The 91,041-nt window shown below is 50.0% G+C and carries 85 protein-coding genes and 1 tRNA gene; 46 read left to right on the top strand and 40 right to left on the bottom strand.

Annotated elements, in window-relative coordinates; all coding sequences use genetic code 11:
* From IKB43_12915 to IKB43_12900, 4 genes are all read left to right on the top strand, one after another.
* Positions 1–915 (top strand): phospholipase D family protein (locus IKB43_12915; protein ID MBR2471024.1); only part of this gene is annotated, 915 nt, incomplete at its 5' end.
* A gap of 37 nt (positions 916–952) precedes the next feature.
* Positions 953–1,930 (top strand): restriction endonuclease, encoded by a 978-nt coding sequence (locus IKB43_12910; protein ID MBR2471023.1) that lies wholly within the window; start codon positions 953–955, stop codon positions 1,928–1,930.
* Positions 1,931–2,212: 282 nt separating this feature from the next.
* Entirely contained in the window at positions 2,213–3,379 is a 1,167-nt protein-coding gene (locus IKB43_12905; protein ID MBR2471022.1) for a hypothetical protein, read from the top strand.
* 159 nt (positions 3,380–3,538) lie between these two features.
* The gene (locus tag IKB43_12900; protein ID MBR2471021.1) at positions 3,539–4,525 is read left to right on the top strand and encodes a DUF1016 family protein; all 987 of its coding nucleotides are present in this window, start codon (positions 3,539–3,541) and stop codon (positions 4,523–4,525) included.
* Positions 4,526–4,733: 208 nt separating this feature from the next.
* Here IKB43_12900 and IKB43_12895 read toward each other — a convergent pair whose 3' ends face one another.
* Positions 4,734–5,675 carry an alginate lyase gene (locus IKB43_12895; protein ID MBR2471020.1) on the bottom strand — a complete coding sequence of 314 codons (942 nt, stop codon included), beginning with the start codon at positions 5,673–5,675 and terminating at the stop codon, positions 4,734–4,736.
* Between the two features lie 224 nt (positions 5,676–5,899).
* On the opposite strand from IKB43_12895, the gene IKB43_12890 reads away from it, so the two are divergent.
* On the top strand, positions 5,900–6,130 hold the full coding sequence (locus tag IKB43_12890; protein MBR2471019.1) for a hypothetical protein: 231 nt from the start codon (positions 5,900–5,902) through the stop codon (positions 6,128–6,130).
* Positions 6,131–6,138: 8 nt separating this feature from the next.
* A complete protein-coding gene (locus IKB43_12885) occupies positions 6,139–7,041 on the top strand; it encodes an MBL fold metallo-hydrolase (protein ID MBR2471018.1) in 903 nt (300 codons plus the stop codon).
* Positions 7,042–7,047: 6 nt separating this feature from the next.
* On the opposite strand, the gene IKB43_12880 is transcribed toward IKB43_12885, so the two are convergent.
* The 4 genes from IKB43_12880 to IKB43_12865 all read right to left on the bottom strand — a co-directional run bounded on the left by IKB43_12880 (position 7,048) and on the right by IKB43_12865 (position 9,762).
* Positions 7,048–7,782 (bottom strand): hypothetical protein, encoded by a 735-nt coding sequence (locus IKB43_12880; GenBank protein MBR2471017.1) that lies wholly within the window; start codon positions 7,780–7,782, stop codon positions 7,048–7,050.
* Positions 7,783–7,797: 15 nt separating this feature from the next.
* The gene (locus IKB43_12875; GenBank protein MBR2471016.1) at positions 7,798–8,481 is read right to left on the bottom strand and encodes a hypothetical protein; all 684 of its coding nucleotides are present in this window, start codon (positions 8,479–8,481) and stop codon (positions 7,798–7,800) included.
* The gene (locus IKB43_12870) at positions 8,465–9,313 is read right to left on the bottom strand and encodes a TIGR02147 family protein (GenBank protein MBR2471015.1); all 849 of its coding nucleotides are present in this window, start codon (positions 9,311–9,313) and stop codon (positions 8,465–8,467) included. Before IKB43_12870 ends, IKB43_12875 begins: the two co-directional genes overlap by 17 nt.
* Before the next feature lie 107 nt (positions 9,314–9,420).
* Entirely contained in the window at positions 9,421–9,762 is a 342-nt protein-coding gene (locus tag IKB43_12865; protein ID MBR2471014.1) for a GIY-YIG nuclease family protein, read from the bottom strand.
* A gap of 47 nt (positions 9,763–9,809) precedes the next feature.
* Here IKB43_12865 and IKB43_12860 point away from each other — a divergent pair, with 47 nt between their 5' ends.
* Positions 9,810–11,228: a sodium-dependent transporter gene (locus IKB43_12860; GenBank protein ID MBR2471013.1), complete on the top strand. Its 1,419-nt coding sequence runs from the start codon at positions 9,810–9,812 to the stop codon at positions 11,226–11,228.
* Here IKB43_12860 and IKB43_12855 read toward each other — a convergent pair.
* Entirely contained in the window at positions 11,225–11,521 is a 297-nt protein-coding gene (locus IKB43_12855) for an STAS domain-containing protein (protein ID MBR2471012.1), read from the bottom strand. The two genes, IKB43_12860 and IKB43_12855, sit on opposite strands and share 4 nt — an antisense overlap.
* Before the next feature lie 9 nt (positions 11,522–11,530).
* Positions 11,531–11,938 carry an ATP-binding protein gene (locus IKB43_12850; protein ID MBR2471011.1) on the bottom strand — a complete coding sequence of 136 codons (408 nt, stop codon included), beginning with the start codon at positions 11,936–11,938 and terminating at the stop codon, positions 11,531–11,533.
* A 115-nt stretch (positions 11,939–12,053) separates the two neighbouring features.
* Here IKB43_12850 and IKB43_12845 point away from each other — a divergent pair, with 115 nt between their 5' ends.
* The 3 genes from IKB43_12845 to IKB43_12835 all read left to right on the top strand — a co-directional run bounded on the left by IKB43_12845 (position 12,054) and on the right by IKB43_12835 (position 14,680).
* Positions 12,054–12,590, top strand: coding sequence for a hypothetical protein (locus IKB43_12845; GenBank protein MBR2471010.1), 537 nt, complete (start codon positions 12,054–12,056; stop codon positions 12,588–12,590).
* 36 nt (positions 12,591–12,626) lie between these two features.
* A complete protein-coding gene (locus tag IKB43_12840; GenBank protein MBR2471009.1) occupies positions 12,627–13,436 on the top strand; it encodes a hypothetical protein in 810 nt (269 codons plus the stop codon).
* A gap of 86 nt (positions 13,437–13,522) precedes the next feature.
* Complete coding sequence (locus IKB43_12835; protein MBR2471008.1) at positions 13,523–14,680, top strand: FprA family A-type flavoprotein; 1,158 nt, start codon at positions 13,523–13,525, stop codon at positions 14,678–14,680.
* A 3-nt stretch (positions 14,681–14,683) separates the two neighbouring features.
* Here IKB43_12835 and IKB43_12830 read toward each other — a convergent pair whose 3' ends face one another.
* Positions 14,684–16,381 (bottom strand): ABC-ATPase domain-containing protein, encoded by a 1,698-nt coding sequence (locus IKB43_12830; protein MBR2471007.1) that lies wholly within the window; start codon positions 16,379–16,381, stop codon positions 14,684–14,686.
* A 15-nt stretch (positions 16,382–16,396) separates the two neighbouring features.
* On the opposite strand from IKB43_12830, the gene IKB43_12825 reads away from it, so the two are divergent.
* The 9 genes from IKB43_12825 (at position 16,397) to IKB43_12785 (ending at position 25,190) form a co-directional block, all read left to right on the top strand.
* Positions 16,397–16,576 (top strand): hypothetical protein, encoded by a 180-nt coding sequence (locus IKB43_12825; protein ID MBR2471006.1) that lies wholly within the window; start codon positions 16,397–16,399, stop codon positions 16,574–16,576.
* Positions 16,577–16,604: 28 nt separating this feature from the next.
* Positions 16,605–17,144, top strand: a complete 540-nt coding sequence (locus IKB43_12820; protein ID MBR2471005.1) for a PEGA domain-containing protein — start codon at positions 16,605–16,607, stop codon at positions 17,142–17,144.
* 157 nt (positions 17,145–17,301) lie between these two features.
* On the top strand, positions 17,302–17,907 hold the full coding sequence (locus tag IKB43_12815) for a penicillin-binding protein activator LpoB (protein ID MBR2471004.1): 606 nt from the start codon (positions 17,302–17,304) through the stop codon (positions 17,905–17,907).
* A 162-nt stretch (positions 17,908–18,069) separates the two neighbouring features.
* Complete coding sequence (locus IKB43_12810) at positions 18,070–19,464, top strand: hypothetical protein (protein MBR2471003.1); 1,395 nt, start codon at positions 18,070–18,072, stop codon at positions 19,462–19,464.
* Positions 19,465–19,590: 126 nt separating this feature from the next.
* Complete coding sequence (locus IKB43_12805; GenBank protein ID MBR2471002.1) at positions 19,591–20,391, top strand: hypothetical protein; 801 nt, start codon at positions 19,591–19,593, stop codon at positions 20,389–20,391.
* 23 nt (positions 20,392–20,414) lie between these two features.
* On the top strand, positions 20,415–21,143 hold the full coding sequence (locus tag IKB43_12800) for a response regulator transcription factor (GenBank protein MBR2471001.1): 729 nt from the start codon (positions 20,415–20,417) through the stop codon (positions 21,141–21,143).
* A complete protein-coding gene (locus tag IKB43_12795) occupies positions 21,125–22,918 on the top strand; it encodes a HAMP domain-containing histidine kinase (protein ID MBR2471000.1) in 1,794 nt (597 codons plus the stop codon). The genes IKB43_12800 and IKB43_12795 overlap by 19 nt, the downstream gene beginning before the upstream one ends.
* A 92-nt stretch (positions 22,919–23,010) precedes the next feature.
* Positions 23,011–24,357: an ATP-dependent 6-phosphofructokinase gene (locus IKB43_12790; protein ID MBR2470999.1), complete on the top strand. Its 1,347-nt coding sequence runs from the start codon at positions 23,011–23,013 to the stop codon at positions 24,355–24,357.
* Between the two features lie 68 nt (positions 24,358–24,425).
* Positions 24,426–25,190 carry a hypothetical protein gene (locus tag IKB43_12785; GenBank protein ID MBR2470998.1) on the top strand — a complete coding sequence of 255 codons (765 nt, stop codon included), beginning with the start codon at positions 24,426–24,428 and terminating at the stop codon, positions 25,188–25,190.
* Positions 25,191–25,541: 351 nt separating this feature from the next.
* On the opposite strand, the gene pta is transcribed toward IKB43_12785, so the two are convergent.
* The 4 genes from pta to IKB43_12765 form a co-directional block, all read right to left on the bottom strand.
* Positions 25,542–26,936 (bottom strand): phosphate acetyltransferase, encoded by a 1,395-nt coding sequence (gene pta, locus IKB43_12780; GenBank protein ID MBR2470997.1) that lies wholly within the window; start codon positions 26,934–26,936, stop codon positions 25,542–25,544.
* Positions 26,937–27,096: 160 nt separating this feature from the next.
* Entirely contained in the window at positions 27,097–28,632 is a 1,536-nt protein-coding gene (locus IKB43_12775) for an Rne/Rng family ribonuclease (protein MBR2470996.1), read from the bottom strand.
* A 286-nt stretch (positions 28,633–28,918) separates the two neighbouring features.
* Complete coding sequence (locus IKB43_12770) at positions 28,919–29,233, bottom strand: hypothetical protein (protein ID MBR2470995.1); 315 nt, start codon at positions 29,231–29,233, stop codon at positions 28,919–28,921.
* A 2-nt stretch (positions 29,234–29,235) separates the two neighbouring features.
* Positions 29,236–29,571 carry a type II toxin-antitoxin system RelE/ParE family toxin gene (locus tag IKB43_12765; GenBank protein MBR2470994.1) on the bottom strand — a complete coding sequence of 112 codons (336 nt, stop codon included), beginning with the start codon at positions 29,569–29,571 and terminating at the stop codon, positions 29,236–29,238.
* Between the two features lie 178 nt (positions 29,572–29,749).
* Here IKB43_12765 and IKB43_12760 point away from each other — a divergent pair, with 178 nt between their 5' ends.
* Positions 29,750–30,715, top strand: a complete 966-nt coding sequence (locus IKB43_12760) for a LamG domain-containing protein (protein MBR2470993.1) — start codon at positions 29,750–29,752, stop codon at positions 30,713–30,715.
* A gap of 31 nt (positions 30,716–30,746) precedes the next feature.
* On the opposite strand, the gene IKB43_12755 is transcribed toward IKB43_12760, so the two are convergent.
* From IKB43_12755 to IKB43_12745, 3 genes are all read right to left on the bottom strand, one after another.
* Positions 30,747–31,709 carry a hypothetical protein gene (locus IKB43_12755; GenBank protein MBR2470992.1) on the bottom strand — a complete coding sequence of 321 codons (963 nt, stop codon included), beginning with the start codon at positions 31,707–31,709 and terminating at the stop codon, positions 30,747–30,749.
* 134 nt (positions 31,710–31,843) lie between these two features.
* Positions 31,844–32,674: a M23 family metallopeptidase gene (locus tag IKB43_12750; protein MBR2470991.1), complete on the bottom strand. Its 831-nt coding sequence runs from the start codon at positions 32,672–32,674 to the stop codon at positions 31,844–31,846.
* Entirely contained in the window at positions 32,661–32,945 is a 285-nt protein-coding gene (locus tag IKB43_12745; GenBank protein MBR2470990.1) for a hypothetical protein, read from the bottom strand. Before IKB43_12745 ends, IKB43_12750 begins: the two co-directional genes overlap by 14 nt.
* Positions 32,946–33,008: 63 nt before the next feature.
* Here IKB43_12745 and IKB43_12740 point away from each other — a divergent pair, with 63 nt between their 5' ends.
* The 4 genes from IKB43_12740 to IKB43_12725 all read left to right on the top strand — a co-directional run bounded on the left by IKB43_12740 (position 33,009) and on the right by IKB43_12725 (position 35,438).
* On the top strand, positions 33,009–33,161 hold the full coding sequence (locus IKB43_12740) for a hypothetical protein (protein ID MBR2470989.1): 153 nt from the start codon (positions 33,009–33,011) through the stop codon (positions 33,159–33,161).
* Between the two features lie 3 nt (positions 33,162–33,164).
* Positions 33,165–34,286, top strand: a complete 1,122-nt coding sequence (gene dnaN, locus IKB43_12735) for a DNA polymerase III subunit beta (protein ID MBR2470988.1) — start codon at positions 33,165–33,167, stop codon at positions 34,284–34,286.
* A 66-nt stretch (positions 34,287–34,352) separates the two neighbouring features.
* Positions 34,353–35,075: a tRNA 2-thiocytidine biosynthesis protein TtcA gene (locus IKB43_12730; GenBank protein ID MBR2470987.1), complete on the top strand. Its 723-nt coding sequence runs from the start codon at positions 34,353–34,355 to the stop codon at positions 35,073–35,075.
* Between the two features lie 153 nt (positions 35,076–35,228).
* On the top strand, positions 35,229–35,438 hold the full coding sequence (locus IKB43_12725; protein MBR2470986.1) for a hypothetical protein: 210 nt from the start codon (positions 35,229–35,231) through the stop codon (positions 35,436–35,438).
* A 76-nt stretch (positions 35,439–35,514) separates the two neighbouring features.
* On the opposite strand, the gene IKB43_12720 is transcribed toward IKB43_12725, so the two are convergent.
* The 4 genes from IKB43_12720 to IKB43_12705 all read right to left on the bottom strand — a co-directional run bounded on the left by IKB43_12720 (position 35,515) and on the right by IKB43_12705 (position 38,359).
* Positions 35,515–36,618, bottom strand: a complete 1,104-nt coding sequence (locus tag IKB43_12720) for a hypothetical protein (protein ID MBR2470985.1) — start codon at positions 36,616–36,618, stop codon at positions 35,515–35,517.
* 19 nt (positions 36,619–36,637) lie between these two features.
* A complete protein-coding gene (locus tag IKB43_12715) occupies positions 36,638–36,898 on the bottom strand; it encodes a hypothetical protein (protein ID MBR2470984.1) in 261 nt (86 codons plus the stop codon).
* 15 nt (positions 36,899–36,913) lie between these two features.
* Positions 36,914–37,429, bottom strand: coding sequence for a hypothetical protein (locus IKB43_12710; GenBank protein MBR2470983.1), 516 nt, complete (start codon positions 37,427–37,429; stop codon positions 36,914–36,916).
* Between the two features lie 216 nt (positions 37,430–37,645).
* Complete coding sequence (locus IKB43_12705) at positions 37,646–38,359, bottom strand: fibrobacter succinogenes major paralogous domain-containing protein (GenBank protein MBR2470982.1); 714 nt, start codon at positions 38,357–38,359, stop codon at positions 37,646–37,648.
* Positions 38,360–38,887: 528 nt separating this feature from the next.
* Here IKB43_12705 and IKB43_12700 point away from each other — a divergent pair.
* Complete coding sequence (locus tag IKB43_12700) at positions 38,888–39,064, top strand: hypothetical protein (protein MBR2470981.1); 177 nt, start codon at positions 38,888–38,890, stop codon at positions 39,062–39,064.
* A 101-nt stretch (positions 39,065–39,165) separates the two neighbouring features.
* On the opposite strand, the gene IKB43_12695 is transcribed toward IKB43_12700, so the two are convergent.
* Genes IKB43_12695 through IKB43_12675 form a run of 5 tightly spaced genes read right to left on the bottom strand, consistent with a single transcriptional unit; the run spans position 39,166 to position 43,155 of the window.
* Positions 39,166–40,542, bottom strand: coding sequence for a fibrobacter succinogenes major paralogous domain-containing protein (locus IKB43_12695; protein ID MBR2470980.1), 1,377 nt, complete (start codon positions 40,540–40,542; stop codon positions 39,166–39,168).
* Between the two features lie 9 nt (positions 40,543–40,551).
* Positions 40,552–41,655 carry a hypothetical protein gene (locus IKB43_12690; GenBank protein ID MBR2470979.1) on the bottom strand — a complete coding sequence of 368 codons (1,104 nt, stop codon included), beginning with the start codon at positions 41,653–41,655 and terminating at the stop codon, positions 40,552–40,554.
* Positions 41,655–41,930 (bottom strand): hypothetical protein, encoded by a 276-nt coding sequence (locus tag IKB43_12685; GenBank protein ID MBR2470978.1) that lies wholly within the window; start codon positions 41,928–41,930, stop codon positions 41,655–41,657. The genes IKB43_12690 and IKB43_12685 overlap by 1 nt, the downstream gene beginning before the upstream one ends.
* 46 nt (positions 41,931–41,976) lie before the next feature.
* Positions 41,977–42,609, bottom strand: coding sequence for a fibrobacter succinogenes major paralogous domain-containing protein (locus tag IKB43_12680; GenBank protein ID MBR2470977.1), 633 nt, complete (start codon positions 42,607–42,609; stop codon positions 41,977–41,979).
* A gap of 9 nt (positions 42,610–42,618) precedes the next feature.
* Complete coding sequence (locus IKB43_12675) at positions 42,619–43,155, bottom strand: hypothetical protein (protein ID MBR2470976.1); 537 nt, start codon at positions 43,153–43,155, stop codon at positions 42,619–42,621.
* A 301-nt stretch (positions 43,156–43,456) separates the two neighbouring features.
* On the opposite strand from IKB43_12675, the gene IKB43_12670 reads away from it, so the two are divergent.
* From IKB43_12670 to IKB43_12660, 3 genes are all read left to right on the top strand, one after another.
* Positions 43,457–44,317, top strand: a complete 861-nt coding sequence (locus IKB43_12670; GenBank protein MBR2470975.1) for a TIGR02147 family protein — start codon at positions 43,457–43,459, stop codon at positions 44,315–44,317.
* A 1-nt stretch (position 44,318) separates the two neighbouring features.
* Positions 44,319–47,186 (top strand): hypothetical protein, encoded by a 2,868-nt coding sequence (locus tag IKB43_12665; GenBank protein ID MBR2470974.1) that lies wholly within the window; start codon positions 44,319–44,321, stop codon positions 47,184–47,186.
* A 125-nt stretch (positions 47,187–47,311) separates the two neighbouring features.
* Positions 47,312–47,851, top strand: a complete 540-nt coding sequence (locus IKB43_12660; GenBank protein MBR2470973.1) for a rubrerythrin family protein — start codon at positions 47,312–47,314, stop codon at positions 47,849–47,851.
* A 38-nt stretch (positions 47,852–47,889) separates the two neighbouring features.
* Here IKB43_12660 and IKB43_12655 read toward each other — a convergent pair whose 3' ends face one another.
* Positions 47,890–50,433 (bottom strand): T9SS type A sorting domain-containing protein, encoded by a 2,544-nt coding sequence (locus IKB43_12655; protein MBR2470972.1) that lies wholly within the window; start codon positions 50,431–50,433, stop codon positions 47,890–47,892.
* 150 nt (positions 50,434–50,583) lie between these two features.
* Between IKB43_12655 and secA the strand changes: the two genes are divergently transcribed.
* The 4 genes from secA to IKB43_12635 all read left to right on the top strand — a co-directional run bounded on the left by secA (position 50,584) and on the right by IKB43_12635 (position 55,701).
* Entirely contained in the window at positions 50,584–53,547 is a 2,964-nt protein-coding gene (gene secA / locus IKB43_12650; protein ID MBR2470971.1) for a preprotein translocase subunit SecA, read from the top strand.
* A gap of 62 nt (positions 53,548–53,609) precedes the next feature.
* A complete protein-coding gene (locus tag IKB43_12645) occupies positions 53,610–54,365 on the top strand; it encodes a fibrobacter succinogenes major paralogous domain-containing protein (protein MBR2470970.1) in 756 nt (251 codons plus the stop codon).
* Between the two features lie 226 nt (positions 54,366–54,591).
* The gene (locus tag IKB43_12640; GenBank protein ID MBR2470969.1) at positions 54,592–54,990 is read left to right on the top strand and encodes a hypothetical protein; all 399 of its coding nucleotides are present in this window, start codon (positions 54,592–54,594) and stop codon (positions 54,988–54,990) included.
* Positions 54,991–55,065: 75 nt separating this feature from the next.
* Positions 55,066–55,701, top strand: coding sequence for a dTMP kinase (locus tag IKB43_12635; GenBank protein MBR2470968.1), 636 nt, complete (start codon positions 55,066–55,068; stop codon positions 55,699–55,701).
* 36 nt (positions 55,702–55,737) lie between these two features.
* On the opposite strand, the gene IKB43_12630 is transcribed toward IKB43_12635, so the two are convergent.
* Positions 55,738–57,549 (bottom strand): hypothetical protein, encoded by a 1,812-nt coding sequence (locus IKB43_12630; protein MBR2470967.1) that lies wholly within the window; start codon positions 57,547–57,549, stop codon positions 55,738–55,740.
* Between the two features lie 174 nt (positions 57,550–57,723).
* Here IKB43_12630 and IKB43_12625 point away from each other — a divergent pair, with 174 nt between their 5' ends.
* Together IKB43_12625 and IKB43_12620 are read left to right on the top strand one after the other, a co-directional pair.
* Positions 57,724–58,038: a nucleotidyltransferase domain-containing protein gene (locus IKB43_12625; GenBank protein ID MBR2470966.1), complete on the top strand. Its 315-nt coding sequence runs from the start codon at positions 57,724–57,726 to the stop codon at positions 58,036–58,038.
* Positions 58,039–58,050: 12 nt separating this feature from the next.
* Positions 58,051–59,898 (top strand): penicillin-binding protein activator, encoded by a 1,848-nt coding sequence (locus IKB43_12620; protein MBR2470965.1) that lies wholly within the window; start codon positions 58,051–58,053, stop codon positions 59,896–59,898.
* A gap of 80 nt (positions 59,899–59,978) precedes the next feature.
* Here the strand turns inward: IKB43_12620 and IKB43_12615 are convergent, their stop codons facing one another.
* A complete protein-coding gene (locus IKB43_12615) occupies positions 59,979–60,227 on the bottom strand; it encodes a hypothetical protein (protein MBR2470964.1) in 249 nt (82 codons plus the stop codon).
* A gap of 293 nt (positions 60,228–60,520) precedes the next feature.
* Here IKB43_12615 and IKB43_12610 point away from each other — a divergent pair, with 293 nt between their 5' ends.
* The 4 genes from IKB43_12610 (at position 60,521) to IKB43_12595 (ending at position 64,619) form a co-directional block, all read left to right on the top strand.
* The gene (locus IKB43_12610; GenBank protein MBR2470963.1) at positions 60,521–61,825 is read left to right on the top strand and encodes an SUMF1/EgtB/PvdO family nonheme iron enzyme; all 1,305 of its coding nucleotides are present in this window, start codon (positions 60,521–60,523) and stop codon (positions 61,823–61,825) included.
* A 178-nt stretch (positions 61,826–62,003) separates the two neighbouring features.
* Positions 62,004–62,711, top strand: coding sequence for an alpha/beta hydrolase (locus tag IKB43_12605; GenBank protein MBR2470962.1), 708 nt, complete (start codon positions 62,004–62,006; stop codon positions 62,709–62,711).
* Positions 62,712–62,858: 147 nt separating this feature from the next.
* The gene (locus IKB43_12600; protein ID MBR2470961.1) at positions 62,859–63,674 is read left to right on the top strand and encodes a hypothetical protein; all 816 of its coding nucleotides are present in this window, start codon (positions 62,859–62,861) and stop codon (positions 63,672–63,674) included.
* 249 nt (positions 63,675–63,923) lie between these two features.
* The gene (locus IKB43_12595) at positions 63,924–64,619 is read left to right on the top strand and encodes an NYN domain-containing protein (GenBank protein MBR2470960.1); all 696 of its coding nucleotides are present in this window, start codon (positions 63,924–63,926) and stop codon (positions 64,617–64,619) included.
* A gap of 60 nt (positions 64,620–64,679) precedes the next feature.
* On the opposite strand, the gene IKB43_12590 is transcribed toward IKB43_12595, so the two are convergent.
* Positions 64,680–65,540, bottom strand: coding sequence for a hypothetical protein (locus IKB43_12590; protein MBR2470959.1), 861 nt, complete (start codon positions 65,538–65,540; stop codon positions 64,680–64,682).
* Between the two features lie 77 nt (positions 65,541–65,617).
* On the opposite strand from IKB43_12590, the gene IKB43_12585 reads away from it, so the two are divergent.
* Genes IKB43_12585 through IKB43_12575 form a run of 3 tightly spaced genes read left to right on the top strand, consistent with a single transcriptional unit; the run spans position 65,618 to position 68,779 of the window.
* Positions 65,618–66,916, top strand: a complete 1,299-nt coding sequence (locus IKB43_12585; GenBank protein MBR2470958.1) for an ABC transporter substrate-binding protein — start codon at positions 65,618–65,620, stop codon at positions 66,914–66,916.
* Positions 66,913–67,710 (top strand): cyclic nucleotide-binding domain-containing protein, encoded by a 798-nt coding sequence (locus tag IKB43_12580; protein ID MBR2470957.1) that lies wholly within the window; start codon positions 66,913–66,915, stop codon positions 67,708–67,710. The genes IKB43_12585 and IKB43_12580 overlap by 4 nt, the downstream gene beginning before the upstream one ends.
* A 43-nt stretch (positions 67,711–67,753) precedes the next feature.
* Positions 67,754–68,779 carry a phosphoribosylformylglycinamidine cyclo-ligase gene (locus IKB43_12575; GenBank protein ID MBR2470956.1) on the top strand — a complete coding sequence of 342 codons (1,026 nt, stop codon included), beginning with the start codon at positions 67,754–67,756 and terminating at the stop codon, positions 68,777–68,779.
* A 146-nt stretch (positions 68,780–68,925) separates the two neighbouring features.
* Here the strand turns inward: IKB43_12575 and IKB43_12570 are convergent, their stop codons facing one another.
* Both IKB43_12570 and IKB43_12565 read right to left on the bottom strand, forming a co-directional pair.
* A complete protein-coding gene (locus tag IKB43_12570) occupies positions 68,926–69,714 on the bottom strand; it encodes a thioredoxin family protein (protein ID MBR2470955.1) in 789 nt (262 codons plus the stop codon).
* 156 nt (positions 69,715–69,870) lie between these two features.
* Positions 69,871–70,893, bottom strand: a complete 1,023-nt coding sequence (locus IKB43_12565) for a DUF1016 family protein (GenBank protein ID MBR2470954.1) — start codon at positions 70,891–70,893, stop codon at positions 69,871–69,873.
* A 230-nt stretch (positions 70,894–71,123) separates the two neighbouring features.
* Here IKB43_12565 and IKB43_12560 point away from each other — a divergent pair, with 230 nt between their 5' ends.
* Entirely contained in the window at positions 71,124–71,306 is a 183-nt protein-coding gene (locus tag IKB43_12560) for a hypothetical protein (protein MBR2470953.1), read from the top strand.
* A gap of 77 nt (positions 71,307–71,383) precedes the next feature.
* Here the strand turns inward: IKB43_12560 and IKB43_12555 are convergent, their stop codons facing one another.
* The 8 genes from IKB43_12555 to IKB43_12520 form a co-directional block, all read right to left on the bottom strand.
* Entirely contained in the window at positions 71,384–72,376 is a 993-nt protein-coding gene (locus IKB43_12555) for a sensor histidine kinase (GenBank protein ID MBR2470952.1), read from the bottom strand.
* Between the two features lie 50 nt (positions 72,377–72,426).
* Entirely contained in the window at positions 72,427–73,176 is a 750-nt protein-coding gene (locus IKB43_12550) for a response regulator transcription factor (GenBank protein MBR2470951.1), read from the bottom strand.
* Positions 73,177–73,252: 76 nt separating this feature from the next.
* A complete protein-coding gene (locus IKB43_12545) occupies positions 73,253–75,457 on the bottom strand; it encodes a DUF262 domain-containing protein (protein ID MBR2470950.1) in 2,205 nt (734 codons plus the stop codon).
* Positions 75,458–75,474: 17 nt separating this feature from the next.
* Positions 75,475–76,962, bottom strand: coding sequence for an SAM-dependent DNA methyltransferase (locus IKB43_12540; protein MBR2470949.1), 1,488 nt, complete (start codon positions 76,960–76,962; stop codon positions 75,475–75,477).
* A 14-nt stretch (positions 76,963–76,976) separates the two neighbouring features.
* On the bottom strand, positions 76,977–77,675 hold the full coding sequence (locus IKB43_12535; GenBank protein ID MBR2470948.1) for a hypothetical protein: 699 nt from the start codon (positions 77,673–77,675) through the stop codon (positions 76,977–76,979).
* Positions 77,675–78,937: a restriction endonuclease subunit S gene (locus IKB43_12530; GenBank protein ID MBR2470947.1), complete on the bottom strand. Its 1,263-nt coding sequence runs from the start codon at positions 78,935–78,937 to the stop codon at positions 77,675–77,677. Before IKB43_12530 ends, IKB43_12535 begins: the two co-directional genes overlap by 1 nt.
* An 11-nt stretch (positions 78,938–78,948) precedes the next feature.
* The gene (locus tag IKB43_12525; protein ID MBR2470946.1) at positions 78,949–80,118 is read right to left on the bottom strand and encodes a DUF2971 domain-containing protein; all 1,170 of its coding nucleotides are present in this window, start codon (positions 80,116–80,118) and stop codon (positions 78,949–78,951) included.
* Between the two features lie 8 nt (positions 80,119–80,126).
* Positions 80,127–82,814 carry a DEAD/DEAH box helicase family protein gene (locus IKB43_12520; protein ID MBR2470945.1) on the bottom strand — a complete coding sequence of 896 codons (2,688 nt, stop codon included), beginning with the start codon at positions 82,812–82,814 and terminating at the stop codon, positions 80,127–80,129.
* Between the two features lie 362 nt (positions 82,815–83,176).
* Here IKB43_12520 and IKB43_12515 point away from each other — a divergent pair, with 362 nt between their 5' ends.
* The gene (locus IKB43_12515; GenBank protein ID MBR2470944.1) at positions 83,177–84,253 is read left to right on the top strand and encodes an ORF6N domain-containing protein; all 1,077 of its coding nucleotides are present in this window, start codon (positions 83,177–83,179) and stop codon (positions 84,251–84,253) included.
* A 3-nt stretch (positions 84,254–84,256) separates the two neighbouring features.
* On the opposite strand, the gene rpe is transcribed toward IKB43_12515, so the two are convergent.
* Both rpe and IKB43_12505 read right to left on the bottom strand, forming a co-directional pair.
* Positions 84,257–84,910 carry a ribulose-phosphate 3-epimerase gene (gene rpe / locus IKB43_12510; GenBank protein MBR2470943.1) on the bottom strand — a complete coding sequence of 218 codons (654 nt, stop codon included), beginning with the start codon at positions 84,908–84,910 and terminating at the stop codon, positions 84,257–84,259.
* 92 nt (positions 84,911–85,002) lie between these two features.
* A tRNA-Ser gene (locus IKB43_12505) sits at positions 85,003–85,091 on the bottom strand.
* Between the two features lie 102 nt (positions 85,092–85,193).
* Between IKB43_12505 and IKB43_12500 the strand changes: the two genes are divergently transcribed.
* From IKB43_12500 to IKB43_12490, 3 genes are read left to right on the top strand one after another with little or no spacing between them, the layout of a single operon-like run.
* Positions 85,194–88,460 (top strand): transglycosylase domain-containing protein, encoded by a 3,267-nt coding sequence (locus IKB43_12500; protein ID MBR2470942.1) that lies wholly within the window; start codon positions 85,194–85,196, stop codon positions 88,458–88,460.
* 3 nt (positions 88,461–88,463) lie between these two features.
* Positions 88,464–89,717 (top strand): hypothetical protein, encoded by a 1,254-nt coding sequence (locus tag IKB43_12495; protein MBR2470941.1) that lies wholly within the window; start codon positions 88,464–88,466, stop codon positions 89,715–89,717.
* Complete coding sequence (locus IKB43_12490; protein ID MBR2470940.1) at positions 89,714–90,487, top strand: sulfite exporter TauE/SafE family protein; 774 nt, start codon at positions 89,714–89,716, stop codon at positions 90,485–90,487. The genes IKB43_12495 and IKB43_12490 overlap by 4 nt, the downstream gene beginning before the upstream one ends.
* The last annotated feature ends 554 nt before the right edge of the window (positions 90,488–91,041 follow it).

Below are 91,041 nucleotides of genomic sequence, written 5' to 3'. Positions count from 1 at the left end.
CAATATTTAGAAAACTCACAAGAGATCAAGAAGAAACTGAAATGGCTTTTTGATACTGATGCTCGAAAAGTCGCTATTGTGGGCTTTGTTGGCGGCAATGCTGCCGAATATATTCCGAATTTCGAAAATCTGGAAATTTATTGCTGGCCCTTACCTCATGCAACAAATCCTGAGGGCGTTGTTGCTTTGATGGAATCTGGGCCTAGCGTGTATTTCAAAGAAAAGTTGCATGCAAAAATCTATTGGGCTAAAGGGCGGGGAGTAATTATTGGCTCTGCAAACCTGTCCGATAATGCTCTTGGTGAAAAAGGTCTTTTAGAATACGCTGTTTATATTAATGATGTAAATTTCAAAATTGATGAATTGATAAAAACCTTGGGGCGTTGTTCAGAAGTTAATGGAAAATTGCTTAACGAACTTCGCAGGATGTCTCGAAAAGTTGTTTATACTAATCAGAATTCTTTGTCTAAACGGAAAAATAAATCGTTTAGATTATATATGGAAAGTGAATATAAGGAGCCTATCAAACTCCTGTACTATGATAGCCATTATGAGAAAAAGGACTACGAAGAAATTAAACATGCCGTAATTTCTTTAAAAAATTGTAATGATTGCGGCCGTAGTATCAAAGTTGGTGATTTGTGTCTGCAAATATATCTTGATGACAAGGGGCTTTTGAAAAAAGTAAAGAATCCGATTTCATGGTTTGTTGTCAATGATATAATTGAATATGATGGAAACGTTGCTGTTCAAAAAGAAAAAACAGGCGGCGTTCCATTTACGATTGATGAAAAATTTAAAAATGCATTTGAATGGGTGTTTAATTCACAGGGCTTGGCGAAAATTAAGCATCAAACCACAAGTGTTATAAAAGAAGAATTTTTTAGAAAAGTTTTAAAAAGAATGAAACAGTAATCTTATTTTTGTGAAAGATATGTTTTAAGGAGGGTGCATGCCCAATTATTTCGGATATCGAATCAATACTTCTCAAAGAGAGTTCTTCAAAAAGGAGTTGCTAGAACATAAACAACTCCGACAGGGATGGGGGTATGACCCTGGACAAGATTTAAGAAATATGACGGTGAACGAAGGGGCTTCTCGAAATAGGAGCATGTTCAAAGTTAAACAGGGAGATATACTTCTCGTTCCTGGACTATGCTCCTCTGATACGGTTACGATTGTTCGCGCTATACAAGATTTTGCTACGGGGTACCGATTTGAAATAGACCCTGAATTGGGGGATTTTGGACATATTTTTCCTGCTGAGTATGTAACTGAATTTCGTCGTCACAATTCCCTCGTTGGTAAACTCAAGGCTTCGTTGCGAACGCCTATGCGTTTTTGGGGACTTAATGATTATGCTGACATAATAGAGGCTTTAATTGCCGCCCCAAAAGAATCATTGTTGGAAGTCAAAGATTATGATGACCGATATGAAGAAGTCGAAGAATCTGTATTTGATTTGTTTGCAGAGCAGTTTAAGGCAGAACTTTATGGTAAAATGTATTCCCAATTTTCAGAATCAGAGTGGGAATTCGCATTAGTACATGGCTTGAAAAAGTTGTACCCCCATTACAAAGTTGAGCGAGTTGGTGGCAAAACTGAAAAGGAACATGGTGCAGATATCATTATTAAGATTCCTTCGCCACTTACATATGATGAATCCTATTACATCATCGCCATTCAAGTCAAAGACTGGGGCGATTCTGTTGGGCAGGGACCAGTTGATCAGATTTTAAAGGCTGATTCATATCCTGAATGGAACAATGGTCAAAATAAGATGCTTGAAAAATGGGTGATTCTTACTAATGGCGAGAAACAGTTAAACCCAGATTTTGAAAAATATGCGACAAGTAAAGATGTGAAAGTTATTTGGGGTGATGACTTGAAGGAATTATTGTATAATATTGCTATAAAGGCGAATGGATAAACTTGTTAAGAAAACGTCTCTTTGCATTCGGGGCGTTGCGGGGTGTCCCCGCTAGAAAGGGTAGCGAGCAACGTAGTGCGAGCGAGGGGAAAACCTGCCCCTCCAAAATAAAACTTCGAAATGTCAAATTATGTAATGCGAATGTCTTTACAGCAAGAAATCCTGAATGGCGATAAATTTAAAAAACGGCGATAAATCGGTGATAAAATCGAAAATCGGTGATAAAACGGCGATAAAAGTGGCGATAAATACTGAGAACGGCGATAAAAGTGGCGGTGAAAAATGATGTCTGATGTTTTTGTCATAGGTGCTGGTTGCAGTGTCCCGTATGGATTTCCTACGGGCGCTACGCTGATGCAGAGGTTGAAAGATTTTGACTATGGCAGAAAATTTCCTAGAGACCCTAACGACTCAAGTGATATTTTCCTGGTTGATTTATATCAAGAGCATTTTGGTTATTCAAGTACGGATAATAAAAGACAATACGGAAAAGATTATGCGTGGGTCTTACCGTACACTGAACATGAAAACTTCTACAATCAATTGATGGATGGGATTGTTCTTCCTTTTTCTCGAAGCGTTCGAAATTCAATGATGGTTTCGACGGATGAATTTTTGAAGAATCGCCTCAGTCAGGAAAAATCAAACGAAGTTGATTTTGGAAAACGTCTGATAGCATACGAAATCTTGAAGGCAGAACAGACGTCACGGCTTTGGAACATCGACTGGATTCAGCATTTGTTTTCTCGGATAGACCAGCAAGATAATTGGAAAGAAATCCTGAAACAAACGGTGTTTCTTACCTTTAATTATGACCGCGTCTTGGAATATTGCATCTTCTTGTATCTGACATCGGACAAGCAATATGCTGATGCTGACGCTCATGCTTTCATAAAAGAAATGCAAATATTTCATGTCAATGGCTTTATCGGCTCTCTTGAGGAAATTCCCTTTGGTACTGTAGAAAATGGCAAGTATCAAGAAATTGCCAAGAGGATGGAAACGGTCTGGGAGAAGCGTCAGAACCGCGATGAATCCGAAAAAGAAAGGTATCAAGGATTCCTGAAAAATGCGGAGCGAGTCTATTTCTTGGGATTTTCTTATATTCCGGATAATCTGGAATCTATAGGAATTCCTCGTGGTGCTGAAATCATTCGAAACGCAAAAGTCTATGCCACGGCCATGGGCTTGTCTCCTCAGAACCGTTTAAGGATTTCGACGTATTTGGATCTCAAGGACTTTGAAAAAAGAAACGAACCCGAGCCAATGCCCGAGATAGAAGTTCAACGCCGCCCTTTTATGACGGGTATCATGTATCGACAGGAATATGAAAAGCAAGAAAGAGCAGCGAAGAAGCAAATAAGAAGCAGACGGATACGCTACGAAAACCGAATCCTCAAGGACGCAAGTGCGGTTGACTTGATTCTTGATTATTATACGCTTGCGTGATAAAGTGCAAATCAAAAGTAAAACCAGATGTAAAATTTCCTTAAGCCCCTTGCCAACTTTGGCATATTATCTACATTTCTGCTGCGGTTCCTAATAGTGCAGGCTCCGAAAGGCATTTGATGATTATCAAATGTTTTTCTTTTTTTCAAAGGAGCCACTATGTCTAAAAAGAAACTCGCTTCGTCAAAGAGCAACGCGAACCTCAACGCCGACTTCATAACGGATTTGAAGAGCATCGTTTCTACGGCACGGAATATGAGTTTTCGTGCGGCAAATCTGATGCAGGTTGCCTGCAATTGGCTACTGGGTTGGCGAATTGTGGAACAGGAACAGCAGGGAAAGGCGAGGGCTGATTATGGGAAACATGTTGTTGAAACGGCTGCCGAAAAATTAACTGCTGAATTCGGAAAGGGTTTCTCGATCGCATCGTTAAAAAGTTATAGGAAATTTTATCTTAATTTTCAGGATTTACAGGTATTTCAAACTCTGCCTGTAGAGTTTAAGAAAGCGATTGCTGCAAAAGGGCAGGCATTGCCTGCCCTTTTTGAAAGTGAGGAAATAAGGCAGGCTCTGCCTACCCAATTATCGTGGAGTCATTACGAATGCCTTATGCGTGTCTCTGACCTCGAAGCTCGAATGTGGTATATGCAGGAAGCCGCTTCGCAACAATGGGGTTATCGCACCCTGAAGCGGAATATTGCATCTCAATATTACTATCGGTTAATGCAAACGCCCAAGGCCAAAAAGGCTACCGTTGTCAAGGAAATGAAAAAACTGACGGCCGATTATCAGAAGGAGCGTTCGGAGTTTATCAAGAATCCTTTGATTGCAGAATTTCTTGGAGTAAATCAGGATGCTGCGGTGACCGAGTCAACGTTGGAAAATGCGATTTTGAATCACTTGCAAAAATTCCTGATGGAAATGGGGAAGGGCTATGCTTTCGTTGGTCGTCAGCAACATATCCATACAGAAGATGACGACTATTATATTGACTTGGTGTTTTACAATTACATACTGAAATGTTTTGTCTTGATAGACTTGAAAACAAGAAAATATCGTACGAAGATGTCGGGCAAATGGATATGTATCTCAAACTCTATGACACTTACAAAAAGACCGAAGGAGATAACCCGACAATTGGCATAATTCTCTGTTCAGACACTAATGCCGATGTCGCTCGTTTTTCAACACTTGCAACAAATAAACGCATGTATGCAGCAAAATATCTGACCTACATTCCTTCTAAGGAAATTTTGGCCCGCGAGATTGAAATGCAAAAGGAACAGTTTATTGAGCAGCACGGTTATCCCAAACGATGATACTGTGAATGATACGGTAAACTCAACAATAACCCCTACCTCACAACTTTCACCCGTTTCCCGTTCTTGAGCTGGTGCGTGGCGGCGTCGGGGAGGGTGTTCTTGCGGCCGACAAAGGTGCCGTCGATGCGGTAGGTTTCAACAGGAGCGACTGTGGCGCGGTTTTGTGCCCGCAGCATAATCCGTTCGGTGCCCGGGGTGTTGCTTCCGCAGTTTGCGCCTTCGCAGGTGCCGCTGGTATCGCGGGCAGTTGTGGCCGTGTCTGGGACGGCGGCATTTTCCGAAATTGCGATGGAATCTGTCGATATGGTGAAATTGTCGTAGCGGATAAAGCAGTCGTGGGTAGGGGCCCATTCGGCACTGCTTCCGCCGTGGAACGTAGAGAGGTAGAACTTGTCGACTTTCACGGTGTCGTAATCGCGGAGCCTGAGCGTATCTACGTCCAGCACGAGTTCGCCGTCAAGCCAGGTTTGTACGCGACCGTTCTTGTCACCATTGCCGGGAGAGGCAATGGTATTCATGCTGACCTTGTTCACAATGCGGTGCCAGGTGCCGGTGGTGAACTGTTTTTGCGGGATGGTGCCGTTCAAATCCCACTTGAAGTCGTCACCGTATACGGACTCTTGCCCCATAAAGTAGATGAGCTGCACGGCGTTGCCATCTTTGCGCCACATGATGCGTGCACTCCAGCCGTCGCCAGTTTCGGGCATGGCATTGCCGGTGTAGCACTTGCCGCCGCATAGGCCGGGGAGTTTGCCGCCCAGCTGGAACTCGAATCCGTCTTCAAAAAATATGTCGTAGGCGCTCCACATAGTGTCGGCAGTTTTCACGAGCGGCTGGATGATTTGCCCGGCGCAGGCGGGGGTGTCGTTGTCGTTCGGGCCTACGCAGCCCTTGGGGTACTTGAGCTGCAGTACGTTGCCGTGTTCCTCGCCGTCGTAAACGACCTTGGAGTTTTCGCCATTGTTCTTGTCCATGGCGTACCACCAGCTTTTGTCGTAGTCGTTGCGCTTGAAGTCTTCTTTGGCCTCAGCGTTGCCGTACACGCCGACTTCGCGGTTCTCGAAGTTCACGAACGAGACCGTGTCGGACACCGTCTGTGCAAATGCGGAATTGCTGAGGGCGGCGACGAATGTTGCTGCAGCCATGATGTACTGAATTTTTGCGTTCATGTTTTTAAAATAATCTATTTTTTCACCGTATGGTCAACTCACTTGACGAAAAGCACAATGAAACTGGCACGAACCTTGCTGCAGTACCCGCCGCTCAAGACGCAGCAGACCCCGCAGCAAACCACGCTGCAGAGGAGCGTCGCGCCCGCATCAAGAAGATGCGCGGCTGGCTTTCGCCGCGAGATTCCGTCGCCGACGACTTTGGCCCCGAAGATGCCGCCCTCTATTACGGTGAAGGGCATTCCGGCTGGAACCGGTAAGGCGCAAGATGCTTGTCAAAGTTCTGATAGACAACATCGCCGGTGGCACGGATTTTGCGCCCAACAACAGCGCGACCAACGGCTGCGCACCCGGCAACAATTGCACGCCCCTTTGCGGAGAGTGGGGACTATCCGTCTATATCGAGTTCGAAGGCAACCGTTACTTGTTGGACACCGGAGCGTCTCGAAGGTTCGCGCAAAACGCCGACGCCATGGGCATAGACCTTTCGAAGGTGGATACCGCAATCCTTAGCCACGCCCACTACGACCACGCCAACGGCCTTGCGGAATTTTTCCGCCTAAACGAAAAGGCCTCCTGCTTTTTGAGGCAAGGCGCCGCCGAAAACTGCTACCATACCCACAAACTTTTCGGGCCTTTTGCCTACCACGAATACATCGGCATCCGCAGGGGCTACCTGAAGCGTTTTGCCGATCGTATCCGCTTTGTCGAAGGCGATGCACAGATCGCCCCCAATGTTTACCTGCTCCCCCACAAAGACAGCGTCGTGAGTCCAGAGGCCCGTGCCGGTATCGCCAGCGCTGCAGGTCTTTCTGTCAAGGAAAACGGCCGTTACCGCTATGACAGTTTCGACCATGAGCAGAGTCTGGTCTTCGACACTCCCGAGGGACTGTTCGTGATGAACGGCTGCAGTCACGCCGGCGCAGACAACATCGTGAAAGAAGTGGAAGCGACCTTTCCGGGCAAAAAGATATACGGGATTCTCGGAGGCTTCCACCTTTACCGCTATAAGGACGAGGCCGTCTATGCCTTTGCAAAGCGCCTGCTGGAACTGGACGTGCAAAAAATCTACACGGGCCACTGCACTGGCAACCGCGCCTTCGAAATTTTACACGAGGTTCTCGGCGAACGGGCCTGCCAGATGTTCACGGGCATGTCTATAGAAGTGTAGCCTTAGTTAGTAATCCTCGTTTGCACTGTAGCAATCATCCAATCTTTCGACTACCGGTTGACACCGTGCAGACGGGTTCAAAAATTCTTCAAGGCATCCAGAGCTGATAACTTCCTCTTCGATACTTGCGCATGCCTCATTGATTCCGGAGTTATCACCCGAGTCAGTGTCATAATCAACATCTGCGCAGGTCATGCCTTCAAAGGGCAGCGTGTAAAAATACAGGCTCATCTTTTTCATGAATTGCTCAAAATCGCACTTGAGTACGGCATTCGGGTCACAAGAAGCCTCCTTGTAGGTTGCGCCCGGAGTATTGTTGCAAAAAGTCTTGACAGAATCTATAACTGCCAAATCCGTGGTTTGCACTTCTTCGCATTCGCCATCTTGAACGAAGAAGCAAGAAACAACCTTCAGCCCATTGCCGGGCGATCCAGAGGCACCGCTCGGTGAGTTGCCGGACCCACTGCCGCTACAACCTTCGACGGGTTCGTCCAAGAGCATAGCAGCCCATGTACCCATCGACCCGCACTGCATGGTGACATTTATATCTTCAACGAAAATTTTCTCGCACTGGTTTTCCGTAGTCGAGCATAGATAGTTGTTGACCTCTATGCCGGTCTTGACCCTGCCATTTTCGGGAAGGGTTGCCGATGGTGCCGAGTTGGAACTGTCGCTACCGCAAGCGACAAGTGTCATAGCCGCGACAGAAGCCGCAGAAAGGATGATTTTGTTGATATTCATAACTACTCCTTGTTGTTAATTTCTTGTGTAGGCCTGCACCTCTTCCATGCAGGAATTCTTTAGCTGCTCCGCTACGTCTTCTAGCGTTTCACGGACAGGCTTGGTCAAAAAAGGCAATTCGATAGTACAAGTGAACCTGACTCCGCATTCACATCCACCTGGAGGTGTTTGGAATACGCCTCCCCGTTCCTGGCACGACTCCCTATAGGGCTCCATTAGTTTTTCACATAGAAACGGAGGATAAAACACATAGGAGTTTTCAACCTTCTCATTGATGGCCACACCCCGGTCGGTAGGCACGATGTAGATAACTTCGTGGGTGTCTTTCCATTCCACACCATCAATAGATACGTCCGAATCCATAAGTCCCCAATAATCAACGCTGTTCTGTTCGGGGTAAAGATTGACCAGACACGACTCCGATGCGTCAATGTCGTCAAAAAACTCAAAATAAGTCTCCCTTGGAGAATTCAGGAGTATGCTGTACCATTCGCAATTATCAAATTCTTTCGGATGAGAATCTATTGCAGATTCACCCACGACAACCTTTTCGGAATCTATCTGTACGGGTTCGACTTTGTATTCGGCCTCAACGGTGTTGCCTTCCACCGCACCACCACCGAGTTTATCGTTGTCGCTAGAACAAGCAAGAAGGGAAAATGCGAATAATATCAGAATTGTGCTAGGTATTATCATCATTCACCTTGTCCGATTCAATGGTGGTCATGGGAAACATCTGCAGGTTCAGTCTGTAAACCCGATCCACATTTTCTTCTTTGACCACGATATCCAGAATTTTTTTGCGGCAAGAGTCCAATGCCCCTAGGACCTTGGTATAAGACTGTTGGGAAAGCCCCATAGTGATACCCGTGATTTCGCGCCACTCTGGGGGAACGTCATCTAAAGCCTGTTCTGCAAACCTTGCCATTTGGCTATTCATGGCTCGCAAGGCCGCGGGAATTCCCTGTTCGTCACCTTCTACTATTTTTTCTGTCTGACGGTAGCCGCCACGACCATTACTTTTCAAGAGTCCTGACCTTAAAAGGTATCCGATGGAGTCCGCTACTTCTGCTGGGGATACCACAAGACGACAACGTTTTGCGATGGATTCGACACTAGGTTTCTCTGTAGCACAGGCCAGTTCGCGAACCACCGCATGGAGCCAGGTTGAGTAGAAATTCTGGTACCCGACACCCATTTTGCGGACTGCGTTTTCCTTGGCGATTACCTGTAATTTTTCATGGGCGACTTTACCTTTTTTAGTGTCCTTGGATTGGTTGTAGATTACCAAATTTTGAAAAAAAGACTTCTCAAAACCCGCCAGGTCCATAGCATCTGCCACCCGCTCGGCAGAAGGGGTGCTCAGTTTAGATTTACCCTCGGAAACCAGTTTTAAAAAGTTCGGAGATGTGAATTTTGCACGCCTAGAAAATTCCCTCCACGAAAAAGAGGAGTGCTTCTTTTCCCAGGTGTAATAGTCACGGATATACTTGCGGTAATCCTTGTATTGCAGGATAGACTTCATCATCATTAAAAATAAATCCTTAATAATGCAAAAAGAACGACTTTTTGCTGTTTTTTTAGAAATGACTTTAAACAAAGTGAATTATATGATACACTTTGTATTATATACGAATTTCACTTTATTAGGGACACTCTGCGACGCGGGCGTCGTTTCCGTTTTTTGGGCGGGAGCGTCTCGGCAAGACTATCCAGCAAGGATTGCATCAGCCCTTCGTCGCCATTTGCCAGCCGTTCTTTTTGGGTCGCCGTAAGTTTCTTGATGCGGGCTTCCATGCGCAGGGCGTATTCCTTGTTCGGGAGCTCGAACTGGCGGAGGATTTTTTCGGGCGGAAAAGCCTTGGTGAACTTGGCCCCACGCCCTGTGCGGTGCTCCTCGAAACGGGTGGCCACATCCACGGCGTAACCCGTATAAATTCGGTTTCCGGCGCAGCGGAGCATGTAAACGAAGTGGGGCATAGGTATAAATATATAATTCGTACACGTTTTTTATTATCATTAGATTCATGGAACACAAAAGAGAACGCGAGACTTTTAAGACAAGACTTGGATTTTTGCTGATTGCCGCAGGCTGTGCCATTGGCCTTGGCAACGTGTGGCGTTTCCCCTACATCGCAGGGCAATACGGCGGCGCGGCCTTTGTGCTGCCCTATCTCGGGTTCCTGCTGTTTCTCGGGCTCCCGGTGCTCATGGCAGAACTGGCCATTGGCCGTGGCGGAAAAAGCGGCGTCGGCATGGCCTTCGACCGTCTCGAAAAGCAGGGCACCAAGTGGCACTGGGCAAAGTTCCCGCTGATCGCCTCCAACTATATCTTGATGGCGTTCTACTCCGTAGTCACGGGCTGGATGTTCTTCTACTTCTACAAGATGCTCACCGACGGCGAATTCCTGAAGGGCACGCCAGACCAGATTGCAAGCGGTTTCGGCGAGATGCTTTCGAACCCGCCCCTCCTGATTTTCTGGATGACCGTCGCCATCGTCATGGGTCTCGGCATCGTGTCTCTCGGGCTCCAGAAGGGCGTGGAACGCATTACTAAGAAGATGATGATTGCGCTGTTTGTCATCATGATCCTGCTTGCCATTCGTGCGGTGACGCTCCCCGGGGCCGGCAAGGGTCTGGAATTCTACCTGTTGCCTTCCCTGGAACGACTGACCCAGTCCGGCAAGGGCGTGGGAGATGCCATCTTCGCCGCATTTGCCCATGCCTTCTTTACCCTGAGTATCGGCATCGGCAGCATGATGATTTTTGGCAGTTACATCAAGCGGCAGCATTCCCTGACCAAGGAGGCCGCCAGCATCTGCGCGCTGGATACCGTCGTGGCCCTGGTGGCGGGCCTTATCATTATCCCCTCGTGCTTTGCCTTCGGGCAGTCCCCAGCGCAAGGGCCCGGGCTTATCTTCGTTACTTTGTCCAACGTGTTCGCCATGATGCCCGCGGGCCGGTTCTGCGGGGCGGCGTTCTTCCTGTTCATGTCCTTCGCGGCTCTCTCCACACTTATTGCCGTGTTTGAAAACATCGTCGCCTTCTGGATGGACCTGAAGGGCTTCAAGCGCCGGAAGGTGGCCTACTGGAATATGGTCGCGGTGTTCCTGATGTCGCTCCCCTGCGCCCTCGGGTTCAACGTGCTTTCGGGATTCGAGCCCTTTGGCCCCGGCAGCTGCGTGCTGGACCTGGAAGACTTTATCGTGAGCAACACCATGCTACCTGCAGGCGCCATATTTATGGTGGTGTTCTGCAGCAGCCGTTACGGTTGGGGACAAGAAAAGTTCTTTGACGAAATGAACGCAGGCGAGGGATTGAAACTCCCTCGCCACACACTCATCAAGATTTATTTCAAGTGGATATTGCCTGCTTTGATAACAATCCTGCTTGCCCAGGGTTACCTGTCCAAGTTCGCACCTGAACTGGCGGCAAAGATTTTCTAGACAATCGTCAAGATATCGCTGAAACCTGTGATGTCCAGGACTTCCATGATTTCGGCGCAAACATTCTTGACTTCCATCTTGCCCTGCTTGTTCATCTTCTTCTGGGCGCTGAGCAGCACGCGGAGTCCGGCAGAGGACACGTATTCCAGCTTGGCAAAGTCAAAAATCAAGGCAGTGAGCCCTTCCAGGTTCGCATTGACGACCTGCTCCAGCTCGGGAGCGGTAATGGTATCCAGACGACCTTCCAAAGCCAGGGTCAATGTGGAATTGTCACGAGTCTGTTCGATTTTCATCTTGTACCTCTACTTAATTTTCTTGTAAATAGTAAAATAATTTTGGTCGGCCTTGCGTTCGTAGTGCACGTCATCCATGGTTTTCTTCACCAAAAAGATGCCCAACCCCCCAATTTCCCGTTCCTCCACAGGCAAGGAAACATCCGGATCCTCTTTTTCCAGGGGATTGTAGGGATTTCCTTTGTCTATAAAGGTAAGCGAGAACACGGACGTAGGCTCATCCAGGTTGGCGACCACCGTTACGGTCTTGGCTCCGGAATACATGACGATGTTGCTGAACACCTCGTCGATGGCCACGTCCACCTGGATGGTCGCCTTGGGCGAGGGGTCGTATGGCTCCAGCATGGACTCCACGAAGGCGGTCAGTTCTTCGCCTTTTTCGAGAGCGGCATCGACTGTTATTTCTTTTGCGGCCATGATTATGGCAAAATATACTCATTAGGACTTAGGTGTCAAGTCCGATTTTTTCTAGAATCACACATGAACCATTTTTTTTATTTACATTGGTGTTAAATATTTCAAGGGAGTGTTTATGAACATGTTCTGCAAAATCGGCATTACCTCTGCCATCTGCGCCGCTGCCCTATTCACGGGCTGTTCCGATGATTCCAGCTCCGGCACGCCTGTCATCGCCGGCATGGACGAAGCAGGCTGGCGCGAACAGTGCCTGGAGATTATCAACGAGTACCGCGCCACCGAAAACCTTAAACCCGTCGCCCTTGCCGACGAAGAAAAGCAGAAATGCGCCGACGAGCAGGCTGCCGCCGACCTGGCGTCCAACAAGGCCCATGGTCACTTTGGTGATTGCGGCGAATGGGCCCAGAATTCCGGCCCCAACGCCTCCATGGCCAACGGTCGCAAGGCCGCCGACGTGGCCAAGTACTACCTGGACATGATGTGGGGCGAAAAGGAGTTGGTAGAAAACGGGGAGCGGGACCTGGACAAGGACGAAGATTACCCCTACATCGGGCACTACAAGAATATGCGGGGTGACTACACCAAGGTCGCCTGCGGTATCGCAGTATCCGAAGACGGAACTACCGGTTGGTTCAACGTCAACTTCTACTAATTCTCACTGGGCATTTCTCAGCGAACAGAGGAAAAAATGAAAAAGGGATTGGGTTATTTTGCGATCGCCTTTGTGGCGTTTGCATTGGCTGCTTGTGACAGTTCCGCCAGCAGCCCTGCAGATGCAAGACAGGCACAGGTCCAGACTGAAACCGGAGAGAATCAGTCAGATCCGGGAAACGACGGCAACGAAGATTATTCGTCATCCTCCTTCGCCTTGCCGGAATCTTCGGAAACGACTTTGCCAGAGTCCGCTGAATCGACGGAACCGACTTCTACGGAATCTTCTGATACACCGACATCTGAATCTTCCGGGACAACACCCGAATCAGCCGGAACGACCGACCCCGAGTTATCTGCAGCATCCGCCCTGACACCACTGCAGGAATACGAGAACAAATACACATTCTTTGACGACGGCTGGAGAGACGAATGCCTGAGACTTGCCAACGAATACCGGGCCACCGAAGGAGTTGCTCCCCTAGAACTTGCCGACGAAGATGTTCAATGGTGTACCGTGCAGCAGGCCGCCGCAGACCTTGCCGAAAACACCCCACACGGTCACACGCGCATGTGTGGTATCGGGGCACAGAATTCAGGTCCGAACTTTTCCACCTCCTGGAGAGCAAGTGCCACAGCCGTGGTCAAGGGATTTTTGAAAATGATGTGGGATGACGAAAAGGCCCTGGTGACCAGCGGAGAACGCGACCCCAACAAAGACGAAGACTACACCTACATCGGGCATTACCTGAACATGCGGAATTCCGCCTACACCAAGCTTTCTTGCGGCATAGCCCTCACTGAAGACGGCAAAAAAGGTTGGTTCAACATGAACTTCTACAGGTAGATGGGGCGGGTGGCCTTGTCGGGGAACCGCGGCGTTTTGTACAGAACAATTGCGGCATTCTATATTTGTCTTTAAAAGAGGTTTACATGAAAGACTTTAGCGATTCCATCAAGTATATCGGCGTAGATGACACGGACATCGACCTTTTCGAGGGGCAGTACATGGTGCCTGCGGGCATGGCCTACAACTCCTTTGTAATCGACGACGAAAAGATTGCGGTGACCGACACGGTAGATAGCCGCAAGGTCACGGAATGGATGGCGGGCTTGCAGGCGGCCCTTGCAGGGCGAAAACCCGACTACCTGATTATCCACCACCTGGAACCGGACCACGCCGGCGGAATCGCCCAATTCGTGGCGCTCTACCCCGATGCGACTCTTGTTGCAAGCGCCAAGGCGTTTGCGCTGCTCCCGCAGTTCATGGAACTCCCTGCCGACGTGAAAAAACTCACCGTCAAAGAAGGCGACACTCTTGCCTTGGGCAAGCACACCTTGCAGTTCATCGGAGCTCCCATGGTCCATTGGCCCGAGGTGCTGTTCAGCTTTGAGCAGACCGAAAAGGTGCTGTTCTCCGCCGACGCCTTCGGCAAGTTCGGCATCTACGACGCCGACCCCGACGACTGGGCCTGCGAAGCCAGACGTTACTACTTCAACATCGTGGGCAAATACGGAAACCAGGTGCAGGCCGTGCTCAAGAAGGTAGCGTCCCTGGGCGTCAAGACCATCTGCCCGCTCCACGGACCCGTTCTTGCAGAAAACCTGGAGTACTACATCGGCAAGTACAACACCTGGAGCAGTTACGCTCCCGAAGACCAAGGCGTGCTTGTCGCCTATGCCTCCATCTACGGACACACCGCCAAGGCGGCGCAGGTTCTCGCGAAGGAGCTTGAAGGTGCCGGAGTGCCAAAGGTCGTAGTCTCCGACCTTGCCCGGAGCGACATGGCAGAAGTCATCGAAGACGCATTCCGCTACGACCGCATGGTAGTGATGGCTCCCACCTACGACGCGGGACTTTTCCCCGTGATGGAAGATTTCTTGAACCACCTGAAGGCAAAGAACTACAGCAACCGCAAGGTGGGAATCGTGGAGAACGGCACCTGGGCGCCCATGGCCGCAAAGAAGATGGCCGAAATCCTGTCCACCCTCAAGAATGTTACCTTGTGCGAAACTACGGTGACGGTAAAGAGTTCCCTTTCTGCCGAATCCCTGGCCGCCCTGAAGCAGCTGGCGAAGGAACTGGCGTAAAAACTACCGCATCCTAAGCAGTACCGCCGCTACATCAACGGCACGGGGCAGGCTCATGGGGCGGCTCATGCCCTGAGGCAGATTGCGGAACCCAACGTTGCGAATCTTTTCACATAGTTTGTCTGCAGTTTCTCTCAGGCCGGAATCTTCTGGATTCTGGCACAGGTTCAGCGCCAGGTATCCGGCGCCAAGCCTTTGGGACTTGTCCACCAGAAGGCCGCACTTGGAAACGTCGGCCGTAAGCAGGCCCACCTGAAGCAGGCTGTCGCCGTTCAGCTTGACTTTTACCTGGCGCTCCACGGCAGAAGCTGGCCGCACCTTCGGCAAAAGGGGCTTCGCGAATTCGGCGAAGGACCGAGGAACAGGGAGCGTAACGGCGCCTGTCGCACCACCTCCAGAAGGCTCGACCTGCGTACCCATATCGCAGGCGCCGAAAAGCTCACGCGCCTTTGAATTCCCGCATTCGGCCTTGTATTCCGCCATCACCACGATGTTATCCGCAAGGCTCAAAAAGTCTCCGCAGGCACCGGCCACCAGAATGAAGCTGAATCCCATATCCACAAAGGTGCGGATACGGTCGGTAAGGGGAATCAGGGGTTCCCGGTCGTCGCCCAGCAGGGCCCGCACGCGCCGGTCGCGGATGAGGAAGTTCACCGCCGACGAATCCTCGTCGATGAGGAAAGTCTTGCAGCCCGTCTCCATGGCCTCCAACAGGTTCGCCGCCTCGCTGGTAGAGCCCGAAGCCTTTTCGGTAGAAAAATTCTTGGTGGAGACACCGCCGGGCAAGTCCCGCACCATGGCGGAAATGTCCGTCTCCCGCACGTAGCGTCCGTCTTCGACGCCCACCCTGAACGCGGATTCTTCCACCGCAATTCCTTCGCGGCCATCCCCCGGAACGTGTGGATAGACGGAACGGACCAGGGCGTCGAGGAGGGTGGACTTCCCGTGGTAGGCGCCACCGGTTATGACCGTCACGCCCTTCGGGATTCCCATGCCGCGAATACTCTTTCCGCCGATGTCGAAAGTCACCGCCAGTTCTTCGGGCGACTTGAAGGGGACCGCTCCCGAAAGGGGCTTTTCCGAAAGGCCCGACTCCCTGGGAAGCACCGCCCCGTCGGGCACGAAGGCCACAAGACCCCGCCCGGACAGTTCCTCCAGGATGGCGCGACGGGTATCCAGCACCTGGAAACTTTCCTCCACGCCCGCAAGAATTTCGGGAGTGCAGTAAAGGCTTGCCGAAAGCAGGTCAGGAAGCGTCATGGTCAAAATTTCTGCCGCCAGTTCCGCCTGGATCTTGCGGCCCTCGCCGGGGAGCCGCACCGCAAGGCTTGCCCGGAGCATGCCGTTATCCACCCAGAGGGCGTTCCGCACCAGCATTTCCGGCCCGGGAACTTCCATCTCGATGGCGGCGTTCTTTTCGGGAAAGCGTTCTGCAACGTTCTTGCTGAGCCTGCGGAGCAAATAGTCCGAAATGGCCAAGCGGCGCTCAAAGGAGCCGCTCCACTCCCCGCCGTAGCCGAGGGTCTGCAGGGGGGCGGTCACCAGAATCCGCGATGCCGGCGCAAAGGGGTCGCCCTGCACGTGCAGAAACTCCAGCGTAAAGTCGCCGAAATCCCAGGCCTTGTCGGCGAGGGAGCGGTACAGACCGTAGCTTTTTCCGTCAAAGACGCGGATTTTCTGGTAGAGGGCTTTCATATCCAAGAAGATAGAAAATAGATGTTTGATGTGGAATGTGAGGTGTGGGATTTGGGATGTGGGGTTTATGCAGGTATGAAAAGTATGGATCCTCGCCTTCGCGAGGATGACGTAGGAGGAGAAAAGCGTACCATTTCGGGCTTTTTTGGCATTTTTCCGTTTTTCTGGCAGAAAAAAATTTATATTCATCAAGAAAACTGAGTTTTATATAAACAAACAGGAGTAATCCATGAAGAAACTGTACATTCTGGCCTTGATGGTCGCATTCCTTTTCACCTCCGCCGTCGCCGACGACGATCCACCTCCTCGTGGCAAGGCTGCCACCGTGACCATCATTACCAACCCGCCTAACAGCGACGTTTACCTGGGTGGCGAACTTCTGGGCAAGAGCCCCATTGAAAACCAGTCCGTCCAGTCCGGCCGCCAGACCCTGGTGGTTATTGACCAGGGCTTCGAACTGGTGAACCAGCGCGTGAACGTGTGGCCCGGCAACGACAAGCGCAACAAGTTCGACTTCGGCACCAAGATTCCCAAGGGCAACATCAAGGTGACCACCATCCCCGGCAAGTGCCTCATTTATGTTGACGGCGACAACGCCGACAAGACCGACGGCGCCGCCCTCACCATCACGAGCCTCGACGCCGGCGACCACGTTGTCCGCGCCGAATGCAGCAACGGCCGCTCTGCCGAAGAACTGGTGACCGTCCGTGGCGAAGAAACCGCCGAAGTCACTCTGGACGCTTCCAAGGGCAAGAAGTACAAGAGATAATTCTCGCGACGCAAACGCCGCGACTGTCCAAGTGTCGTTCCGCGCCTAGCGCGGATTCAAGATTCCCCGGCCAAGCCGGGGCTTTTTTGTTGGTCTTGGCAACTTATTTAGCTATATTAACCTTTGTAAACTTTAAACCTGAAAACAGGAGAAAACCATGTCCAAGATTTTGACACTCTGCCTTTGCGCAAGTCTCGCCGCCCTCATGGGCTGCTCCGGTGGCAAAAAGGTCACCCGTATCGACGAAAACTCCGTCACCGACCTTTCCGGCGCCTGGAACGATACCGACTCCCGCCTGGTGGCCGACGAGATGATTACCGACTGCCTGAACCGCCCCTGGTACCAGACCATGATCCAGCAGAAGAACGGAATCGTTCCGACGGTGGTCATCGGCAAGATCCGCAACAAGAGCCACGAACACATCAACGTAGAAACCTTCGTGAAGGACATGGAACGTGCCCTCATCAATTCGGGCAAGGCCGACTTTGTGGCCAACGCCGAAGAACGCGCCGAACTGCGTAACGAACTGGCGAGCCAGGCCGGCAACGCCACCGAAGAGACCCGCAAGGACGCAGGCCAAGAAATCGGCGCCGACCTGATGCTCACCGGAACCCTCAATTCCATCGTGGACCAGGAAGGCGGCGAACAGGTCATCTACTACCAGGTGGACCTGGAACTCACCGACATCCAGAGCCACCGCAAGGTCTGGGTGGGCGACAAGAAAATCAAGAAGTACGTGTCCAAAGACAGCGTGAAGATGTAAAGCACCTGCGGTGCAATGTGTAGTGTGGAATTAGTAACGAGTTGTCAGTTTTCAGTTCTCAGTATAAAATTAGGCGCCGAAGGCGCGATTATAAGAACTCACAACTGACTACTCATGACTGACAACTAATCTCGCATTTCACATCTCCAGTCTAGGATTCCTATGAAACGTCTCCTCCTTCTGCTAATTGCATTCCTCTTAGCGTCATGTGCCAACAAGTCCATGACGCGTTACGAGACTCTTGCCCCGACGCTGGAAAAGAAAGGCTTCGAGGCCACCATCGCCGAGGTGAAAAAGGAGAAGGACGACCTTTACGGAAGCAATAGCGAGTTCCTGTACTACTACGACCTGGGAATCCTCCACCACTACAACCGTAACTTTGACGAAAGTATCAAGAACCTCTCTCAGGCCGAAAAGATTTACGAGGATCTTTACACCAAGTCCGTGACCAACGAGGCGGCGGCGGTTCTCACAAACGACAACACCCGTCCCTACCGTGCAAGGCCCTTCGAGCTCTTGACCCTTTACCAGTACCAGATTCTGAACTACCTGGCCAAGATGGATATTGACGGCGCCCTGGTAGAAGTCAAGCGTTCCCAGATTGCCATGAACGCCCTGTACCAGAAGGATAAGGACAAAGTAAACGACAACGGCTACCTGCGTTATTTGCAAGCCCTGGTCTATGAGCTGGACGGCGACAACGACGAGGCGGCCATCGCCTATGTAAAGGCCATCAAGGCCTACGACGAAGGCAAGATGGGGCTCCCGAAGGAGTTCTTCGAGTTTGCCACCGAGAGCCTGCGCCGTGCCGAAAGGGAAGACGAGATCCGTGCGTTGAAAAAGCCGGAACTGCCAGCTACGCCCAAGGCCACCGCCGTACACGAGCAGGGGCAAGAAATCATCGTGCTGGGCTATGCGGGTCACAGCCCCATCCTCGGCGAGATGTACCTGTCGGGAACTTTCGTGAGCGCAGGTGCCATGAACCTCTACTACAAGGACGGCGAAACCGGCAGGCAGATGTCCTTTACGCTGGTGGCGCCTCCCGTGCCCGGCGCCGGAAGCGAGACCTTCCACATCGGGTTTGCCCTGCCCGAAGTCCGCACATACAAGAGCCGCGTGAACCAGTTTGAAGTATCGCTTGACGGCAAGACCCGCATCAAGCCCGAGAAAGTCATGGACGTGGACCAGGAACTCCGGCAGAACATGGATGACGAGCGGAATACCGTCATTACCCGCACGGCGGTCCGCGTGATTCTGCGGACTATTGCCGCCCAGAAGGCCAAGGAGGCCACCAACACCGGCAACGGCATCTTTGACCTGCTGAAAAACATCGCGGTAGACGTGGGCCAAACCCAGCTGGAACAGGCCGACCTGCGGGTAGGACTGTTCTTGCCGGGTTCTTTTCACATGACCCGCATACCGGTAGAGCCGGGTAGTCATGACGTGAATGTGGCGGCCATAGGCCCCCACGGAGAGACCGTAGGCGTGTACAAGTTCGACCGGATTGCGGTGCGTAAGGGCCAGAAAGTGCTACTGATCGTTCCGGCCATCAAGTAGCGGGACCGCACAAGTGCAAACCGCCGATGAAAAGTCCGCAAAATGCGGGCTTTTTCGTTTGTTTCAACCTGCACGCCCGACAAAAATTTATATTGTTTCATTGTAAAGCTTCAACGAGGAATCACTATGAATTTCAAAGTCATTCTTGCAGCGGCGGCCCTGCTCGCCACCCAGTCCTTCGCTATTATCGGTATCGGTGGCCACTACGCCCCCGGATTCGGCACCAAGATGAAGGCTGGTCCAGTACTTCCCGTAACCGAAGGCATCCAGTTCGGTCACGAGGGTTTCGACGGCACCATGCAGGGCTTCGGCTTTAAGCTGTGGATTGACATTTTGCCCATCATCGACATCGAAGCTACTTACAACATCCAGTTCGGCTCCTACGATGCGGCCCTCTATGTCGACGGCGTTGCCGAACCGCTCCCGCTGGAAATTGAACTGGCAGGCACTCCTTTCGGCAAGGCCAACCCCAAGTTCGTGGCTAGCGGCCTGGACGTGTCCATCACCTATCCGCTGACTTTTATCCCCGTCATCCGCCCCTATATTGGCGGTGGCGTGACCTACCACCTGAACACCTTCGTGCTGAACCAGAGCTTTGTGCAGGGAATCATCGACGACCCCGCTATTTCCGAAATGATCAAGAGCGTCGCCAACAAGGAAGGTCTTGACCCCGAAGCCCTGCAGCAGAAAGTCCAGGAACTCGAAACCCTCGGTCAGACACTCAAGCAGAAGGTGCAGGACAAGGCCATGGATGAAGGCCTGAAAACCAGCATCGGTGGTCACGCCCTGGTGGGTGTCCGTGCCAAGCTCCCCATTATTCCCATTGCAGCCTACTGCAACTTCAAGTACTACTTTGGCGGAGACTATCCCAAGGAAGTCGATGCCGGCAACATGACTCTCGAAGTGGGTGGTGGATTCGCCCTCTAGAATTTGAATTGAAAGGAATCAAGATGAGCCTGAACTCTAGCAACACAAGCATTCTCATTATCGAAGACGAAATTGCCATCGCCGAGGGTCTTGTAGACCTTTGCGAACTGAATGGCTACAACGTGAAGCACTGCGCCGACGGCGAAACGGGCCTTGCCGAAGCCCTGACCGGCCAGTATGGACTAATCCTTCTGGACTTGATGCTTCCTGGTATCGACGGCTTTACCGTCTGCGACAGGATTCGCGAAAAAGACAGGAGTACGCCCATCATTATCCTCTCTGCCAAGAATTCCGACGAGGACATCATCAACGGTCTCAAGTACGGTGCCGATGACTACATTCCCAAGCCCTTCTCTGTGCCCATGTTGCTTGCCCGTATCGAGGCAGTGCTGCGCCGCAGTCGCCAGAGCGCCGAAAACGAAGGCAAGCTGGTGGCGGGCAACCTGAAGATTGATTTCCGCGAATACCGCGGTACCCGTGGCACCGAAGAGATTGCGTTTACCCGCAAGGAAGTGGAAATTCTGGAATACCTGTGGACCAACCGCGATCACGCCGTTCCCCGCTCCGAACTGCTGCGCAAGGTCTGGGGCTACGAAAACGCCGACTCCGTAGATACCCGTACCGTAGATATCCACATCACCAAGCTTCGCAAGAAAATCGAAGACGATCCTTCCCACCCGAAGTTCCTGGTAACGTTCCGCGGGGAAGGCTACCAGATGTGTTCTACGCCTGAATGCACAAAGTCCACGTAATCTTTGCCTCCATCTTTGTTGTCATCACGATACCCCTGGTAATTCTTCTTTACCAGGCGTATTCTCAGTTGCAGCTGGGTACAAACTCCCTGTATACGGGGCATGCCATGTTCGTGGCCAACACCCTGAACCAGAGGCTTGCCCGCGACCTGGCCGTCGAAGAAAAACGTTCCTATTCCGAATACGGGTTCATTCGAACCGTGCAGGTCATCGGTGGCGAAGAAAACACCCTCTCCGAACTGGTGGACTACCCCGTCACCAGCCAATATGCGGGCCTTGTGGGGCATTTCCAGCTCACTCCAGACAACACGCTCCGCACGCCGTTCTTGCCCGAAGGCCGTTTCGGCGAAATCCTTTTGGAACAGATTCCCCAAAGCGAACGGTTACGCCGTGAAGAAGTCCGCAATAAAATCAAGAACATTCTGGACGAGTTAAATATTGAAAACCGCGGTATCGAAGCTATGGCCCAGCCTAGAGATTCCGTGGAAAAGGTCATTGACCACATCTACAAACAAGACCCCAAATTAGGCCATAGCGAAAAAGAAGAATCCGCCAGACCCCACCGAATTGAAACGGCATCTGAAAAAGAAAACCTGGCCTTCAACGCCGAATCCCAGAACATAGACAGCTTGACCTCTACACCGGTGACCTACAATTTCGAAGTGGAAATCGAGCCCTTCATGGCGAAAGTCAACAGCGACTACATCGTATTCTACCGCAACGTGACCAGGGGCAGCGAACTCTATATCCAGGGCTACATCGTCGATACCAAAGTCTACCTGAATAGCCTGGTCAAGAACGAAACCCAGTTCTACCCCCTCGAAAAAGACTTGGTGCTGGAATTCAAGGACGGGCCGCGAACATTGCTTTCTTTTGGCACACACGATGATTCCCAAGAAATTTTCTCTACCAAGTTGATCCCGCCCCTCAACAAGATTTCTCTGACAATGCACATGAAAAACAGGGACGATTCCAGGGGCAGTTCTTTCTTGATTTTCCTTGGAGCCGTAGTGCTTATCATCTTGGGCGGCGGTCTCGTGGCTATATACCGCCTGACCCGAAGCGAACTGAACCTGGCCAAGAAAAGGCAGGACTTTATTTCAGCAGTGAGTCACGAGCTGAAAACGCCGTTGACCTCTATCCGCATGTACGCCGAACTGTTGCAGAACTCCTGGGTGGCAAACGAAGAGAAAAAACAAAAGTACTACAACCAAATCGCCAGCGAGGCAGACAGACTTACGCGCCTAATCCAGAATGTTCTTAATTTGTCCAAACTGGATGGAGACCGTTGGAATGTACAGCTTGCCAAGGACAGGCCCAAGGCCGTGCTGGACGACTTTGTGGCCACCTACAGCAAGAACGTAGAAAAGCACGGTTTCGAGCTCACCGTTTCTTCGGACACCGACGTTCGGGATATCACCCTGATGATGGACCGGGATGCCATCATGCAAATCTTGATGAACCTGGTGGACAACTCGTTGAAGTTCTCCAAGGATGCGGATTACAAGATGATTGTCATCGAGCTCCGTATCAAGGATACCGACGTGTACCTGGCGGTGCGCGACTACGGTCCGGGCATTCCGCCCGCCGAAATGAAAAAGGTGTTCCAGGAATTCTACCGCGTCGAAAACGAAATGACCCGCCGCACAAGCGGAACGGGAATCGGTCTTTCTATGGTGAAAAAACTCTGCACCCTCACCAACATGAAAATCGAAATGGAAAACGCGAACCCGGGACTCCGCACCAAGATACATTTCCCACCGCTGGAAATATAGGGATTAGGATCTAGGATTTAGGGGCTAGGGGTTTGCCGGTCTAAAAATGTCATTCCCGACCTAATCGGGGATCTTTTTTGTATTTTTTAGGCATGACGCAAGAAGATATTCTCAACAATCCGGAACAATACGACCTCTCCATAGAAACAGTGGGAACGGGAACCTTGAAATCCCCCATGAAAGGCGTGCCGTTCGTCTCCGACGGCGACCGCATCAGCCTCACCACCGACGTGAACCGTATCAAAAAATTTGTCGATAGCGGGAAGGCGATCCCCTCCCTAGAAGCGGCAGGCCCCCGCGAAACGATTTTCCACGACCCCGCCTGGACCCGTGCAGGCATTGTGACCTGCGGCGGCCTTTGCCCCGGCCTCAACAACGTCATCAAAGGTCTTGTTCAGGTGCTGTGGTTCGACTACGGCGTGCGCAACATCTTCGGTATCCCCTACGGTTACCGCGGGCTGAACCCGGCCTACGGCTATCCGCCTATCATGCTGAACCCCGACGTGGTAGACGCCATCCAGGATGACGGCGGCACTATCCTGGGGAGCTCCCGCGGCATGCAGGAACCCTCCGTGATGGTGGATACCCTCATGCGCCTGAACATCAACGTGCTGTTCTGTATCGGCGGCGACGGAACCCTCCGGGGGGCTCACGCTATTGCCGAAGAAGTCAAGAAGCGTCGTCAGCCCATTTCTGTTATCGGCATTCCGAAAACCATCGACAACGACCTGAACCTGATTGACCGCACCTTCGGTTTCGAGACGGCTGTGCTCAGCGCCACGGACGTCATTACCAGCGCCCACAACGAAGCCAACGGGGCATTCAACGGTCTTGGCCTGGTAAAGCTCATGGGTCGCGACTCCGGATTTATCGCCGCCTACGCGGCTCTCGCCACCACGGTGGTGAACTTCTGCCTCATTCCCGAAGTACCCTTCACGCTGGAAGGCGAGAACGGACTTTTCAAGGCTCTCGAAAGCCGCTACAGCAGCGGCAAGACCCATGCCGTCATCGCCGTGGCCGAAGGTGCCGGACAGGAGCTGTTCAAGGGTTTGCCGGAACGCAAAGACGCCAGCGGCAATGTGTTGAAAAACGACATCGGTGAATTCCTGACCCGAGAAATCAAGAACCATTTCGATAAAGTGGGCAAAGAAGTCAACATCAAGTACTTTGACCCGAGCTACATGGTCCGCAGCATTCCCGCCAAGGGAACCGACGCCATCTTCTGTTTCCAGCTGGCCGAAAGTGCTGTGCACGCAGGCATGGCGGGCAAGACCGACATGGTGGTGGGCAGCATGAACGAACAGTTCAGCCACGTACCTATAGAATACGCCGTCAACGAACGCAAGAAGATCAATCCCAACGGGACACTATGGCACGCCGTGCCTGGCGCCACCCGCCAGCAGGACTACTTCTCCGGAAAAGGCAAGGGAAGGAAATGACGCGTCGCGTCATCCTGAGCCCTTGAGCTGAAGGCGATAGGGGAAGGATCCAGGTCCGAGGTAAAAGAATGCAATGTACCCCAGTTCGGTTCGTTACCATCCTCCTCTTCGCCGCCATTTGCTGTTTTGCAAATTCTGATTTGGCATTTGCGGATTCCTGCTATGGGGCTCGCGCAGAACGGGCCAATGGAGACAAGGCGGACAAAAAAAACGCAGACCTAATGATTGCTGCGTACAAACGCGCACAGAACGATAATTCCATTCACGAAAAAGCAACCGAAGGCCTGGTCAAGAGCGTCTATTTTGCCTTCCGCTTTGTACCCTTTGACAAAAGCAAGCGAAAGGCCAAACTCGACAGCCTAAAAGAACTCAGCGAAAAAGCCTACAATCGCTATCCGAAAAATCGGGAAATCGCCCACATCTACGCGGCTTCCGTTTCCATGTGGGGCGCAGAGAAAAACCCACTTGCCGCTGTAAAAGATGGTGTGGCCGCAAAGGTTCGCGATGTAGCCACCGCCACTAAGAACTACCAAGTTCTTGGCCGGGCACATCAACTGCTGCCTTACATTCCTATTATCCTTTCGTGGCCAGATAAAGAACTCGCCGAGAAGTATCTGAAAATGGCCCTAAAAGACGACCCAGGGGACATATACAATTACTTCTTTCTTGCGGAGTATTACCTGGACGCAAAAAATTACACCGAATCCCAAAAGTATATCGACAAGGGGCTTGCCCGTGGTGTGCGCACAGACTACTTCCTAGAAGACCGGCGGGGGCGCTGGCACCTGAAAGAAATCCAGAAAAAACTGAACGCGAAAGTCGGGAAGAAATAAACGAGAAAAGCACCGCAAACACGGTGCTTTCAAGTTTAGAATAAAACAGTGCGAACGGTCGAATATGGGCTGTTAGGGAGGGCTGAGCCCTCCCTTGTCGTTATTTACCCCGTGAGCCACAAGTGCCTCGTATTAACGAGGCATGGTGGCGACCTTTGAATACTTAGCACTTTAGTGCTTAGTGTACATGGCCACCTTTAGGTGGGAGTGAGCGCCAGCCCTGTACTTGATTGCCAAAGTCTAGCGCGAACGGTCTTCTGTGAGCCACAAAGCCCCTGTTATCAAACTGGGGCGGTGGCGAGAGTGAGCGCCAGCCCTGTACTTGATTGCCAAAGTCTAGCGCGAACGGTCTTAATTTGCCTGAACGGCAGTCAGCGCAATGGTATAAACGATGTCTTCTACCAGGGCGCCACGGGAGAGGTCGTTCACCGGCTTGGCAAGACCCTGGAGCATAGGACCAATGGCGATAGTGCCGTGGGCACTCCTCTGCACGGCCTTGTAGCCGATGTTACCGGCAGAAAGGCTCGGGAACACGAACACGGTTGCCTTGCCGGCCACAGAACTTCCGGGGGCCTTCAGAGAGCCGACGCTTTCGACGGTAGCGGCGTCGTACTGCAGCGGGCCATCCACCAGCATCTCGGGGCGGGCTTCCTTGACCAACTTGGTAGCTTCGCGCACCAAGTCGGCGTCGGGACCCTTGCCGCTGTTCATGGTGCTGTAGCTCAGCATTGCCACACGGCTGGGCAGGCCAAAAGCCTTGGCGGTGTCGTCGCATTGCATGGCAATGCCAGCAAGCTCTTCGGCGGTGGGGTTCAGGTTGATAGCGCAGTCACCGTAGATGTAGGTCTTGCCGGGCATGCACATAAAGAACACGGAGCTTACGGACTTGACGCCGGGAGCGCACTTGATGACCTGCAGGGCCGGGCGCAAGGTGTCTGCGGTAGAATGGATAGCGCCGGAAACGAGGCCGTCCACTTCGCCCATCTTGAGCATCATGGTGGCAAGCATCACGTTGTCGGCGAGGGCCGCACGGGCCTGTTCTTCGGTCATGCCCTTGGACTTGCGCAGTTCCACCAGAGTGGGCACGTACTTTTCGGCAAGTTCAGCCGTCGGTTCGATAATCTCGATATCGGCAGGGAGGGAAACTCCCTGTTCCTTGGCGACCTTGAAGATCTCGTCCTTCTTGCCCACCAGCACGGGCACTGCAATCTTGCGGTCAATGACCAGCTTCGCGGCCTGAACGGTACGAGGTTCAGAACCTTCGGGCAACACAATGCGCTTCTTCGCCTTCGAAGCCTTCAGGAGCAAGCCCGCACGGAACATGGCCTGGCTGGTTTTGCGCTCGGCAGCGGGGGCGGCGAATTCCTTCGCGAGGCACTTGGGGCAATGCATTATACGGTTCGGGCAGAACAGGTCGGCATCTTCGCCGTTGCAATAGACCTTCGCGTCCAGGGCGGTGGCGAGGTCGTCGTTGAACTTGTGGGCCAGCACGTCGTTCATGCCTTGTGCACCTTCCACCACCACGGTATCTACAGAGGCAAAGTCCTTCTGCAAGAAGTCAGCGGCAATCTTCTCCATCAGCACGGCGGAACGGTGTTCCTTCAGTTCCGCCGCCGCCTCGGCACCATTTGCGCAGGGCTTATACACGGCGGTCTTGACGCCAGCGGCAGCGGCGGCGTCCACAACTTCTTTTACCTTCGCGGCCATCTCAGCGGCGGCAGCGGCAACCAGAATTACTCTATTCATAACAATCTCCGTTTTTCGGCGCCAACGGGCGCCCTTAAAATTGAACGCCTAAAAATTAAGATAAAAAAAGCCCTGCGGCAAAGCCGCAAGGCTCATATTCACAGTTTCGAGGCGGCACCCGGCGGCGACTTAAGCAATCGTCGAGCAGGCGCCAAAGACCTTACGCGAAATTGTAAAGGTCCGTAATATCCTCGCCCGCCTTGTCGTACATCCAGAACTGGTTCACATGTGCATGTTCGTCTTCCACCAGGTCGATTTTCATGCTGTGCTTGTATTCCAGATAGTGGAACATACGGGCCATGTCCTTGCAGAACACGTCCACCAGGGGGCTGCTCACCACCAGGGTCACTTCCTTCAGTTTTCCCTTGCCGTGAGCGCGGGCCATCCAGCGGTCGATCATGCCCAAGGTAGATTCCAGCGTGGCAATGCGACCACCGCCGTGGCACACCGGGCAGATTTCCGTCTTCTCGGTCATCAGGTTCACGCGCACGCGCTTGCGGGTCACTTCCATCAGGCCGAACTGGCTAATGGGAGCGGGGCTGATAGGTGCCTTGTCCCGGCGGATCGCCTTGCGGAATTCCTGGTAAACCTTTTCGCGGTCCTCGTCGGTCTCCATATCGATGAAGTCGATGATGATAAGACCGCCCACGTCGCGAAGCCTGAGCTGCTTTGCAATCTCGTGGCAGGCGTCGATGTTGGTCTCGAGGATGATCTTGCTCTGGTCCTTGCCGTGGACCTTTGGACCGGTATTCACGTCGATGGACACCAGGGCCTCGGTCTGCTCGATGACCAGGTTTCCTCCGCGGGGGAGCGGCACCTGGCGCTGCAGGGAGCGGGCGTAATCGTTTTCAATCTTGAAATACTCGAACAGGCTCTCGTTGGAACTCCAGAGCTTCACCTTGTCCAGCTTGTCCGGAGACAGCACCTTCAGGTAGTCGCGAAGGGCGAAGTATTCGTCCCGATTGTCGATGTACACGTAGTCCGTGTTCTCGCCAAAGTATTCGCGGACCGTCTGCTCGATAGAATCCGACTCCTCGTAGATGCAGGTCTCGGCGGGCATGGTCTCGAAGTTGTACTTCGTCTGTTCCCACTTGCTCTCCAGTTCACGCATCTGCTTCTGGATTTCGAATTCGGACTCGTTCAGCCCGTTGGTGCGCACGATATAGCCCACGTCGCGGGCCTTCAGGCGGCGGACCACCTTCTGGAATTCCCGACGCTTGGCATGGTCGCGCTCGCGCTTGGACACGCCCACGAAGTTGGTACCCGGCATGCACACCAGGAACCGGCCTGCAAAACTCAGATGAGTCGTCAGACGGGCACCCTTGGTGCTGATAGGTTCCTTCACCACCTGGACCATAATTTCCTGGCCTTCCTGGAGAATCTCGTCGATGGAGATTTCCTTGGAAGCGCCTTCCTCGTCACCGTCGTCGCCGTATTCCCGGCGCAACAGCTCGTTCCTGTCCATGGCGTCGTCCTGGTGCAGGAACCCCGCTTTTTCCAGACCGATATCGATAAACGCGGCCTTCAAGGCGGGAAGCACCTTCTGAACGACACCCTTATATATATTGCCCAGGACCCTGGTAGAAGACACGCTTTCCACGACCAATTCCGCAAGTTCGCCGTCTTCCATGATGGCGATGCGCTTCTCGTAAGGTGTCTTGCTAATCAGGATTCCGCGCTTACACTTATTTGCCATAAAACTCCTAAAAGTAAAGCAAAATCGATTAGACAAACCCCTAAAAGGCCCTCCAAAAGTATGGAACGCCTCCGAACCCCGCCGGTTTCTTGACGGAAAGTACCGCCCGCCCGCCAAAACGAGGTCTAGGGACTTTAAATATATAATAAGAGATTAGGATCTAGGGGTTAGGGGTTAGGGATTGCAGGGCAAAAACGCTAATTTTCTTACTACAAGGGGGGAAGCCTCCCCCTCGGCGAAGCCTGTAGTCTTCGCCTACCCCCTCCGTCGTCATGAATTGGTCTTTTTATACGATGGATAGAACTTTCAGCAATTCCCTCTTGTTCGCCCCTAGGGCAAAAAACATCTTAATCATCAACTCAAGCGAAACACTTGCATCAGCATGTTCAGCCTTTGCATATCGAGACTGGCTTGTGTTCGCAAGGACTGCCGCCAAAACCTGGGTTTTTCCGCAACTCTTTCGCTTATTGACAAGTGCCTTTGCCAAAGCAACCTTCATTTCAACAATTGCCATTTCGGCAGGACTTAATCCCAAAAAATTGTCCACATCACCAACTATCCAGCCTTTTTTCTCCAGGCGCTCTTTTTTCTGTTTATCCATTTTTAGTCCCTCGAGTCATAAGATTTCAAGCGCTTGCGACAAAGTTCCAAAACTTCATCAGGCGTCTTGTTCGTTTTCTTTTCTGTCCATAAAATTACGACAATTGCATCCACATCAATCCGATAAAAAAGTCTCCATGTCTTATCCTCATCATTGATACGCAATTCATGACAATGTGCTCCTATAGAAGGCATAGGTCGGCTTTGCGGCAACGACAATTTCATTCCTGATTGCAATAACCGTAATAAGTATCCTGTCTCAATCCTTGCTTTTTGCGATAAAGGTGGCGTTTGAGGTTGCTCATGTAGCCATGCTATGGGTTTGTAGTTCTGGTTCATAAATATATATCAAATTTGACATAATGTCAAGGGGTGTTTTTAAATCCTCCTTATGGTCCCTACATGTATAGACGTATTTTTGCAAGAAAAATTGCCTTTGAAACGAGTAAAAAGTTTTTTTCACAAACCTCGCCAATGAACCTGACGAAACGGATTAGATTTTATATCATTATTCACGATGGGTCGTTTTGCAGTGTTCCGTAAAGTTCTTTATCTGGTGGCAATGATTTCCACCGCGGTTGCAGCCGAAGAATACGCCGCAATCCCTTCTGAAGGGCTTGTGGCGTATTACCCGTTCAACGGCTCTTTCGAAAACAATGCCGGCACAGAAATCGCCACCGCCGAAAACCACGGAGCCACATTTTCCACGGACCGCTTCGGCAACGAGAATTCCTGCGTCGCCTTCGACGGCAACGGAGCCTACCTGGAAATTCCGGACAACGACGTTTTCAGCATTTCCACCACAGGCGCCCTGACGGTTTCGGTGTGGGTAAGCCCCGAAGTGCTGAACTTCCAGAATGCCGAAGCCGGCGGCTACGTGCACTGGATGGGCAAAGGGGAGCCCCACCAGCATGAATGGGTATTCCGCATGTACAACAAGGACCTTGCCCAAGGCCAAGAAAACAGGCCAAACAGGATGTCCGCCTACGCCTTCAATCTAGAAGGCGGCCTCGGTTCCGGAAGCTACGTGCAAGAAGAAATCCAAGAAAAAGAATGGATCCACTTTGTGGCCCGCTACGACATAGAATCCAACAAGATTACTTTGTTTAAAAACGGTATCCAGAAAGACCAGGACGATTTATACGACAAGACCTACGGTGTGCAGGTCCAAAACGGGACAGCTCCCCTCAGACTCGGGACCCGCTCCAAGTGGAGCTATTTCCAGGGCTGCATCGACGACCTGAGAATCTACAGCCGTGCCCTTTCCGAAAGCGAAATTCTAGCGCTCTACAACGAACCCGCCCCGAAAGACAACGCCGAAATAGAAAACCCCGAAGAACATAGTTCCAGTTCATCAGAAGTCGTCAATCAAGAAGAGTCCCAGACTATCCGGAAAAAGTCAAATATCGTAAACCGCTCCAGAATCAATTCACGGAGCAAGAAATTTTTCGACCTGAAAGGACGCCTGGTGCGAGAGGAATAGAAGTTAGGGGCTAGGATCTAGGGGCTAGATTCTAGCTCAAATGGCCCGGAGGGGCGCTGACGCTGTTCTTGATGGCCGCCTGCTTGGACTCCACAATCTTGTCAGCGATGGAACGGACCTTTTCGGTAAGCCACAGCCACGACTGTGAACCTTCGGTATAGTCCGCCTCCCCAAACATCTGCACGCGGCTGTCCTGGCGCATCTTTTCCACCTGGCGGAAAGCCTTCACGTCCCCTTTCGGGTAAACCGCAAAGGTAGAGCCGCCATTGTAATTCAAGATGCTGAAAGCGGGCACATCCGATGGCCCGTCGGCAATGTAGAGCATGTTCTCGAAGGGCACGCGACGGTCGCCCCGGGCGATGGTGGAATTCACGTCGATATCGTCGGGATACTTGTTGCTCCCCTTGTTGATTTCAAAAAGGTAGCGGGTCTTGGAAGTATTGTCCAGGGCGCAGGCCACCTGGCTGATTTCTCCTTCGGCAGGAGCGGCACATACCTTCGACGCATCCGTATCAAAACCAGGGAGAGCCGGCGTCTCGATAAATTCACATCCGAAAATTCCATCCACGAAGGGGGCTATTGCACTCCCCCGGATAGTTTCCGCAAAACCAGTGCTCACCACGTAATGCTCCAGCTTGATATCGAAGGCTTTGTATTTCGGGTCCGATTCCACCAGCCCCTTGATGTTCCCGAAAAATTCAGGAAGCCCCGGATAGAACACGAGCTCACTCCCGAACTGATGTAATAGTTTGTTCGAAAGGCCCTTGAACAGCCCCTGCTTCACGTAGGTCAGCACGTGGTTCAGGTAACTGGTGTCCGGATTCACGTGCACGCCGCTACGGCCGTAGTATTCGCGGAGGGAGTTTACCTCCCGCCAGAACTTGCCGCCATCTACGTTGTAATGGCGGAACAGCGGCTCTTGCATGTAACTGCTGATGAGGGTCTTGTCACAATCCCACACGAGGGCGATGATGTTCTGTTCGAAAGGAGTCATGGGGGTTAGGGGATAGGGGTTAGGATTTAGGATCTAGGGGCTAGGATCTAGGGAGATGAGAGATGTGTAATGTGGAGTGCGAGGTGAGGATATAAAAACTCATAACTGACTACTGATAACTCATTACTCTCATATCACTGTTTCGTTATGAAGTAGTCCTCCGGGTTTATGGGAGTGCCGTCTAGGCGGATTTCGTAATGGAGCGCCACGCTGGACTCCGTGCCGCTCTCGCCGATGATGGCGATGGGCTGCCCGCGCCGAACGCGCATGCCCGGCTGCACCAGGGCCTGCCCCAGATGGGCATAAAACGTCTTGATGCCCGGCATGTGCTCGATTTTCATGGAAAGCCCGAACCCGCGATGGTTGCGGACTTCGGCCACGACGCCCGCACCGGTGGCCACTACGGTATCGCCCACGGCAGCCACGTAATCAATGCCACGATGGGGCAGTTCCTGCTCGGTAAAGTGGTCGTAAATCATTTCGAAACGGTTCTTGACGGCGTGGCTGTTCTTAAATGGGTGCAGCACAGGCACCATAGCCGCCGTCACGGAATCCTGCTCCAGCCGGGCAAGCAGGCGCCTGAAGGTCTTCTCGATTTCGGCAAGGCTCTTGCGTTCGCTTCCCGAACGCATGTCCCGGCCGGATTCTTCCAGGGTGAACCCGAGCCCGCTGAGGCTTACGGTGCTGTCCCGCAAGAGCCTGGTTTCTTCGGCCTTGAGGATGGACTCGTCCACCGATTGGCGGATATCCTTAATCTCCTTCTTGATGGCCATGTTCTGACGGTACACCGAAAGCACGTTTCCGTCGGAGAGGTTCGCCACAATCTTCTGGGGCGAAAACAGCACGAACCCGAGAATGGCGCAAGCCAGGAGAACCACCATCACGATTACCCTGGTCAGGGAAATCTTGTAGTTCTTGGGCGCCGAGGTCTTGCTCGGGAAAACATGAACCTCAAGCTTTTTCACTCTTCCCCGCAGATTCCTTGGAAAGCTTCTTTTCCAGTTCGGCAATCTTTTTCTGGCTTTCTTCGATGCCGCCGATAATTTCCACCACCGACGGGTCGTCCTTGATGGCTTTCAGAAGGTCGTCCTGCACAGCCCCGTAGAGCTTTTGCCCCAGGGCCTGGAACTTGGTCTTGAGTCGGCTTTCTTCGGTTGCCAGTTCAACACGGACCAGGGTCGCAGAGGCAAACCCCATGGCATGGTTTTTCAGCTTATTTAGCACTGTTTTATCCATAAGCGTTCCTTTTTTCACTCTTAAAATAGTAGTTTTTACTCCATAAAACAATGGAGATTTTTTATGAGCCGGAGAGATCGTAGGCGTGCTATGCAGAATGCAAAGAATTTCACGCCTAAAAAGTCCAATTCCATGAACAAGTGGGTCATCGTGGCCCTGGCCGTAATCGCTGTAGTATTTTTCGTCGGAACGACTATCATTCAAAGGGGTGCCTAATCTATGAAATTCCAAATCCAAAAAGCTGTATTCCTGGATGCTCTTAGCGCCGCCGTCAACGCGGTGCCGAACAAGTCCACTATCCAGATTCTCAATAACTTCGCCCTTAGGCTCGAAGGCAATGTCCTCGAGGTGAGCGCGACGGATCTGGACCTGGGCATCAGGGTCAAGGTAGAAGTCGAAGGTGAACGCGATGGTTCCGTGGTCATCAACGCCCGCAAGCTTCTGGAACTGGTGAAGAGCCTCGTAGATCCGAGCATCACTACCGTAAGCGTAGATGTGGAAAACTACCTCGCCAAGATCCGCTGGAGCGAAAAGGGCCAGGCAAGCATCACCGGTTTCGACGCCAGCGATTTCCCGCCGTTCCCCGAAGTGAACGAAGGCGAAACTCTGAACTTTGCCAAGAGCGAACTGGAATTCCTGGTCGAAAAGACCAAGTTCGCCACCTCTACCGACTCCACCCGTTTAAGCCTGAACGGCATCTTCCTGGAAGCGGGCGACGGCAAGGTCTCCATGATTGCAACCGACGGTCACCGTCTGGGCCGTGCCGCCATCGAGCAAGAAGGCGCAAGCCTGAGCAATGGCGTCATCGTCCCCCGCAAGCCCCTGGAACAGATTCTGCACATGGCCAAGGCCGATGCCACCATCGAGGCCCGTGCGTCTTCGACCCACATTTTGTTCAGCACCGAATCCATCCAGGTGATTTCCAAGCTCTACGAAGGACCGTACCCCAACTACCGTGCGGTGATTCCCCAGAACTTTGAACGCACCGTGCAGCTGAACACCGTAGAATTTTTGAACAAGATGCGCAGCGTGATTTCTATGGCCAACGCCCGCACCCACAAGGTGCGCCTGCAGTTCGAAGGCAACAACCTGGAACTCAGCGCTTCTGACCCGGATGTGGGCGGCGATTCCCGCGAAGCCCTCTCCGTGACCCACAACGGCGAAGGCTCCTTCAGCATCGGCTTTGACGGACGCTACATTTCTGAAATCTTCAGCATGTGCAAGTCCGAAGAAACGGTGATGAAGATGAACAACCCCATTGGCGCCTGCATCATCGAGCCCGTTGGCGAAGGCCTGAACTTCAGCTTCTTGCTGATGCCCACCCACCTGACCGACGACTAACCGCAAGGTGCAAACAAACTAAAAAAGGGGTGTCGCACAAGCGAGCCCTTTTTTAATGTGAAATATATGTCCAACGCCATCCGCAAACGCATCAGCAAGAAGATTACCAAGGCACTCCACGACTTTGGCCTGATTGAAGACGGCGACAAGGTGCTGGTTGCCGTCAGTGGCGGCAAGGATTCCAGCGTGCTCCTGATGGAACTGGCCGCCCGCATGGGAAAGTTCTTGCCCGACTGCGAAATCGGGGCCATCCATATCCAGAGCGACTTTGCGGACAAGGCCCCCCGGGAATTTCTGGAACGCATGGCGCAGCAATATCCGCAGATTCCCTTCTACTTCAAGGACGTGGCGGTAGAAGGCCGACTCAAGGAAGGTCGCAAGCTGAACTGCTACTGGTGCAGCACCCAGCGCCGCACCGAGCTTATCAAGTTCGCACGGGAAAACGGCTACAACAAGATTGCGCTGGGCCACCACATGGACGACATCGTGGAGACCCTGCTGATGAACATGCTCTACAAGGGCGAATTCAGCGGCATGCCGCCCATGGTGCCCTACGAAAAATACCCGGTAAGCGTTATCCGTCCGCTATGCTACTGCGAAGAATCGGAGATTATCGAATACGCCGAAGACGCCGATATCCGCAGGTTTACCTGCACCTGCGAGTTTTCAAAGGCAAGCCACCGTAAATCCATCCGCGAAGAAATCAAGAGCCTTACCAAGGGCAATTCCACCCTCAAGGCGAACCTCTTCGAAAGCATGCGGAATATACGGATGGATTATCTGCTGTAGGGCGAAATGAAATTTTGACAAAATTGCCTATTTTAGGCAACCTAATTTAGGCAATTTTTGCTCAATATGGAAAAATGGCAACATTGGCAAAAAGTCAAAATGAGTTTATATTTAGAAGAGTACGTAGATGACAACCTCATCGAGGAGTTGAGCATGGCCTTCAAGAGCATAGGACAGAAATACGGCTTTGTGAGCGCCGGTGATGTTTTTCGCCAACAGATTGCCGACACGCAACAAAAACTTGAAGCAAAAGCCAACGAAGACAAATTGAACACGGCCAGGGGGCTCCTCCAAGACGGAGTTTCCATAGAAATTTTGACCCGACGGTTCAACCTTTCCGAAGAAGCGATTCTGGGAAAGTAGTTTTCCAAACTTGTAAAACATCTAAGCGGCTCCCGATGGGGAGCCGCTTGTGGTTTTAAAAGAGGGAGAATTTCATCTACCAGTCGCAGGTGCCGTACTTGCCTATGGCATAGATGGAAAAGTCATTGGTCGTTCCGGCACTTCCCTTAAACCCAATTTCAATGCGAGCGGCCTTGGCGATTGCCTCTCCCTTGTCTACGGCAGTCCCCCAGCCTTCCTGTATGAAATCGGCCCAAGTTACATTGGCAAGAGACTTGTCCTTTTTCAAGGGAATCTTCGCCTGGATAAGGTCGGAGCCGGTCGCCTCATCGTCACCGTTGAACCTGACGATGAGATAGAAGTCCTGTGTCGCGGAATAGACCAGGCACATGCCGCCCCATGTCGTGATATCCGCAGATTTCTTTTCGCCTGCAATATGGAAACCCAGGCGGACGAAGGGGTATTCGAAGCCGCTCCCGAACTGGGCGGTCCCCTTCAGATAGCCGAGATTGTCCCTGGAGGGGACCTCGAAACTGCCGAAGGCCATCCCTGAAGGCCAATAAAAAGAACTCGTCCCTCCGTTATCTGAATCCGTGTACGACCATAGGTAGCCCTGGGTCCCGGTCCCGTCATCCAGGCCGGTATAGACCTTGCCGCAGCGGGTTGTTTCGGACGTGTGCATGCAATCCTGCGGGCAGTACATCGCATTTGAGCAATCGATGGCTGAGACAGTAGTCACTCTTACGCTTGGATAGGGCGTTATCACCACCTCACTTGCCGATGACGGAATCACGCTAGCCGAAGACGAAGATTCATCCCCCGAAGGCAATGCCGGAATGTCCATGCCAGATGACGAGGGAACGACTGTTACCGACGATGTTGGCGTATTGTCGTCATCCTGCGTGCCGTTTGACGCCGCCGCACCGTAACCGTCTTCTCTTTTGGGATTGTCCCCGGTCTCCTTCGTTATCTGAAGCGGCCCCCATTTGCCGTCGCTACAGATGTAGAACGTCTTTTCCGAGGCTACTCTCTCGATGTCGCCCTCGCGACTACCGGTGCAGTTGGGCAGGTCTTCCAGGGTTGCGGCATCGTCGCTTGGTACCTGGACGGTCTGCTGCACCGCAGGTTGTGTGGAAGTCTCGCAGGCGTTAAACACAAGCACAACGCCCACTAGACATAATGTTACATTGTTGAATCGCATAGGCTCTCCTTGATTCTGTTTAATCTTCATCCATTATATCATTCAAAGCATCCTTTGCTGTTTGGTAAAGTTCTATTACAGTTCTTGGCAACTTTGATCTATCCTGTTCATCATCATGCCACACAACAAGAACATCAATATCTTCTTTTTTGTGGTTTCGATCAAAATCAGAAGAACGTGTTTTCATTTCGGCAATTTCATAACAGTTTGTAGCATCATTTATTAAAATTGCATCTGGTTTTGTATCGTTTGACGCTTCATACCCCAAATCTCTCAACAACGCAATAGTTGTCCCTCAACAATACTTGTACCCCGTATATTCCTGTAAAATACCCCAAGCCATATAAATATCTGTTTCAGATTTTGGTTCCCAATAAGAGAGATTTTCGGGTCTAAATGGTTCTATATGTATGTGTTTCAAATTTTTTCGCTCAAATACAATACTTGTATTTTCACTGGGATTTTTTTCAAATCCTGTGTCCAAAAATGTTTCGTCCGCTAGCGGCTTTTTGATTTTTTTTGTAAACCGAATACTATGTTTATCTATAACTTCATAGGGATTATCTCCTACACTTAAAACACCTAAAGTATACAGTTTCTTCAGGCCCGATAAAATTGAATTATTCGCATTAAGTCCACAGGTAAGAACCAGGGATGTATCCTCATTTTTATCAATTGGAGGTTCATAATCCGCAACAACTGTCACTTGTCCTGCCTCTAATAGGCCCTCTTTCAAAATTTTCTTGCCCAAATATATTGAGTAAAGACTTTTGTATCGTTCGTTAACATTTGCCCGATAAATCTCATTCATTTTAAATTTCCTTTTTATTGAATCAATGATTTATTTTCTTAAAAGTCATCTTGAATTTTTTTGATTTTCTTTTTTATAATCTGTTCCTTTTTCCTTTTTTGAATTTTCCCCTTTATGTACTGTATAATCCTTTCAATCAATTCCATCTTTACTCCTTTTTTAAGGTAATACACATTCAATATCAAATAATGTCTCTTAAATATCATAAGTTGGCTACTAGTCCTTAAGACAACGAATAGAGAACCCAACGACGTCCTTGCCGGCCTCGTCCAGGCTCGCATAGTCGTATTCAAAATTCATGTGGTACGCGTAGAAATCACGGTACTCCGTAGAACTCCAGAAGTACGCTCTTCTGCCGGCGTCGTAGAAGTAGCCATTATAGTCGTAGAAACGGCCAGCCGGCAAGATGGAAAAATCGAAGGCGTCAGTTCCGTTCCAATCGTTCTCCCAGCCCGTAGCAGACTTGAGCATCACGCCTGCTACGGAACTTCCGCCCACAGCATCGAACAAAGAATGCCATTCAGTTGTATCGGGCAAGTGCCAGCCCGCGGGGCATGCAGTTTTCGCTGCCGACCAAGTGTAGAGGCGACCGTACTCGGCGCATTTGGAAGAAGAACCTTCGTAACACCAAGATGGCGACGTTTTGTAGTTCAGGTTCTCCGCCATCCACACTTGACTTCCTATAGTCACATATTTATAGACTTGCCCGTCACGAGAATCGGTAAATGTTCCCGGAGGCGACTCGGCAGAACTTGAGCCGGGATTGTCAGCAAATTGTGATGAGGAAGACAACGTTGTGCCCCCTCCCCCCACACATCGTACAGAAAACGAATGCTTTGAAGCATCCAAAGAATTGTCTACGTTCTCCACATATTCCGCTATTTCGCCGGTTAGGTGCAAAAAACCTTTTTCATCATTACTCCAAAACATGGTCTCTTCCCCTTTCCCGCGGAATGGATTAGCCTGGTTTACCGAATAACCCGATGCCAGCGCTGCAAAACCATACTCATCTACGCCGTTCTCTCCTATCCATGATGAATCCGCCCTAAGAGTTAGACCAGCATTTTGTTCTCCACCCGCATTTGAAATCAATTCCAAAAAATCCTTTTTACTTGGCAAATGCCATCCGTCGGGACATACCGAATTGTTATGTAAAGCATTGGTCTGGTATAAATAGCCAAATATTGAGCAATTCGATTCATTGTTACTATAACAGAGAGAATAAGGAGTTTCATATTTCAAGTTTTCTGCCATCCATACTTGATTCCCTATAGTTATGGTTTTATAGACTTGGCCATTACGCCGATCAACAAAAGTCCCACTTCTTTGTTCTTTGATGCTTGAACTTGAAATAGCAGTAGTAACTTGTACAGATGAGACAGAAGAACTAGAGACTACGTTTTGGTTGCTACTAGAAATCGGCGGATCAAGAGGAGCCATTTCGCTAGAAGATGTTCCTTGGACATTGGTTGCCCCGTCCAATTCGCCAGGTTCCCCAGTCGGGACGTTTTCCGCATTCTCAACATCTACCACAACCCCACCGCCATCGCCGTCCTGCGGGATAGCGCTATCCATGGGTACAGAGGGTACCGTCTCGTCGCTGCAGGCAGAGAGCAGCAACACAATGCAAAGTAACAAGAGAGATGCTATCGCTTTAATCGTGCGAGACGGCATCATATTGAATTTCTCTTTGAACATTTTCATTGGAGAATCACCCTATAGCAACATTTAAATTGCTAGTCTTTTACACAACGGACAGAAAAGCCAAGATCCTTGGCAGAAGCACCCAGATACGCATTGTCGTCATAGTTGTGCAAGGATATATAGTATGAGTCGAAGTCCCAATCATCATCATACTCCGAAGAACTCCAAAAGTATGCGCCGTCACTCCTGATATCGTAGGCCTCGTTGTCATTGCCCGCAGGCAAGGCACCAAACCCAAAAGCATCGGTACCGTCGCTGAGGCCAGGAGCGTCAATAGGAAAACCTGTCACCGACTTGAGAGCCTTGCCCGCCATAGACTGCCCTCCCACCGTTGTAAACAAGGTATTCCATTCCGCAGAACTGGGTAGATGCCATCCACTGGGGCAGGCACTCATTGCAGCATTCCAGGCGTACAGCCGACCATACTGGGCACAGTTGGCTGGATCATCCGCATAGCAGTGACTGTTTTCTGTCTCGAAATTAAGATTCTCGGCCATCCAGGTTTGAGATCCAATGATGACAACCCGATAAACATTGCCATCACGTTCATCTGTCATTGTTTCGAACACTGTCGCATCTCCCCATCCAGTTTGTGAACATATATATCCATCTCGATTCTCACCAAAATTCGCCCTATCACAGGGAACAGTGTACATGCATCTTACAAAATATCTATCTCTATTCAATGATGAAAACTCGTTTTCATTAAATACGACAAGAGCTTTTTGCTCATAATCTATGGTGCCCAAACCATGAATTGGTAATTTTATTTTTGAAAAAAAATCATTGCCATCAAAAAAATTGAGCGGATCATAATCTAGAGAATACCTATCATGTTCATCAAAATTTTCTGGCTCACCATAAATTTTGTGAAGAACAACGGACCATTCCACCCACGATGGACGAACCCATCCCTCTGGACAAACTTCTTCATCCCTCTGATAAGCAACTCCGTAAATTTTACTCTTTTCAAGACATTCCATACTCGTGCCAATCACGTTGTAATATTCTCCATAATTATTGCACATAAAGTCAGAATCAGCACTTTCCGCCCAGTTAACGCATACCAATGTCTCTCCTGCCCTTGCAAAACATTTACGGTCGTCTTGACTTAATCCCCATTTAATGCATCCCGATTCATTTTCTTCTATGCACGCGCATGGACGCGTGTGTTCACAATGATCCATGGCATCATATCTCAAGTTTTCTGTCATCAAACTCCAGGGACCTATCGTCACAATCTTATAAACCTGGCCATCACGAGGATCCGTCATGGTTCCCGACGAAAGTGACTCTTTCGAGCCTGGAATATTTGACCCCGCATTGCTAGGCACTGTTCCATCGCTGCAAGCAGCGAGAACGAGGGCAAGTGCGAAACCCGAGAGAACCGTTTTTGTTTTTTGTGCCATAAGGCCTCCTTAAAGCCATTTTTCGTGGCGAACGATATGCGAATCGTTTTCGGTAATCCAATTGATTTTAAGTCCTGCTCTCTTTAGCATTCGTAAGATTGTTCCGTTAGGATGACCGTACTGATTGTCTTCTCCCGCCCAAATGTAGGTCCGAACCCGCCTGTTAAAAGCTGGAATACGCCCTAAATTATTATGGCTTCCATGATGGGGTATTTGAAAATCAATATTTAGGGATAAGAAATCCGCAAAATGCTGTTCAATGGCCAGCATCTCATTATCATCCTTCAACCTTATATCACCATTCATCCACGAAATGTAAGGAGACTCTACACCCCGTTCACAATTCCTCGTTTGCATATCATGGATGAATGGCGCAGAAATCATCGCCATACTTGACCAATTCTTATCTCCATAAGTTTTGCCTTTCTCTGAAATTTTTTTGTAAGCGCGCACCAACTTTTCTTTAGAAAATTCAAAATCTTTAATTGATTTTATACTTTTTATCAAATCAATTAGCGCAGGTTCTTTTTTCAATAATAAATCGAATTGAAGAGCATACTTTGACCTATCAACATAAAATTTCAGCAACCACTTTTCAGAACAATCTGTACATCCAAATAAGGTAAATACACGGTTGTGAGAAAAAGGATTGTTCATTCCCTTTTTCCAGTCAGCATTTAATGCTATTTCCGTTTCGTCATTGTCTCCTTCACTGGAAATACACAAGACCGGCTGATTGCTTATTATATCGAAAAAAATTTCCATGGTTTTAATTGATACAGAACTAAAGAAAAGAAGCCTATCCAAGGGAGTCGGATTAGGAAGAATTAAAACAGGAGGCCTTTTTTGTCCAATTTGATTGACATATCTATTCAATTTTTTTAGACCATTGATATGATCTTCATCTAAATGGCTAATTACGACAAAATCTATTCTCTCAAATCCAGAATTGTCTATAGCATTTCCCAGTTCAATTGTTGGTCCTTCTAACGATTTGTCGACAACAGCACCACAATCATATACGATTGTGTAGTCCATTCCATTACTCCATATCCGTTCGGAGTAGAAACCACCTTGTCCAACGGCATAAAATGTTTTAGTATTGTAAATCATTAGAAATCTCGTTCTATATCAATCTTGTGTACCTTTGAAATAATCTTTTTATTTTCCATATTCATGAATTCTACTATGGCAACAAAAAACTTTTCATCTGTTTTCAAGTCGTCATTTGTAAAACCTGTATGGTGAGTATTAACAAATGATATTTCACCAACCCTATGTTTACATTCTATTATCAGAGTAATCATATCATCTGCGCTAGCGAATAAATTCGCAGAACTCAAAACAGGATTCTTTTTCAATTTCCGGATATAGGTTTCCTTTTTCATATTTCCTCCTTGGAAGACTGTTGTTTAATTTGATTACGTTTTTTAGTTAATCCTTAAGGCAACGAACAGACAACCCCGTGGGCTTAGGGAAGTTAAGGAAGTACCCTCTGTCGAAAGCGAAGTCCAAGAGCATGATGCTCGCGTTGCCGTCGCTTCTCTCCGTAGAACTCCAGAAGTACGCGATGCTGCCCGCGGCGCGGAAAACCCCATCGTAGAAACCTGCAGGCAACGCCGAAAAGGAATAGTCATCGGTACCATTGCCGTTACTATCCCATCCTGTAGTGGACTTGAGCAACTTACCTGCCACATCTCTGCCGCCAACTGCTAAGAATAAGGCCTTAAATTCCAAAGAGTCGGGCAAATGCCATCCGCTGGGGCAAGCAGTCAAAGCATCAAACCAACTGTATAGACGACCATATATAGCGCAGTTGGAAGCAACATCTCCATAGCAATAACTGTCTGCCGTTTCATAGTTCAAGTTCTCCGCCATCCAAATCTGGCTTCTAATAGTCGTGATTTTATATGTCTTTCCATCTCTTACGTCTACAAGTGACGTGACCTCCGTATTAGTTTGCTCCGTATTAGTTGGATTGCTATCATCGCCGCAAGCGGCAAAGATAAGCACAAGACCCGTCATACTAATGACTTTGGCGAGTAATTTTATTTTTGTTTTTTCCATATTTACTTCTCAAACCCATTGAAAAAATTGTCTTACGCTTCGTGCTAATTCATTTGTTGTAATGACCGCACTTCCGGCCATTGGAACGCCTTTTGGAAATGACTGAAATGTACGACTATTGGGGAAATTATGCACTGCATTGGGATTTACATCAAGAACAGCCGTTGCGACAATATGAAGTATTCTACGCAGTGCAATAAAATAAGCCTGAGCGCCCGCATTCAATTTTGGACGAGGATTGAGCTGTAGAGTGAACAGAATCGCATCGGGTCGCTGCTTTAATTTCTGTAGATAATTAGCGAATTGTTGCGGAGACACACCAGCTTCCTGAAGCGACTGATAACCTTCTATACCAACACGAATTATATTGCCATTCAAAAGCCTAATCGGTTTTATTAAGATATTTCCGGCAGTCCTATTATAAGGGCCTTTTGTGGCCCCATATAAATGCCTGGCGACACTGGACTTGCCCATATTAGGGTCACCGACAATGACATAAGCGTCTAACCTTTTTTTATTTTTAAGAGAAACATTTCTTTTTTTCATAATCTCCACCCCTGGTGAACATTTTCATTGATTTTTCTTTCAAATCTACCCCTTTTTACAAGAAAAAGTATCCTTTCCCAAAAAATGATACGACTTTCTTTAATTTTGAAATGATACGCAAAATAGATACACCTTTATCAATCCCAACAAATAAGCGACTTGTGGCCCGTTCCTCATTTTGCACAGGTGTATCATAACAGATTCAAAAACAGCCCTGTTTCGTATCGTCTGCGGTACAATTCCTTGATTTATTGAATTTTAGCCTATCCGCTTTCACATTTTTATTTGTATTTTATAAATCGTGAAGTCCATATACGAATACAAGGATTTCCGCAAGTATATGGCGGATTACTATGCCGAGCAGAAGAAAATTGCCGGCTTTTCGTGGAGGAGTTTCGCGAAGGCCGCGAAATTCAGTTCACCCGTGTATCTGAAACTGGTATGCGAGGGCAAGAGCGGGCTCTCAAAAAAAGCCAGAGTCCGCGTTGCAAGCGCCATGGGCCTTTCCGGATTCGAAAGCGACTTTTTTGTACTCCTGGTAGCCTATGACCAGGCAAAGGATGCCAAAACAAAAACAGAGATTTTTAATAGCCTGCAAGAAATCATTCTGAGCAACAGGGTCGGCGTTCTCGAAAGGGCGTTTTTCGAATACTACTCCAACTGGCTAAATTCGGCCATACGGGAACTTGCCGCATCCGTAGATTCGGCAAGCCCGAAGGGGCTCGCCAAGCTCTGTTTTCCGGAGGTCAGCGCAGACGCCGTCGCCCAAAGCCTCAAGTTCTTGACCCGCAGCAAACTCCTGCGCAAGTCCACCAGAAAGGGGCAATACACGCAGGGCCGCAAGTCTATTTCTACGGGGACGCTCCCCTCTTCGGTGATGGCGGTGCGGAACCTTCACCGGCAAATGGGGAACCTGGCCGTGGAATCCCTGGACAGCGTTCCCGTTTCGGAGCGGAACTTTTCCACCATTACCCTGGGGCTTACCGAAGGGGCGTACGAAGATATCGTTGCCGAGATGCAGAACTTTCGACGCAAGGTGGTGGATATTGCAGCCAAAGACCAGGGGACAGAGCGGGTCTACGAACTGAACCTGCAGCTGTTCCCCCTTTCCCAGAAAATTCCGCCCGCAATGCAAAAGAAACATCCCAACAAGGATTCGTAAAATGTACCTGAGATTCGTCGCCCTTCTGGTTTACCTGCTCCTGTTTGTTGTCGCCTGTTCCGACAAAGACAAGAACGCGGGCGGCACCTCGGAAGCCGAAAACTCCATCGCCATCGAGAACAAGGACATTGCGGGCGTGTCCCAAAAGGGGCCGTTTGTGAAGGGTTCCAGCGTGACCCTGTACGAACTGAACTTTGAAACCCGTGCCCAGACGGGAAAGAGTTTCTTGGGCAGAATATCGGAAGACATGGGCACCTTCGCCATCTCCAAAATCGAACTGGCGTCGCAGTACGCCCTGTTGCGTGTCGACGGGTTCTACCGCAACGAAGTAACGGGAAAGGTATCTGCAAGCCAGATTACCCTAAACGCCATCTCCGACCTTTCGGACCGCGACAACGTGAACATCAACCTGCTCACCCACCTGGAATACGAGCGGGCGCTATGGCTTGCGCAAAACGAGGACATGACCGTAAAGCAAGCCAAGAAAATTGCGGACCAGGAAATCTTCGAAGCCTTTGCCGAGGACTTTGCGGGCGAAAGCGTGGAGGATCTGGACATATTCGGAAATGCCGACGGCGATGCCGTTCTGCTCACCATCTCCATCATCATGCAGGCCGGCAGGAGCGAAGGCGAATTCTCCCTTTCCCTGGCAGACCTAGCCAAGGACATCGAAGAGGACGGCGTCTGGAACGACTCCCTGGAACGGGCCCAATCCGCAGATAACGCCTTCGAAGTCGAGTTGGCCCAAGTCCGTGAGAACATCCTGGGCTGGAACATTTCCCAAAAAATTTCCATGTTCGAGAATTACGTTGAATATTTCTGGAGCGATGTTTTCGGGCTAGGCAGGTGCACCGAAAAGAGGGAGGGCGAAATCCGCCCCGACACAAACCCCAAATCCCGTTATTTCAATGAAAAATTTATTTGCGAAAAACTGCATTGGCACCTGCTTGGGAAAAAACTATCATCAAGCTCAACAGAAGAATCTTCCAGTTCAAGCATTTCTGCTGAAAGTTCTTCTAGTTCGGCAAACGACTCATCGGAAAGCGGCGACTCCAGTTCCAGCGACTCCAGTTCCTCTATAAAACGCAGTAGTTCCTCTAGGCAGTCCACCGCCACCATCGACCCGCCCTACAAAGAAGAAACATCCATCATCGACCCGGAAGTCCTTGCCATACTGGGAACGTGCAACGGCGAAAGCGAGGGGTCGGTCAAGAAGGCTTTCAATTCTTCATTCGTATGTAAAAGCGGACTGTGGTATAGCCTTCTCCTCGCCGACATGGAACAGGATTCCTGGTTCAATCCAGATATTACCTATGGTACACTGATTGACCAACGAGACGGACAAACTTATAGAACCGTTGTCATCGGCACACAAAACTGGATGGCCGAGAACCTGCACTATGCGGGCGAAAATGCGAGCGAGGAACTTGCGACAAATATGGCAGATGAAAACCTGTGTCCCTCCGGAGACGAAGAATATTGTGAAAAGGCCGGGTATGTCTACAGCTGGACCGCAGCTATGAACCTTTCCCCCACATACAGGACAAGAATCGTAAGCAGCTACCCTATTACAAGCAACCACCAAGGAATTTGCCCCGATGGGTGGCATATCCCCTCTAAAGAAGAATGGAACGTTCTCATCGAATACGTGAAGAATACCTACAGTGAAGGCCTCGGCGCAATAAGAGCCTCCGACAGTTGGGTCTGGTTTAGCAAGGATATTGCCCCGACAAATGTAACCGGCTTTTCGATGCTCGCCACGGGGATGACCTTTGAATCATGGGGACGAATCGATATGGGCGTATCAACAGCCTTTATTTCTGGAGATGTTCCAACAATCTCGCTGGGCATACCCTGCCTTGCTATCCAGGAATTTTTCTACAGCGAAAATAACATAAAGGAATTCATTAGCACATCTGATGCATTCAATGTCCGCTGCGTAGAAAACGCCGCGCCCACATCCAGCGAAAATTCCAGTTCGTCGGTCAAGCAAAGCAGTTCTTCCCAGCAATCCGCCACCACCATTGACTCTCCCTACGACGAGAATACATCCATCATTGATCCGGAACTTCTGGCCATCTTGGGAACCTGCAATAGCAAAAACGAGAGTGCCGTGAAGAAGGTATACAATAATTCGTTTATATGCAAGAGCGGGTTGTGGTATTCCTTGCTCCTTATCGATATGGAAAAGGATTCCTGGTTCAATCCAGATATTACCTATGGCACTTTAACTGACCAGCGCGATGGGCAAACTTACAGGACTGTAGTCATCGGCACACAAAACTGGATGGCTGAGAATCTGCACTACGCGGGGGAAAAAGCTGACGCCACCACATTGGCAAATTTGGCCGAGGAAAATTTATGCCCCTGGAATGACGAAAAATACTGCAGCAAGTCCGGCTATCATTATTCTTGGACGGCAGCCATGAACATATCGCCCATATACAAAAATCGCATTGCCGCAAGCTACCCTATCACGGATAAACATCAAGGCTTATGCCCTAATGGCTGGCATATACCTACATATGACGAATGGAACGAACTTTTTGATTTCGTCATATCTGTTTATGGTGAAGTCGCTCCGTCTAGAGCATTAAAGGCTGTTGATGGGTGGACATGGTTCAGCAAAGAACAAGCCCCGACGAATTCTACGGGATTATCCATACTTGGTACAGGACAATACTACAGTTGGGGACATTCAGAGGGCGAAGAAATCGGACAATCAACCTACTTTATAACTGCTACTACGCCCGAATCCAAGTATTATACGATAGAGCTATTCGGCTTTACCCAAAATTTACATGACATTGGTAATTATGATTTTTCACAACCCGCATTTGTCCGCTGCGTAGAAAACGCCGCGCCCTAACGTATTTCCACACAAAAATCCGCACTCATAAAGGTCCGCGGCAAAACCGCTGGGCTTTTTCCTATAAAATAATGTATATTCACATATGAGACACAAAAACATTATCATAAAAAAGGATAAAATCTATGGCAAACAAATACGCTGGAACCCAAACCGAAAAGAACCTGCAGGCCGCATTCGCTGGCGAATCCCAGGCCCGCAACAAGTACACCTACTTTGCCTCCAAGGCCAAGAAGGAAGGCTTTGAGCAGATTGCAGCGCTCTTCTTGAAGACCGCCGACAACGAAAAAGAACACGCCAAGATGTGGCTCAAGGAACTGGAAGGCATCGGCGATACCGCCCAGAACCTGAAGGCCGCCGCCGACGGCGAGAACTACGAATGGACCGACATGTACGAAGGCTTTGCGAAGACCGCCGAAGCCGAAGGTTTCAAACCCCTGGCCGCCAAGTTCCGCATGGTGGCCGCCATCGAAAAGCACCACGAGGAGCGCTACCGCGCCCTACTAAAGAACGTGGAAATGCAAGAAGTATTCGCCAAGAGCGAGGTGAAGGTTTGGGAATGCCGCAACTGCGGCCACATCGTGGTGGGCACCAAGGCCCCGGCCCTTTGCCCCGTATGCGCACACCCGCAGGCCTATTTCGAGGTGAACGCCGAGAATTACTAATACAAAAGCCGCGACTTAGTTTCGCGGCTTTATGAAAGTTATTTCAAGATCAGGGTGCGGTTCAAGATGGCCGTGCCCTTTTCGTTTTCTAGCCGGACAATATATTTGCCTGCGGGCAACTTATTCAGGGAAACGGAGGCATTACTGCCCATATCCTTGCTCAAGAGTAGTCTTCCGTTCAAGCTGAACAGGCTAAGCCTGCTCATGCCAGGCGCACTCACATGAAGGGTACGGTTTTCAATGAACATGCGGGCGGCCGCGGTCACGTTGACCCGTTTCATTCCCGTAATGAACTTGGTGCCTTCAGGAGCGCCTACGATAAGCCCGCGGCCTACCGTGCTCATGTACACCACGCCAAAGTTGTTCATGTCGCCTTGCACAAAGTTCCCGTTGCCCGGGCCGCCGAACTGGTGCATGTCATCGTTCACGCGCTCAAAAGTCTTGCACTTGTCGGTACTGCGGTAGATTCCAATCGGGTCACCGGACTTGGCTGCACCCCAGATAAAGACGGTCTCGTAACTAGCACCTTCCTTGGCCTTGCCAATACCCACAGCGATGGCGGTGCTTGCACCCGCGCAGCGGTTCCAGGTCTTGCCGCCATCTTCGGTGTAGGCAAGGCCGTTTTCGGAGAATCCCTTGGGCAGCCAGACCTGCGCCTGATCCATGGGAACCCACAGGTGGCCCTCCCTACCCGGCACCGTGCGGATGAGGCCGCCGCCGTTGTAGTATTCGCCTGCGGCATCGTTCTGCAGGCGGGCTCCCGAAGTCGCAAACGTGGCGCCGCCATCGGTAGATACCTTCAAGTTGGCCTGCTGATCCACCAGGTAGAACACGTCGGGGTTTACCGGATCCGGAGTAATGCGGGCGTATTGACTTTGGCCGTCCATTCCCGTCACCTTGCTCCAGGTCTTGCCGTTATCCGTGGTGCGATACACGTCGCTGCTGTTATCTGGACGGTGGAGAATCACCTTGCCGTCGGCAGACATGGCAAGGGTTCCCTGGGCTCCCATCAAGGTCGTTTCCAGTTTTTTCCAGGTGGACGCATTGTCGTCGCTACGGTACATGACCATAGAGGTAATCCCCGTCCCGGTGGAGTAATCCGTCACCTGGCCCGTCCGCACAAAGGCCTTTGCCAAAGGCGCGTACCCCAAGCTGTTGGTTGTGCCGATGGTGGGCGAGTGGCGCGGAGTGCTCTTGTTGATGTCGGTATAGGCGGCGCCGTCATAGTCGCCGATGGCCGTTACCAGCGGGCCTCCCGGAACGCTCACGATATCAAGAGGCACGGTCTCTTCGATGCCCCTGCTCTGGAATTTCCACAGGGGGACTTTCGCGGTGATGTCATCCGTCTGGAAAACGCCGTTTCCGCTGGTGACCCAGGCTTCCTTGTTGTTGAAGGGGTTAATTTCCACAGAACCCGCCCAATGGATGGCGTTGCCCGAAATCCACGCCGTTCCGTTTGCATCTACGTTGACACCGTCATTGTAACCCTGGCCGTGAGTCCAAGTGGAACCGCCATCTTTTGAAACATAAATGCGGTCGCCATAGTTGTCCTTTCCATCCTTGTAAAGGTGTCTTCCTCCATAATAACAGAGGGTAGTCACCACAATGTGCTTGGGATCACTCGGGTCAATGGCAATGCCACCAAAGCCGTGGCTTGCGCTCTGGCTTCCGTCGCCCATACGGGCCGTAGTGCTTTCGTCCTGGAAGGGGGTAATGTTGGTCCAGGTACCGCCTGCGATGTTGTACTTGTACACAGCGCCCTTGTTTACGCTATGGGGGCCTTCTGAACTTGCATAGGTAATATACATGTCGCCACCCACGATTTTTGCGCGGTGGGGCATCAGATCTTCGGGACCGCCCGAAATGGTTGTCCAGGTAGCGCCACCGTCATGGCTCACCTGCAAGTTGTCCTTGGTAGCGGAAATGCCGATGTATATCGTCTTGGTGGAACCATCGGAATTCTTGCCCTGGGATTCGTCGAACAGCACAAAGCTGATGCCATTCACACCGGTAAGACCGTTGCCTGTCGCAGAAGAAAGCGCAACCTGGTAAATACTGGTCCATGTCTTGCCGTAGTCGGTACTCTTGTAGAGGCCCTTGGTGCGGCTCCCACAAAAGAGAATGTTCGTCTTATTGGGGTCCACAGCCAGCTTTTCGCCGGTCTGGCGGCCCATGCCGTTGCCGTGAGCCAGCATTTCCACATAGCTGGTGTCCCAGGTGGAGCCGTAATCTTCGCTGCGGAGCACTGCAGTCCGTCCATCGCTAAAGTAGCCCGTTCCGGCCAGCACGTAAATGCGCTTCGGGTCCGTGGGGTCCAACGCAAAGGCCTCGGTACCGTAAAGTCCCTTGTCGTTTTCCGAGATGAAATCCATCAGGGGAATCCAGGTCTTCGACGAAAAATCAAAGCGGTAGATGCCACCCACGTCGGTGCGGGCGTAAAGCAAGTTTTCTTGCTTCGGGTGAAATATCACGGCAGACACGAATCCGCCACCGTCAAAACGGACATTACCCCATTCGTATTTTTCTGCAGTAAAAGCCTGGGTACAAAGGACCCCGGCCAAGGCGAGCACTTTCCAATCCATATAAACTCCCTATATTTGACAGAAATATAGCCATTTGTCTTGTAATTTCAAGCATTTTAGGGCAAAGGATTGTTTACCTTTTTCTATCTTTTCGCCGTAATTTTTAACAGTGTCCGCGGGCAAGGGCCCCCGGCAGTATAAGGAAATGAAATGAGCGTAGTCGATACCGTACTCCACAAGATCTTTGGTACGCCCCATGAACGCAAGGTGAAGCAGCTTAGGCCCGTCATCGCAAAAATTCACGAAGCGAAGCAGGCCCTGGAAGCCCTTGATGACGCCGCCCTGGCCGCAAAGAGTGCGGAATTCCGGGAAAAACTGAAAAACGGCGCCACCCTGGAAGACATCAAGGTAGAAGCCTTTGCCGTGTGTCAAGAAGCCTGCGACCGCCGCCTGGGTATCTTCAATATCTTCAAGCCGGAATTCGAATTCGACTTCAGCCGCCTGGGACCCGAACTGCAGGGCGCGGTGGAAACGGCCAAGGCAGAACTTGCCAGCGGCAAGAACGAATGGGAAGTTTACCTGCCCGCCGCCCTCTATGCGAAAGTCCGCGAGCTCTACCCCGAGTCGGTAAAGCCCTTCCGCATGATGCCTTTTGACGTGCAGATGATCGGTGGCCTGGTGCTACACGAAGGCGCCATCGCCGAAATGGCCACCGGTGAAGGAAAGACCCTTGCCGCAGCCCTCCCCGTTTACCTGAACGGTCTTTCTGGACATGGCGTGCACGTGGTGACGGTGAACGACTACCTGGCCGGCCGTGACGCCAAGCAGATGGGCCTGGTGTACCAGTTCCTGGGACTCACCGTGGGCCTCATTGTGAACGGGCTCAATTCCGAACAGCGCCGCAAGAGCTACAACAGCGACGTGACCTACGGCACCAACAACGAATTCGGATTCGACTACCTCCGCGACAACATGGCGGTAGAACCCAGCCAGCTGGTGCAGCGGGAACTGAACTTCTGTATCGTTGACGAAGTGGACTCCATCTTGATTGACGAGGCCCGTACGCCGCTCATCATCAGCGGACCTGCCGAAGACGCTACCGACAAGTATGCGAAGGCAAACGAAATCGCCCAGAAGCTTGTCAAGAACAAGGACTTTTCCGTTGACGAAAAGGACAAGAACATCCAGCTCACCGAAAAGGGCGTGAACCACGTGGAAAGCCTGATGCAGATTACCAACCTGTACGGCGAACACGCGGACTGGGTGCACTTCTTGGACCAGGCACTTCGCGCCTGGCATCTGTACGAGCGCGACGTAGATTACATCGTCCGTGACGGCGAAATCATCATCGTGGACGAAAACACGGGCCGCCTCATGGAAGGCCGTCGCTACAGCAACGGCATGCACCAGGCCATCGAAGCCAAGGAAAAGGTGCAGATCCGTCGCGAAAACCAGACCCTTGCAACGATTACGTTCCAGAACTACTTCCGCATGTACAAGAAGCTTTCCGGCATGACCGGTACTGCCGAGACGGAAGCTACGGAATTCATCAAGATTTACAACATGAACACCTGGGTGATTCCCACCAACAAGCCCTGCATCCGCAAGGACATGCAGGATATGGTGTACAAGTCCGAAGGGGCCAAGTGGAAAGCCATCGTGGCAGAAATCAAGGACCGTCACGAAAAGGGCCAGCCCTTGCTGGTGGGTACCGCTTCCATCGAAAAGTCCGAACACCTCCACGGCCTTTTGGAAAAGGAAGGAATCCCCCACGAGGTGCTGAACGCCAAGAACCACAGCCGCGAAGCCGAAATCATCCAGTACGCCGGCTACAAGGGCAAGGTGACCATCGCCACCAACATGGCGGGCCGTGGTACCGACATCGCTCTCGGCCCCGGAGTTACCGAGGTGGGAGGCCTGCACGTGCTGGGTACCGAACGCCACGAATCCCGCCGTATCGACAACCAGCTGCGCGGACGTTCCGGCCGTCAGGGCGACCCGGGCTCCAGCCAGTATTTCCTCTCCCTCGACGACAACCTGATGCGCATTTTCGGCGGCGACAGCGTCAAGAACCTGATGACCCGCTTTGGCGTAGGCGAAGACGAGGTGATTACCCACCCCATCGTAAGCCGCTCCATCCGTAGCGCCCAGCGCCGCGTGGAAGGCCAGAGCTTTGATATCCGTAAGCACTTGCTGGATTATGACAACGTGATGAACGAACAGCGCAAGGTGATTTACGGACTCCGCCGTCGTATTCTGAACGGCGAAGACATTCGCGACGAAATTATGAACCGCATCGAGGACGCCTGCGACATCAAGGTCAGCAACTACATTCCGCCCAAGAGCTATGTGGAAAACTGGAACCTGGAAGGGCTTCACACCGACCTGCAGCGCAGCCTCGGTATGGAATACAATCTGAGCTTCGACGATGCCACCAAAAAGACGCCGGACCAGGTGCTGGACGAAATCATCGAGCTTTGCAAGGCGCGCTACGACAAGCTCACCAAAATTATTCCCGACGCGGACTTCCGCAATATCGAACGCAGGTTCTTGCTGATGACCATCGACCAGGTGTGGAAAGAACACCTGTACGCCATGGACCAGCTGAAGGACGCCATCCGTTTCCACGGATACGCCCAGAAAGACCCGCTGATGATTTACAAGAACGAAGGCTACAAGATGTTCGAGGGCTGCATCGAAAAGATTGCCACCCTGACAATGCTCCGTATCTTGAACATCCGGATTACCCTGCCCAACGGACAGACCGTATCGCCGGACCAGCTGCAACTGCGTGAACAGCCGAAGCCTGAAAGTGAAGCTGGCGATGGCCAGCAGGAATCCGCACAGTCCGCTGAGACCGCGCAGGCTCCTGAAAACGCCGAGCAGCCGAGTACCGAAGGCGCCAAGGCCGCAGGTCTTGCCGGTCAGGCCGCAAGCTCCGAGACCAACGCCATTTCCGAAGGTCAACAGGCGGCAAGCGAGGCTGCACAGCCCATGCCCCAGTCGGCTCTGCCGGGCACAAGGCCTACGGTACGTCGCACCTACACAAACCCTGCCGTTGCCGCCGCCGCAAGGCGCGCCCAACAGGCAGGCCCCAAGCTGGGTCGCAATGACCCCTGCTGGTGTGGTTCCGGCCTCAAGTACAAGAAGTGCCATGGAAAGGATGTAGAGTAGTTCAAAAAGATTTTCTCGCCCTAAATTGTTACATTTCTGATGTATCGTTCAAGGAGGCGGGTATGCATATATCCTTTATCATTTTTAACGTCATCGCCCTTATCGTGGTCATCGTGGCCGCATTCCGTATCGGTGCTTCCGTGAGCAAGGCCACGAAAAAGGAAGCCTCCGAAAAGCAGAACAACATTTCTTACGAAGAATGCATGGCCCGTAACGCCAAGAAGTTCAATTACGGCTCTTTCACGGATGCCCGCGACGGCGAGACCTACCGCACCGTAAAAATCGGTGACCAGGTCTGGATGGTGGACAACTTGCGTTTCAAGACCGAAGGCAGCTACGCTCCGAGCAACGAAGAGGCCAACGTGGCCCAGTACGGCAGGCTCTACACCTGGACGGCTGCACTCGGCATCCCTGCGGAATACGGTGAGCAGGATCCTGCCAAGGACCTGGAAATATGCCATAAGATTCGCGAAGAAAACTACCAGGGAATTGCACCCGAGGGCTGGCATATCCCGAGCCTCAAGGAATGGGAACAGCTTTTAAGCAATCTGCCTCCCAAGTCCACCGGCGACGAACTGCGCAGTGCCTGCTTCTGGGCTGTTCCGGGTGAAGATTCTTTCGGGTTCTTTGCCGTGCCTGCGGGTTACCGTTTTGACAACGGCAGCTTCTACCGTTTCAGCCGTCGCGCCCGTTTCTGGTGCAAGGACGAATACGGCAAATCCAACGCCTACCGCCTGAGCATCACCAACAAGACTTTCGACATCGAAGGCGTGTACCGCTCCGATGCCATGTCGGTGCGCTGCATAAAGAACGCCTAAACGGATAATTTTCCGATTCGACGAATCGCCCTGGCCTAGGCCGGGGCTTTTTCCATTTTTCAACACTTCTTATTTCCGCTATAACTCAAAACTCATAACTGATTACTCACAACTCATAACTTAATTCTATCATTTCAATGAAAATTATGTATTTGACTTTATGAATTTAGGAAGGTATATTATGGACATAAGAAACAAAGAACTTAAAAACACAAAGGAGTTTATCATGAAACACGCAATCGCAACATTCATTTTCGTCGCTAGCATCGCAGGTTTTAGCGGATTCGCAAATGCACTCCCCATCGCAAACACCACCGGCGCCGACGCTTCCAAGAGTGTTGCATTGGACCAAGGCGCTAACCAGTGGAATCATTTCTCTTCCCAGGACAAGTACTTCCGCGGTGAGAGCATCGCTCTGGACCAAGGCGCAAACGAATGGAATCATTTTGTACCTAGGGGCGGTTCCAAGCTCGCTCTGGACCAGGGCGCCAACCAGTGGAACCACTACTCCAACTGTGATAAAAAAGAGGTTTGGTGGAACCCTGCAGTTGCCATATACGAGAAAACAGGAGCCTGGCCACACCGGAACGATGACGACTGGGGAATCAACCCTCGCCTCGTGTGATATAAAATTTCGATAAGGGATCCTTGTAAGGACTAGGCGCCCACAACGGGCGCTTTTTTTTGCATATTTACAGCCATGAAAACGGCAAAGCGCTTTTTTAGCCTAGAAGGCATCGACGGTTCCGGCAAGTCCACCCAGATAGACATGCTTATCGACGCCCTCACAAAAGAAGGCTATTCTGTGGTGAAGCTCAGGGAACCTGGCGGCGCAAAGATTTCGGAACGAATCCGGGAGATCTTGCTGGACCCGAGTTTCAAGGGCGTCATGGCCGACAAGACGGAGCTCTTGCTGTACAACGCCGCACGGGCGCAGGTCATTGCCGAAATCATCCAGCCCGCCCTCGACGCAGGAAAAATCGTCATCGCCGACCGTTTCGCCTGGAGCACGTTTGCCTACCAGGGGTACGCCCGGGGTCTTGGGGCCGAGCAGGTCCAGCGGCTGACGGAACTGACCTGTGACGGCTGCTTTCCGGAACTGACCGTTGTGCTGGACATTGCCGTAGAACGGGGCCGCGCTCGCACCGCAAGGCGGGGCGAAGCACCCGATCGGCTGGAACAGGAAAAGGCGGACTTTTTCGAACGGGTGCGCAAGGGCTACCTTGCCGCGGCCCGCGACTACCCGGACTGCGTTTCCGCCATCGACGCTGACCGGAGTCCCGACGAAGTTTTTGCGGACCTGTATAAGCTGGTCAAGGCAAGGCTACAGAAGTAAAGCCTGCCGATGTTCCGGCGCCAATCCTCAGCGAAATTACTCGATTTCGCCGGATTCCTTTTCGAAAACGACCCTGTGGGTAATGGTCTTGTAGCCACCATCGGTCACCGTTTCAAAAATCAATGTGGTGCCATCAGCCGAGACATGCCCCTCGGGCGTTTCTCCTCCACTCACATAGGTGATGGTTCCGGTAGACTCGTCGAAATTATAGTCATAGGAACCGAGCAGATCGCCACCGCCATCAAGACAATCCAGAGAGCCATCGGAATAGAACAGCATCTTCTGGCCGGCAGGGGAACTCTGAGGTTCTTCCCTGTCTTCACAATTTTCGGACATCATTCCGCCATATTCGCTAAATTCCCCGAGCTGCAATTCCTCGAGCTGTGACATGGCTTCTTGCACGACCGCGCACTGCTCGGCGTCGGTAATCTTGTGAATAAACACGTCCTTGACCAAGACCCACCTTCCGAGAATACTCTTCACGTCTTTGCTCATTTCCATGGAAGAGGAGGATTCCTCTTCTACACTGCTAGAAGATTCCTCCTCCGGCTCCTCGCTAGAGGAACTCTTGCCAAATTTGGACTTGGAGGAGGCAGCGTCGTCCCGAATTTCCTTCTCGTTCATCTCCCCTTCCAACTTGATATTTTTCCCGGCTTTTGCCTCAACCTTCTTGGTGTACTTTTTCCCGTTGCCATTCATGAACGAAACTAGGTGGGAACCTTCTTCTTTAAGCACCACCTGATGTTCGCCGTCTTCGTTGGCACCCAGGGCGATGATCACCTTGCCGGTGGCTTCGCCGATGGCGATGGTCATCGCGCCGCCATCCAAAGCTTCGCCTCCCTTATCGGTCAAGGTGACTACAGTAGGTTCCTTCAAGGCTTCCTTTGTCTTGTCCACAATCTTCTTAGTCAAATTGGACAACATCTCTACATCTTCTCCGGCCATTTCCGACAGTTTTTTCGCATCGTCATAGCCGTCTATAAGAAGGCTTGCGGCCTGGTCCTTTATTTCGTCGGCGGACATGCCCTTGGCTTTGGTGACGAGGGTGAGAGTCTTTTCGACCTTTTCAATATTGTCCATGGCGTCCGTGACCGCATCGGGCATAGCCATTTTGAAGAGTTCCACTTCAAATTCGGCAGCCTTCTTAGATATTTCCGCCCCGGTCTTTGCCACAGTCTTGTTGATAAACTCCGCCTCGTCAGCAAAAGAAGATTCCGTATTGTAATACATGCGGTTGTATATCTGGAGCGAGACGTCGTCGTAATCCCCGTTATTGAAATTTTTCCACCAGGTCAGGTAATCGGTCTCCCCTCTTTTCTGGTTTTTATCAAGACCATTAAAAAGAATTTCCAGGTCGTTTTTGCTCAACGAACCCGCCACGGCCATGGCCTTTTCGCGGGTCGACTTGCCACAACCCCGCAACGAATACCAGAAATCCTTGAGGGCGTAGGCGACGCCCACCCCATTTTTCTGAAGGGACGGAGTCTCACTGACCAGGGCCTGCATGCTATCGATACGCGTCCAAGCGGCCTCGTACTGGTCGACCTTGGAGAGCATCTTGGACATCACCTCGGCATACTCTTCGGCTTCTTCCCGGTCCACGCTGTCGGTGAAAAAGCCGTCCTCGCTCGACATAAAGGCAATGGGGGCCACCTGCAGATACTCGGCAAGGTAAGCGAATTCCGCCAAATTGTCCAGGTCGCTCCGCATCTCGGCGGACTCGAGGTATTCCCGCAGGTTCTCGTCCGAAGCGACAGCACCACCACCGCCTCCACCGCCGCAGCCGAAAAGGAGGATTGCCGAAGCGGCGAGGGCCGCCAACATCAAAATCTTTTTGGAATATCTCATAGTCCTAATATATATTCATCCATTCCATAACGCAAACCAACCGTGATCCGCGCCAATTAAAAAACACTTTCTCTGTTAAATTTTATACATTTGTGCAGTAAAATTACCGCTTTGGGCCAGTTTCACCGACTTCGGGGACCTTGACCCCTGGCTTTATCTATATTTTGAGGCACTATGGCACTTTGCTTAGAAACCGATCAATTGGAAACCGTCCAGCGCATCGTGGGCCTTCATTTCGAGGGTCTCGAGGTCTGGGCATACGGCGCCCGGGTAACGGGCGTGGACCTGACCCCCGACACCCAACTGGAACTGGCAGTCATCACCGACAAGCCCCTTTCCTTCGAGGCCATGACCGCTGTGGAAAAGGCCTTCGCCGAAAGCGGACTCCCCTTCGGAGTTGACGTCATCGACTGGGTGAAGCTCCCGGAATCCCTCCAGAAACAGATCAAGAAAGAACACGACGTGGTCCAGGCCGCCCCCGAAAACTAGGCTGTCCCCATCATGAACCGAGTCCTACCCCTCCTTTTTACATTGCTGCTCTCCACTGCTGCCCTCGCCGACGGTGAAATCGACAAGGCCAAGGCCCTCATCAAAGACGGCAAGTGCGCCGAAGCCGTGCCCGAGTTGCAGAAACTTTCCAAGTCCCAGTTCAAGAAACACGCCGGAGCCCAAGCCTCCGTGATGCTTGCGGAATGCTACCTGCGCGAACACAAGCGCGACGAAGCTCTGGGACTTACCTCCAAGTTCCTGGAATACCACGTTTCCTCGGAATACCGGGAACGCATGGAACTGGCAAAAGCCATCGTCACCCTTGAACAGGGGGGCGTCTACGAAGGCGTCGAGGCCATGCTCCGGATTCTCGCCTACTCCCAGAACCCGGCCGCCAGAGCCCATACCAAAGAGGTGCTCATCAAGACCCTGGCCGCCGACCTGCTGAATGCGGACCAGCTCCAGAACCTGCTGGAAAAATACCCCGCCGACAAGGAAGTCATCGGCTGGATGCAGCTCCAGATCGGTCGCGAATGCCAGAACGCCGGTCGCTACCGCGCCGCCCGTTACTGGTACAAGAAAGTCATTAACGGCGGCAACGCCGAAAGCCTGACCTCCACCGCCCAGAAGGGCCTGGACTCCATGAAGGACGCCGGTTCGGGCAAGCCCACCCTGCTGGTGCTCGCCCCCCTCTCCGGAAGTTTCGCCGTATTCGGTAACGCCGCCGTCCAGGGCGTGTTTTTGGCCCACGAGCAGTCCAAGCTCAAGGACAAGGTGAACATCCGTTTCGCCGACACTCGGGCAGACGCGGCCACCGCCCTCATGCGGACCCAGCAGGCCATCAGCCAGGACAGCGTCATCGCCATCGTGGGCCCCATCATGAGCGCACCGGCGGCGACGGTGGCAGCCTGGCTCGGAAGCAATTTCCAGAATATCCCCATGCTGACCCCCACCGCCACCGACGACGGTATCGCAAAGCTGGGCCCTAACATCTTCCAGGTGAACATCACCATGGACAACCTGGCCCAGAGCATCGCCGACTTCGCCACCAAGTGCCTAAACATTCGGGAATTCGCCATCCTGTCGCCACTGGGTGACTACGGCGCCTCCATGTCCCAGAGCTTCACCCAGGCAGTGGACCGCAGGGGCGGCACCATCATCGCCTTCCGGAACTACGAAGAGGGCAGGCCCGACTACAAGACGGAATTCGACCTTTTGCGCGACGTGCGCTTCAAGCAGCTGAACCGCCGCCGGAACATCGCCCGCGGAGCCACCGACCTCGACGCCATCAGCCCCAAGGAACGCCGGTTCTACATGCAAGACTCCACCTTCGAGATTCCGGGCATCTTCATCCCCGCCACCAATCCGGGCGACGCTGGCCTCATGGTGGGCCAGGTGGCCTTCAACAAGATTTCGGGCATTAGGCTTGGAACATCGGGCTGGTACGGCCGCGAGTTCCTGATCCAGGCCAAGAAACTGGCCGACAGCACCTTCTTCAGCGTACCTGCCCTGGACATGAATTCCGAAGCGGAATCCTACAAGAAATTCGCCGAGAGCTTCCAGGAAAAATGGGGCGAAGAGCCCGGCGAAGACAAGGTGAGCGGCCTCAGCTATGACGCCGCAAACATCGTGTTCACGGCCTTTGCCAAAAATCCGAACGACCTGACGGGCACTATCAACAAGACTGCAAACTTCAAGGGAATCTACGGCGACATCACGTTTAGCCGCGGAGTCAACACCAACTCGAAGATTGTCACTGTCCGCAAGGGTAAATTCGAAACCATGGACGGGTGCAAGATCCCGAGCCTCGAAGCCGAAAAGGCCGCCGAAGAAGAAGAAAAGAAAAAGGCCGCCAAGTAAGGCGAGCCCAAACGGCACGCCCTGGCGAGAAACTGCATGACAGCCCCCGCCAGGGGTGCGTTCAAATGTGCATCACCGCGCTAGGCGGCTTCTTCGTCATCAAAATCCACCATGGGGCCGTTGATGCTTGCCACCACGAATTCGGCAGATTCCCCATCGCGGTAGATTTTATACAAACTATCGTCATCCATGACATCGTCCAGGTAAACGCCGCTAGTAGCGCTCAGTTCTTCGCGGATACGGTCCTTGAAAACCTGGAATCCCGGATGCAAGATAGAGAATGTTATGGCGGATGTCTTATGGAACAAATTCATAATGGTTACCTCCATAATGGGTTTCTCCCTGCCCTAGAATATACCACTCTGCGCGCCGCAAAGCAAGCACCGTAAGGATTTAGTAGGAATTGGGTAAAATTCGCGGAGGCACGGCACGGCCGGCACAGTGCAGCAAATACCCGGCCATAACGTATTGAGTGTCAAAATGTTACAACCACATTCATTTATCTTTTAAATGGTTTTGATAACATTTTTTGATTATTCCAACTTGGATTAAAAAATTGACGTCATTTTTTTTATATTCTTGACCCGGTTTTTCAAAAATGAGGAAATGGAGGAGGCGGATTATGAATTTCACTAACATACGTCCATTTACTTCTTTACTTTTTTTTCTTATCCTTTCCACATCATTTTGTTATTCAAAAGACCTAAATTATATTTATGATGCCCGTGGCAATGTCATGTCTTTCAATAACAATCATCTTTTATCACTTACGGAAGAGAATGGTTATAAAATCTATTACAAAAAACAAAATGATTATAACTCATCAAAGAAATATAGCACGACAAAACCAAAAAAAGCAAAGGGAAAAAAGCGTTGGTATGAGGTGGATTGGAATCAAGGGGTAAAACTTTGTCCAGAAAAAAATTTTAACTCTGGAAATGGTGCTTGGATAGTTAATAGTTCAGCACATATAGATTCCACAAATTGTGTATATGTAGATGGTTCTCCATATACACGCAGTATTTTAGTTTTGTATTCTCGTGACTTAAGCGATTTAACAGAAGCCGATTCTAGCTGGATTCTCGTAAATCAAACTATTGTTGACTTAAGAAAAAAAACGCATTGTTTGTGGATAGAAAAATTAATTAAAACACAGCCTTTAGAGAGGACATGTCAAGAAAAATCATTTGATTATGATTTAATCGTTGATAAAACCGAGTTTACAATAGGAGAGGCTGAATTTTCCAAGAAAAACTACTGTAAAAAAAAGAATTGTAGTAAAAACATTCAATTAGTATACTATCCAACAAATAGTCGCGAACAACTTCTTTATTACCCTATATCCATTTCAAGTGCAGTAGAGATTCTTGATTATGCGAGATGGAGATCAATACAAGATGGCCTTTCTATTGCTTACCCCAAAATGAATATTGATTCCATTACTAATGGTTATATTTTATTTGAATCACAATCGCAAAAAATGAAAACTATACTAGATACAACAAGTGATGGTTACAGAATTCCAACCTATGATGAATGGGTTGCATTACAGTTAGCGGGCCAACACGAACCCTATTTTTGGGGCAGCGAAGAAGACAAATTCAAACAATTTGCATGGGACTTAAGCACCCCTGATAATGGTTTCGTCCATCAAACGAAACAATTAGCTCCCAACCCCTTTGGTCTTTTTGATGTATATGGGAACGCAGATGAAATGGTTACTAATCTAACCAATAAAAAAGCGAATATTGTAGGAGAATGTATGGATTTTTCCATACATTACTTACAAAGCCCAGCTTGTTTATTACAAAAAAGGATTCGGTCCTCACGAAAATCATCAAAAAAAGCGATTTGCATTGATAACGAATGTACTCCTTATATTCATCGAGGCATGTGGGGCTTTCGTCTTGTCCGTAAACTTGAGTAATGCGTATCCGAGTCTTATTCGTCATGCTGCTTTTTAGCACCTCATTTGTCGTAGGTGCTACGCGATATTTTGACCCCATTTTTGAGGTTTCAAAAACAAGTAATCTTTCTATCAAAACTCAAATGAAACCACCCGTCGCGATTTACAATTTGACCTTTACCAACCTAAAAATGACACACTGAACAATCGCCCGCTAATTATAGTTGTACATGGCGGGGCATTTGTATCTGGAAACAAAGGTGATTCTAATGAACCTATTACTGCATATTGTGATTCTTTAGCCTCACGAGGCTATAATGTGGCAGCATTAAATTATCGGATTGGGCTTGCCATAAAAAAATCTCAACGTAATAAATTGATTATTGACAGTCTAGAAATCAAAAGAGCTATCCAATGGGGCGTTCAAGATATACAGAACGCCATCCAGTATTTCAAAGCAAATGCAGATAGGCATAGGATAGATTCTGAAAAAATTTTTGTTATCGGAAATAGTTCGGGAGCAATACTTGCTTTACAATCAGTATGCGAAAGAAATAATTTATCGCCACAGGCCATAATTTCTCTGTGGGGAGCGGTAATAGACAAAGAACAAATCAAAAATATATCAATTCCAGTATTGTTAATACACGGAACTGCAGATAGAATTATTCCCTTTCAAAAAGGCCCTATGCTAAATCTGGATTCAGTTAAAGCGAAAAACAGCGATGCCTTTGGATACAAGACCTTTGCGACAGCATTTCACTTAGAATTCGACAGCCCGATTTTTTACGGAAGCACCATCATAGACTCTGCCTTAATTGAGCAAAATACCGCTCACGACACTTATTTCGTTAATGGGGAAGATCACGAATTCTATATCCCGCTAGTTGACGCAACTTCAAAATAAAGAATTAAAAATTCTATTTTTATTTCCATGTTCTTACGCACCATCACCATAACGCTCCTGCTTGCATCCCTTTCCTTTGCCGAAAGCCTGAGCCTCGCCCTGCCCGATTCCCTGGAACGGCTTGTTGAAAAGGCGACAGGCGAGACCATGGCGCTAGACTACAAGACGGCCCTCAGTACGGCACAGGCCCTCAAGGCAAAAGACGAAGGGGCGGGCTGCGTCATCGAAAGCATTGTGCGGATTAGCATGTACGACGACCTAGGCGACACGGTGGCCCTTTTCAAGGCAGGCGAGAGCCTGGAAAAATGCAAGGCCCAAGGCCTGTGGCAAGGGCTCCAGATGTTCGAGCTTGGCTTTGTGCAAAGCGAGACGGGGCATTCCATCAAGGGCGCCATGAAAACCCGCTCCGCCGCCAAGATGTTCGAGGATTCCAAGGAACTGGACCCACAGGCTTTCTACGCCATCTACGCCTACTATGTAGACCAGAGCTTCAGCTGGCTCCCCTTCAAGTCTGACAACCGGAGCCACTACCTCACGGTGCTGGACAGCGCCTCCAAGGTCTCCAAGCGGTTCTGGCCCCTGTTCCTTGCGCCGCTTATCTGGATGCACTACGACAAGGAAGACTTTGAGACAGGGCTGAAACTTTCGGAACGGGGCCTAAAGAAGGCGCCCTCCCACCCGGTGATGCTCCAGATCAAGGCCGACATGCTCTACCGCCTCAAGCGCTATGACGAGGCCGCAAAGATTTACGAACAGAGTGCCGAAAGTTACCTCAAGCGCACCGGCAAAAGCATCCGCTACTGGTGTTCGGCGCTGAACCTGATACGCATCTACAACGACAAAGGCGACCAGAAGGCCGCGCAGGCTTGGCGCGACAAGCTGAAGGCGCCCGAATACAAGGCCCTGGAAAAATGGATGCCCGGTTCCCTCATGGACGACCTGAAAAAGAGGAAACTATTATAGTCATTCTGTAAACTTTCCCCCTACTTATGTAAAAAAGAGCCTGTAAAGAAAATTTTCAGGCTCTTTTTGTTTTGCATCTCCGTTTTATACATGTACGGCAGGCCTCGGTATTAGATGTCCAGAGTCTAGGCCGAGCGGTCATAAGTGAGCAACAAGCCTCAGATATTAATCTGAGGCGGTTGCGAGAGCTCGGACCAGCCCTGAACAGATGTCCAGAGTCTAGGCCGAGCGGTCATTACAGGAGAAGCAATGCATCACAAACAGCCTTTCCATATCGCCTTCTACGTTGACGGTTTCACCCTCAAGAAGGTCAACACCTTTTACCGAAAGTATCACCCCTTCCATTCCACCCTGGATTTTCTGGGAATCAAGAACTGGGCCAGGGACCAGGCCCTGCGCCTTTTCGACCCGCCCAAGAAATACGCCCTGATGGACTGCCACTACTACCACCCCGACAGGGATCCGAAAAGCTACGGCTCTACCAATGACGGTATTTTCAACCTCGAGCGCGAACTGCGCTACGCCGGATTCCAGATTCACTACGCCACACGAGGTCAGGATAATTCACCGAACCTTTCCCTGATAGAAGACGCCCTGACCTTTGCCACCTACAGGCACGTAGATGCTGTGATACTCCTCAGCACCCAGGGGCAGTATTCGCCCCTGCCCGACAGGCTCGGCGAAATGGGAATTCCTACACTACTGTTGGGCTGGAATTTCGCCTTTGAAAGATGTAACCGATGGGTCCACTGGAAAACGGACAGCCTCTTGCGGGATAATTCGGCCTACTACATCGCCATGGAGCATGTGGCCAACAACAACCCGCCCTCGCTCTATTCGGATGTTAGTTTATTCAAAATCAACACGCATGTGCCCAGCAAAAAAGAGACCCGCATTTACGCCCTGGACCAGCTGTTCAAGCGGCCGATGAATCGGGTGTCGTAAAAGAAAGATCCCCGCCTGCGCAGGGATGTCATGCTGAAGTTATGGTTGCCGGGACAAAGATTAAAGCTTGGAGTCTTGTTTCTTCTGCCATTCGCTGCGGAAGATCCAGGTGAGGCGCACACCCACGAACCAGGTATCGCCGATATTGTCGGTGTCGTAGTCGCCATAGGCGGTATCGATCTTCTTGCCTTCGATTTCAAGTTCGTTGTAACGGACGCAACGGTAACCGCCGTAGGCACCCACAGCGATGGGACCAAATTCCAGACGCAATTCCAGTTCGGAATTGAAGGTAGAGGCAAAAGTGCTGTAGTAACGGTCCCTCATAGAAACAGAGGACTTGTCGTTCGCGTCATAGACTTCAAAATTGGAAGCCAGGTGGAAATTGATGAGGTTGAAACCGAAACCAACGGCAGGAATCAAGTTGATGAAAGTATGTTCGCCAAAGAGCTTCCAGCCGAACATCCAGTCTGCACCGTAGGCAAACCAGCGCACGTCGTAGAGCGGGAACTTCATAGAGGTAGAGCCGTCTTCGGAGGTGGCGCTATAAGAAGAACTGGGGCGTTCCGATGTCTGGGTAGGCATGAAGTTGATGTCGAACCAGGTGAGGAACTGCTTGTACTGGGCACCGATGTTCACATGCATGCCGAAATAGTAGTCATCGAAGGTTTCGTACTTCAGTTCACCGGCATACTTGGTGCTATCGCCCGTCGGGTCCTTGTGGTAACCGTTCAAGAAGGCCGTCTTGTTCACGTACTTCTGGTACTCCGAGAACATGCCGCGGTAGTCGGCGCCGATAGAGATAAATCCACGTATATGGTCCTTTTCGTAAAAACCGGCCTCGGTATCCGCAAGGGCGCCCGTCGCAAAAGTCATGACGCACAGCAAGGCAGGCAAAAGAAAAGAGGTTATTTTTGTCTTCATAAAAGACTCCCAAAAGGAATTTCTAGGTATATAAAATACATTATGTTTGGCCCCTGCGGTCTATAAAAATTCATAAAATGTTAAAAATCAACACTTTACGCACATTTTTCGGGCCGGTCCTGGGGGCGAGGACGGCCCTTTTGGCGGCCACCTTCATGCTCCTGCTAGGCTGCTCCCCAGAAAAAGCCCCCGAAAAAACGGCAGGGAACTGCGCCCCGCTCCCGCCTCTACAATACAGCAAAAACCTCAAAATCGGCAATTCCTGCGGGGAAAAGGTAGCCGAAATCCGCTCCATCGTAGGGAACGACACCCTGGTAAAGCGGTTCGTCTTGATGCCGAAGGGCGGCGACCGCGGCACCCTTCCCAAGGGGCTGGAGGGCGCCACCGTCCTGCAGGTCCCGCTGGCCCGTGCGGTGGCGCTGTCGTCGGCACAGGTGGGCTTCATGGCGCGACTCGGACTAGAGAACGCCATCGTCGCCGTGGGCGAAGGAAAGTACATCGCCGACAGCGCGCTGTACGAACGGGTCCAGAAGGGCGAAGTAGCCGAAGTGGGAAGCGGGCCCACCCTTTCTCTGGAAAAGCTCCTGGCCCTGAAACCCGACCTGGTGATGAACTTCGCTACCGGCGGAGCCTACGACGATTACCAGCGGATAGAGGCCCTGGGGCTCCCGCTGATGCTGACTTCGGAATGGCAAGAGGAACATCCCCTGGCCAAGGCCGAATGGATTAAGTTGTTCGGAATGCTGTTCGGTGTGGACTCCCTCGCCAACGTTGTTTACGAACAAAGTAAAGACGACTACCTTGCTTCCTTCAACAAATCTGGACTAGAGATTGCTTCGCCTTCGGCTCGCAATGACACCCTCTCGTCTCTCGTCTCTCGTCTCTCGTCTAAACAATGTCCTCGCGTGCTTGTAGGCATGAGCTACGGCGGCGTGTGGTATGCTCCAGGCGGACAGAGCTACACCGCCCAGCTGATCCAAGATGCAGGCGGTTGCTACCTGTGGGCAGGCACCGAGGAACGGGAACTCAGGCTTCCGCTGGAGCAGGTCATCGCGTTGGCCGATTCCGCCGACATCTGGATAAACCCCGGCATGTTCAGCACCGCAGAGGAAATCCTTGGGGCGGAGCCGCGCGTCGCCCGCATCAAGGCCTTTAGGGAAAAACGGGTATTCCAGAACGACGGCCGCAAGGGGCCGGGCGGCGGAAACGACTTCTACGAAAGCGCGGTGGCACAGCCCGAAAAGGTGCTGAATGATTTCGTCTGGGCGATAGGAGCCTTTAAGGACGCCGAAAAGGCGGACAGCGTGAAATACGCCGCTCCCGACGGTGCCAAACCCCGCTGGTACAGAAATATTTTTAACTTTAACTCACTATGAAACAGCATACGGGTATTGGCGACTGGATTGCGACGTCCTACGAATCGGGAACGCCGTTCTTGCAGCAGGTCCCCAGGGACTGCGCCGACTTTTTGTTACTGAACGCGCAGATTCGCGAATATGATGCCGGCGAGATTATTATCAACGGCGATTCCGAAGGAATGGCTTTTTGCGTGCTGCAGAGCGGCCGCGCCCAAATTTGTGGACAGATTCTGCCCGACGGCCACTATAGCGTGCTGGCCTACATTGAAAGCGGCGGATGCTTCGGCGAAATGTCCATCATTTGTAACGAGCCCACCAGCAATACGGTGATTGCCGCCGAAGACGGCTGCACCGTGCTGATTATTCCCCGCGACGAGTTCGTGGCGTTCCTGGAAAAGAACCCGAGCATCATGGTGTACCTGTACAAGGTGGTTGCCGGGCGTCTTCGCGCCAAGAACAAGGCCATCGACGAATTCGAGAGGCTTTCCCTGCTGGCTTCGGGAAGGGTGCTGCCCTTTATCGATTTTGCGCAGACCATGGAAAAGAGCCGCATTACAGGAACCGTTATTTTCGAAAGCGGCGAAGGAAAGGGATTTATCGCCTTCCAGGACGGCCGTATCTGCTGCGCCAAGTGCGGCAAACTGGCGGGGCCGGATGCCTTGGAAAAGCTGCTCTCCTGGGGTGACGACACGCTGTTCAAGCTGGATACCCACCTGATGCCGGACACCGTGAACATCAACCAGATGTCCGACACCACGAGCCTCATCCTGGATGCTCTCAGAAATATTGATGAAAAACAAAGTGCCCAGTAAAACGGGCGAACACAGTGCCCGACTCTAGGGCAAAGGAAAAAAGATGAATTACGCAGACGCAGGAGTTTCCCTGGCCAGAGCTGACGAAGCCATGGTCGGTGTGAAGAAATCCGTACGTACTACATTCAACCAAGGCGTTTTGGGCGACGTGGGCAACTTCGGCGGCCTGTTTACGCTGAACCACCTGGGCATGAAGGACCCCGTCCTCGTGAGTTCCGTGGACGGCGTGGGCACCAAGCTCAAGGTCGACATCGAGATGGGCACTCACGAACTGCCGGGTCAGGACATCGTGAACCACTGCTGCGACGATATCCTTGTGCAGGGTGCGCGTCCGCTGTTCTTCTTGGACTATGTGGCTACGGGCCGTCTGGAACCGGGCGTGATGGACAAGCTGGTGGCCGGCATGGCCAAGGCCTGCCGCGAAAACGACCTTGTTTTGATTGGCGGTGAAACTGCAGAAATGCCGGGCTTCTACGGTCCGGGCGACTACGACATCTCCGGTACCATCGTGGGTGTGGTGGAACGTGAAAACATTATCGACGGCAAGAAGATCAAGCCGGGTACCATTATTCTCGGTCTGCCTTCTACCGGATTACATACAAACGGCTATTCCCTGGCCCGCAAGGTGCTGTTCGACGTGGCCGGCTACAAGGTGGACACTCTCGTCGACGGAATGGACAAGACCATCGGCGAAGCTCTCGCCATGCCGCACAGGAGCTACTACCCGAGCCTCATCGACCTTTGCAACAAGAAGATTATCCAGGGCCTCGCCCACATTACCGGTTCGGGCTACCAGGGCAATATTCCCCGTATCCTCCCGGACAACGTGGACGTGATTATCGACCGCACTACTTGGGACCCGCCGATGATTTTCAAACTCATTCAGCAGGCCGGCTCCGTGGAAAAAGACGAGATGTACAATACCTTCAACATGGGTATGGGCATGCTCATCTTCATCGACCCCAAGGACAAGGCCGAAGTTACCGCCCACCTGGAAGCCAAGGGCGAGAAGTGGGTACAGGTCGGCGAAGTGGTGGCCGGCTCCAAGCAGGTGAAGTTCAGGGATTAATGCACTGTTAGTGCAATTAGTAGTTCGGAATTCGGATTTATGATTTCGGAATTAGTTTCTAAATCAATTCCGAAATCTGAATTTTGAATTCTGAATTACAAAAAGGCTCGCACGAAAGTGTGGCCTTTTTTGTGTATTGTGTGTTTTTACTGGCAGGTAAAGCCCTGCAGTTCGAGGCCCGCGCGCATTTCGCCGTAGGTGGACGTGCGCTTCATGTCCATCGCCTTCATAAAACGGCAGTTGTTGTCGATATGGATGCGGAAGCCCGTCATGGTAGGCTCCACCTCGCCCTTCCCGCTGGCCCGCACGTGATCCATCAGCTGCTCGCGCTTGTCGCTCAGTTCGGGCGGAACAAAGACGTCCGTCACAATATCCACATTCTCAATTTCGTAGTCGCCGAACACGAACGAAATGGTCACCAGGTTCTTGAGTCCGTTGAACTGCCCCGGAGTTTTGCACACCATGTTGCGTTTCGCGTTCTTGACCTTCTTCTGCTTGGCAGCGGGCTTCTTGGAAGGCGTGTACTGCAGAGCAGAGAGCAGTTCCTCTTCCTTGACAGCGCCCACCAGCTGGTTTATAATCTTGCCGTCGCGCACCATGAAGAACGTCGGGAACGCTCGAATCGGGAGCGTAGCCTTAATCTTGTCGATGCCCGGTTCGTCGATACCCACCGTCGCAATCTTGATGTCGGGATAGTTCTTCGCGATGCCAATGAGCGTCGGGATCATGATGAGGCACGGCGGGCAGCTCGTAGAAGTGATATCCAGAATGACCGGCTTCTTGGAATGCAGAACCTCACTCTCGAAGTTAGCGTCGTTCACCTTGACAATCTTGATGTCTTCGGCCGGGGCCGCCTTTGGGGCCGCGTTTGCGCGGGTCGCACCGCCTGCCACAAGGAGCAGGGCGCAAAGCAAAAAAGCGAAATGTCTTTTCATGATGTTACCTTCTACACCGAAAAGATACAACTTTTTGCATCGGGCGGCTGTTATAGGATTTTCTGATAACCGATTTTGCCAGGAGAAATACGTTTCTGAACTTTTGTAGCCTTTATTGTAGCCCTATTGTAAACCTCTTCATTTTAGTACATTCTTTCACCAAGAAGAAAGTCTCTGTTCAAGTTCCTCGATGGTAGGCATTGTTCCCTCTACTTTTTCGGGGTAGAACTTCTCCAGTTCGTATTCAGATATACTGATAGGTTGCGTACTGGATTCCAGAGCGTACTGTGCCTGCACCTTGTCCTTTTCCTTGCAAATCAGCAGACCGATTGTCGGGTTGTCACGCCCTTCCTTTTTAAGGATATGGTTGCATGCCACCATGTAGCCGCCCAACTGCCCGATATCGGCAAACTCGAACCGCCCGATTTTCACCTCGACAACGACATAACAGGAAAGGTTCAGGTTGTAGAAAAGCAAGTCCATAAACCTTTCTCTTTCGCCGACCATGATGCCATATTCCCTGCCGACATACGCAAAGCCCGTGCCCAGTTCTACCAAAAAACGGGTAATATTGTTCAGCAGGCCATCTTTCAACAATTTCTCGTTATAGCGGCCCGAAATACCCGTAAACGCGAAATTGTAAGGATCCTTTGTCAGTTCCTGAGCCAGGTCGCTTGTCGCTGCAGGGAGAGTCCTCTCGAAATTCGTCAACGCCTTTCCCTGGCGCTCGTAAAGGTCGGTAGAGAGCGCATTCAAGAGCGTAGAGCGGCTCCAGCCATTTTCTACCGTCTGGCGAGCAAAAAACAGGGCCTTTTGTGGATAATTTTGAAATCGATCGATTAAAAAACGGTGATGTCCCCATGGAATAGAAAAGAAGTCATGAGCAATTTGCTCCACAACTTGTGGAGTAATTGGAAAATCCTCCTTTTGTTCCCCGATCTTGGGAGCATTTTCCAAATAGGGGCGATACATAAGATAAAAGTTCTTCATGAAGCCGCAGCCCCATTTGCTTTCGGCCTGCTTGGTTACAATATCGCGTCCCAATTCCCAGTAGTAGCGCAACATTTCGCTATTTACCTTTACCGCCGCCTTAATTTGGCTCTTGCGGTAACAGGTAGAGAGTTCCTTTACCCAGCGGGTGTAATCCTTGTCCAAGATATTGATGGACTTCTTTGCCATTTTGCCTCCATTTGACCGCTTTGGCGGCCGGTTGATGTTAGAGGCGTCCCCTTTATTCCGAAAATCCGAAATAAAAAAAGACGCATTTTCCCATTAGACGGAAAAACACGTCGGGCATTAATGTACCTATTATCCCCAAATTTGGCAAGAGAGGCAAGAAAATTTTACAAAGGGAACTATTCCTAACGCAAAAAGTGTATATTAGAATCTAGCTGTCAAGGAGACATGCAATGACTCAAAAACTCTGGAACAAATGCAAAAAGTGCGGCTGCGACAAGCCCGAAGACACCGAGAAGCTTTGTGAGCAGTGCAAGGCAAAGCGGCGGCAATTCTGGAGCGACCTCAAGAAAGTCGGTGGCATAGCCGCAGGCGCGTTGCTGGTGGTTATCGCTGGCGGGATGAGGAAGAAATAAAAGGCCATTTTGCCGGCGTTGGCAAAATGGTTCTTAATGATAGCGATAACTAGTTCAATAAAACACGTTAAAAGTTATCAAATTGAAACCGGGCCATGCCTTACTTTAGGAAATTGGAGTTCTATTACGTTCTCTGCATAGGGTTTATTGTCAAATTTAAACTTTTCATTTCCAGGAATAAAACGTATTGAGCCCTTATTCAGCTCCATTAATTTTTTTACATAAAACATACCAATTCCATCGCCATTTAAACCATATTCCTTTGACCACTTTCCCGAATATTTTTCAATATATAATTTTTCAATTTCATCTTTTTCAACTAACAAACTTGTCATTGATATCACCACAAGTACATCCGTTTCATTTTCTTTAAAAACAATGCTAAATGGATCTCTTGGATAGCAATACTTTACAGCATTATCCCATATATGAGAAAGGACGACGGACACAGTAGGAAAGTCAATATGAACAAAACTTGCAGCCTTTCCGATATCAGGACGAATTCTTTTTTCCAAAAAATCAAGAAAAAAAGGCTGTATTGATAAATCAACAACTTTTCGAATATTATGATTTAAAAAATTCAATTCGGTGTTTTCCGAATTAACAACATCATAAACATCAAGTTCCGCATTCAACATTTTCACATACTTCAAAACTCTTAATAATGTTCTTGCAGAGGCTTCATTGTTAGAGGCTATTGTTTCACGAATTTTTTTTACAGACTCTATCCAATTGTCCTTTTTTTCTGTGAAATCCGATGGAATTATTTCCTCAAGTTCGTCTTGCATTTTTGCGCAATGATTCGCAATATTATGCTTTAATCGTCGTACTTTCGCTTCAATATTTTTTTGTAGTTGATTTCGATTCTCAAACATCTCCTTAGAAAACGCTTCAACAAATAACATATGTCTTGAAAACAATTTTTTTGTTACAGTCGAGTCATCTATTTCTAAGTAAACAAAACCGCCATTGCATTTCTTTTTCTCTTTTAGCCATCGTTTACGTCCCATCGAAGATGATTCATATTTACATTCCATTCTTTTCACATCATCAGTTTTTTCTATGGTCATATTCGTGAAAATAACTTCACTCGTTTCTGTCAAAAAACAATACGATATATTCATTTTGGCATTCCTAGAGTATAGAATAACTGAATTATTTGTGCTACCGCAGCAGCGTTCTGAAGATTAAACACAGAAGCAATTGAGCGTTCATCCAAATGCTCTGCATCCACCTTCATCAATTTTTCTTCTATTTGCTTATCGGTCAGTTTTAGAGAATACTCATTATATAACGTTTGTTTTAACCTTGCAATACAATTTTCTAGACTGAACGCTTCATTAGCCAATGTTTCTATTGCAACATTAAACTCATATTGAGTTGAATTCTTCCTTAATCGATAATCCACCACATTACTTGCTTTGTGGAACGAATCAATCTGTCCTTGGTTCTCCGCGCTATACATAATAACCTTCTTTAACGGATAATTTTCTTTTATAGCCACAATCAGCCCAAGCCCCTCATCCTCAAATTTCATTTTTTTCCCAACCCCTTGTACATCAACAAGTACAATATGAGCATCCAATAGCTCTGTTTGCGAAATACTATCCAAATCTTTAATCCAAGTAGTATTTTTCCACCCCTCCTGCGTTTTCAATCGATCAACAAGACCAAATTTATGATCATCAATAAATAAAATTCTGCAAGCATTCTTGATATCGTGAAGGCTCCTATGGGGAAGAGGGCGTTTCTTTTTAAAAAATCCAATTATTTTTGATAAACACATTTTATTACTCCTTTTTGGGGTATTTTTTTTTGAATATAACATATTTTTTCTAACAATCAAATAGTTTATATACATTTTTTTCATCAACATTCCTTTTTAATAAGAAAGCCAGCCTCTAGAGGGGCTGGCTTTCTCATAAAATTAGCATATTAAGTTAGAGTCACCCCTTCTCCACCTTCTCTATCTTCCAATTTAAGCCAAGGTGTTCAAAATACTTCTTCAACGCCTTAATTTTGTCATTTGTATTATTACATGTATTAACATAATATCCATTGCCAATAGGTTTCGAAGACTGAGGAAATGGGCCTTTTTTGGTAAGCGAAGGGACGCTAGGATTTTTGCAAACCTTATCCAATCCATAAATTCCAATAAGTGCTTTCATAGTTTCCACAAGAACTTCAGCTGCGGTTTCACCTACAATTATCGTGTCATCATCTTTAACAACTCGTATGCCCGAAGACATTTTCTTCGGTACTGCACGTTTAAACGGGTCTTTCGGAGTATTCGGAGCAACATTTATAGAATCTGGAATAGTGATATCATTGTTACCAATGCTCCACATATCAAGAATTTCTTTCGTCAAGTGAACTTGGCGTTCATAAATTCGTCTTTCGTTCCAATCAATACCCTTCTCGTAGATATTCTGAATAATATCCTCTTTAGTGATGTTTAGCGAAGCGAAATTTTTTACTCCCTTACGCTTTGGAGTACCCTCCATTTTCACTTTGAATTCATTATTGCGAATAGCGGCATTCAATTTTCCATTCAGCAAGGTCATATTTCCCAAGGAATACACCATAAAGTAACGTTTCCGCTTACCTTCATCAGCATTCGCAATTAAGGAACCATTAATATTTACATAGGGCAAATTGCTCCAATGCTCTTCCCATTTTTGAGGCATAATATGTTCAAGAGTGTATTCGTATAACAATTCTTTCACATCATACATAGGAGATTGACTACGGCGATTCAATTCCACCCAGAAAAGCAACAAAGTCGCTTCTCTGTTATTGATTTTAGAAAGTCCTTCTAGAATCTCGTCATTCGTAATCAATGCTGCCATTTCGCCGGCTTTTTCTTCATTTTTTATGAAGTCCAGGCAATTCTTATTATATCCTTGAGTACTTTCGTGATGAATCATTCGGCGAATAACAAAATTTTCAAGGTCTTTTAACCTAGCCAGCAATGTATCCTGATCTTTTTCATACTTTTTCAACAAGAACAATATATACGGAGTGAATGTTGTCAAGCCAAGTACATCAAGTATATGGAAAAGCCGCTTTACATCCTCATTGTAGGAATAATGAGTTGTCTTACTCATTTCAGGAACATGGTTTCGATAAATCTTGGCATAGTCAATAATTTTATTGATAAAACCTTTAACTTCGACTTCATTCCTCGTGCTAATATACTTCTTATATAAATCCGGAATATCTGTTAAAGTATGCTCGCTAGGGTCAAATATTTCTTCTATAATAGCAACGGCCTGGAGTAACATTTCACTGTTATCACGTTGAATACGGCCGACCGTTTTTTTCTTACTCCAATAGGATTGAGCATCATCATCTACACTAAAGACCTTATCCCAGGTGTTCGTATAAAACTCATAAACGCTTTCTTCGTCCTTGTCGTATTCCATTAATTTTTGGAACAATGCATTTTTAACAATGTCTGTCGATGTTAAACGAACTCCAGCACTATTGATTGTATCAAATATCTGCTGTTCGTGATCATCATCATCTAATGCGATAACGACAATCATCTTGTTTTCTTCATCCAGCAATCCATTGAAAATGTCACTCAAAGTATTTTGAGAACAGTCTTTAAGTTCATCATAAAAAAACTTATAACAGCACAGAATCCTGTGATTAGAATTATCATCTGCGACATCCAAGTTTTTCACTTCAGAATAATCAATAGAGGAAATGCCTGTTGCAGATACAGACCCGATAACTTTCTCAAAATCGGGGCGATCAATTTTTGAATGTTTAACTTTTATATGATAAGCGGATTCTGTCTTTTTCTTTTTATAGAAAAGGGTACTTTTCATTGCATCCAATGTATTTGCTTTTGTAGCCTCATCGAAGCAATCAAAAATAGCCTTAATCAAAATGCTTAGTGTTGTCAGGCGTTGTTGGCCATCAATGACACTTACACGCGTTGTCGCTCCAAAAACACTAGCGCTTGGGTCGTTAATTTTTTTGAGAATTATCGAACCCAGAAAGTGCCTGCGATTCACATTCTTTAAATCTTCTAGGAGTTCAGCCCAGTTATCCTTTTTCCAAACATAAGCACGCTGAAAAAAAGGAATTTCAAATGTTTGAATTTCGCCCAAAAAAGAGAAAGATTTAGATTCTGCTTTCATAGGTACTCCTTTATTTCTTACCCCAATTTCCCTTTCAGTTCCTGGAAGCTCTGCAATGCGCTTTGGAGGTTTTCGATGATGTCGTCAGCAAGTTCGTCGGGAGAAGGGAGGTTATCGAGGTCGGCAAGGGACTTATCCTTGATCCAGAAGATGTCGAGGCTTGTCTTGTCGCGCTTCAGGATTTCTTCGACTTTGAACTTGCGGAAGCGTCCTTCGGGATTTTTCTTTTCGTTGTAGGTTTCCTTGCGTTCAAAGCGGTTTTCAGGATTGTAACACTTGATAAAGTCCTGCAAATCCTTGTCAGCAAGCGGGTTCTGCTTTAGCGTGAAATGAATATTGGTGCGGAAATCGTAAATCCAGATTTCCTTGGTCTGCATTTCTTTGCTGGCGGGTTTCTTGTCGAAGAAAAGCACGTTCGCCTTGACACCCGGCTTGTAGAAGATGCCCGTGGGCAAGCGAAGAATCGTATGCAGGTCTGTTGTCCAGAGCAATTTTTGGCGGATGGTTTCGCCGACGCCGCCTTCAAAGAGAACGTTGTCGGGCAGCACGACGGCGGCCTTGCCCGTTGCATTCAGAATGGTATTGATGTGCTGAATGAAATTCAACTGTTTGTTGGAACTTGTCGCCCAGAAATCTTCGCGGTTATAGACCAAATCTTCGTCTTCGTTTTCGCCTTCTTCGTTGGTGAACGTGATGGAAGACTTCTTTCCAAAGGGCGGGTTAGTGAGCACATAATCGACGCGGATTCCAGGGTCGGTGAGCAAGGCGTCGCCCTGGGTTACAGGCAGTTCACCGTAGATGTCGCCGATGTTGTGCAGATACAGGTTCATCAGGCAAAGTTTGAAAGTGTTCGTCACCAGTTCGTTGCCGTGGAAAGTCTTGTTCTTGAGGAATTCCTTCTGCTTGCGGTCAAGCGTGTAATTATTCGGGTCGGCGATGAATTCCTGTGCAGCAAGGAAGAATCCGCCGGAACCGCAACAGGGGTCGGCAATGGTTTTCATGGGTTCGGGGCGCAGGCACTTGACCATGGCTCGAATCAACGGACGTGGCGTGAAATACTGGCCCGCACCGCTCTTGACGTCTTCTGCGTTTTTCTGGAGCAGGCCTTCATAAATTTCGCCCTTCACATCCGAAGACATCGAAACCCATTTTTCGCTATCGATCATGGACACAACACGGGCAAGAATTGCAGCCTTGCTAATTTTGTTCGTAGCACCCTTGAAAATCTTGCCCAGAATACCGCCCTGTTCGCCCAACTTTTCGAGCGTGAGTTTATACTGGTTTTCGAGTTCGGAGCCTTTCAGCAAGACCATATCGGACCAGCCGTAGCCCTTGGGAATACCCGTATCGCGCTTGTAAGGCGGCTTGGAATATTCATCTGACATTTTCAGGAAAATCAAATACGTGAGTTGTTCCAGATAGTCGCCATACGAAACACCGTCATCACGCAACGGGCCACACAAACTCCAGACTTTGGAAACGATAGAAGAAGACTGTTCGGACATACAATATTACGCCTCTATAACCATGTAGAAATTTTCCCAGAAGCTATGTTAATAATAAACGCTATAATAACGCCCCAAAAAATCATTTCATTCAAATGCTGACGGCGCGAAAAGTGCTTCTCTTCTTCTCCCCATGAAAAAATACATCCTAAAAAAAGACGCTTAAAAAGGTATGCTATCAACCAATTGAATAGAAATAACAATATTAATATAAGAGAAAAAACACCATCTTTTTTTTCTACATCACTAAAATAGGACATTGTAAATATGCATATAAAATACGAACATATTAAGTGTATTAACGGCTGAACTACGGCTCTTTTTTTACTAATAACTCGTTTGTCCAAAAAACGTTTAATAGATGCTTCTAATATTAAATTATCTTGTTCCGAGGAATACGTATTCTCACACTCTATAGATTCGTCCCAATAACCCTTTTTTCTAAAAAATTTAATTTTGCAATTAGGAACAGACGAATATACATACTCGCCTTTAGCAGCTCGGATTTCGATTTCAATAATTAAATTATTCTTGAAATTATCACACTCAATCAATTCATTTACCGAGTCAAATGTCACCGTAGATTTATCAATAAGTTTTGCTTCATAAGTAAATTTATTGAATGTTTCACTCAATAGTGAGTCTAATTCAATAAAATCAGAGGATTTGAATAAATAAGAATTTTTAAGCAAAATTTTTTTTGTTTTTTTCATTAAAGACCTCCTTCAAAGGCTTTTTTGAGAACGCTTTGACGCATTGCATCGGCTTGGATTAAAGCTTCGTTTACAGTTTTTTCAATACTATCACATTTTGATAGCCTAATCTCAATTTCATCAACAATTTTATCTTGTTCCTCCCGCGTGCACAAAGGGAATGGATAGGACAATAATTTTTTTCCATTTATATTAGATTGATTAACGCCATCAGTCTTAACTTTGTTAGAATATTTCTTTGCCGTATGACTATTCATGTAATAAGTCAGATATTGAGCATTTATTTCTGGCAACTGATTTATTCTAATAATATAACCTGCAAAAATTGCTTCTTGCTCGCCCTTAAATATAGATGTTTTGCCAACATGTTCAGGGCTGTTAGTTCTATTAAACAAGACATCTTGATCATGAAGACAATACTTCTTGTTGTCCTCTTTATCATTGGAATAAACCAAATCACCCCAATCAATAGATCCGTTTTTCATATTTCCCATTCTAAGAACGGGAACTTTACCATTTTTCAGCGATTTTTTTGATGTCCCATATTCTGGAGATGTTACAATATCGCCAACGAATACCCAATCCCATCCTTTTGGAATTAAAGGTAGAGTTATTTCTTCCATAAGTTGATATTCAGAGGTGTTTCCTGCATCACATCTTTTTTTATGCAACTCTTTTTTGAATTCACTGACTGAATATTTATTTTGTTTTCTCCAGTCAATTGTGTACTTCCCTTCAAATGCACTTTCTAAAACAGATTGGCGATAGACGGCGAGTTGTTCTTTGGTCTTTTTAAGGATTTCAACGGCACTGTCCAATTCAGAAAATAGTTCTTCAATCTTATCTACAATTCGTTTTTGTTCCGACAAAGAAGGAACTGCAACCTTTATTTTAGAGTATTGCTGAATCCAATACCGCTTATGTGTGCTATGTTCAAACTTTATCGTTTGCATGCGATAATAGATAAATTTCGGCAAAACCAATTCTTTATTGGCTGTCAAAATTTTCATCGCAGAAGATTTTACCTTGAATGGGAAATTGACATATTTTGAAGCTGTGGTAAAATCATCAAAAATGATTACAGGGATTTGATCATAAATTCCTTCCGCTTCATCTGTATACCCAAGAATAAAGGATGCGCCAGCAGTTAAAACTGGCGTTTCAAACGCATCACTATACTCCGTAGATTCAACTATATACGGAGTTGGCTGCTCATAGGACAGCAAATCTTCTAAGCAATATTCTTTCCAACCATTATTCATAAAACAAAAGCCTATTCAACAGTTATTCTTTTCGCCGAACCTGGACCATCAAATTCTATTCCCCAACCGCTCTGCCACCGTTCGTATTCTTGGCTAAATAAACCATCTCCTTTTTTCACGCATCTAGACAAAGAATTTATTTCTATTGGCTCTAATTCTAATTTTCGCTCTTTAGTTGATAATTTAGATTGAAAATATGCAAAATTGAAGAATCGCTTATTGTAAGAGCCAAAATCCAACCGAAGGGCTATTTTTTCGTCAATAATTTCTTTGATTCTTTTCTTATCGTTCTTTTGCAATTTTGATCCAAATATAACTCCCACTAATTGAGATGAATCGTAATGAAATAAGCGCTGATGTTTTGTATATTCATACTGACATCCCGTAAGCCAAGAACACGAATTTGGAGAAGGGAGAAGTAAGCGGCTTTCTTGTTCGTATTCCCAGCACGCCCCTTTTTCCAAATGATGTCTTTCCAATTTATTGAAAAAATCTATTCGTTCCTCATCATTCTCTATGCAGCATTTATTTACATATTCAGGAAAATAGCAAAATGGGTCAATGGAGGAAGTACTTTCTCCATAAATAATATCACGAAATTTAAATTTTGGTCCAATGTTTTCTGTTATATGGACTTTATTACTATTAGCATCCTTTATTTCAATTGATGTTCTCATCCCGTCCTTTGCCTGATACAAACTATCATCTATTGATTTGAATATTAGGCAAAAACCATTATGCTTATTTGCATAATGCGACCACATTAAATAACTGTCAGGAGCCTTTGAAAAAGAAACAAAATATCTTTTTCCTCCTAAATATATATTTAGGAAATCAACCAAACCAATCAAAAGTCTATAACTAAATGGTCTTTTAAAGTTATCCCTTTCCAACAAAGGAAGAAAAAAATCCCCTGATAAAATTTCGCATACAGTAATAGGCGATTTTTCAACTAAATAACTGCATACAACATCATAAAGAGGCGCTTTTACCTTTTCATCAACATTTTTCCACGCCAATTCCAATAAACGACGCCATTTATCATAATCAGCAGGAAACGCTAAAAAATCCCAACATTCGTGAGGATCGTTGCACTCTTCTGCTGAGGCAAAGAACAACTCATCGTACATTAATTCTTTTAGGGATAATTCGCTAAAAGGTCTGTATCTGTAATAAAGCACCCTATCCCCTAAGCCACCAATTCAATGCTCATTTGGTGCAATACGGTTTCGTAATCGTCGCCGAACAGTTCAAAGAATCTGCCCAAGCCACCCATTCCGTCAAACGGGCTATAATCCAAATCGCGGGGCTCAACGTTCAACGACGTTTTGATGTGTTCCTTGATTAAACGAAGCCATTTCATTTGCTCTTCGGTAAAATGGACATCGCCGGCGTTACATTTCAGAGTCCATTGCATAAAGTTATAATCTACGCGGTCTGCAAACGGCGACAAGTTTTCGGAGTAACCCAGTTCATAGCGGATAATGGAAATCAAATCCACAATTTTCGCCTTTACGCCTTTCTTCACCTTTTCAGGATTCTTGATGGCGTAGCAGTTCCACAGGCGCACTGCAGTCACATGCTTTGCTGTAAGCTTGTCATAGAGCATGTTGAGTTTTTCAATGACCATCGGGCGATCAGCATAAGCGTGGTCATAAATGATTCGCAGGGCGATGATTTCGTCCTTATTCTCGTTGATAAACTCGCGGAAATTCGCAATCACCATATCGGCGGCTTTTTCCTGGTCCGTATCAAAGCCTGCAAATTCCACACTATCGAGATTCACATTGTCAATGACCTGCTCGTGAACACGACGGATATTTTCGATATATTGGCGGACATTGGGGTCGTAGAATGGTTTCACCGCCTCGCGGACGACTTCTTGCTGGTCTTTCCCTTGCAGGTAATCTTCGTCAAACGCATTCAAGAGATTTTCGGCAAGACTCCCTGCCGATTTTAAAACATACTTCTTGAATCCAGTCCGTTCATCTTCGGTCATTTGGGAGTTCAAACGCACGAGCCTGTTTGCAAGGGATGTCAAGGTATCGGCATCCTTCGCGCCCATCGCCACATTCATCATCAGTTCTTTCAGGCTTACGGTCGGCTTTCTTTCTAGCGGACGAGTATCCGTCTTCTTGGATTTTGTCACGCCCACTGCATCTACAATCACGAAATGGTCCTTGTTCTCCGTAGCAGACGGAGTCACCTTCTGCAAGTCGCCCTTGCTCAAAGTTCGCGTCCCGCGGCCCTTCATCTGCTCAAAGTAATTTCGACTACGGACATCGCGCATAAAGATGAGGCATTCAATGGGCTTGACATCCGTTCCCGTCGCAATCATATCCACCGTCACGGCAATTCTTGGATAGTAACTGTTGCGGAAAGATGACAGTATGGATTCCGCCTTGTCAGCCTGGCAAGTGATTTTCTGGCAGAACTCATTGCCTTCGCCAAACTCTTCACGGACAATCTGGACAATATCATCGGCATGACTGTCGGTCTTTGCAAAAATCAAGGTTTTGGGGACTTCCTTGCGGCACGGGAATAAAACCGTCGAGAGACTTTCCTTGAACGCCTTGATTACCGTCCGAATTTGACTGAAGTTGACAATATCCCTATCCAATTGGGACGGCTGATAATCCACCTCTTCGTCGAGCTGTTTCCACCGCTTTTCGCGAGACATCCTGTCACGGCATTCCACCTGTTGTTTCAGGATATGTCCGCCGTTCTTGCCGACCTTGGTTTCAATCACGAAGACATCTTCGCCCACATTGACGTTGTCGATAATCGCCTGTTCGCGAGTATATTCGCTCACGATGTTTTCATCAAAGAATGCAAACGTCCTTTTGTCGGGCGTCGCCGTCAAGCCGATAATGAACGAATCAAAGTATTCGAGCACCTGTTTCCAGACATTGTAAATGGAGCGGTGACATTCATCAACGATGATGCAATCGAAAAATTCCGGCGGATATTCCTTGTTGTAAACGACTTCCTTCGGGGGATTTTTGTCCGCAGCCGCAAATTCGTCAAAATGAACTTCTTCGGCAGATTCATCAAGTTCTTCACCTTTCAAAATGGAGAACATACGCTGAATCGTGCAAATGCAAATTTGCGCACTCTTTGGTATAGAGGATTTCTTTAGGCGACGGACTTCGTACAACTCGGAGAAAGACCTGTTGTCATCTGACGGACGGTACGCCAAAAATTCGCGTTCCGCCTGCTCGCCAAGACCTTTCGTATCAACCAGGAACAAGATGCGCTTCATCTTGCCGAATTTCAAAAGCCGATACGACGCCGTAATCGCAGTGAACGTCTTACCCGCACCCGTCGCCATTTGCACGAGAGCCTTGGGCCTATTCTCGGCAAAGGACTTGTCCAAATTGTTGATTGCCGTTACCTGACATTTTCTGAAACCTTCCGTATTCAAGGCAGGCAATTTCTTTAAGTTGTTGCGAATCGTGTCGGGCTGCTTCAACAACAGTTGCAGAGTCTCGGGGCGATGGAAACTGTAAACGCGACGGGAGCGATATTTTTCATCGCAATAATCGGTAAAGCGGGTCAACTTGTTCGTCGCTTCGTATGCAAAACGAATCTTGTATTCGTTCTTGATCCACTTAAAAGTGCTGTTGGCGTAGCGTGCAGATTGCGATTCCACAGAAGTCAAAATTTCGCCCGCTTCTTCGCGCTTGGCCTCTACGACACCAACGGGAATCCCATCTACAAACAGGGCGTAATCCACAGGCCCGGAATCGGTCGGGAACTCACGCACGGCAACGCCAAGAGATGCCATGAGGTTAACCTCCTTGACATCTTGAATAACCCAGCCCGACTGGACTAGTTTCTTGTCGATTTCTTCGCGTGCCTTCGCTTCTGGCGTCATATTTGGAAATATAAGTTAATTCCGCACGTAAAAACTCAACCAATCCCAAGGTTTTCTCCCCAATGCTAAGGTTTTGCCCGCCAATCCCAAGATTTTTGAGGCAAATCCCGTTTTTTTGCGAAGCATTTCCCGTTTTTTTTGCAGTCGGGGCGTTGCGGGGTGTCCCCCCGCTAGAAGGGGTAGCGTATGCCACAGGGAGATCCCCGCCTGCGCGGGGATGACATGGGGCAGAAGCGAGGGGAAGGCTTTCCCCTTAAAAAAAACTCGCGGGTCTATTGACAAACTAGATTTTTGAATCTATATTTAGTGCACAAGTGTATAGTCTTTGGCGTTTTTTTTCCGCTTGTATGCCAGAGGAGTTGATGATGAAGAAAGATGTTGCGGCCAGTGCGGCCGGGGCCGTCGCGCCGAAAAAGCCCGAATTTTCCCTGATAGACGAGGATTTGCTCAAGTCGCGAATATATACCATCCGCGGGGTAAAGGTCATGCTCGATGCCGATTTGGCGGAGATTTACGGGTATAGCACCGGAGCCTTTAATCAGCAGGTGAAAAACAACATTGAAAAATTTGACGATGATTTCCGGTTTCAGATAACACAAACGGAATTTTCCGGTTTGATATCAAAATTTTTGATATCAAACCGAGGCGGAACAAGAAAAATGCCCTATGCCTTTACCGAGCAAGGCATCTACATGCTCATGACGGTTCTTAAGGGCGAGCAGGCGACCGCACAGAGCAAGGCCCTTATCCGTCTTTTCAAGCAGATGAAGGACTACATTGCAGCGGAAAACAAGCAATTGCTAGGAAATGACGGAATTGCTCAAATCGCATTGCAGACTGCACAAAATACGAGGGATATCGCGATACATTCTGCCGGTATTAGGGAACTTTCTGGTGAAGTCCATGATATGCGTGAAAACCTCGGAAAGGTGAACCTGGACCTGCAAAAAGTCATGGCAAATTTCATCGACCCGAGCACCTTCAAGCATTTTTTGATTCTGAACGGGCAGCGGCTGGAGGCCGATGTCGCCTACACACAGATTTACGGCATGGCGAAGAGGTCGGTGCTGATTGTAGATGACTACCTGGATGTAAAGACCCTCGATTTGCTGCGGTGCGTGGAGAAGAATGTTTCTGTCAAGATTTTCAGCGAACAGCACGGGCGTACCCGCCTGACCGAGAGCATGCTGGCGGACTTCAGGGCCGCCCGCCCGGATGTGGAACTTGGCGATGTACGCACCACGGGGAACCTGTTCCACGACAGGTACATCTATCTGGATTTCGGGACCGACAGCGAGAAACTTTTCCACTGCGGGGCGTCCTCAAAAGATGCGGGCAACAAGATCACGACCATCATGCAGCTGGAAGATATCGCGGGGTATCGTGCACTGTTCGAGAGGCTACTGCGAGAGGAGGGGATAGGGGACATCCCTAGCTGAAAATTACCTGCCAACTTTCTTCACGAACTCGCGGCAGGTGGCCTCGGGGTCGGCGGTGCCGAAGATGGCGCTCCCTACCACGAAAACGTTGGCGCCCGCTTCCTTGCAGGCGAGAATGTTGTCCAGCTTTACGCCGCCATCAATCTGGATATCCAGTTCCGGCTTCAGCTGGCGCAGTTCGCGGATCTTGTCCAGGCAATAGGGAATCAGGCTCTGGCCGCCAAAGCCGGGGTTCACCGACATGATGAGTACCATGTCCACGATGTCCAGCACCCACTTGATGCTTTCCAGGGGAGTTGCCGGGTTGATGGCCACGGAGGGCTTTACGCCAAGTTCCTTTATCTGGTGCAGCAAGCGGTCTAGGTGGTTGGTGGTCTCGGCGTGCACGCTGATGACGCTTGCACCCGCCTTCGCAAATTCGCCCACGTACTTTTCGGGATTCTCGATCATCAGGTGGCAATCCAGCGGGAGCTTGGTACCCTTGCCCACGCAGGCCGAAATGCCCGGACCAAAGCTGATGTTGGGCACAAAGTGTCCGTCCATGATGTCCAGGTGCACAAGGCCCGCGCCGCCGTTCTTGATGGCGTTCAGGCCCTTGCCAAGTTCCAAAAAGTTCGCGTTCAACACGCTGGGAGCGATAATTTGCTTTAGACTCATGCCCAAAATATAGGAAAGTTCGCGAAAAAACCAGCGCATTCGCTCCCAAAAAGAAAACCCCGGACCTGATTTCTCAAGTCCGGGGCTTTCAGCGGGAAGGGCGAGATTCGAACTCGCGATAGGATTAAGTCCTATACGTCCTTAGCAGGGACGCGCCTTCGGCCAGCTCGGCCACCTTCCCATCTTGGGGACTCCAATTTTACATAAAAATCCGCAGTTTTTCAAGGGTGAATGCCCAAAATTGCCCAAAAAAGCCCGCCAAAAAAGCTAAATTGCGGCTATAATGGTGCGGCTTCTAATAAAATTACTCAAGATTATGGCGGCATTTGCCCTGGTGGGCCTCATCTGCTGCATCCCCCTCTACATTGTCGTTTTCAAAATTCTGCCCGAAAAGGACCCCGACAACCAGTTCAACCGCAAAACTATCCTGCAGGTGCTCTCCGGCGAGACCCGCGTGTTCTACCGCGACGGTGACAATCTTCTGGGCGCATTTTTCGATGCCAATCACCGCGTGTATGTGCCCTACGGCGACATTCCTGTGAACATCGTGAACGCCCTGGTGGCCGCCGAAGACGCGGGCTACTGGAACCACGACGGGTTCAGCCTGTACGGCTTTACCCGCGCCATGGTCTCGAACCTGAAAAGCGGGCACATGCGGCAGGGCGGTTCCACCCTCACCCAGCAGGCGGTCAAGAACATCTTTGGCCGCGAGGAACGTTCTGTCAAGGAAAAGGGCAAGGAGCTGATTAACGCGCTCCGTATGGAAAAGCATTTTTCCAAGGAAGAAATCTTGGAGTTCTACCTGAACCAGTTCCACGTTTCGGGCACGGGCAAGGGTGTGGCCATTGCGGCCCAGTATTTCTTCAACAAGGAACTGAAGGACCTGACCCTGGCCGAATGCGCCTTTATCGCTGGTTCCGTGAAGGGCCCCTTCAACTACGACCCCTTTATCCAGCGCAACAAGGAACGCCGTGACCGGGCTATCGCCCGGGGTGCAGAACGCCTGCAATACGTGCTTTCTCGCATGGTAGAAGAAGGCTACATCGAGCAAGAGGACATGGACAAGGCCCTCGCAAACCCGCTGGAATTCAACCACGGGAATTTCCGCTTCAGCATGAGCACCACGCTGGAGCGGCTGGAAGAACGCCTGGACAGCGAATATTTCAAGGAACTCTTCGAGGGCGAAGGAATCGACGACTGGCGCAAGGCCCAGCTGGAAATCGTGACCACGCTGGATGCTCGGAGTCAGGACGCGGCGAAGCGCGCCCTGCAGAACAATATCAGCAACCTCCAGATGCAGTTGGGCGGGTTCGTGCTCCCCAAGGCCCAGTTTGCAAACCGTGCCCAGAGTGCCCGCAAGGGCGATTACCTTTACGGTGCCGTAGATAGTGTTTTCTACGACGACAAGGGCAAGCTGAAATCCTTGAAGCTGGACTTTGGCCAGCTGAAGGGTGTCGTCACGGAGGCCGCGGTCAAGGAATTTGCAGCCCAGGTGGGTGGCGACGTGAACAAGATTCTCGCCTCCCAGCTGAAACCGGGAGCAATCCTTCTGGTGAGCGTGCTGGACGAAAACAAGATCGAGGGCTACGCCCCCTGCAAGATCGAAACAGAACCCGTGCTGCAGGGCGGTCTCGTGGCCATCCAGAACGGCATGGTGCTTGCAAGCCAGGGCGGTTTCCACAACACGGGTTATGACCGTAGCTTCAAGGCGGTGCGTCAGTTGGGCTCCAGCTGGAAACCCCTGCTCTATGCGCTGGCCCTGCAACACCACTGGAACTACATGGACGAGCTGGAAAACGAGTTCAACGTGTTCCAGTACGTGAACCAGTTCTATTTCCCCCGGCCCGACCACAAGAACAAGGGTGACGTGGTGACCATCGCCTGGGCTACCACCCGTTCCGAAAACATCGCCAGCATTTGGCTGTTGGAACACTTGTTAGACAAGCTGGACAGTAACGAGTTTGCCGAGGTGGCGGCCCAGAACGGCTTTGCCCAAGATGCCGACGAAGAACGCAAGGAATATTTTGAGCGGCTTCGTGACAAGTTCGGCCTCACCCTGAAAGAAGAATCCAAGCGGGAAATCGAGTTTACCCGCGCCCGCGACGCCCTTGCAGAACGCTACAGACTCGAGGGAAAGTCCGCCCGCGCCCGTGCGGTGCTGAACTTGCGCTACGGCACCTTTACGGATGTAGGCGTCAAGCAGGCCAAGAAAGACGAAACCCTCATCAAGTACCTGAACCACAACTACAAGAACTACGCCGAAATTTTGCGTGCCCGCGAAGCCAAGAGCCTGGACCCCGATGTAGAGGCCACTCTCCCGCCCATGGATTCGGTGGAACTGTTCCCCAATTTCAGCCTGGCCGATTTCAAGCGGCTCACCACCATGATGGAGCCTGTCGATTCCGAAAAGGATTACTTGGAATTGAGCCAGCTCCGCTACTGGCCCGATTTCCGCAGGGCGCTTTCCATGGCGGAATACGCCCGCTTTGCAAACGAAATCGGCATTCATCAGAAACTGCAAAAAGTATTCAGCATGCCCCTGGGCGTAAACGAGATTACCCTTGGCGAAATCACCACGGCCTACCAGACCTTGCTCACCGGGAAGGTTTACAAGTGCCTGGATGCCGACTGGGCCGACCCATGCTTTATCAAGGAAATCAAGAATCGTGACGGTCGCGTGATTTTCAGGAACGAGGTAGAAACCAAGCAGGTACTTTCCGATACGGTCACGTCCCAGATGGCGGTGATGCTTCGCTCCGTGTTCACCAACGGTACGGCCAGGAGCCAGGTGGCAAACCTTTCCGTTTCAAGCGAAGACCGCTCCACCACGCTTCGTTTCCCGGTGATGGGCAAGACGGGTACCACCAACGATTACCGCAACGTGGCCTTCATGGGAGCGCTTCCCACTTACGTGTCAGAACAGAACGGCATCGCGCTGGATTCCGTAGTGGCTATCGGAAGCTACGTGGGCTTCGACGATAACAAACCCCTAAAATCGGGCCGCACCCGCATCGCAGGTGCATCAGGCGGCCTGCCCCAGTGGGCGGCCTTCGCCAAAGAAGAAATCGACATCCAGGGCATTCCCGAACACATCGACTTCTTCGACATTTCCATGCTGGCCACGGGCGAGGTCCCGCTGGTGCTGCCTAACGAGCGGGGCGAGCTGAAGGTGGACCCCATGACGGGCTTTGTCCTTCCGGAATCCGAAGCTTCTGCAGGCCGCTCCCTGCCGTGGCTGGAGGTTCCGGGCTTTACAGCCGTAGCCCCCGTTACTGCAGAGGCCGAAGCGGGTGTTGTTGCAGATAGTGCTGTGACAGCTGTTCCTGCCGCTGTTACGGAGGGTGCAGACTCCGCCCAGATTTCCATTGTGCCTGTGGAAGAGAATGCTGCTGCACCCGCCGCGGAAACTGCAACTGTCCCTGCGACGGAATCTGCGACGCCTGCCCCAGAAACAAAGACCGCGACCCCCATGCCCAAGGACGACGACTGGGACTTGCCTGCCGACCTGGACGGAAACAACGCCTTCGTCCCGCTGGAAGCGGGGGAGTAGTTTATGAATAGGCTTATTCCGCTTTTTGCAATCTTCTTTTTGTTGTCCGCCTGTGCGGGCACGGCACCCGCTCCCGCTGCGGTAGATTCCGGGGATGCCACGAAACCCGCAGCAGAACCTGCCACTGAACCTGCGGTCAATTCCACTACAAGTTCCGCAATGAGTTCCGCACCCGCTACAACATCTTCGCAGCAAGGGCAGCAGTCCGCCGTCATGTTCAACTCCCAGCAGCTGGACAATTATCGTCTCTCCACGCCCGAGAACATCCCCGGGGTAGAAACATCGTCGGCCCAGTTCGGCGCAGATCAAACCGGCGTTTCGAGCATGTCCCAACCATCTGTGTCTCAGCCCATCGACCCATACATGGCGTTCCCTGCCCTGGTCGATGAGGTCTTCGCCTTCGCCGACTCCTTGTACCGTGCAGGCTACACCGATTCCGCTACCGCCTACCTGGAGCGTTTCCGCGTCATCAAGCCCCTCTGGCTCCAGTGGGAGCGTCGCGCCGATTCCCTGCTCAACGAGTTCGGCAAGACCCGCGCCGAAAAGTCCAAGCAGTTCGACCCCATGGTCCTTAAAATCCAGAACATGAACCGGGCCCAGTCCGCCTACAGCCTCGTGGCCGAAACTGCCGACAGCCTCATAGCCTTAAGCCCCGGCGATTCCCTTGTAGCCTGGGCTGGCGAACAGAAAAAGCAGGCCTACGCCAATACCTTGCAAAAGGCCCGCCGCGAACTTTCCGAAATCAGGGTTCTTGCCGAAGGCCATGCCGAATTCAATGCGGCCCAGGCAAAGCTGAAAGAGTTCCAGTTGCGCTACCGGGACTTCGAAGATTCCCTGCAGACCGCCGCCCTCGCCGCAAGAATCGCAGAACTTGCCGCCGTCGCCGATTCCGTGGCCAAGGATTACTGGGCAAAGCACGACCCCGCCCAGGCCCTCGCCCAGGCCGACACCCTGACCCGTCAAGAAAAATTCCCCCAGGCCAAGGAGCTTTTGAACAAGTTAATGTTCAGCAACTTGCGTCAGCAGGCCCTCGAAAAATACAACGCCCTAGCCGACGCTTACTGCAACAAGCAGCGCAAGGTGACAAGCCAGCTGTTCACCAAGTCCCAAAAGCAAAAAGATGAACAGAACAAAAAGTCCCTGCTCAAGGATGCCATCGATTCCCTGGACAACTGCCTGGTGGAATATCCCGACTATAGCCAAAAGCAGAAGGTTCTCGACAACATGGAATTTCTGAAAAAGGAACTTGCCAAATGATGGACTCCACCTGGTGGGAATACGGCCAGTATCCCGCTTTTTTCGTGCTGGGCGCAATCGTTAGCCTCATCAACAGCATCGCAGGCGGCGGAAGCACCCTGAGTCTCCCCATCATGATATTTCTCGGCATGCCCGCCACGGTGGCAAACGGCACCAACCGCATCGGTCTCATCATCGGAAACATCAGTTCTGTGGCAAACCTCGCCCGTCACGGCTACCTCAACAAGAAAATTTTCTTCCAGTTGTTGATTCCCACCATCGTCGGGGCCTGCGTCGGCATCCTCTTCCTGGTCCGCATCGGCGACAAGGCTTTCCAGGCCATCCTCGCTGCCGTTATCTGCCTCGTGGTGGTCATGAGCCGCCTCCGCAAAGACATCTTCGGCAAGCCCCCCGCAACCCCTCCCGAAAAACTCACCTGGAAAGGGGCCCTGGGTTTTTGCTGTGTGGCTATCTACGGCTGCATCGTCCAGGTGGGAGTTGGCTTTGTCCAGATTTTCAGCCTCACGCGATACACCGGCCTCGACCCTATCCACGTGAACGCCCTCAAGAACGCCCTCACCACCGTGTTCCTCTGCATGAGCACCATCGCTCTCGGACTCGCGGGCAAGATCGACTGGCCCATCGCCATCATCATGGCGGTAGGAGCCTGGTTCGGCGGTTATTGCGGCAGTTTTTTGCAGCGCAAAAAAGGCAACAAGTTCATCGAGAACTTCATCAGCGTCTGTAGCATCGCTCTTGCGATCTACCTAGTCGTAGATTTAATTGTCTAATTCTTGATTAGGACAAATTTGTCTATAATACAAAGGGGGAAGCCTCCCCCTCGCTTCACAGACCGCTCGGCTCAATCTCGTAGCTGAATCTACGACATCGCCTCGCTTTCGCCAACACGACTCGTTAAGACGAGTCGCTTTTGGCTCACTGGTTACGTCTCGTCATCCCCGCCCTATTTCTCGTCATCCTCGCCCATTCGACAGGCTCAGGGCAGGCTCCGGCGAGGATCCACTATCATCTTGGCGGGGATTTCCTCGCCGCTTCCGCTACCCCCTCTGCGGGCCTCAATCGCCGGCCCGCAACGCCCGCTCCCCCTGTCACCCCGCGCCCACCCTTGTCCTCCTCGCAACCTTCCTTGTCATCCCCGCGCAGGCGGGGATCGCCCTGCTTTTTGTTGACAACCTGTTGACAGTCTTGGGCTTATGCGGTTCACGACCCGTTTCCAGGGGCCCCGGGCGAAAAAAAGCTAAAAAACAGAAAAAATTTTCGCAAAACCCCTTGCCGGGGTCAAAAAATTGTTCTATAATTGGCCTCACCCTCGGAAAGGGGGTTG

The organism is Fibrobacter sp., assembly GCA_017503015.1.
GTDB lineage: Bacteria > Fibrobacterota > Fibrobacteria > Fibrobacterales > Fibrobacteraceae > Fibrobacter.
The sequence above is the reverse complement of the archived record's forward strand: the minus strand, read 5'-3'. Positions and strand labels throughout refer to the sequence as shown.

Bases quoted from the DNA above. Each gene is read 5' to 3' on its own strand.
- IKB43_12910 (MBR2471023.1), top strand. From the start codon at position 953: ATGCCCAATTATTTCGGATATCGAATCAATACTTCTCAAAGAGAGTTC.
- IKB43_12905 (MBR2471022.1), top strand. From the start codon at position 2,213: ATGATGTCTGATGTTTTTGTCATAGGTGCTGGTTGCAGTGTCCCGTAT.
- IKB43_12900 (MBR2471021.1), top strand. From the start codon at position 3,539: ATGTCTAAAAAGAAACTCGCTTCGTCAAAGAGCAACGCGAACCTCAAC.
- IKB43_12895 (MBR2471020.1), bottom strand. From the start codon at position 5,675: ATGGACAAGAACAATGGCGAAAACTCCAAGGTCGTTTACGACGGCGAG.
- IKB43_12890 (MBR2471019.1), top strand. From the start codon at position 5,900: ATGGTCAACTCACTTGACGAAAAGCACAATGAAACTGGCACGAACCTT.
- IKB43_12885 (MBR2471018.1), top strand. From the start codon at position 6,139: ATGCTTGTCAAAGTTCTGATAGACAACATCGCCGGTGGCACGGATTTT.
- IKB43_12880 (MBR2471017.1), bottom strand. From the start codon at position 7,782: ATGAATATCAACAAAATCATCCTTTCTGCGGCTTCTGTCGCGGCTATG.
- IKB43_12875 (MBR2471016.1), bottom strand. From the start codon at position 8,481: ATGATGATAATACCTAGCACAATTCTGATATTATTCGCATTTTCCCTT.
- IKB43_12870 (MBR2471015.1), bottom strand. From the start codon at position 9,313: ATGATGATGAAGTCTATCCTGCAATACAAGGATTACCGCAAGTATATC.
- IKB43_12865 (MBR2471014.1), bottom strand. From the start codon at position 9,762: ATGCCCCACTTCGTTTACATGCTCCGCTGCGCCGGAAACCGAATTTAT.
- IKB43_12860 (MBR2471013.1), top strand. From the start codon at position 9,810: ATGGAACACAAAAGAGAACGCGAGACTTTTAAGACAAGACTTGGATTT.
- IKB43_12855 (MBR2471012.1), bottom strand. From the start codon at position 11,521: ATGAAAATCGAACAGACTCGTGACAATTCCACATTGACCCTGGCTTTG.
- IKB43_12850 (MBR2471011.1), bottom strand. From the start codon at position 11,938: ATGGCCGCAAAAGAAATAACAGTCGATGCCGCTCTCGAAAAAGGCGAA.
- IKB43_12845 (MBR2471010.1), top strand. From the start codon at position 12,054: ATGAACATGTTCTGCAAAATCGGCATTACCTCTGCCATCTGCGCCGCT.
- IKB43_12840 (MBR2471009.1), top strand. From the start codon at position 12,627: ATGAAAAAGGGATTGGGTTATTTTGCGATCGCCTTTGTGGCGTTTGCA.
- IKB43_12835 (MBR2471008.1), top strand. From the start codon at position 13,523: ATGAAAGACTTTAGCGATTCCATCAAGTATATCGGCGTAGATGACACG.
- IKB43_12825 (MBR2471006.1), top strand. From the start codon at position 16,397: ATGTTTGATGTGGAATGTGAGGTGTGGGATTTGGGATGTGGGGTTTAT.
- IKB43_12820 (MBR2471005.1), top strand. From the start codon at position 16,605: ATGAAGAAACTGTACATTCTGGCCTTGATGGTCGCATTCCTTTTCACC.
- IKB43_12815 (MBR2471004.1), top strand. From the start codon at position 17,302: ATGTCCAAGATTTTGACACTCTGCCTTTGCGCAAGTCTCGCCGCCCTC.
- IKB43_12810 (MBR2471003.1), top strand. From the start codon at position 18,070: ATGAAACGTCTCCTCCTTCTGCTAATTGCATTCCTCTTAGCGTCATGT.
- IKB43_12805 (MBR2471002.1), top strand. From the start codon at position 19,591: ATGAATTTCAAAGTCATTCTTGCAGCGGCGGCCCTGCTCGCCACCCAG.
- IKB43_12800 (MBR2471001.1), top strand. From the start codon at position 20,415: ATGAGCCTGAACTCTAGCAACACAAGCATTCTCATTATCGAAGACGAA.
- IKB43_12795 (MBR2471000.1), top strand. From the start codon at position 21,125: ATGCACAAAGTCCACGTAATCTTTGCCTCCATCTTTGTTGTCATCACG.
- IKB43_12790 (MBR2470999.1), top strand. From the start codon at position 23,011: ATGACGCAAGAAGATATTCTCAACAATCCGGAACAATACGACCTCTCC.
- IKB43_12785 (MBR2470998.1), top strand. From the start codon at position 24,426: ATGCAATGTACCCCAGTTCGGTTCGTTACCATCCTCCTCTTCGCCGCC.
- pta (MBR2470997.1), bottom strand. From the start codon at position 26,936: ATGAATAGAGTAATTCTGGTTGCCGCTGCCGCCGCTGAGATGGCCGCG.
- IKB43_12775 (MBR2470996.1), bottom strand. From the start codon at position 28,632: ATGGCAAATAAGTGTAAGCGCGGAATCCTGATTAGCAAGACACCTTAC.
- IKB43_12770 (MBR2470995.1), bottom strand. From the start codon at position 29,233: ATGGATAAACAGAAAAAAGAGCGCCTGGAGAAAAAAGGCTGGATAGTT.
- IKB43_12765 (MBR2470994.1), bottom strand. From the start codon at position 29,571: ATGAACCAGAACTACAAACCCATAGCATGGCTACATGAGCAACCTCAA.
- IKB43_12760 (MBR2470993.1), top strand. From the start codon at position 29,750: ATGGGTCGTTTTGCAGTGTTCCGTAAAGTTCTTTATCTGGTGGCAATG.
- IKB43_12755 (MBR2470992.1), bottom strand. From the start codon at position 31,709: ATGACTCCTTTCGAACAGAACATCATCGCCCTCGTGTGGGATTGTGAC.
- IKB43_12745 (MBR2470990.1), bottom strand. From the start codon at position 32,945: ATGGATAAAACAGTGCTAAATAAGCTGAAAAACCATGCCATGGGGTTT.
- IKB43_12740 (MBR2470989.1), top strand. From the start codon at position 33,009: ATGAGCCGGAGAGATCGTAGGCGTGCTATGCAGAATGCAAAGAATTTC.
- dnaN (MBR2470988.1), top strand. From the start codon at position 33,165: ATGAAATTCCAAATCCAAAAAGCTGTATTCCTGGATGCTCTTAGCGCC.
- IKB43_12730 (MBR2470987.1), top strand. From the start codon at position 34,353: ATGTCCAACGCCATCCGCAAACGCATCAGCAAGAAGATTACCAAGGCA.
- IKB43_12725 (MBR2470986.1), top strand. From the start codon at position 35,229: ATGGCCTTCAAGAGCATAGGACAGAAATACGGCTTTGTGAGCGCCGGT.
- IKB43_12720 (MBR2470985.1), bottom strand. From the start codon at position 36,618: ATGCGATTCAACAATGTAACATTATGTCTAGTGGGCGTTGTGCTTGTG.
- IKB43_12710 (MBR2470983.1), bottom strand. From the start codon at position 37,429: ATGAATGAGATTTATCGGGCAAATGTTAACGAACGATACAAAAGTCTT.
- IKB43_12705 (MBR2470982.1), bottom strand. From the start codon at position 38,359: ATGTTTTGGAGTAATGATGAAAAAGGTTTTTTGCACCTAACCGGCGAA.
- IKB43_12695 (MBR2470980.1), bottom strand. From the start codon at position 40,542: ATGGCACAAAAAACAAAAACGGTTCTCTCGGGTTTCGCACTTGCCCTC.
- IKB43_12690 (MBR2470979.1), bottom strand. From the start codon at position 41,655: ATGATTTACAATACTAAAACATTTTATGCCGTTGGACAAGGTGGTTTC.
- IKB43_12685 (MBR2470978.1), bottom strand. From the start codon at position 41,930: ATGAAAAAGGAAACCTATATCCGGAAATTGAAAAAGAATCCTGTTTTG.
- IKB43_12680 (MBR2470977.1), bottom strand. From the start codon at position 42,609: ATGGAAAAAACAAAAATAAAATTACTCGCCAAAGTCATTAGTATGACG.
- IKB43_12675 (MBR2470976.1), bottom strand. From the start codon at position 43,155: ATGAAAAAAAGAAATGTTTCTCTTAAAAATAAAAAAAGGTTAGACGCT.
- IKB43_12665 (MBR2470974.1), top strand. From the start codon at position 44,319: ATGTACCTGAGATTCGTCGCCCTTCTGGTTTACCTGCTCCTGTTTGTT.
- IKB43_12660 (MBR2470973.1), top strand. From the start codon at position 47,312: ATGGCAAACAAATACGCTGGAACCCAAACCGAAAAGAACCTGCAGGCC.
- IKB43_12655 (MBR2470972.1), bottom strand. From the start codon at position 50,433: ATGGATTGGAAAGTGCTCGCCTTGGCCGGGGTCCTTTGTACCCAGGCT.
- secA (MBR2470971.1), top strand. From the start codon at position 50,584: ATGAGCGTAGTCGATACCGTACTCCACAAGATCTTTGGTACGCCCCAT.
- IKB43_12645 (MBR2470970.1), top strand. From the start codon at position 53,610: ATGCATATATCCTTTATCATTTTTAACGTCATCGCCCTTATCGTGGTC.
- IKB43_12640 (MBR2470969.1), top strand. From the start codon at position 54,592: ATGAAACACGCAATCGCAACATTCATTTTCGTCGCTAGCATCGCAGGT.
- IKB43_12635 (MBR2470968.1), top strand. From the start codon at position 55,066: ATGAAAACGGCAAAGCGCTTTTTTAGCCTAGAAGGCATCGACGGTTCC.
- IKB43_12630 (MBR2470967.1), bottom strand. From the start codon at position 57,549: ATGAGATATTCCAAAAAGATTTTGATGTTGGCGGCCCTCGCCGCTTCG.
- IKB43_12625 (MBR2470966.1), top strand. From the start codon at position 57,724: ATGGCACTTTGCTTAGAAACCGATCAATTGGAAACCGTCCAGCGCATC.
- IKB43_12620 (MBR2470965.1), top strand. From the start codon at position 58,051: ATGAACCGAGTCCTACCCCTCCTTTTTACATTGCTGCTCTCCACTGCT.
- IKB43_12615 (MBR2470964.1), bottom strand. From the start codon at position 60,227: ATGGAGGTAACCATTATGAATTTGTTCCATAAGACATCCGCCATAACA.
- IKB43_12610 (MBR2470963.1), top strand. From the start codon at position 60,521: ATGAATTTCACTAACATACGTCCATTTACTTCTTTACTTTTTTTTCTT.
- IKB43_12600 (MBR2470961.1), top strand. From the start codon at position 62,859: ATGGCGCTAGACTACAAGACGGCCCTCAGTACGGCACAGGCCCTCAAG.
- IKB43_12595 (MBR2470960.1), top strand. From the start codon at position 63,924: ATGCATCACAAACAGCCTTTCCATATCGCCTTCTACGTTGACGGTTTC.
- IKB43_12590 (MBR2470959.1), bottom strand. From the start codon at position 65,540: ATGAAGACAAAAATAACCTCTTTTCTTTTGCCTGCCTTGCTGTGCGTC.
- IKB43_12585 (MBR2470958.1), top strand. From the start codon at position 65,618: ATGTTAAAAATCAACACTTTACGCACATTTTTCGGGCCGGTCCTGGGG.
- IKB43_12580 (MBR2470957.1), top strand. From the start codon at position 66,913: ATGAAACAGCATACGGGTATTGGCGACTGGATTGCGACGTCCTACGAA.
- IKB43_12575 (MBR2470956.1), top strand. From the start codon at position 67,754: ATGAATTACGCAGACGCAGGAGTTTCCCTGGCCAGAGCTGACGAAGCC.
- IKB43_12570 (MBR2470955.1), bottom strand. From the start codon at position 69,714: ATGAAAAGACATTTCGCTTTTTTGCTTTGCGCCCTGCTCCTTGTGGCA.
- IKB43_12565 (MBR2470954.1), bottom strand. From the start codon at position 70,893: ATGGCAAAGAAGTCCATCAATATCTTGGACAAGGATTACACCCGCTGG.
- IKB43_12560 (MBR2470953.1), top strand. From the start codon at position 71,124: ATGACTCAAAAACTCTGGAACAAATGCAAAAAGTGCGGCTGCGACAAG.
- IKB43_12555 (MBR2470952.1), bottom strand. From the start codon at position 72,376: ATGACCATAGAAAAAACTGATGATGTGAAAAGAATGGAATGTAAATAT.
- IKB43_12550 (MBR2470951.1), bottom strand. From the start codon at position 73,176: ATGAAAAAAATGTATATAAACTATTTGATTGTTAGAAAAAATATGTTA.
- IKB43_12545 (MBR2470950.1), bottom strand. From the start codon at position 75,457: ATGAAAGCAGAATCTAAATCTTTCTCTTTTTTGGGCGAAATTCAAACA.
- IKB43_12540 (MBR2470949.1), bottom strand. From the start codon at position 76,962: ATGTCCGAACAGTCTTCTTCTATCGTTTCCAAAGTCTGGAGTTTGTGT.
- IKB43_12535 (MBR2470948.1), bottom strand. From the start codon at position 77,675: ATGAAAAAAACAAAAAAAATTTTGCTTAAAAATTCTTATTTATTCAAA.
- IKB43_12530 (MBR2470947.1), bottom strand. From the start codon at position 78,937: ATGAATAATGGTTGGAAAGAATATTGCTTAGAAGATTTGCTGTCCTAT.
- IKB43_12520 (MBR2470945.1), bottom strand. From the start codon at position 82,814: ATGACGCCAGAAGCGAAGGCACGCGAAGAAATCGACAAGAAACTAGTC.
- IKB43_12515 (MBR2470944.1), top strand. From the start codon at position 83,177: ATGATGAAGAAAGATGTTGCGGCCAGTGCGGCCGGGGCCGTCGCGCCG.
- rpe (MBR2470943.1), bottom strand. From the start codon at position 84,910: ATGAGTCTAAAGCAAATTATCGCTCCCAGCGTGTTGAACGCGAACTTT.
- IKB43_12500 (MBR2470942.1), top strand. From the start codon at position 85,194: ATGGTGCGGCTTCTAATAAAATTACTCAAGATTATGGCGGCATTTGCC.
- IKB43_12495 (MBR2470941.1), top strand. From the start codon at position 88,464: ATGAATAGGCTTATTCCGCTTTTTGCAATCTTCTTTTTGTTGTCCGCC.
- IKB43_12490 (MBR2470940.1), top strand. From the start codon at position 89,714: ATGATGGACTCCACCTGGTGGGAATACGGCCAGTATCCCGCTTTTTTC.